The following is an 89,845-nucleotide window of genomic DNA, read 5'->3' on the forward strand; positions in this document are numbered from 1 at the left end:
GATAGGTCGGGTGTGTAAGCGCAGCGATGCGTTGAGCTAACCGATACTAATGAACCGTGAGGCTTAACCTTACAACGCCGAAGCTGTTTTGGCGAACGAGAGACAGACACGATTTTCAGCCTGATACAGATTAACAGAATTTGCCTGGCGGCTTTAGCGCGGTGGTCCCACCTGACCCCATGCCGAACTCAGAAGTGAAACGCCGTAGCGCCGATGGTAGTGTGGGGTCTCCCCATGTGAGAGTAGGGAACTGCCAGGCATCAAACAAGTGAAGAGGCCATCCGCAAGGATGGCCTTTTTGCGTTGGTTTGCTGAAAAACGGCAGGCCGTAAGGCGAAGCCGTCACCCGGCAGATCTCAGACTGCACACCACGCCGAAATAAACGCTGCAATCCCCTCCACATTATTCAAATCCAGAACCGGTACTTCCAGCGTCAACGCAACGTCACTGGCCACGGCAATCACATGTTCATCCAGCATTAACTCACTTACGTCATGTCCGGCATCGCTTCTGAATAGCAGGATCTTCGCAACAGCCTCATGCTTAAACCCCTCAACCAGCACCAGATCCAGCGTGGAGTGATCCATCCGGCTGACAAGATAAGCGAGATCCAGCGGTGCTTCATCCGGTGTTTCTGTCATTAACGCCCAGCGCTGGTTACTCGCCACCATCGTTTGTGCAGCGCCAGCCTTACGCAGCTCATAGCTATCTTTCCCCGGTTTATCGACATCCATGTTATGGTGCGTATGCTTAATCAATCCGGGACGAATGCCTTTGGCGCAAAGTGCAGGTATCAGTTTTTTTAGCAGCGAAGTTTTCCCGGTGCCACTCCAGGCTGAGATCGCTAATACGGGTATCATTTTCTCTCCTGCATCATCTGCAAATCTTCCGTCGTGTTTACATTCACAAACGCCGATTTCATGTCGCTGAAATCAACGGAATGCCCTCCGGACTGGCGCATAAATACCATGACGCGTCGCTCTCCTGCGGCCAGGTAATCTTCCAGCGCGGATATTAACGAGCGATTAATCAATGCGATCGTTGGATGGTCGCGTTCACCGTCGTGTACCCAGACGACGGGAGCACCACCGCGCCGCTGCACCAGACGTTCAACCAGACAGGACGGGATGAAGGGCGTATCACATGGACAAAAGAGAAACCACTCTCCGTACGACTGCTGCATAACAGAAAGCATTCCCGCCAGCGGACCGGGGTAGTCCATCAGGTTATCCTGATAAACCGGATACCCGCTGCGCTGATAAATATCAACATGTCGGTTAGCGCTGATCGTCATCGATGACACCTGATCTGCAAGCGTATCAGCAACATGCTGCCATAATGGTGTGTTGTTCAGGAGCTGAAGTCCCTTATCCTTTCCACCCATTCGCGTTGCCCTGCCCCCGGCCAGAACAACCCCGATGATTTTCTGGCATTGATTCACGAATATCGCCTCTTTTATTGTGGGATTGACCCTGCTAACGTGTCTCTCTAAATGAAAGGAGCACTACCATGAAATGTAAACGTCTTAATGAAGTCATTGAGCTTCTCCAGCCGGCCTGGCAAAAAGAGCCAGAGCTGAATCTGATGCAATTTTTACAGAAACTGGCGAAAGAGTCAGGTTTTGATGGCGAACTGGCGGACCTTTCTGACGACATCCTGATCTACCACCTGAAAATGCGTGACTCGGCTAAAGATGCTGTTATTCCTGGCATTCAGAAAGATTATGAAGAGGATTTTAAAACCGCATTACTGCGCGCCCGAGGCGTAATTAAAGAGTAAAAGCTTGTAAGCGGAGCCACCGAAATCGCCACAAGATGATATCCTGAATCATTCGTATAATTTCCGGATGATCGGATGAACGACCAGGCTTTTACTTTCCAGACACTACACCCGGATACCATTATGGATGCGCTGTTCGAGCAGGGTATTCGGGTGGATTCCGGGTTAACCGCTTTAAACAGCTACGAAAACCGTGTCTACCAATTTCAGGACGAAGAGCGCCAGCGCTTTGTCGTAAAGTTTTACCGTCCACAGCGCTGGTCCGCAGAACAAATTCAGGAAGAACATCAGTTTGCCCACGATCTACTGGATGATGATGTTCCCGTTGCGGCACCGATTAAATTCAATAACCAAACGCTGCTGACCCATCAGGGCTTTTACTACGCGGTATTTCCGAGCCTGGGCGGAAGACAGTTTGAGGCAGATAATATCGATCAGATGGAATGGGTTGCCCGCTATCTGGGGCGCATTCATCAGACGGGACGTAAAAAACCGTTTGTTGCCCGTCCGACGATTGGTGTTCAGGAATATCTTATTGAGCCGCGACAGGTATTCGAAACATCGGCGCTGATCCCGAATGCACTAAAGGATAATTTCCTCACGGCGACCGATAAGCTTATTGATGCTGTAAAAGCCTGCTGGCAGGATGATATTACTACTCTGCGCCTGCACGGTGACTGCCACGCCGGGAATATTCTCTGGCGCGATGGGCCGCTATTTGTCGATCTTGATGACGCACGTATGGGACCCGCGGTGCAGGATCTATGGATGCTACTCAACGGTGATAAAGCCGAGCAGCGCATGCAGCTTGAGACCATAATTGAAGCTTATGAAGAATTTATCCCCTTTAATTCAGACGAAATTGCCTTGATAGAGCCTTTACGTGCGATGCGATTTGTTTATTATCTCGCGTGGTTAATCAGGCGTTGGGAAGACCCGGCTTTTCCCCGAAATTTCCCCTGGCTTACCGGGGAGGATTACTGGCGCAACCAGATATCCACATTTACCGAGCAGGTTAAGGTTCTACAGGAACCCCCTTTGCAATTAACGCCGATGTATTAATTGGACACACCCAGGAGAGAGTTGATCATGAAAAAAATTTGGCTGGCGCTGGCTGGTATGATTCTGGCATTTAGCGCAACTGCTGCGCAGTTTACCGACGGCAAGCAGTACATTACGCTGGACAAGCCTGTTGCTGGCGAGCCTCAGGTGCTGGAGTTCTTCTCCTTCTACTGCCCGCACTGCTACGAGTTTGAGCAGGTACTTCATGTTTCTGACAACGTGAAGAAAAAGCTGCCGGAAGGCACCAAAATGACGAAATACCACGTTGAGTTCCTTGGCCCACTGGGCAAAGATCTGACTCAGGCATGGGCGGTCGCGATTGCGCTGGGTGTGGAAGATAAGATCACCGCGCCTATGTTTGAAGCCGTACAGAAAACCCAGACCGTACAAACTACGGCAGATATCCGTAAAGTGTTCGTAGATGCCGGTGTGAAAGGTGAAGACTACGACGCTGCCTGGAACAGTTTTGTGGTGAAATCTCTCGTGGCACAGCAGGAAAAAGCTGCCGCTGACTTCCAGTTGCAGGGCGTGCCGGCGATGTATGTTAACGGCAAATACCAGGTGAATATGCGTGGTATGGACACGACCAGCATGGATATCTTCGTACAACAGTACGCTGATACCGTGAAATACCTGGTTGAGAAAAAGTAACAACCATAAAGAAAAACGCCGGTCACTGACCGGCGTTTTTGTATGAAGATTTAATCTTCGCTATCTGCTCGTCTTTCTCTTTCCAGAGTGTATTAAGCCAAAGCTGGAAACGACGTTTGAAGTTTTTATCGTTGACGTAATCCCCGTGCAGTTCAGTATTGACGGGCACCAGATCAACGCGGACAACGATACGCGTCAGCCTGCCGCTGAGCATGTCGTAGAATGGCGTCCTGTCGTTTTCCGGATAGCAGAGCGTTACGTTCAACAATTTATCGAACTGCTCACCCAGCACGTTGAGCGCCATTGCGATGCCCGCAGCCTTTGGCGGCAACAGGTTCTGATAAGGAGAGCGAGTTTGCTGGCGCTTCTCTTCCGTAAAGCGCGATCCTTCGACGAAGTTAACAATGGTGGTGGGATGCGCGCGAAACTTCTCGCAAGAACGGCGCGTGGTTTCCACGTCCTTACCGCGGCGTTCCGGATGACGAATCAAATAGCTGCGTGAATAGCGTTTCATAAACGGCATATCCAGCGCCCAGCAGGCCAGACCAATGAAAGGCACCCAGGCCAGCTGCTGTTTCAGAAAGTATTTATTCATCGGAATGTGTTTGCGAAACAGTACGCACAATACAACGATGTCGGCCCAGCTGTGGTGATTGCAGATCAGCAGATACCAGTGCTTTTTGTTCAGCTTCTCCAGACCCTGAACGTCCCACTTCAGCCAGGGGTTCAGATGCAGCAGGATCGCCAGGCCTTCACACCAGCAGTACATCATAAAATTACAAAAAGCAGACACCGCGCGCCATACCGGAGGGACAGGCAACAGGAGCTTAATTATTCCGGCAACGATGATTGGCACAGAACAGGCGATAGTAACCAGAATAGTTAAAATGACGCTTAACAATAATGTTATCGCAGCGAGTATTCTCGACATGATGAATTTTTTCAGATAGTTAGCTGTAATTGAGCAGCCGGCTATCCGGTGCTGGGCGCCGATCTTATCAGAAATTCGCTCAGACCAGGGCGCTTTCACACCAGGAGGCCGCGGCTTTTCCTGGCAGGCCGCGAATTTTTCCCTATAGACAAGGTGCTTAAGCCTTATATCCACAAAGACTAAATAACCATCAGTGAGGTGTGATCTTAATTGATCTTGTATTAATTGTTTGATTTAAATAGATAAATAAGTTTTCAATATCACTTTTATCAAGCTGTTATTCACCTGCATTAAAAATATGCACAAACTTATCCACAGTTTTGTTTTGCGAGCGATCTTCCCGATCGCAAAATCTTTTTCTGTATAAAGCGCTAAAACCTGATGTTTTCATCCTTCTGTGGCATCCTTTACCCATAAATTCATAACAGGCACGGACATTATGGTTCAGATCCCAGAAAACCCACTTATACTCGTCGATGGCTCTTCTTACCTGTATCGGGCGTATCATGCGTTTCCTCCTCTGACCAACAGCGCAGGGGAACCTACCGGCGCAATGTACGGCGTGCTGAATATGCTTCGCAGCCTGATTCTGCAATACCACCCAACCCATGCGGCCGTGGTGTTTGATGCGAAGGGTAAAACCTTCCGCGATGAATTATTTGAGCATTACAAATCACACCGTCCCCCTATGCCTGACGATCTGCGTGCGCAGATTGAACCGCTGCACGCTATGGTGAAAGCGATGGGGCTGCCACTGCTGGCGGTCTCTGGTGTTGAAGCTGACGACGTAATTGGTACCCTGGCGCGCGAAGCGGAAAAAGCAGGCCGCCCGGTTCTGATCAGTACCGGTGATAAAGACATGGCGCAGCTGGTAACGCCTGGGATTACGCTGATCAACACCATGACAAACACCATTCTTGGCCCGGAAGAAGTGGTCGCCAAATATGGTGTGCCGCCAGAGCTCATTATTGATTTCCTCGCCCTGATGGGCGATTCCTCGGATAACATTCCTGGCGTGCCGGGCGTGGGTGAAAAAACAGCTCAGGCGCTGCTGCAAGGGCTGGGCGGGCTGGATACGCTGTATGCAGAGTCCGACAAAATTGCCGGTCTTACCTTCCGTGGCGCAAAAACCATGGCCGGAAAACTCGCCGATAACAAAGAGGTGGCTTATCTCTCCTATCAGTTGGCCACTATCAAAACTGACGTAGAGCTGGAGCTTACCTGCGAGCAGCTAGAAGTGCAGGAACCCGCCGCCGACGAACTGCTTGGTCTGTTCAGAAAATACGAATTTAAACGCTGGACCGCGGATGTTGAAGCCGGTAAATGGCTTCAGGCGAAAGGGGCTAAATCTGCGGCGAAGCCGAAAGAGACCATCGTTGTCGATGCCGTAGAGCAGGCAGAAGAAGAGACGATAGCGCTCTCCTTCGACAACTATGAAACCATCCTGGAAGAGTCACGGCTCGTCGCCTGGATTGAAAAGCTAAAAAAAGCGCCAGTATTTGCTTTCGATACCGAAACGGACAGCCTTGATAACATTACGGCTAATATGGTGGGTCTGTCATTCGCGACGGAGCCGGGTGTTGCCGCCTATGTTCCGGTTGCTCACGACTATCTGGATGCGCCGGAGCAAATCTCCCGCGAGCGCGCCTTAGAACTACTGAAGCCGATTCTGGAAGACGAGAAAGCGCTGAAGGTTGGGCAAAACCTGAAGTATGACCGCGGTATTCTGCAAAACTACGGCATTGAGCTGCGTGGTATCGCTTTTGACACCATGCTTGAATCTTACATTCTGGACAGCGTGGCGGGCCGCCATGATATGGATTCCTTATCCGATCGTTGGCTGAAACACAAAACCATCACCTTTGAAGAAATTGCCGGTAAGGGTAAAAATCAGCTGACCTTTAACCAGATCGCGCTGGAAGAGGCAGGCCGCTACGCCGCGGAAGACGCTGACGTCACGCTACAGCTGCATCTCAAAATGTGGCCGAAATTGCAGAAGCACGAAGGGCCGCTGAATGTGTTCGAGAACATTGAGATGCCGCTGGTGCCTGTGCTGTCCCGCATTGAGCGCAATGGCGTTAAAATCGACCCAACGGTGCTGCATAACCACTCTGGTGAGCTGGCGCAGCGCCTGACCGAGCTTGAACAGAAAGCGCATGAGCTTGCTGGCGAGGCATTTAACCTGTCTTCACCGAAACAGCTGCAAACCATCCTGTTTGAAAAACAGGGTATCAAGCCGCTGAAGAAAACCCCGGGCGGCGCTCCTTCAACGTCTGAAGAGGTGCTGGAAGAGCTGGCGCTGGACTATCCGCTGCCAAAAGTTATTCTGCAATACCGCGGTCTGGCTAAGCTGAAATCGACCTATACCGACAAACTGCCGTTGATGATCAACCCGAAAACGGGCCGCGTGCACACCTCCTATCACCAGGCTGTGGCGGCGACCGGGCGACTTTCGTCAACCGATCCTAACCTTCAGAACATTCCGGTGCGTAATGAAGAGGGCCGCCGTATTCGCCAGGCTTTCATTGCGCCAGAGGATTATCTGATTGTCTCCGCGGACTACTCGCAAATCGAACTGCGTATTATGGCGCACCTGTCACGCGACAAAGGCCTGCTGACGGCCTTTGCCGAAGGGAAGGACATTCACCGGGCAACCGCTGCCGAAGTGTTTGGGCTGCCGCTGGAGAGCGTGACAAATGAGCAGCGTCGTAGCGCAAAAGCGATCAACTTCGGTCTGATTTACGGCATGAGTGCCTTTGGTCTTTCACGCCAGCTCAATATTCCGCGTAAAGAGTCGCAGAAGTATATGGATCTCTACTTCGAGCGGTATCCGGGCGTGCTGGAATATATGGAACGTACCCGCGCGCAGGCGAAAGAGAAAGGCTACGTTGAAACGCTGGATGGCCGTCGTCTCTACCTTCCGGACATCAAATCCAGCAACGCCGCGCGCCGCGCGGGTGCTGAACGTGCTGCGATTAACGCCCCTATGCAGGGCACTGCGGCGGACATCATTAAACGCGCAATGATCGCCGTCGATGCCTGGTTGGAAAAAGAGAAGCCGCGCGTGAAAATGATCATGCAGGTACACGATGAACTGGTCTTTGAAGTTCATAAAGACGATCTGGAGACGGTCTCTCAGAAGATCCATGAACTGATGGAAAACAGCATGAAGCTGGACGTTCCGTTGCTGGTGGAAGTGGGTAGCGGCGAAAACTGGGATCAGGCTCACTAAGGGTTAACGGAATAACGCGCGTTTTATGTAAGTAAGCAACATAAGTACGCGCGTTTTGTGACGATCATTAGAATTCCCTATGTAAAGAATGAAAAAAAACTACAAAAAGTGCTTTGTCCAGCGATAAAAAAAGAGTAGAGTTAACGACGTAGGGTACAGAGGTAAGATGTTCTATCTTTCAGACCTTTTACTTCACGTAATCGGATTTGGCTGAATATTTTAGCCGCCCCAGTCAGTAATGACTGGGGCGTTTTTTATTGCGGCAAAGAAAGTTTCAGGCGAAAAAAAGCGCGGTCATCGCCGCGCCTGTTATTACTCTGCTTCCGCTTCTGTCGCCGGTTCCAGATCGTTAAACCAGCTGTCGAGCTTCTGACGCAGTTTATCCACGCCCTGCTTTTTCAGCGAGGAGAACGGTTCAACCTGTACATCACCGTTGAATGCCAGCACCGCTTCACGAACCTTATTCACCTGTGCCTTGCGCGCGCCGCTCGCCAGCTTATCCGCTTTTGTCAGCAGTACCAGCACCGCAATATCGCTTGCCACCGCCCAGTCAATCATCTGCTGGTCGAGATCTTTCAGCGGATGACGAATATCCATCAGCACCACCAGGCCTTTCAGACACATGCGTTTTTCCAGGTATTCACCCAGCGCACGCTGCCATTTGATCTTCATCTCTTCCGGTACCTGCGCGTAACCGTAGCCCGGTAAATCGACCAGGCGTTTGCCTTCAGCCACTTCAAACAGGTTAATCAGTTGTGTACGGCCAGGTGTTTTTGAGGTACGCGCCAGGTTTTTCTGATTGGTCAGCGTATTCAGGGCACTGGATTTTCCCGCATTGGAGCGGCCAGCAAATGCCACTTCAATCCCTGTGTCTGAGGGCAGGTGGCGAATATCGGGCGCACTGGTGACAAAATGCGTCTGTTGGTAGTTCCAGGTAGTCACGTGGTCGTCTCCAAAAATCGTAATCTGCGGGGATTATACCTGAATGCGGGCAAAAGGCTTTTCCCTTCGTCATTGACATGTAAGTGAAAGCCCTGCGAAATGTAAGAGATTTGCCCTTAAGCGTATGAGAAATTTAAGAGAAATCGCAGGGGCTAAAAAACTCAAGATATTAAAATTCAAAGAGTTATTAATGAGTAATTATCTGAAAATCCGGTTTTGTACCTTTTCGTTGCTTGTTAGTTTAAAGGAACAAGGTAAAGTGTGTGCTACGGCGAGGATGCCAACAGGATAACGACTTAAGGATAAGGGTCAGGAGCGCCAGGAGGCGAAGACTCAGGATTGTCAGGACGACCGGCGCCTGGAGGCGTTTTTAACAGGAAACGGAACCGTATCACGGACGGTAGTAGCCAAGGGATAAACAGGGTTTGTTGCAGGCAAACAGGGAATGTCTGACCCGTTAAGGGTTGTGAGTCAGGAAAAAAGGCGACAGATTGCTCTGTCGCCTTTTTTCTTTGCTTGCTTTCTGCTAGATTTCGCCGCAATTCTATACTGAAGAAAACGACTTAAAGATAAAACATCATGAAAAAACCGACCTCCGCTGCGGGCGCGAAACGCCCTGCAAAAGCACGCCGCAAAACGCGCGAAGAACTGAATCAGGAAGCGCGCGATCGCAAACGCGATAAAAAACATCGTGGCCATGCTGCGGGTAGCCGTGCTAACGGTGGCGGTGCCGCAGGCGCTTCTGCAAAAGGCAAACAGCAGAAAGATCCTCGTATCGGCAGTAAAACTCCCATTCCACTGGGCGTGACAGACACCCCGGTCACTAAGCAGCACAAACCAAAGAGCGAGAAACCTATGCTTTCACCGCAGGCTGAGCTGGATTTGCTGGAGAACGATGAGCGCCTGGACGCGCTGCTGGAACGTCTTGAAGAGGGTGAAACCTTGACCGCCGAAGAGCAGTCATGGGTGGATGCCAAACTGGATCGCATCGACGAGCTGATGCAGAAGCTGGGTCTGTCTTACGATGACGAAGACGACGAAGAAGAAGACGAAAAGCAGGAAGATATGATGCGTCTTCTGAAGGGTGGAAACTAACATTTGCACCCGGCAGGTACACTCGTCCTGCTTATAACCCTTCCGGTTATATGTTATCTGGTGTGGTTATTCGTTAAACTACGGCGGTTGTCGCGGCGACAGAAGTGGCTGCGCACCCGAATGATGGCCCGCAACGGGACCAGAACGGGCCGCCGTATACGAACGCGACACCAACGGAAGGAGTGAGCATGTCTGTACCATCTATCGACTGGGATTTGGCCCTGATCCAGAAATATAACTATTCCGGGCCGCGTTATACCTCATACCCCACCGCGCTGGAGTTTTCTGACGCTTTCGGCGAGGCGGATTTTCAGCATGCTGTGGTGCGCTATCCCGAGCGCCCGCTGTCGCTCTACGTCCATATTCCATTCTGCCATAAGCTCTGCTACTTCTGCGGCTGCAATAAAATCGTTACCCGCCAGCAGCACAAAGCCGATCAATACCTCGATGCGCTCGAACAGGAAATTCTGCACCGCGCACCGCTGTTTAAAGGGCGTCACGTTAGCCAGCTTCACTGGGGCGGTGGTACGCCAACCTATCTGAATAAAGCGCAGATCAGCCGCCTGATGGCGCTGCTGCGCTACAATTTCAGTTTTAACGACGACGCCGAAATTTCGATCGAGGTCGATCCACGTGAAATCGAGCTGGATGTGCTGGATCATTTACGCGCTGAAGGCTTCAACCGCCTGAGTATGGGCGTACAGGACTTCAATAAAGAAGTACAGCGCCTGGTAAACCGCGAGCAGGACGAAGCGTTTATCTTTGCCTTACTCAACCATGCGCGTGAAATCGGCTTTACCTCAACGAATATAGACCTGATTTACGGCCTGCCGAAGCAGACGCCGGAGAGCTTCGCCTACACGCTTAAACGCGTGGCTGAGCTTAACCCGGACCGTCTGAGCGTCTTTAATTACGCGCACCTGCCGACGCTGTTCGCCGCTCAGCGCAAAATCAAAGATGCGGATCTGCCTTCCGCCCAGCAGAAGCTAGACATTTTGCAGGAGACCATCGCCTCGCTGACCGAAACCGGCTATCAGTTTATCGGGATGGATCACTTTGCCCGCCCTGACGACGAACTGGCAATTGCCCAGCGCGAAGGTGTTCTCCACCGTAACTTCCAGGGTTACACCACCCAGGGCGATACCGATCTGCTCGGAATGGGCGTCTCCGCCATTAGCATGATTGGCGACTGCTACGCTCAGAACCAGAAAGAGCTGAAGCTGTACTACCAGCAGGTTGATGAAACGGGTAACGCATTGTGGCGCGGCATTGCGTTAACGCGTGACGACTGCATCCGTCGTGATGTGATTAAGGCGCTTATCTGCAACTTCCGTCTCGAATTCCGCGAGGTGGAGTCGCAATGGGATCTGCAATTCAGCGATTACTTTGCCGAAGACCTGAAACTCCTTGCGCCGCTGGCGAAGGACGGGCTGGTGGATGTGTCGGAAAGCGCGGTGGTCGTCACGCCGAAAGGACGTCTGTTGATTCGTAATATCTGCATGTGCTTCGATGCCTATCTACGTCAGAAGGCGCGTTTACAGCAGTTCTCGCGGGTGATTTAAGTTGAAAAGCCGGGTAAGCGAAGCGCCACCCGGCTTTTCATCAACAGCTCGTTAGCTAAACAGCCCAACCAGCGCCGCACACAGCACCGCCGCAACGGCAGTTTGTGGCGTGTGGCTTTCTGCTGCTCCGCTCGAAAGCAAAGTCACTAATGATTCCAGCATGATGCTCCCCCCTGTTTCCGGGCACGATCATACAAAACTCATCGGAACAGTAAAGCGCAAAATAACGGCACTTTGCGCTCAATTAGTAACCTTTACACAGCGGAGTAAGATCACTCCATTCCCAGCTCTTTCAGCTTGCGCGTCAGGGTGTTTCGACCCCATCCCAACAGGCGAGCCGCTTCCTGTTTGTGGCCCTGGGTATGACGAAGCGCGGTAGTTAACAGCGTGCGCTCCATCTCAGGCTGCGCTTCGGAGAGCAGATTTTGATGACCGGAACGCAGCGCGCGATCTGCCCACTGCGCCAGCAGCGTCGCCCAGCTGTCCGGCAGCGCATGTCCGGCGGTGCTTTCGGGCACGGTGGCTTCAAACAGCTCGGCGGGGAGATCCTGAATCAACACTTCCTGTCCGGCGGCCATCACGGTCAGCCAGCGACAGGTGTTTTCCAGCTGACGCACGTTGCCAGGCCACGCCAGACGGGTGAGGGCGGCATCCGTTTCCGGATGAAGCTGCTTGGCTTCCACGCCCAGCTCGCGGGCCGCCACTTGTAGGAAATGGCGCGCCAGACGCGGGATATCTTCCCGACGCTCGCGCAGCGGCGGCAGGTGGACACGGATCACGTTCAGACGATGGAATAAATCCTCACGGAATTTCCCCTCCTGCACACGCAGCTCCAGATTCTGGTGCGTCGCGGCAATAATACGCACGTCCACCTTCACCGGCGCATACCCGCCCACGCGGTAAAACTGGCCATCTGCCAGCACGCGCAGCAGTCGGGTCTGAACATCCAGCGGCATATCGCCGATTTCATCCAGGAATAGCGTTCCGCCGTCAGCCTGTTCAAAGCGTCCCTGACGAATGGTATTTGCCCCGGTAAACGCCCCTTTTTCGTGGCCGAACAGCTCAGATTCAATCAAATCTTTGGGGATCGCCGCCATGTTCAGGGCGATGAAAGGCGCTTTCGCCCGCGGGCTGTGGCGATGCAGGGCGTGCGCAACCAGCTCTTTACCGGTCCCTGATTCACCGTTAATCAAGACGCTGATAGACGAGCGCGACAGACGCCCGATGATGCGAAACATGTCCTGCATGGCCGGCGCTTCACCGATGATGTCCGTCGTAGGCCCGAAATCCGGCGCGTGGCGGGGCTGCTGTTGCTCCTGATAGTGGCTGATGGCGCGTTCGACCAGGGCAACGGCTTCGTCGATATCAAACGGTTTTGGCAGATAATCAAACGCCCCCTGCTGGTAGGCGCTAACGGCGGCATCCAGGTCGGAGTGGGCGGTCATTATGATGACCGGAAGCATGGGGTGGCGCTGTTTGATCTGCTTTAAGAGCGCCAGTCCGTCCATGCCCGGCATGCGAATATCCGAGAGCAGAACGTCCGGCGTTTTGGTGGTGAGTGCGTCGAGCACCTCGCTGCCGCTCTCAAACGTCATGCAGCTTAATCCCGCTCCTGTGAGTGCGCGTTCAAGCACCCAACGGATGGAGCTATCGTCATCGACTACCCAGACTATCCCTCGTTGCATAAACGTCACCTTTATTTTTTAATCGGCAGGAAAACCGAAAACTCGGTATGTCCCGGCCAACTGGTAAATTCAATTTTGCCGGAGTGTTGGTCAATCAAATTACGGGCTATGGATAACCCCAGCCCGGTGCCGCCTTCGCGACCGCTGACCATCGGGTAGAACAGAGTGTCCTGGAGATGTGGCGGGATCCCCGGCCCGTTATCTTCCACATCAATACGTGCCGCCAGACGATAACGCACGCCGTGCAGCGTCAGCTGGAACGCGGTGCGGGTACGCAGAATAATTTCGCCACCCTCCGGGCCCAGCGCCTGCAACGCGTTACGCACAATGTTCAACAGCACCTGTTCAATCTGGTCCGGATCGTGCGCCAGCTCCGGCAGGCTTGGGTCGTAATCACGCACCAGCGTGACATTATCCGGCAGCTCCATAGAGACGAGTTTCACCACCCGCTCCGCGACCTTGTGAATGCTTTCTGAAACATGCATCCCCGGCTGCTGTGGCCCGAGCAGGCGATCGACCAGATTACGCAGACGGTCCGCCTGCTCGATAATGACGTTGGTATACTCCGCCAGGGCAGGGTCAGGCAGCGCTTTGGTCAAAAGCTGTGCCGCACCGCGTAAGCCGCCCAGCGGGTTTTTGATCTCATGGGCCAGCCCGCGCACCAGGTCGCGCGCCGCAATCTGCTGCGCATGCTGAAGCTGCTCCTGGCTGAGACGACGCTGGTTATCCATCGGCGCCATTTCCAGCAGAATCATGCCATCTGGCAGGCGCTGTGCGGTGAGGGACAAAATATGCGAGCGTCCGTCAATCACCAGCGTCACTTCGTTATCGGTGAAGCCCTGACCCGCCTGCAAACTCTCCTGCATCAGACCAATATTCAGCGAGAAATAGCTCAGCAGTTCCGGCAGCGGCGTGCCAAACAGTTTTCGGGCGCTTTGGGCGAGCAGCTGTTGCGCCGCCGGGTTGGCGTAATGGACCGCCAGCTCGTCGTCGACCAGCAAAATACTGTTAATCAAAGAATTGAGGATCTGCCCAGCATCGGGCAGCGTGCCAGTTGCCATTCAGCAGTCTCCTGGAGTCGTTGCACTATTTTAGTGCAGTATAGCGTTTTAGAGGTAAAAAGCGCGTGAGATCAGGTTGTTGGTGGAGAAAAAAGCCCATCCGAAGATGGGCTAAAGTTTCCACGGCAACTACTCCCGACGCGTATGCGCCGGGTAAAACAAATCAATTAAACGCTGTAGTACAGTTCGAACTCAACCGGGTGCGGCGTCATGCGAACGCGGTCGTTTTCTTCGGTACGCAGCGCGATGTAAGCGTCGATAGCTTCATCGGTGAACACGCCGCCAGCGGTCAGGAACTCGCGGTCTGCGTCCAGCGCTTGCAGGGCTTCTTCCAGAGAGCCGGCAACCTGTGGGATCTCTTTCGCTTCTTCTGGCGGCAGGTCGTACAGGTTTTTGTCCATGGCTTCGCCCGGGTGGATCTTGTTCTTGATACCGTCCAGACCGGCCATCAGCAGTGCTGCGAAGCACAGGTATGGGTTAGCCGCCGGGTCCGGGAAGCGCACTTCGATACGACGCGCTTTCGGAGACGCAACCACCGGGATACGGATAGAAGCAGAACGGTTACGGGCAGAGTACGCCAGCATCACGGGTGCTTCGTAGCCTGGAACCAGACGCTTGTAGGAGTTCGTGGTCGGGTTCGCCAGGGCGTTGATCGCTTTAGCGTGTTTGATAACACCGCCGATGTAGTGCAGCGCCTGCTCAGACAGACCCGCATACTTGTCACCAGAGAACAGGTTGGTGCCGTTCTTGGACAGGGACATGTGGCAGTGCATGCCGGAACCGTTGTCGCCAAACATTGGTTTTGGCATGAAGGTCGCGGTTTTACCGAAACGGTGCGCAACGTTGTGTACAACGTATTTGTAGATCTGAATCTCATCCGCTTTTTTGGTCATGGTGTTGAAGCGGGTAGCGATCTCGTTCTGGCCAGCCGTTGCCACTTCGTGGTGGTGCGCTTCAACAACCAGGCCCATCTCTTCCATGATCAGACACATGGTAGAACGGATGTCCTGTGAAGAATCGACCGGAGGAACCGGGAAGTAACCGCCTTTCACGCCCGGACGGTGACCTTTGTTACCACCTTCGTACTTGGTGGAAGAGTTCCATGCGCCTTCGATGTCATCGATAGCGACGTGGGAGCCAGAAATGGAAGCACCAAAACGGATGTCGTCGAACAGGAAGAACTCTGGCTCTGGCCCGAACAGAACGGTGTCTGCGATGCCGGTAGAGCGCAGGTACTCTTCAGCGCGTTTTGCGATGGAGCGTGGGTCACGGTCATAGCCTTGCAGCGTGCCAGGTTCCAGAATATCGCAGCGGATGATCAGCGTAGGTTCTTCGTAGAACGGGTCAATGAGCGCAGTGGTTGCATCTGGCATCAGAACCATGTCGGATTCGTTAATGCCTTTCCAGCCGCCAATGGAGGAGCCGTCAAACATTTTGCCTTCTTCAAAGAATTCGGCGTTCACCTGATGAGCAGGGATCGTGACGTGCTGTTCTTTACCTTTAGTATCGGTGAAGCGCAGATCAACAAACTTCACTTCATGTTCGTTCAGCATCGTCAAAACGTGTTCAGCGGACATACTTAACTCTCCAGATTGGTCATTGTCGTCGTGGTAACGAGGTCTTCAAATCGGCTGGGCTGCCATATTTTTACTGTATTTCTGTAAAGCGAAATCTGTGCCAACTTTTAAAACACCCCAAAAAGGCGTTATCATGCGCACCATAGTGCAGAAGGGCTGCACCACATTGGATTTGTTGCACCATTATAGTGCTTCTGTGTGAACATCGAGCACCATATTGGTGCAATTTACGTTAAAGTGCCCTTTTACCGCTCCGTGAAAGCGATCACAAAGCATCTCTGCAATACTTGTTTGCGGGGGATGTTTGTGATCCTGTTTTGTAGTGCGATTAATCCGTGTACAATAACGCGCTATTTCTAAATGCCTGAGGCAAAGTTGTGATCGAAAAATTGCGTAATATCGCCATCATCGCGCACGTCGACCATGGTAAAACTACCCTGGTTGATAAGCTGCTACAGCAGTCCGGTACGTTTGATGCTCGTGCCGAAACTCAAGAGCGTGTGATGGACTCCAACGATTTGGAGAAAGAGCGTGGGATTACCATCCTCGCCAAAAACACCGCTATCAAATGGAATGACTACCGTATCAACATCGTTGATACCCCAGGGCACGCCGACTTCGGTGGTGAAGTTGAGCGCGTGATGTCCATGGTGGATTCCGTGCTGCTGGTGGTTGACGCATTTGATGGCCCTATGCCGCAAACGCGCTTCGTGACCAAAAAAGCATTTGCCCACGGCCTGAAACCTATCGTTGTGATCAACAAGGTTGACCGTCCTGGCGCGCGTCCTGACTGGGTTGTTGACCAGGTCTTCGACCTGTTCGTTAACCTCGACGCGACCGACGAACAGCTGGACTTCCCTATCGTTTATGCGTCTGCGCTGAACGGTATCGCCGGTCTGGATCACGAAGACATGGCGGAAGACATGACTCCGCTGTACCAGACGATTGTTGACCGCGTTCCTGCGCCAAACGTTGACCTGGAAGGCACCCTGCAAATGCAGATCTCTCAGCTCGACTACAACAACTATGTTGGCGTAATCGGCATTGGTCGTATCAAGCGCGGTAAAGTGAAGCCTAACCAGCAGGTCACTATCATCGATAGCGAAGGCAAAACCCGTAACGGTAAAGTCGGTAAAGTGCTGACTCACCTGGGTCTTGAGCGTATCGAGAGCGACATCGCTGAAGCAGGCGACATCATCGCCATCACCGGTCTGGGTGAACTGAACATCTCCGACACCATCTGCGATCCGCAGAACGTCGAAGCGCTGCCAGCCCTGTCCGTTGATGAACCAACCGTATCCATGTTCTTCAACGTCAACACCTCTCCGTTCTGTGGTAAAGAAGGTAAGTTCGTTACCTCTCGTCAGATCCTTGACCGCCTGAACAAAGAGCTGGTGCACAACGTTGCGCTGCGCGTTGAAGAAACCGAAGACGCTGATGCATTCCGCGTTTCGGGTCGTGGTGAGCTGCACCTGTCTGTTCTGATTGAGAACATGCGTCGTGAAGGTTTCGAGATGGCGGTTTCCCGTCCGAAAGTTATCTTCCGCGAAATCGATGGCCGTAAACAAGAGCCGTTCGAAAACGTAACGCTGGACGTTGAAGAGCAGCACCAGGGTTCTGTGATGCAGGCACTGGGTGAGCGTAAAGGCGACCTGAAAAACATGAATCCAGATGGCAAAGGGCGCGTACGTCTCGACTACGTGATCCCAAGCCGTGGCCTGATCGGCTTCCGTTCTGAGTTCATGACCATGACTTCCGGTACCGGTCTGCTGTACTCCACCTTCAGCCACTACGACGACGTTCGTCCGGGCGAAGTGGGCCAGCGTAACAACGGCGTGCTGATCTCCAACGGTCAGGGTAAAGCGGTTGCGTTTGCGCTGTTCGGTTTGCAGGATCGCGGTAAGCTGTTCCTGGGTCACGGTGCTGAAGTTTACGAAGGCCAGATCATCGGTATTCACAGCCGTTCTAACGACCTGACGGTAAACTGTCTGACCGGTAAGAAACTGACCAACATGCGTGCGTCCGGTACTGACGAAGCAACGGTTCTGGTTCCACCGATCAAGATGACGCTGGAGCAGGCTCTGGAATTCATCGATGATGACGAACTGGTCGAAGTGACGCCTCAGTCAATTCGTATCCGTAAACGTCACCTGACTGAGAACGATCGTAAACGTGCAATGCGCGGTGCGAAAGAAGACTAATTCGGTTATGCCGTAGGCCGGGTAAGCGCATGCGCCACCCGGCAACGAAAAAGCCGCTGAGCGATCAGCGGCTTTTTTATTAGAACGAATACCGTAACCCTAAACGGATCCGGTACTGCTCCCGGTTGTAATCATTCCATCGGTCCAGCCACTGTAGCTCAAGATACGGCAGCCAGTTTCTGTCGATTTTATAGCTGAACTTGTTAGTAATTTCCCAGTGATGATCTTTGCCATTTTTGCTGTGGTAATCATTCACCCGCTGGAAAAAGTGCGGCTCAAAGGTGTAGAAAAACGCATCCGTCACTTTGAAATTCCAGTAGTTGGCAAATTCATGTGTGTCGTTCTTATCCATCTGCCCGTTATAGTCCGGCGTATCGTAATTGTTATGGTTATAGCGATAGCGGAACGTCAGATTAAACCAGTCCGTAAATTTATAGTTAGTATCTAAATAAACCGCGCCACCTGATCCTGCGCTGCTGTCATTAATCAAGCCGCCGGGCTGGAAGGTCAGTTTGTCGGTCGGTTTGAAGAGTGGATACCACCCCTCAATTTCGTTATAGCTGTGCTTCAGTTCGTCCCATTTCCCCACGTTATAAGCGTTGGTGAACATCAGTCCCGCGCCCATATCGAAGTTATAGCCCGCACGCAGGATCACTTCGTGCAGCTCAGAGGCGGTGTTGTAGGCTTCGCGCGTTTCGACATAGGCCCCGGCAAAAACCGGGCAGGACACAGACGACACGATCAGTACGGTGATGATTCTTTTCATAATTTGTCCATGTATCAGGTACAGAAAGGCCTCCCTCCTGATAAACAGGAAGGACATACTGGCCGGATTTATTGTTATAAAGTGACTGCTGACGCTTTATTGTTGGTGGTTATCTCAGGGGTATTCGCGGTCTGTTTTTTCCGTTTTCCAATCTCCTCGATAATAAAGGCGAAGCGCGCTTCGTTGAGTTTATAAAACAGCCCCATGGTCACGGCGGCAACGATCGCCAGGCCGCACGGCCAGAGGAAAATAAGCTGACGCAACCCAAGCAGCGTGCCCGCGCTCTGCACGGCATGGGGAACGTAGCCAATCTGGGTCAGCATAATACCGGGCAGAAAACCGGCCAGCGCCGCGGAGATTTTGCGCGAGAAGGTATAGCCGGTATACACCGACCCTTCGGCGCGTATCCCGGTTTTCCACTCGCCGTAATCAACCGTATCCGGCACCAGCGCCCAGTTCAGGCTGTTCACAAACGCGGTGCCGAAAAAGGCCATGCAGGAAAAGAGCACGAACAGCAGGGAACTGGTCCCCCAGACGAAGTTCAGCACGTCGCCCACCGCCCACAGCGTCAGCCCGCCCAGATAGACCGGTTTCTTGCCAAAGCGCTTCACCGCGCCAGGCACCAGAAACACGCCAATCAGAATGCAGCCCATGCTGAAAAAGCCCATCCACGACAGGAGATGCACATCGTTCAGCACGTACTGGGTGTAATAGACCTGAATCGCCAGCTTGATGTTAAACGCGGCGAGGGTACATAGGTTGGCGATGCACAGCACCAGCAGCGGCGGGTTACGGAAAATCGCGCAGAACGATTTCAGAATGCCGGGCTTATGGTGATCGGGCGTAAGCTCGACGTAGCGCTCTTTCACCCCGCTGTAGCACCACCACATGCAGAACAGCCCCCCGGTGACAAACACCAGCGCGGCCACCAGATAGCCGAGTGAGGGCTGGCTGACGAACAGCGCCTGGATCGGCATAAAGCCGACGGTGCAGAGCAACAGCCCTACCGTTGCGCCGCCCTGACGCCACGCCGCAAGCTGCGCGCGCTCGTTCGGGTTTTTGGTGATGGCCGGAACCATTGCACCGTAGGCACAGTTCATCAGGCTGTAGCAGAGGCCAAACATCATGAAGAGCACGGTGGCGAGGGCCGTTTTCACCGTCAGGCTAAAGTCGTTGGCCATAAACTGCGCCGTGGCCACCAGCGCCACAGGAACGGAGGCGTAGAGAATGAATGGCCGGAATTTCCCCCGCGCGCCGATGTTACGCCGGGAGTCCAGCAGCACCCCGGTCAGCATGTCGGTAAACGCGGTGAAAAACTTCGCGACGAGGAAAATAATGCCGCCATAGAACGCCGGCATGCCCAGTTCATCGGTGTAAAACTTCAGCAGGTACAGCGTGCCAATACACAGCATCAGATTCGAGCCAAAATCGCCCATCCCGTAGGCGCACTTCTCTCGCAGGCTCAATTTCAGGGTTAACGGATCAGTATTATGTGTCATGGTCGATCCTCAAAGCGCCCCGCAGGGCGCTCAATCACGTCATTTATGCCGTACGTTTGCGCAGTTCGATCTCTTCCACTATGCGCACATACATCTTCTCGTTGAGGTTGTAGAAGCAGCCCATCGCCACGATGGTGATGACCGCCAGCAGGCTCGGGTAGATAAATATCAGCTGCCGCAGCCCTTCAACCGTCCCGGCGGACTGCACCACGTTCGGCACATAGCCGATCTGGGTGAGCATGATCCCCGGGAAGAAGCCCGCCAGCGCCTGCGAGACCTTCCTGAAGAAGGTAAAGCCGGTGTAGACCGTTCCCTCGGAGCGCACGCCGGTGCGCCACTCGCCGTATTCCACGGTATCGGACACCAGCGCCCAGTTCAGGCTGTTCACGAACGCGGAACCGAAGAACGCCAGGCAGGAGAACGCCACAAAGCTCACCGAGCCGCCGCCGAAGAAGTAGTTAAGCAGATCGCCCGCCACCCAAATCATCAGCCCGCTGATGTAGACCTTTTTCTTGCCGAAGCGCCGCACCGCGCCGGGCATCATAAAGACGCCGATAAAAATACAGCCCATGCTGAAGAAGCCCATATACGACAGCAGGATCGGGTCGTTCAGCACGTACTGCGTGTAGTAGACCTGAATGGCGAGTTTGACGTTAAAGGCGCCCAGCGTGCACAGGTTAGCGATGCACAGGATAAACAGCGGACGGTTCCCGGCGATGGCGCGAAACGACTGCAACAGCCCCGGTTTCTGCGCCGGGTTAGCAGGCTGCGTCTCGACGTAACGCTCGGTAACGCCCTTATAGCACCACCACATAAAGAACAGCCCGAACAGCGAGAAGAGGGTGGCGGCAAAGATGTAGCCAAGCTGGTCGTTACCCTCAATCAGGTTCATCACCGGGACAAAGCCCACCGTACAGAGCAGCAGGCCGAGCGTGGCGCCGCCCTGACGCCAGGCCGCCAGCGAGGCGCGCTCGTCCGGGTTTTTGGTGATGGCGGGCACCATCGCGCCGTAAGAGCAGTTCATCATGCTGAAGAACAGGCCGTACAGCATGAACAGCACCGTCGCCATCACCGTTTTACCGGTGATTTCAAACGGTGTGCCGACGAAGTTGGCAATCGCCAGCAACGTTACCGGGAAGGCTGCATACAGCACGAACGGGCGGAATTTCCCTTTCGGGCCGATCTTGCGCCGGGAATCGAGCATGATCCCGGTGCCCATATCGGTGAAGGCGGTAAAAAACTTCGCAATCAGGAAGATAATCCCGCCGTAGGTGCCCGGCAGCCCCAGCACGTCGGTGTAGAACTTCAGCAGATACAGCGTGCCGATATCAAGCAGGATGTTAGAGCCGAGATCGCCCATCCCGTAGGCGAGTTTTTCTTTAAACGGCAGGCGCAGGGTTGCCGGATCAGAAGTATGTTGACTCATTATTGTTCTCCGTCTGCCCGCAGGTTTCCCCGCGGGCGAGCCTTATCAGATATGACGTAAGGTGCTAAACAGATCGGCCCATTCGCTTTGCTGGCGATAGAAGACCGGCGGTTTGCCGAGCGGGGCATCAACGGTGATGTCACCGCCCTGGCAGGTTTCTCCGGTCCACGCATTGACCCAGGTGTCCTGCGGCAGATAGAGCGACCAGTCGCGGCGTCCCTTTTCATGAACCGGCGCCACCAGCAGATCGCGGCCAAACAGATACTGGTATTTCAGCGTGTAGGCGCGCGTGTCGTCCTCGTAGTGCAGGAAAAGCGGACGCATCACCGGCAGGCCGCTTTTCGCGTTCTGCGCAACCGCAGCTTTGATATACGGCTTCAGGGTGGTGAAGACGGTGGTCATGCGCGCGAAGTGGGCGATGGTTTCCGCGTCGCCGTCGAACTGCCAGTTATCGCCAGGGCGGTTGCCCTCGTGGGTACGCATCATCGGCGTAAAGGCGCTGAAATCACACCAGCGCAGCAGCAGCTCTTTGCTGCGCTTCATCTCGAAGAGCGTCGTATAGCCGCCAATGTCGCTGTGGTGCAGGCCGTGCCCGGTCATCGCCAGCGACAGCGCCGCCGGTACGACGGAAGCCAGACCGTCGTCCAGGCTCCAGTCGACGTTCTGATCCCCCGCCCACATCATCACCGAGTGCTTCTGGCTACCGGTGTAGCCTGCGCGCATGAAGAACAGGATCTCCCCGAGCTTGCCGGTCTCCTCCAGCGCTTCGTAGTTACATTTCGCCCACAGGGCAGGCCAGGCGTTATGCATGATCTCCGCGCTCACGCCGTTGTGCAGGAAGGTATCGGTCGGCAGGTACTCCCCGAAATCGGCCATCCAGCCGCCGCAGCCCAGTTCGATCAGGTTCTTTTTAATGACCTCTTTGTACCAGTCGTAGGCTGCCGGGTTGGTCAGGTCGATAACGCCCGCGTAGAACTCGCCGAACTCGACGTGGTAGTCCTTGCCGTCGGCGTTTTTGGTCAGATAGCCGCGTTTCGCGGCCTCTTCGCAGAGATCTTTATCGCTGGCGACGTACGGGTTGATATAGGAGAGGAACTGCACGCCTTCTTCTTTCCACTGCGCAATCCGCGTATCAAGCTGCGGATAGAGCGCGCTGTTCCACTTCCAGTTCCACATTACGCGTTTGCCGAAGGAGGTCATGCGGATGCCGGACCAGTCCTGCGCCCAGATGCCGTTCACCTTTACGCCGCCGTTACGCATGGTGTCGAGCTTCTGCTGGCACACCTCGGTGCCGCCCTGGATGCCCAGCGTCACGCCGTCGTACACCCAGTCCGGCAGCTCCGGCTGGCGTCCCAGCAGGCCGGTCAGTTTTTCCAGCAGATCGACGTACGTTTCCGCACATTCGAAGCGCAGCGTGGCGTTATCTTCCCAGAACGCCAGCTCGTGGAAGTCAGGGGCGCTGAAGTCGAAGTTCATATAGCAGCTGTTATCCACGTGGCAGTAGTACTTCTGGGTGCTCACGAAGGTGGGCTGCGGGAAGAAGGTCCAGTAGTAGTCACCGCCTGCGTTCTCTTTGCAGTCGGCCTGCCAGGTGACGTAGGTCTGCTTATTGCGGCCCACGCCCTGCTCGCTGGTCCACAGCGGGAACGGCTTGCCGCGCAAATCGAAATACGAGAACTGCTCGCCGCAGCCGTAAATATGATCGTCAGGCTGAGCTGCCAGCCGCAACCAGATGCGGTTATGGCTGGCGGCATCATTTTTCAGCTTCAGCTCCAGACGGCCTTCCGCATCCACGCCCACCAGCAGCGTGGCGCTCACCGCGTCGCCGCGGGTAAAGCGGATTGCCCAGCCCGCGCTTTGCTGCGTAACGGTCGCGTTCGTCAGGGCAATCTTTTCGTTGAGCTTGTCTTTAATGCTGAAGTTGCCGCGAAACATCTCGATATCCGCCTCACCTGCGCCAATCCACAGGCAAGGGGCATCCGCGGTGTGGGATAAAATCAGACGGTCCTGCCAGCGCAGGGTGAAGCCACTTTCGTTATTTTTCAGGTCAATATTGTGTAGGGTACGCATAAAAACTCCGTCTTAATTATTTGGCCTGGCTATCCAGTAATCCGGCGGCGACGGCAGGCGCTAAGCCCGGCGCCAGCGGCAGGCGGGGGATCACCAGGCAGTGCAGCAGATGGTAAATATCCTGCTTGCCGTCCCAGACTTTGGTGGTCACTTCGTTATTGGTGTCCAGCTCCTGCCACCAGGATCCGTTTTCGTAATCCATCAGGTACTTGATGCAGTAATCCCACCATTTCTGATACCAGGCTTCGTACTGCGCCTCGCCGGTCACGGTATAGAGGGCATAGGCCGTGCCCATCGCCTCGACGATTGGCCAGCGCACGCGTTCGCGCACGATTGGCTTGCCGTCCCAGCCCACGGAGTAGACAAAGCCGTCCGCCCCGTCGGGTGCCCAGGCGTCGCGGATGGTGGCGTGGAACAGTCCTTTCGCATCTTCCAGCAGCCACTCCGGCGGGGTTTCAAAGCGCGCTTCCAGCGCGGCGCGCAGGTGCAGCATCAGGCGGCCCCACTCAATCCAGTGCCCAGGCGTGCCGCCATAGGCGCGGAAGCGGTGGGCGGGGTTATCGATGTTATAGTCGCGGATCGGGTTCCAGTTGGTGTCAAAATGCTCGTTAACGCGGTACTCCCCTTTGCGCGCCACGTCGTGAATAATCACCGAGGCGATGCGCAGGGCGCGGTCGAGCCATTTGCGGTCGTGGGTCACGTCATAAACGATGAGGAAGGCTTCCACGGCGTGCATGTTGGCGTTACCGCCGCGATAGTCTTCCGTTTTGCTGAAGGCTTCGTCCCAGGACTCCAGGCACATCTGCTCCTGTTCGCTCCAGAAGTAGCGCTCAATCACCTCGATGGCGTCGTCCAGCAACTTGCGTGCCTGCGGATGGCCGGTGGTGACGGCGCTCGCCGCGCCCAGCAGAACGAAGAAATGCTGATAGCCCTGCTTGGACGCATCAATCACGCCTTCATCGTTTACGCAGGCGTACCAGCCGCCGTGCTGCTTGTCGCGCAGCGGACCGTTCAGGGCATTAATGCCGTGCTCAACCAGGGCGTACGCGCCGGGGCGCCCCATGTTCGCCGCCACCGCGTATACATGCAGCATGCGGGCGGTGATCCACAGATGTGTGCCCATATCGCTACGCACCTGCCCGTTATTGCCCAGCCAGCCAAAGCCGGTCGGTACGGCGGCGTTTTTACCGAAATCGAGAATGCGGTCGGTCTCTTGTTCGAGCCAGCGGTTATGGCTCAGGGTGTTAAACCATTTCATGTTCGGATCCTTTCTTAACGGCGAGCCATCATTTCGTCGACGATCTCACCCAGACGCTGAAGTTTTGGTACGGAAATATCACGCAGCATCAGCTCGGTGTCCGGCAGGCCAATCACAGAGGACCAGACGGCGCGACCGGCTAAAAAGCCCGATGCCCCCGCCTGCATCGCCACGCTCACCGCGCGCGGGAATAACTTATCGTCAACGCCGGACGAGAGGATCACCCACGGCATGGCGATGTTCTCGTTAAGCTTTTGCGAGGCCGCCAGCAGCTCCTGCTGCGTGCCCTTGCCAAACAGTGGCATCTCCACTTTGTAGAGGTCGGCACCGCTGTCGCCCAGCTCTTTGGCCGCGTCGATAATCGCCTGTTCGCGGTTAAACGCGGCACCGCGACGCGGTGGACGCACCACCGGCTCGATAATGCTCAGCAGACCGTTATCGTGGCACAGCGTATTGAACGCTTTCACCATCTCCAGGCGCTGCTGCGGATCTTCATCGCTGCGCCACAGCACCAGCAGCTTCAGTGCTTTGCCGCCATCGCGTTTGACCGCCTGCGCGTCGACGTTCTTGTCGATCACCACGCTGTCGACCGGAATACCGTTCCCCGGAATAAACTCGTCGGCTGCAACAATCATCGCGCAGCTTTTTGCCACGGCCTGCTGCCCGACAATCTGGCGATAGCAGAACTGCTGGTCGACAAGGATCGCAGAGGCGTACGGCGACAGAATTTTTGCCGCGTTGACTTTAAAATCCGTCAGGTGCTGGTCGGTTACCGGTACCGGCGCGCCTGCCGCCGCAAACATCAGGCGCATCGCTTCGCGCTGATCCACGGCCAGCATCGCAAAACCGCCGGAAGGTCGGGTGATATCTTTCAGGGTGTACATCGTCATTCCTCAGTCCTTTCGTATCAGTGTGATTTTTTCAGCCCGGCAGATGCGCGAACCTGTTCAAGAATGGCCGTCCAGTCCTCGCGCCCGCGCCCGGCGGCGCGAGCCTGGTTGTAAACTTCGCGGGAGGCCGCGCCCAGCGGCATCGGAACGTGGAGCTGGTTGGCCACGTCGAGGGCGATCCCCAGGTCTTTATGCGCAAGGTCGATCATGAAGGCGGGAGAAAGATCCCCTTTCAGCACCTTGTTCGGCCAGGATGTCGTGAAGTGGCCTTTACCCGCAGGCGTACCGCTCATGACCTTGAGCGCCACGTCAAAGGAGAGGCCAAGCGCTTCGCACAGCACGGCGGCCTCGGCGGAAAGGGCGTTCAGGGCAATGCTCATGTAGTTATTGATAAGCTTCACGCGGATGCCCATGCCTGGCCCGCCGGCGTTAATCAGCTCATTGCCCATCGCCATTAAGACCGGGGTGGCGCGCTCAACCTGCTGGGCCGTGCCGCCTGCCAGCAGGAGCAGCGTGCCGGCGATGGCATGGTCAGAGGTGCGTCCGACGGGCACGTCCATCAGGCTGAAGCCTTGCTCAGCCATGTCGCGTATCAGCGCGTCGGTTTGCAGCGGGTGAATGGTGGACATATCAATGACCAGCGCGTCGCGGGATAATCCTTCGCACACGCCGTGCTCGCCGAACAGGACGCTGCGTACCAGGTCGCCGTTTGGCAGCATGGTAATTACGAATTCCGCGTCCGTTGCTGCCTGTGCTGGCGTAGCCGCCGCCCGAGCGCCGCTCTCTACCAGCGCCTGAACCGCCTGCGGGTTCACATCAAAAACGTTAAGCTGGTGGCCCTGTTTCAACAGATTCTTCGCCATGGGCGCGCCCATCTGTCCTAAGCCGATAAATGCGATTGCTGACATGCCTCTCTCCTGTCACATCGTGTCAATTTTTGCGCGTTTGTAGTGTCTGTTTTTGATCGTATTTGTAATTTATAGTCAAAAAATTGACACGGGTCACTTTTTAAACATTTGGTGAAATTAAAATGAAGGCATCAGAAATCGCAGAAGGAATCACCATGACTCGCATCGTTTGTGTCGGCATTACCGTGCTGGATCGCATCTGGTATCTCGATGATTTACCGAAAGAAGGTGGGAAATATGTCGCAAAAGACTATACGGAAGTGGGCGGCGGCCCGGCGGCAACGGCGGCAGTGGCAGCCGCGAAACTGGGCGCGGAAGTGGATTTTATTGGCTGGGTGGGGGACGACGATACCGGCAGACGACTGCTTGCGGAGCTGGAATCCCTGGGGGTGAATACCCGCTACACGCGCGTAGTTAAGGGAGCCCGATCGTCGCAATCGGCGGTGCTGGTGGACGGCAGCGGGGAGCGTGTTATAGCGAACTATCCCAGCCCCGATCTCCCTGCGGTGGCAGACTGGCTGCAAGAAATCGACTTCTCGCAGTGGGACATTGTCTTAGCCGATGTGCGCTGGCATGACGGGGCAAAACAGGCATTTACCCTGGCCCGTCAGCAGGGCGTACCGACGCTGCTTGATGCGGATGTCACCCCGCAGGACATCGCGGAGCTGATCGCCCTAAGCGACCACGCGGCCTTCTCCGCGCCGGGATTGCGGCGTTTAACGCAGCGGGATGACACCGAAGACGCGCTGAAAAAAGCACAAACGCTCACAAATGGACATGTGTATGTTACGCAGGGGCGAGACGGCTGCTTCTGGCTGGAAAACGGCGCACTGTGTCATCAGCCCGGCTTTGAGGTGAACGTGGTGGATACCACGGGGGCGGGCGACGTGTTCCACGGTGCGCTGGCGGTCAGCCTGGGGCAGAAATTACCCGCCGCAGACGCCGTGCGTTTTGCCAGCGCCGTCGCAGCACTGAAATGCACAAAGCCCGGCGGGCGGGCGGGTATACCCGACTGTGATCAAACCCGCTCTTTTTTGTCACTTTTTGTATAAAATGCGGGGCGTGATGGTTTTCAGAGGACAGCCCATGAGCCTTACCGAACTGACCGGCAACCCGCGTCACGATCAGCTGCTGACGCTGATTGCCGATCGCGGCTATATGAACATTGATGAACTGGCGCAGCTGCTGGATGTCTCCACGCAAACCGTGCGCCGGGATATCCGTAAGCTCAGCGAGCAGGGGCTGATCACCCGTCATCACGGCGGCGCGGGCAGGGCATCCAGCGTGGTCAACACGGCGTTCGAACAGCGTGAAGTCTCGCTTACCGAAGAGAAACGGGCGATTGCCGAAGCGATTGCGGACTATATTCCCGACGGTTCGACCATTTTTATCACCATCGGGACGACCGTGGAGCACGTTGCCCGGGCGCTGCTTAACCATAATCATCTGCGCATCATCACTAACAGCCTGCGGGTGGCGCACATTCTTTATAAGAATCCGCGCTTTGAGGTGATGGTGCCCGGCGGTACGCTGCGCCCGCATAACGGCGGCATTATCGGTCCTGCGGCAACGGCGTTCGTGTCAGGATTTCGCGCAGATTACCTGGTCACCAGCGTCGGGGCGATAGAGCACGACGGCGCGATGATGGAATTTGACGTTAACGAAGCCAGCGTGGTGAAAACCATGATCGCTCACTCCCGTCACATTTTACTGGCGGCCGATCATACGAAATTTCACGCCTCCGCGGCGGTTGAAATTGGCAACGTGGCGCAGGCGACGGCGCTGTTCACCGATGAGCTGCCCGGCCCGGCGCTGCAAAATCACCTCAAATCCAGCAAGGTTGAGGTTGTCGAAGTCAATTCCGGAGAAGAGCAGCAGGCTGGCTGATCATCCTATGGCCCGATATTGCGATTCGGGCCTTTCCTTTCTCTAAGCTGAATCTGGCGCATAGCTAAAGTTTCTCTTTCCCGCTACAGTTACTTCTCCACGGCGAAAGGAGATAAACATGCTTTATATCTTTGACTTAGGAAATGTAATCGTCGATATCGATTTTAACCGGGTGTTGGGCGCATGGAGCGATTTTAGCCGTGTTCCGCTGGCGACGTTAAAGCAGAATTTCGCGATGGGTGAGACTTTCCATCTGCACGAGCGAGGTGAGATCAGCGACGAAGCGTTCGCAGAGCGTTTCTGCCAGGAAATGGGTCTTTCGTTAAGCTACGAGCAGTTTTCCCACGGCTGGCAGGCCATATTTGTCGCGATCCGCCCGGAAGTGATCGACATCATGCACAAGCTGCGCGAGCAGGGGCATCGTGTTGTCGTGCTGTCTAATACTAACCGCCTGCATACCACCTTCTGGCCGGATGAATACCCGGAAATTCACGCGGCGGCAGATAAAGTGTATCTCTCCCAGGAGATGGGGATGCGTAAACCTGAGGCGCGCATCTATCAGGCAGTATTGCAGGAAGAAGGATTCACGGCAGCGGATGCGGTCTTTTTTGACGACAACGCCGATAATATAGAAGGGGCTAATCAGTTAGGTATCACCTCCATTCTGGTGACCGGAAAAGAGACGATACCGAACTACTTTGCGAAGCAGTTATGCTAAAAACCGTTCATCAAAAAGCCAATCACCACACGCGCCCGCTGAGGGCGTGGCTGAAACTCCTCTGGCATCGCATTGATGAGGACAACATGACCACGCTGGCGGGCAATCTCGCTTACGTGTCGTTGCTCTCGCTGGTGCCGCTGGTGGCGGTGATTTTTGCGCTTTTTTCGGCATTTCCAATGTTTGCCGATGTGAGCATGCAGCTTCGCCATTTTGTTTTCGCAAACTTTATTCCTGCCACCGGCGATGTGATCCAGAACTACATTGAGCAGTTTGTCGCAAACTCCAGCAAGATGACGGCGGTGGGGGCGTGTGGGCTTATTGTTACCGCGCTGCTGCTGATGTACTCCATCGACAGTGCGCTCAACACCATCTGGCGGAGCAAAAAAGTCCGCCCGAAGGTTTACTCCTTTGCCGTCTACTGGATGATTTTAACCCTTGGCCCATTGCTGGCGGGGGCAAGCCTGGCGATCAGCTCCTACCTTCTTTCGCTGCGCTGGGCGACCGACTTAAACAGCGTGATCGATAACGTGCTGCGTATCTTACCGCTGATTTTATCGTGGCTTTCGTTCTGGCTGCTCTACAGCGTGGTACCAACCACGCGCGTACCCAACCGGGATGCCGTGGTGGGTGCGCTGGTCGCGGCGTTGCTCTTTGAGCTGGGCAAGAAAGGATTCGCGCTTTATATCACCATGTTCCCCTCTTATCAGCTGATTTACGGTGTGCTGGCGGTGATCCCCATTTTATTTGTCTGGGTCTACTGGACGTGGTGTATCGTCTTGCTTGGCGCCGAAATAACTGTCACTCTCGGAGTCTACCGCGAACTCAAAAAAGCAGCAGAAGCTGAAAAACAACAAGAAGCAGACCAACCATGATTGCATTGATTCAGCGCGTAACCCGTGCCAGCGTCACCGTGGCGGATGAGGTGACGGGTGAAATTGGCCCAGGACTTTTGGTGCTCCTGGGTGTCGAAAAAGATGACGACGAACAAAAAGCTAACCGCTTATGTGAGCGCGTGCTGGGCTACCGCATTTTCAGCGATGCGGAAGGCAAGATGAACCTGAACGTTCAGCAGGCGGGCGGCAGCGTGCTGGTGGTTTCCCAGTTTACGTTGGCTGCGGATACCGAACGCGGCATGCGGCCGAGTTTTTCGAAGGGCGCGGCACCGGATCGCGCAGAAGCTCTATACGAGTACTTTGTTGAGCGCTGTCGCCAACAGGACATGAATACACAAACCGGACGATTCGCTGCGGATATGCAGGTTTCGCTGGTGAACGATGGCCCCGTCACATTCTGGCTCCAGGTATGAGCCAACTGGCGGTATGGCCGCGGGTAACAAGAGAGAGTACAGCTATGTATCACCTTCGAGTACCGCAAACGGAAGAAGAATTAGACGCTTATTACCATTTCCGCTGGGAAATGCTGCGCAAACCACTGCATCAACCGAAAGGCTCTGAACGCGACGCCTGGGACGCGATGGCGCACCACCAGATGGTGGTTGATGAAGAGGGCAACCTCGTTGCCGTGGGACGTCTGTACATCAATGCCGACAACGAAGCTTCAATCCGCTTTATGGCCGTTCATCCCTCCGTGCAGGACAAAGGCCTTGGAACGCTGATGGCAATGACGCTGGAATCCGTTGCCCGTCAGGAAGGGGTCAAGCGCGTCACCTGTAGCGCCCGCGAAGATGCCGTTGAGTTCTTTGCCAAGCTTGGTTTCGTGAATCAGGGGGAAATCACCGCCCCGCAAACTACGCCGATTCGTCACTTTTTGATGATCAAACCCATCGCCACGCTGGACGATATTCTCCATCGCGCCGACTGGTGCGGGCAGCTCCAGCAGGCGTGGTATCAGCACATACCGCTCAGTGAAAAAATGGGCGTGCGTATTCAGCAGTATACCGGACAAAAATTTATCACCACCATGCCGGAAACCGGCAACCAGAACCCGCACCATACCCTGTTTGCCGGCAGCCTGTTTTCACTCGCCACGCTCACCGGATGGGGACTGATCTGGCTGATGCTGCGCGAACGTCATCTCGGCGGCACCATTATTCTGGCCGATGCCCATATCCGCTACAGCGCGCCGATCAGCGGCAAGCCGAGCGCGGTAGCTGACCTGGGCGCACTGGGCGGCGATCTCGACCGTCTGGCGCGTGGACGTAAAGCACGCGTACAGATGCAGGTTGAGCTGTTCGGCGATGAAACGCCAGGCGCGGTGTTTGAAGGCACCTATATCGTTCTGCCTGCGAAGCCGTATGGCGCGTATGAAGAGGGTGGGAACGAGGAGGAGTAGTCTCCTTCTCACTCTCGCCCGGCATGGTTAATGCGCCAGGCAATATCTCGCATAATGTCTCGCGCTGACTGGCTAATTCCACCCAACTGGAAGAAGCCGTGAATTACACCCCGCCATTGTTGAGCGGTACACTTCACGCCTTGCGCCGTGAGGCGCTGATAAAGCGCCTCGCCTTCGTCACGTAACGGATCATACTCAGCGGTAACAATATGGACCTTCGGCAGACCGCTAAAGTCGTTGCGCCACAGTGGACTGACTTCAGGATGCTGACGGTCGGCTCCAGCCAGATACATTTCATAGCCGCTCAAAAGGGTATCGCGAGTAATCACGTAATCCATGCCGTTGAGGGTATAGCTTTCAAAACTGGCCGTGGCGTCGAGCATGGGATAGATAAGAATAAGCTGCGCAGGTTGCCACAGCCCTTTAACCTTAAGCCGCAGCGCCGTTACCAGCGCCAAATGCCCTCCTGCGCTGTCTCCACAGAGGGTGAGTCGGTTCTTATCCACGCCTAATTCGTCTGCATACTGCCAGACCAGATTCGCACCTCTTTCAGCATCGTCATGTGCGGCGGGGAAGGTATGCTCCGGCGCCAGTCTGTACTGAATCGCAATCACCCGGCAATTGCCGTAGTAGGCTAACTGACGGAGCTGGTTGTCATGGGTATCAAAGCCGCCGCTGATAAAACATCCGCCGTGGTAGTAGATGGCAGCAGGCAATATTTCAGGCGCATTGAGAGGTGAAAATACCCGAATGGTAAGACCCTCAAGAACAAGCGTCTCCAGCTGAACGCGTGTTTCGGTCTTCCCGGCAAGCTCCGTGCTGGCAATATAGCCTGCTCGTCGTACCTCAATTGTCTGGCGACGCGATGAGGGGCGACCTGCAGCGATAAATCCTTGAACCAGCCGTTCAATACCCTTTTCCAGTGCCATGAAAACACCTTTTAACTGTATGAATGTACAGCTTTATAGCCTGGTTTGATTCAAAAGAAAACAAGAATATTATTGAGGGGAAAAGTCTTGAAAGCTGCTCGCAAAGGCGAGAGCTTTTTTATTATCTGCTTTCGTCACAGACATAAAGTGCGGATGTTGCCTGAGATTTGCCGTGGAAGCGATGCTAAAGCGATAACGCGTCTTTAGACGGATCCTGGACTACGGGCTGAAGAGCATCTGGCATATAAGACGGCAGGTATTGCTGTCGAGGTGTAGGCCGGGCAAGCTCGCGCCGCCCGGCACTGTCACAGGAGATTACTCCCCTTCACCCGGGAACAGGAACGGGTTGATCGAGCTGCGGGCAAAGCCCTCCTGCTCCATTTTGGCGTCCAGAATCAGCGAGGCGAGATCGTCGGCCACCGCTTCGACTTTCGGGTCTTTTTCCTGATACAGAATCTTCAGGTAGGTCCCGCAGTCGCCGCAGCTTTCGGCTTTCACCGCCGCGTCTTCGTTTTCCAGCGACCAGTAGTTCAGATCGCGGGTCTGCTCGCAGTTGCTGCACTTCACGCGCACCACGTGCCATTCGGTTTCACACAGGTTGCAGTGCAGGTAGCGCAGCCCCTGTGTCGTACCAATCTGTACCATGCTGGAGACTGGCATTGAACCACACACCGGACAGAACTGGCGCGCTTCGCCGTATTCGGCGCGGGCTTTGCCTGGGATCAGGCTCGCCATTTGCGCCCAGTAGAGCGACAGCGCAGCCCAGATGAACGGCGCTTTATCGCTGCTCACCAGCGAGAAGTCGGAGGCAAACAGCGCGCTCGCCATCTCTTCCAGCTCTTGCTCTGAGGCTTTTTCCAGGTTCTCAATGACCGCCAGCGCCGTGCCGCTCATCTCCGGCTTCAGCTCGGCGATCAGGGAATGCAGCAGCTTATGCCAGTGCTTGTCGCGCGGCAGGACGTGAATATCCAGCGGCGGTTTGCCCTGCTCGTTGGCTTCTTTGATGCGTGCGGTCAGGTCCATTTGCAGCGGATGGTCGTACAGCACCACTTCCTGCGCATGGGCGACCAGCGCGGCAAAACGCAGAAAATCGCCCAGCGGGTTGTTCTCTGCCAGCTCGCGCAGACGCTCTGCGCGGCGGTTGTAGAGGTTCTTGAGTCTGGGGAATAACAACGGCGGAATATACTCCGCCGTACGTTTCTCGCTCGACCCCAGCTCATCTTGCGGGATTATGCGAATACTCATTCAGATGACTTTTCCTGTTTCTGGCGGACTTCACGGTACCAGCGCGGGTGATGTTTCTTCGCCCACGTTTTGGTGACCCAGCCTTCCACCATCGCGGTAATGGTGCCTTTCACCCAAAGGGCGGCGTAAATATGCACCATGATAACCACAATTAACGCTACTGCGGCAAATGAATGCAGCATCAGCGCAAATCGGATCACCGGGATTGAGAAAGCAGGCGCAAAGTACGGACGCCAGATGATCACGCCGCTCACCAGCAACAGGACCAGTAAGATAATCGCCGCCCAGAATACGCATTTCTGGCCGAAGTTATAACGCCCGGTATCACCTACTTCCTCGTTGACGACGATCTTACGAATATTCTTCGCCCAAAAGATATCATCCCGATTGATTAGGTTATGGTGCCAGTAACGGAAAAACATGATGATGAACGACGCGAACATGATGACGCCCACAAACGGGTGCAGTATACGCGCCAGCTGTGGTGTCCCCATGATCTGCATCAGCCAGTTGAAGGACGGGAAGAAGAACCCCAGCCCGCTTATCGCCGCCAGCATGAAGCAGAAGGCGGTGACCCAGTGGTTGATGCGTTCCGGCGCGGTGTAGCGCACGATGGTGTCACGTTTTCTCATTTGCGCACCTCGTCTTTCTCTTCATGCAGGTTATCGTCTTCCTCTTCCGCGCGGTTCGGACCAACACCGACGTAGTGGAAGATGCTCGCTGCGAAGGTGGCAGCAAAACCGACCGCTGCCAGCGGTTTCCAGATGCCTTTCCAGAACTTCACGGTGGCGCTGATTTCCGGGTTCTCCGGCAGGCCGTGATACAGGTTCGGCTTGTCGGCGTGGTGCAGCACGTACATGACGTGCGTACCGCCAACCCCGGCCGGATCGTACAGGCCCGCGTTATCGTAACCACGGGTTTTCAGCTCGCCCACGCGCTCTGCCGCCAGCGTTTTCATATCCTCTTTGGAGCCAAAGTGGATAGCGCCGGTTGGACAGGTCTTCACGCACGCTGGCTCCTGGCCGACATTTACGCGGTCAACGCACAGCGTACATTTGTAGACGCGGTTGTCTTCCGGGTTCATGCGCGGCACGTCGAACGGACAGCCCGCGATGCAGTAGCCGCAGCCAATGCACTGCTCGGACTGGAAGTCGACGATGCCGTTGGCATACTGAATGATAGCCCCTTCTGACGGACACGCCTTCAGGCAGCCCGGATCCGCACAGTGCATACAGCCGTCTTTGCGAATAAGCCATTCCAGCTTGTCGTTCTGCTCCACTTCCGAGAAACGCATTACCGTCCAGGACTTGGCGGTCAGGTCTGCCGGGTTGTCGTACACCCCGACGTTGTGACCCACTTCGTCACGGATGTCGTTCCACTCAGAGCAGGCCACCTGACAGGCTTTACAGCCGATACAGGTGGTCACGTCGATAAGCTTCGCCACTTCCTGCTGGTGGTCCCGCGCCTGAGGCGCGGGCGTGAAACCGTTAGTCGCGGAACGACGGATAATGTCTTGAGATTGATAAGCCATAAGTCGTCTCCGTTACACCTTTTCCACGTTCACGAGGAAGGCCTTAAACTCCGGCGTCTGCGTGTTCGCATCACCGACGAACGGCGTCAGGGTGTTCGCAATGAACCCTTTCTTCGCCACGCCCTCATAACCCCAGTGAATCGGGATGCCGATGGTATCCACCTGCTGACCGTGAACGTTCAGCGTGCGAATACGCTTGGTCACCACCGCCTTGGCTTTGATGTAGCCGCGGTTAGAGGAGACCTTCACGGTATCGCCATGGGCAATGCCGAGTTTGTTCGCCAGCTTCTCGCCGATCTCCACAAACTGTTCCGGCTGCGCGATGGCATTCAGCAGCGCGTGCTTGGTCCAGTAGTGGAAGTGCTCGGTCAGACGGTAAGTGGTGCCGACATACGGGAACTTGTCCTTTTTACCCAGCGCTTCAAAATCGCTCTTGAAGATACGGGCTGCCGGGTTAGAGACCACGTTCGGGTGCAGCGGGTTAGTACCCAGCGGCGTCTCAAACGGCTCGTAGTGTTCCGGGAATGGCCCTTCCGCCATCTTATCGATAGCAAACAGACGGCCCATCCCTTCAGGCTGCATGATAAACGGCCCGACATCGCTGCCTGGTGCGGCAGTGCTGTAGTCCGGAATATCCACGCCGCCCCATTTCGCGCCGTCCCACTTCAGAAGCTGACGCTCCGGATCCCACGGGTTGCCCTGCGGATCAGCGGAGGCACGGTTATAGAGGATGCGGCGGTTAAGCGGCCACGCCCATGCCCAGCCCAGCGTATTACCGAGGCCCGACGGGTCGGCGTTATCGCGGTTGGCCATCTGGTTGCCTTTCGGCGTCCAGCTCCCGGCAAAGATCCAGCAGCCGCTGGAGGTCGTACCGTCATCGCGCAGGTGCGCAAAGGTGCTGAGTTGATCGCCTTTCTTCGCCAGCACCGCACCGGTCGCCGGGTCGATAACGTCCGCCAGCGCCTTACCGTTGCTCTCCATGGCCACTTCTTCCGGCGCTGGGTTTTCCGGCGTCGAGTAGTTCCAGGTCATGTTCAGTACCGGCTCAGGCGTTGCGCCGCCCTCAGAGGCGTACATCTTACGCAGGCGTAAGAAGATGCCGGCCAGGATCTCGCCGTCGTTCAGGGCGATGCCCGGGGCGTCTGCGCCTTTCCAGTGCCACTGCAACCAGCGGCCGGAGTTGACGATAGACCCGTTCTCTTCCGCGAAGCAGGTGGACGGCAGACGGAACACTTCGGTCTGAATCTTCGACGGATCTACGTCGTTCGACTCACCGTGGTTCTGCCAGAACGTCGACGTTTCGGTATTGAGCGGGTCAATCGTCACCAGGAACTTCAGCTTCGACAGAGACTCGACAACCTTGTTCTTGTTCGGGAACGATGCCACCGGGTTAAAGCCCTGGCAGATATAGCCGTTGACCTGGCCCTGGTGCATCATTTCGAAGTACTGAAGTACGTCGTAACCTTTGTCCCACTTCGGCAGCCAGTCAAAGCCCCAGCTGTTTTCCGCCGTCGCCTTGTCGCCGTAGAAGGCTTTCATCAGCGAGACGAAGAACTTCGGATAGTTGCCCCAGTAGTTCACCTGGCCTTCGAGCAGCGGTTTTGGCGTGCTGGCTGTCAGGTAGGTTTGCAGGTCAGTCTGTTTCTCGCTCGGCAGGTTCATGTAACCCGTCAGGCTCTGAGACAGCAGGCCGAGGTCGGTCAGACCCTGAATGTTGGAGTGACCGCGCAGGGCGTTCACGCCGCCGCCTGCCATCCCCATGTTGCCGAGGAGCAGCTGAACCATCGCCATGGTGCGGATGTTCTGCGCGCCGATGGAGTGCTGCGTCCAGCCGAGCGCATACAGGAACGATGCGGTTTTATCTTTCGCGCTGGTTTCCGCAATCAACTCGCACACCTTCAGGAAATCCGCTTTCGGCGTCCCACAGATGTTTTCGACAACCTCCGGCGTGTAGCGGGAAACGTGCTCTTTCAGCAGGTTCCACACGCAGCGCGGGTGTTGCAGGGTGGTGTCGCGCTTCGCAAAGCCGTTTTCGTCCAGCTCGTAGTTCCAGCTGGTTTTGTCGTACTTGCGTTTTTCGGCGTCGTAACCGCTGAACAGGCCATCTTCGAAGTGGTAATCCTCACGCACGATCAGGCTGGCGTTGGTATAGGCTTCGGTGTACTCGCGGTTATATTTTTCGTTGGTCATCAGGTACAGCAGTACGCCTGACAGGAAAGTGATGTCAGTACCTGAACGAATAGGGGTGTAGAAATCCGCCACTGACGCTGTACGCGTAAAGCGGGGATCGATCACAATCAGCTTCGCGCCGTTGTGGATTTTGGCTTCCATCGCCCAGCGGAACCCGACAGGGTGCGCTTCAGCGGCGTTACCGCCCATCACCACAATAAGGTTGGCGTTCTTGATGTCGACCCAGTGGTTGGTCATCGCACCGCGACCAAATGTTGGAGCAAGACTTGCTACCGTTGGTCCGTGTCAGACACGCGCCTGGTTGTCGACCGCGAGCATACCGAGTGCACGCGTAAATTTCTGGGTTAAATAGCCGGTTTCGTTACTGGACGCTGAAGCACACAGCATGCCGGTGGAGAGCCAACGGTTAACGGTGGTGCCTTCGGCATTCTTCGCGATAAAGTTGGCATCGCGGTCTTCTTTCATCAGCTTAGCTATGCGATCGAACGCTTCTTCCCAGCTGATTTGCTGCCATTTGTCAGAGCCGGGAGCGCGATACTCAGGAAACTTCAGGCGGCTTTCGGAGTGGATAAAATCTACCAGACCGGCCCCTTTCGGACAGAGTGCACCACGGTTTACCGGGTGATCCGGATCGCCTTCGATGTGGAAAATAGATGCTTTGGCGTTTTTCGCACCGTCGCCGAGGCTATACATTAACAGCCCACAGCCGACGGAGCAGTACGTACAGGTGTTACGGGTTTCGCGGGTGCGCAGCAGTTTATACTGCCGTGTTTCCGCCAGCGCTACACCGGGCGCAAAGCCCAGTGCCGCCGCCGTGGTGCCTGCCATACCGCCAGCGCAGATCTTAAAGAACTGCCTTCTGCTGACCTGCATGGGTCACTCCTTGGTTCATTACGACATTGCTATGTAGTTTTACTTTGCGGTTGAGAATTAACCGCAAAGGAGAAAAATTTGCGTTAATCCCTCATTTCTCCGAGGGATAAGCCCAGAATACCACAATGTCGGTACGCCTGTTCCAACGGGGTTAAAACAAAGTGAACGTATTATCACGGCATTGATTATAAAATGTGATATCAATCACATTTTAACCTGTGCATGTTAAAGAGGTGTAGCAGGTGATCGGTTGCACCCCTCCGTATTGAGTAGGAGAATGGTTGCTGAAAAGTTGATCCATACTATGCGTAAGGCCTGCCGTTTGTGTTGCAATAGCAGGCTCACTTCCGTGGTTGTTCAGGAATACCGTTGTGTCTAAACAAAACCGTGTTGCCCACGCGTCGCCACTGCCTGCGGGTATTGTGGAACTGTCGGTACACAGACCGCCTCACATTTCACATGCCACGCCGGATTTTCTGGCGGAAGAGGTCCCCGTTGCCCTGGTTTACAACGGTATTTCGCATGTGGTGATGATGGCCTCGCCGAAAGATCTGGAGCTGTTCGCCATAGGTTTTTCCCTCTCGGAAGGCATCATTGCGCATCCGCAGGAGATCTACGGCATGGATGTGGTTCATGCCTGTAATGGTCTTGAAGTGCAAATCGAACTCTCCAGCCGCCGCTTTATGGGGCTGAAAGAGCGCCGCCGGGCGCTGGCCGGACGTACCGGCTGCGGCGTGTGCGGCGTTGAACAGCTTAACGATATCGGCAAACCCATTATCCCGCTGCCGTTCACCCAGACGTTCAATCTGGCGCACCTTGATCGGGCGCTTGAGCACCTGAACGACGTGCAACCCATCGGTCAGCTCAGCGGCTGTACCCACGCGGCGGCATGGATATTGCCGTCAGGCAACATTGCCGGCGGTCATGAAGATGTGGGCCGCCACGTCGCGCTGGATAAGCTGTTAGGTCGCCGCGCTCGGGAAAGCAACGTCTGGCAGCAGGGCGCGGCGTTAGTCTCCAGCCGCGCCAGCTATGAGATGGTGCAAAAGTCCGCCATGTGCGGCGTGGAAATTCTGTTTGCGGTGTCAGCGGCAACCACGCTGGCGGTGGAAGTGGCGGAGCGCTGCAACCTGACGCTGGTGGGGTTCTGCAAGCCGGGTAGAGCAACTATTTACACCCATCCGCAGCGATTGATAGTTGATCAGTAATTTTGAATGAGTATAGCAAATCCTTCCGCTTTTAGTTGTTCATGATGAGGTCTAATATTTATCTCATCAAGGCACAGCGCCTTATCTAAACAACTTAACGAAAGGGTTTATCTCATGAAAAGCATCAAAACTTTTGTCGCAGTAATCGCTCTGGCTACCTCTTTTGGTTCTTTCGCTGCGCAGACAGTGACCGCATCCGCCTCTACCCTGGATGGTGCAGAAGCTAAAATCGCTGCACAGGCTCAGGAAGCGGGCGCGTCATCCTACAAAATTACCCAGGCATTCACCGGTAACCGCGTACACATGACCGCTGAACTGAACAAATAATTCCGCTATACCGTCGAAAGAGCGCCCCTGGGGCGCTTTTTAGTTTATGCCTGCCAGACGCAGCAGTGCGGTCACCACCGCCGCCGCGACGATCACCACAATTAACGGCATTTTGCGCCAGGCCAGAAACACCGCGAACCCCACGCCCAGCACACGTGCCATCCCGGCAAAATGGTCCCCTTCATAAAACGTTGTCGCCAGCGCGACGGAGAACAGCAAAACGGTAGCCGCGTCTGAAAGCAGCGCCTGCGACCGTTCTGAAAGCGCCAGCCGGTTGCCAAGCTTCGCTCCGCCAAGACGCATCAGATAGGTTCCGGCAGAAAGAATGGCGATGCCGAGAATAAAGACCGTCATGTTTTCCATTATTTTTTCCTCGCGGCAAGGCCGAGCAAAGAGAGCAGTACCGGCAGACCCACCGGCGCAAACGGTACGGCGGCCAGCGACAACACTGCGCCGCTACAGGCGCGGATCAGCGTGGTACGGTTTTTAAATGCCGGCACCACTAACGCCAGCAGGATCGCCGGGAACACCGCGTCCAGCCCGATGGTTTCCGGGTCTGGCAGCAGCTTGCCGACCATCGCCCCCAGTACCGCCCCCAGCGGCCAGATAATTGCCACGCCCAGGCCGCACAGCCAGTAGGCCGCTTTACGCTGCTCGGCGGTTTTTTGCGAAAGGCCGAACACCACGCTTTCATCGTTCATAATATGACAGCCCAGAAAGCTCAGGCCGCGCTTGCCCACCAGGTCACGCACCGTTACGCCGAACGGCACATGGCGCGCGTTTACCAGTAAACCGGCCGCGGCCGCTGCCAGCGGATTGCCGCCGCTTGCCACGATGCCAATAAACATAAACTCGGATGCGCCTGCCAGCACCGTGAGGGAGAGGACAAACGGCACCCACAGCGGGAAACCGTAGGCCATCGCCAGTGAGCCATAAGACATGCCGACTACGCCCACCGCGAGGCAGACCAGGACGATCGCTTTTATCGTGTCGCCTTTCAGACAGGAGAGGTGTTTCTTCATACCATTTTAGCCATATCGAACGTATTTCCATTATAATGAACGCATCAAAACCGTTTTACAAGGCGAACGATTCGTTCGTTATAGAGAGAAAGAGGCCGTTTTTATGACGCAGCCAATCAGCGTGATCGCCAAAAGCCTGGTACGAGAACGCCTGCGAACCGGGCTCTCACTGGCGGAAATTGCCCGCCGTGCCGGGATCGCCAAATCCACGCTTTCACAACTGGAGTCTGGCAACGGCAATCCTAGCCTGGAAACGCTGTGGTCGCTTTGCGTGGCGCTGGATATTCCGTTTGCCCGGTTACTGGAGCCGCAGCAACCCGTCACGCAGGTGATCCGCCGCGGCGAGGGCACAAAAGTCGTCGCCGGGCAGGCGAACTACGAGGCGATTTTGCTCGCGGCGTGTCCGCCGGGCGCGCGTCGTGATATCTATCTGCTGCTGACTCAGCCGGGGGCAGACCGTATTTCCCAGCCCCATCCGCCTGGTTCGGTTGAGCATATTATCGTGACCCAGGGGCGGGCGATGGTCGGTCTGATCGACGCGGCGGAAGAACTCGGCCCGGGAGATTACATTTGCTACCCCGCTGACCAGCCGCATATCTTTAAGGCGCTGGAGCCCGATACGCACGCGCTGCTGGTGGCGGAACAAAACTAAAGAAGATACGGAAAATCATGTCGCTTAAAGCCATTGCCAAAGAACTGGGGCTGTCTGTTACCACCGTCAGCCGCGCCCTCAACGGATATGACGACGTTTCTGCTGAGACGCGCGCCCGCGTGGAAGCGGAGGCCCAGCGCCGTGGCTACCGACCAAATACCTTTGCCCGTCGCCTGAAGATGGGCAAAATCGACGCCGTCGGGCTGGTATTTCCGGTGCATCCTGTTCCGCTCAATAACAGCGTTTTTATGGACATGGTCGGCGAAATTAGCCACGAACTGGCGCGACATGAAATTGACCTGCTGCTCATCGCTGACGACGATCTGGCGGACAAACACAGCTATATGCGCATGGTGCAAAGCCGACGCGTGGATGCGCTGATAGTGGCGCATACGCTGGATCACGATCCGCGTCTTGAGCAGCTTCAGGCCGCCGGGTTTCCGTTCCTGGCGCTCGGCCGCAGCCAGCTCCCGCAGCCGTACGCGTGGTTCGATTTCGACAACTATGCCGGTACGTATCAGGCCACCCGCTGGCTGATCGAGAAAGGCCATCAGCGCATTGCGCTGCTGGGCGAAAGCAACAACCAGGCATTCATCACCCAGCGCCGCCAGGGCTACCTGGACGCGCTGCGGGAAGCCGGGCTTTCCAGCGAATGGCTGCGCGCCATGCCCCCTTCGCGCCGCGTGGGTTATGCCACCACGCAAGAACTTCTCTCCCTGCCGCAGCCGCCCACGGCCATCATTACCGACTGCAACACCCACGGCGACGGCGCAGCGATGGCCCTGGCGCAGATGGGACGCTTAACTGGTGAAAATGCCGTCTCGCTGGTGGTCTATGACGGCTTACCGCAGGACAGTATTGTCGATATCGACGTCGCGGCGGTGATCCAGTCTACCCGTCAGGGCGTCGGGAAACAGATTGCCGATATGGTGCGCCAGCTGATTAACGGCGACGACATTGACACCCTTCAGGTGCTCTGGCAGCCAGAATTCTCTCCAGGCCAGACGGCCTAATCACGCGAAAAATTCCGAACCCGATCACAGATCCGAAACGTTTTGGTTTGTATCCGAAACGTTTCGGATCAAAACTCAGGACATCCCGATGACAGGAGATGTCCGATGCAAGATGCCATTTTTCGACTTGAAAGCAATACGGTTGACGTGGTGCTAAAAACCCACCCGTTCGCCGAAATTCTCTACTGGGGGCCGCACCTTCAGCACTTCTCGCCGCAGGATGTCCTGAGTATTGCGCGCCCGGTTGCTAACGGCAGGCTGGACGTCGACTCCCCCGTCACGCTGATGGCAGAGCTGGGGCATGGGCTGTTTGGCTCGCCGGGCATCGAGGGGCATCGCCAGGGGCTGGACGGATCGCCGGTATTTAAAACCACGCAGGTGCAGCAGGCGTTAAACGCCCTGACAATCACTGCTGAAGACGAGCATGCAGGCTTGCGCCTGACCAGTGAAATAACGCTGGATGCCAGCGGCGTACTGGTGGTGCGCCATGGGTTAACCAACCTGAAAACGCTGGCGTGGCAGGTGGATCGCTTTGCCGTGACGCTGCCGGTGGCCGAACGCGCGCAGGAGGTGATGGCCTTCCACGGACGCTGGATCAGGGAGTTTCAGCCGCACCGCGTTACGCTTGAGCACGACAGCTTCGTGATTGAAAACCGCCGGGGTAAAACCTCCCACGAACATTTCCCGGCACTGATTTCAGGTACGCCGTCATTCAGTGAAATGCACGGCCACGTCTGGGGTGTGCATCTGGGCTGGAGCGGCAACCACCGCCTGCGCGCAGAGGCGAAAACCGATGGCCGCCGTTATATGCAGGCCGAAGCGCTCTACCTGCCGGGTGAAATGGCGATTGAAGAGGGGGAAACGCTCTGGACGCCACGCCTGTATGCCAGCCACTCCCCGCACGGGCTGAACGGCATGAGCCAGCAGTTCCACCGCTACCTGCGCGATAACGTTATCCGCTTCCCGGAAGATAAACCGCGCCCGGTGCATCTCAACACCTGGGAGGGGATCTACTTCGACCACGATCCGGACTACATCATGCGCATGGCCGACGAGGCCGCAGCGCTGGGCGTGGAGCGCTTTATCATTGACGACGGCTGGTTCAAAGGCCGCAACGACGACCACGCCGCGCTGGGCGACTGGTATCTGGACGAGAAAAAATACCCGAACGGCCTTAAGCCGGTGATCGATCACGTTAAACAGCTCGGCATGGAGTTTGGTATCTGGGTTGAGCCGGAGATGATTAACCCGGATTCCGATCTGTACCGCGCGCACCCTGACTGGGTGCTGGCGCTGCCGGGCTACGCCCAGGCGACCGGGCGACATCAGCTGGTGCTCAATCTTAATATTCCTCAGGCCTTTGATTATCTGGTCGAGCGCATGAGTTGGCTGCTGGGTGAACACGCGGTCGACTACGTGAAATGGGACATGAACCGCGAGCTGGTGCAGCCAGGGCACAAGGGCAAAGCCGCCGCCGACGCCCAGACGCGCCAGTTTTATCGCCTGCTGGACGTGCTGGGCGAGCGTTTCCCGCACATTGAGTTTGAATCCTGCTCCTCCGGCGGCGGGCGAATCGATTATGAAGTGCTGACCCGCTGCCACCGCTTCTGGGCGTCCGACAATAACGACGCGCTGGAGCGCAACACTATCCAGCGCGGCATGAGCTACTTCTTCCCGCCGGAGGTGATGGGGGCGCATATCGGTCATCATAAATGTCACGCTACCTTCCGCCAGCACAGCATTCAGTTCCGCGGGCTGACGGCGCTGTTTGGTCACATGGGGCTGGAGCTGGATCCGCTCACCGTCGACGCGCAGGAGCGTGAAGGCTATCGACATTACGCCGCGCTGTATAAGCGGTGGCGCGGGGTCATTCATCACGGCACCCAGTGGCGCGTGGATATGCCGGACGCCACCACCCTGGCGCAGGGTATAGTGAGCGAAGACAAGACGCAGGGGCTGTTTTTGGTCAGCCAGCTCGCGATGCCGGATTACACCCTGATGATGCCGCTGCGCATGCCGGGGTTAGACGCCAGCGCGCAGTACCGCATCACGCTGCTCGATCACCCGAACATTCAGATTACGGGCAAGGGCGGGCACACCATGCGCAAGCTGCCGGCGTGGATGGACGCGCCGCAAACGGTAAGCGGTGAATGGCTGATGCAGGCGGGTATTGCGCTGCCGATTCTGGATCCGGAAACCACCATTCTGATTGGTGTGGAACGCGTGTAAGGGTGACGGGCCGGGCAACCGGCCCTCCGTTGAGGATAAAAATAATGAACACAACAACCTGTACCCACAAAGACAACCCTAACTTCTGGATCTTCGGGCTGTTCTTCTTTCTCTACTTCTTCATCATGGCCACCTGTTTTCCGTTCCTGCCGATCTGGCTGTCGGACATCATCGGCCTGAACAAAACCCATACGGGGATTGTTTTCTCCTGCATCTCGCTGTCGGCCATTGCCTTCCAGCCGGTGCTGGGGGTCATTTCGGACAAGCTGGGGCTGAAAAAACATTTGCTTTGGATCATTTCGGTGCTGCTGTTCCTGTTCGCGCCGTTCTTCCTGTACGTCTTCGCCCCGCTGCTGAAAACCAATATCTGGCTGGGGGCGCTGAGCGGTGGGTTGTATATCGGCTTTGTCTTCTCAGCGGGTTCGGGGGCGATTGAGGCCTACATTGAACGCGTGAGCCGCAACAGCTTTTTTGAGTACGGCAAGGCGCGCATGTTCGGCTGTCTCGGCTGGGGGCTGTGCGCCTCAACGGGCGGCATCCTGTTCGGCATCGATCCGTCGTATGTTTTCTGGATGGGATCGGCGGCGGCGCTGTTGCTAATGCTGCTGCTGGTGGTCGCGAAACCGAAGCCCAACCAGACGGCGCAGGTCATGAACGCCCTGGGCGCGAACCAGCGGCAGATCACTGCTAAAACCGTGTTCAACCTGTTCCGCCAGCGCAGAATGTGGATGTTCATCCTGTACGTGATTGGCGTGGCCTGCGTATATGACGTCTTCGACCAGCAGTTTGCTACCTTCTTCAAAACCTTCTTCGCCACGCCGCAGGAGGGGACCCGCGCCTTTGGTTTCGCCACCACAGCGGGGGAAATCTGTAACGCGATCATCATGTTCTGCTCGCCGTGGATCATTAACCGCATCGGTGCGAAAAACACGCTGCTGATTGCCGGGGTGATCATGGCGACGCGCATTATCGGATCGTCGTTTGCCACCACCGCCGTGGAGGTGATTGCCCTGAAGATGCTGCACGCGCTGGAAGTCCCGTTCCTGCTGGTGGGGGCATTCAAGTACATCACCGGGGTGTTTGATACGCGCCTGTCGGCCACCATCTACCTGATTGGCTTCCAGTTTGCCAAACAGTCGGCGGCGATCTTCCTCTCCGCCTTTGCCGGAAATATGTATGACCGGGTCGGCTTCCAGGAGACGTATCTGATACTGGGCTGTTTCGTGCTGGCGATCACGGTGGTGTCGGCGTTTACGCTGAGTGGCAGGCGGGAGATTGCTGCTACCGCTGGGGCAGCAGCGTTAACACATCAGTCCAGGTAAAACACCTCTTCCAGCTCCGCACTCACCGGGCTGTTATCCGGGTTCGACGGCATAACGTCAGCCATATGTTTCCACCAGCGCTGGCAGACATCGGTGTTTGCCACCGCGTTCCAGCGTTCCTCCGATTCAATCTCCACCGTTGCAAACAGCAGGTTGCGGGCTTTGTCGAGGTAAATGGCGTAGTGGTGCGCACCGTGGGCTTTCAGTACCGCCTCCAGCTCACGCCAGATCGGGTTGTGGCGACGTGCGTACTCCTCGTGCGCGTCCGGGTTTACCTGCATCACAAACGCTTTGCGGATCATAAAGCCTCCAGGTACAGCTCGCGGACCTCATCGCGGCTGGCGGTGCGCGGGTTACACGGCGCGCACGGGTCGGCGAGAGCTTTATCCAGCCAGCCTTCAATATCGGCTTTGGTCACGCCGAGCTGGCTAAATCCGGACGGAATGCCGACCCGGGCGCTCAGGTCGCGAATCGCCTGAATGGCTGACATGCTGGCCGCTTCATCGCTCATGCCGCGCGTGTCAACGCCCATCGCCTGCGCCACGCGGGCAAATCGGACAACCGCGTTCGGGCGGTTAAAGTTTTCGATGATCGGCAGCAGAATGGCGTTGCACACGCCGTGCGGCAGGTTGTGCGTCGCGCCCGGCTGGTGCGCCAGGGCATGCACCAGCCCCAGACCGGCGCTGTTAAACGCCATGCCCGCCAGATACTGACCAAAAGCCATCTGCTCGCGCGCTTCCAGGTTGTGACCGTCGTCGACCGCTTTCGGCAGCCAGAGGTTGATCAGGCGAATCGCCTCCAGCGCGTTGGCATCGGTCAGCGGGTGCGCGCCGACGGACACGTAAGCTTCAATGGCGTGAGTCAAGGCATCCATGCCGGTTGCGGCGGTCACGGAGGCCGGAATATCAAGCATCACGCTGGCATCGTCCACGGCGATATCCGGGATGATGTTCGGGTCGATAATCACCTCTTTCACCTGTCGTGCGGCGTCAATGATCACCGCGTTGCTGGTCATCTCCGCTGCCGTGCCTGCGGTGGTGTTGATCGCCACCAGCGGCACGCCCGCGTTTTTCACCTTGCCGACGCCAGAGTAATCGGTTGACGGACCGGGGTTGGCGGTGAGGATTTTGATTGCCTTGGCGGTATCAATCGGGCTGCCGCCGCCAAAGGCAATCAGGTAATCACACTCCGCATCCTGATATGCCGCATAGCCTTTTTGCACCAGCGCTTCCGTCGGATTCGGGAATACCTCATCGAACAGGTGATACGACATCTGATGGGCGTCGAGCGCGGAAAACAAACTGTCGAGCAGGCCCAGCTTCACCAGCTGACCGTCGGTGACAATCAGCGCTTTTCCCCACTGTTTGTTTGCCACCAGATTGACCATATCGCCGATCGCGCCCGCGCCGTGCAGGCTGATTTTGGGGAGTGCCAACATAAAGCTCATGATAATTCTCCTTAATTACTGTGAATTTTATGCCCGGCGGCGCTGCGCTTGCGCGGGCCTACGGTTAAGCAGGCCGGGTAAACGCAGCTCCACCCGGCTATGAGATCCGTCTTCGCTGCATAATCCGGCGGGTAATAATCGGCAGCGAAATCACCACGATAAGCATCGCGCCGATAATCACCGACATCACAATGCCGGGCACGTTGAGCAGGCTCAGGCCGAAGGTCACCAGCCCCATCAGGAAGGCGGCGATAATCACGCCCACCATGCTGCCGGACCCACCGAGAATATTGACGCCGCCGAGCACCGCCATCGTCACCACCGCCAGCTCCCAGCCCATCGCGATGGTCGGACGGGTGCTGCCCAGACGCGAGGTGAGCAGCACCGACGCCAGGCCGGACATCAGCCCCACCAGCGCGAAGAGGATCAGGTTGTGGCGCTTCACGTTGATGCCGGAGTACCACGCGCCGGTCGGGTTGTTGCCGATGGCGTAGGTGCGGCGGCCAAAGTTGGTACGGTGCAGCACAAAGGCAAACAGAGCGGCCAGCACGATAAACAGCGCGAACTCAAACGACAATGCGCCCCAGACGTAGCCCTGGCCGAACCAGGCAAAGCTCTCCGGGTAGCTGTTCAGCGCCTGGTCCCCGAGCAGGATGTAGGTGATCCCGCGGTACAGGCTCATGGTGCCGATGGTGATGACGATGGACGACAGGTTAAAGCGCGTCACCAGAATGCCGTTGAACAACCCGCACAGTAGCCCGACGCCTAATCCCACGCACACCAGCAGTGGCGTATCGACGCCCGCCGCCGCGCAAAAGCCCATCACCGTGGAGCTGAGCGCGATGGTGGAGGCCACCGACAGGTCAATTTCCCGGGCGATAATCAGCATCGCCATCGGCAACACAATGATCGCTTTTTCCGTGAAGTTGAACGTCGCGTCGGAGAGGTTCCAGATATTGAGGAAGTAGGGCGAGGCGAGCGCGTTCACCACAAACACCGCCAGCGTCACCGCCAGCAGGAAGCCCTCCCAGCACAGCAGACGCTGGAAGATGCCCGGCGCAGAAGTGGGTTTGAACTCTTCAGATGTCATCATTTTGCTCATGGTTTCACCGCCAGTTTCTGACGTGCCAGCGCCGCGTCGCGCAGGATCAGCCTGCCTTTGCGCTTGTTGCCGCGCTCGTTCAGCAGCACAGCGATGACAATGACCGAGCCGGAAATCGCCATCTGCCAGAACGGAGAGACGCCGATCACCGGCAGGGCGTTGTTGATGACGCCAAGGAACAGCGCCCCGAACAGACAGCCGAGCACGCGACCGGTGCCGCCCATGGTGCTGATCCCGCCAATCACGCAGGCTGCCACCACCTGCAATTCAAAACCGTTAGCGACGTCAACATACGCAACGGCAAAGCGCGATATCCACAGGTAGCCGCAGAACCCGGCCAGCAGACCGGAAAGGCAGAAGCTGATGAACTGCATTTTCCCGGCGTTGATCCCGGTGTAGTACGCTGCCGTGGCGTTCCCGCCTGCGGTGTAGAGCGCCCGTCCGGTGCGGCTGTAGCGCAGGAAGTAGCCCACCAGCAGCAGTACGGCGATGGCGCACCAGCTCAGCACCGGCAGGCCCAGCACTGACGCACGCGGCAGGCCGAGGAAGTCTGCACCCATCTGGTTGGAGTTCACCCAGCCGCCGCCGGAGAGCAAAAAGATCATTCCGCGGTAGATGCTCATGGTGCCGAGTGTTACCACAATCGCCGGAATGCCCAGCTTCCACACCAGCAGGCCGTTTATCGCGCCCATCAGCAGCCCAAGCGCGCTGGCGAGGATCAGCAGCGCCCAGACGGGCACGTCCGGGTAATGGAAGTTAATCAGGGCGACAATCATCCCGGTCAGGGCCAGATTGGCCGCCATCGACAGGTCGATGCCTTTAGTGAGCAGCACCATCATCTGCCCGAGCGCGAGGACGATCAGAATGGCGGTGTCGTTAAACATCTCCACCAGGTTGCCCGGCGCGATAAACGATGGCACGCGGCTGCCAATGGCGACGATCATCAGGATAATCACCGCGCCCAGCAGGGCTTCGCGGTGTTTTAAGAGTGAGCTAAGCATTTATGCCGCCTCCTGTTTTGCACCGCTGGCGGCGCTGACGATGGTTTCCGCCGTCGCGTCTCCCGCCTGGTATTCGGCCACCATCAGCCCCTCGTGCATGACGATAATGCGATCCGCCATGCCCATCACTTCCGGTAGTTCGGACGAGACCATAATCACCGCCAGCCCCTGACTGACCAGCTCGGACATAAACTGATGCACGGCTGCCTTTGAGCCGATATCGATGCCTTTTGTTGGCTCATCGAGGATGATCACGTCAGGGTGCGTCGCCAGCCATTTGCCGATCACCACCTTTTGCTGGTTGCCGCCAGAGAGGGTCTCCACCGCCTGCTTCCAGCTGAAGGCTTTCACTTGCAGGCGTTTGGCGTACTCGTTCGCCAGTTTCCATTCACGGTCGTCATGCAGCACGCCGTTCGGATTGAGCGTGCTAAGCTGAGGCAGGCTGATGTTCTGGGCAATCGGCAGGGCGATAATCGCCCCCTGTTTCTGCCTTTCTTCCGGCACGCAGACAATACCGGCTTTGATCGCATCCGCAGGCTGGCGGAAGCGCCGGGGCTGTCCGTTGAGGATAATTTCCCCGGACGATGGCCGCGTGACGCCGGAAAGCGCCTGCATCAATTCGGTACGCCCGGCACCCACCAGCCCGTAAAAGCCGAGGATTTCCCCTTTACGCAGGGAGAACGAGATATGCGCAAACTCGGTCGGATGGCAGAGGTTTTTCACCTCCAGCACCGTCTCGCCTTTTTCGCAGTCGATTTTCGGGAAGGTTTGGGTAATGGCGCGCCCGACCATCATCGACACCATCCGCTCCTCGGTGATCTCATTTATTGCCCCTGCACCGACGAACACGCCGTCGCGCAAAATGGTGTAGTGATCGGCCAGCTCAAAAATCTCGTCGAACTTGTGGGAGATAAACAGGATGGCTTTTCCCTCCTGCTTTAAGCGCTCCACAATCTGGTAAAACTCGAGGATTTCATGCTGCGACAACGCCGCCGTGGGTTCGTCGAGGATCACCACCTGTGCCTCAAACGACAGCGCGCGGGCAATCGCCACCATGTGACGCTGGGCGATGCTTAGGGTTTTCAGCGTTGCGCGCGGGTCGATTTGCACCTCAAGGCGGGCGAGAATAGCCTGCGCCCGGCGGTGCATTTCCGGCCAGTCGAGCTTTTTCAGGAAGCCTTTGTGAAGGTACTGACCAGCAAAGATATTTTCGGTGACCGAGAGTTCATCAAACAGGACGGTTTCCTGGTGTATGGCGGTGATACCCATTTTATGCGCCGACTCCGGCGTTGGAAGGTGAACGGGGATCGCCTTGTAGAGAATTTCGCCCTCGTCGGGCTGGTATATGCCGGTCATCACTTTGACCAGCGTCGACTTGCCCGCGCCGTTTTCGCCGATAAGCGCCGTCACTTTGCCGGGCCACAGCGCAAGCTGCACGTTCTCAAGAGCACGTACGCCGGGGAACACCTTGGTGATGCCAGAAAGCTGTAGCAATGGGGTCATGATAGTTCTCCGTTTGGTTCACCCTCACCCCGACCCTCTCCCTTTGGGAGAGGGCTAGGGTGAGGGGGGAAAGGATCAAAAGATTTTCGAGAACTTATCAATATTGCTGGCATCGTAGACGAACGGCTCGGCCATCGCGCCGTTGCCGTCCGCATCCAGCTTCACTTTGCCCAGTTTGCCCATGCTGGCCTCACCTTTCGTGGCCGTGCCTTTCACCAGATCGTCCGCTAAGTAAGTCGCGGCATAGCCCAGGTCAATCGGGTTCCAGATGGCAAAGCTCTTGCTCGCGCCGGATTTCACCGCGCCCGCCATCTCAGACGGCAGGCCTAAACCGGTGACGTACACTTTGCCAATCTTGCCCTGGTCCTTCACCGCCTGCGCGGCAGCCACAATGCCCACGGACGACGGCGAGACGATGACTTTCAGCTCCGGGTAGGTTTTCAGCAGGCCGACCGCTTCGCGGTAGCTTTTGTCAGAGAGATCGTCTCCGTAGGCCACGGTCACCAGATTGACGGACGGGTACTTCGGCAGCATCTTTTTCATCTCCGCAATCCAGGTGTTCTGGTTGGTGGAGGTTGGCGTGGCGCTCAGCACCGCTACTTCGCCCTTCTCCACGTTCAGCGCTTTCAGGGCATCGGCGGCGAGCTTGACGTTGGTTTCGCCAATCAGGGCGTTATTGGACGGGTTGAGATGGATCTGACGCCCGGCTTTCGCCACCCCGGAATCCCACGACACAACCTTAATGCCGCGCTGCATCGCTTTTTTCAGCACCGGCACGACGGCGTCCGGATCGTTCGCGGAAATTGCGATCGCATCCACGCCCTGGGCGATCAGCCCGTTCAGCACCTCGATCTGCGCTTCCGCCGTGGTGGTGGTCGGGCCGGTATAAATCACTTTTACATCGCCTAACTCTTTGGCCGCCTCCTGCGCGCCGACGTTCGCTGCCTCGAAGAATCCATTCCCTAAGGACTTCGCCACCAGGGCGATTTTCACTTCTGCTAAAGCGGAACCGGACAACGCCAGAGCGGCAACGGTGAGGATCAAGCTTGCTTTTATTTTCATTGCTTTTACTCCACTGACTTGAGTTAGTTGTAGGGATTGCAGGCGGTTTTCGCCCCGTCTCGGTGAGCGGGGCGCGATGTTGTTATTGGTACAGATCTAACGCCGACTGCATCGGGGTGACGCCAAAGCGTTTGCCCAGGGCAATCAGCTCTTCCCGGGTGATGGTCTGCTTCATGCCGCCCATGGAATAGACCTTCACCAGCACCTCCGCGGATTTCTCGGCGGTGTCGATCAGGCCGAAGGTTTCATCCAGTGTCGGGCCGCTGCCGAAGACGCCGTGGAACGGCCACAGCACCAGTGAGTGCTTCTGCATGTCCGTCGCGGTCGCCTGGCCGATTTCGTCGGTACCCGGCACCATCCACGGCAGAATGCCGACGCCGTCCGGGAACACCACCAGACACTCGGTGCTGCCTTCCCACAGTTTGCGGGTGAAGAAATCAGAATTATTTTCCAGCACGTAGGTCAGGGCGATCAGGTTGGTGGCGTGGCAGTGCATGATTACGCGGTCCTTGCCATTGGTCGCCTTGATGCGCTCGCAGTGGGAGAGGAAGTGCGCCGGCAGTTCGGATGTCGGTACCGCGTCGTCCGTCAGTCCCCAGAGAATGTGGTAACCCGCGCCGTCGCTGTCCACCTTCACCACGCCGAGGTTGGCTTCCGGGTCCAGCTGTACGTTGCGGAAAAACTTCCCGGAACCGGTGACGATAAACGGCGTGTTGGCGAGCAGCGGCATCGGCTGGCTCAGGGTGATATAGCGCGGCTTCTGGTGGAAATCGGAGGCAAATGGCTCGATATCCGCGTCGTCCAGGCGTAGCGTCAGGTTGCCGCCGTTGCGCTCATCCCAGCCCTTGAGCCAGGCGTCAGAGGTGGCTTTGATCATGCCCTGGACGAACCAGGAAGTGGTGATGGTCTGCATACTGTAGTTCCTTTGAAAATGCCGGGTGGCGTTACGCTTACCCGGCCTGGTCTTATCTGTAGGCCCGGCAAGCAACGCGCCGCCGGGCGATGTTTTTTACTGACGAGCGGCAAGAACCTCTTTCTCATACGCCCGCACGTTATCCAGCCACTGGCTGCCCGCAGGTGCATCGTGACGCTGGCAGTACATCTCCCACACCGCCTGCCACGGCAGGGATTTCTGCTCTTCCAGCAGCGCCAGGCGCGCGGTGTAGTCGCCGTTTTCTTCCAGCTGTTTCAGGGCGGCGACAGGCTCCAGCAGCGCGCGCAGCAGGGCTTTCTTCATGTTACGGGTGCCGATAACCCACGCCGCGATGCGGTTGATGGAGGCGTCGAAGAAGTCGAGGCCGATATGTACGCGGTCAAAGAGGTTGTGGCGGATGATTTCGCTGGCAATGGCCTGGGTTTCGTCATCCAGCAGCACCACGTGGTCGCTGTCCCAGCGCACCGGGCGGCTGACGTGCAGCAGCAGGCGCGGCACGTAGAGCATGGCGGCGGAGATCTTGTCGGAGATGACTTCCGTTGGGTGGAAGTGGCCGGCATCCAGGCACAGCGCGGTCTGGCGGCTGGTGGCATAACCCATGTAGAACTCGTTTGAGCCCACGGTGTAGCTCTCTGCGCCAATGCCGAACAGCTTGCTCTCGACGGCGTCGATGTGGTGCGCCGGGTCCAGCTTCTCGCTGATGGCTTCATCCAGCGCGGCCAGCAGGCGCTGACGCGGGGCCAGTCGGTCTACGGTGATGTCCTTCATGCCGTCCGGGATCCAGATATTCATTACCGATGGCGTGCCAAGCTGCTCGCCAAAATAAGCCGAGACGCGGCGGCTGGCTTTGACATGGTCGATCCAGAACTGGCGGATTTCATCGTTGGCATGCGCAAGGGTAAACCCGTCCGCGCTCAGCGGGTGCGAGAAGCAGGACGGGTTAAAATCCAGACCCAGCCGGTTGGCTTTCGCCCACGCCACCCAGTTCGTAAAGTGTTCCGGTTTGATTTCGTTACGCGCGACCGGCTCATCGGATTCGAGATAAATGGCGTGCAGGTTCAGGCGCTTTGGCCCGGGGATCAGGCTCAGCGCCAGCTCCAGATCCGCACGCAGTTCGGTGGCGTTGCGCGCTTTGCCAGGATAGTTACCCGTGGCCTGAATACCCCCCGTCAGGGAACCGCCCGGGTTCTCGAAACCGGCGACATCATCACCCTGCCAGCAGTGCATGGAGACGGGCAGACGATCGAGCTGGCGCAGCGCCTCTTCGACATCCACGCCGACGGCGGCGAAACGCTGTTTAGCCAGATCCCAGGCTTGTTCAAGTTGAGTGGTCATGCGCAAAGCTCCTTAGTCAGTCGTTTTTGCTGAAACTGCGCCCGGTAGCGGGCAATTTCATGGCAGGGATGGGGGGTGAAGGTGGTCAGGCTGTTATTCGCCGTCACCACCGAACGGAAATCGTCGACGTTGGACAGTTCGTCCAGGGTCATCAGCTGAATGCCGATATTGCCGAGCGTGGAGGCTTCAATCGGACCTGCCACCACGGTAATGCCGCATGCATCCGCGCAGAGCTGGTTCAGCAGTTGGTTCTGGCAGCCGCCGCCCACGATATGCAGTTGTGTGAACGGTTTGCCGCGAAGGTCAGCCAGCTCGCTCAGGATGTCGGCATACAGCAGGGCGAGACTGTCAAAAATGCAGCGTGCCAGCTCGGCGGGGCGGGAAGGTACCGGCTGCCCCGCTTCAAAACAGGCGGCCTGGATTTCGGCGCTCATGTGCGCCGGGTTGATAAAGCGGTCATCGTTCGGGTTAATCAGGAAGGTACAGGCCTTCAGCGTTTCGGTTTCGGCGATAAGCTCGGGCAGGTCGGTGATGTTCTGCTCTTTCAGCACCCGCTGGAGCAGCCACAGGCCCATGATGTTCTTCAGCACCCGGTAGCGCCCTTCGGCACCGCCTTCGTTGGTGATGTTCGCGGCCAGCGCGGCATCGCTGGTGTAGGGCGTTTTGCTCTCAAAGCCCATCAGCGACCAGGTGCCGGATGAGAGGTAGGCCGCATCTTTGCCGGCGAGCGGCGAGGCAATGACCGCGCTCGCGGTGTCGTGGCTGGCGACGGCGACAACGGGGATTTTATTCCCCTGCGGGCAAAGCCAGTGGCCGATCACATTGCCCGGATGGGTTGGCGCGCCAAACCAGGACGGCGAGGCGCCCGTCCAGGCCAGCAGATGTTCATCCCAGTTATCGGTGTTGATATTGACCAACTGCGTGGTGGTGGCGTTGGTGTATTCCCAGTTCATGTTGCCGGTCAGACGGTAGCTTAAGTAGTCCGGGATCAGCAGCGCATGCGCCACCTTTTCGACCAGCTCTGGCTGTTGCTCAACCAGCGCGCGCAGCTGATACAGCGTGTTAAACGGCAGAAACTGAATGCCGCTGCGACCATAGATGTTCTCCTTGCCAAGCTGGGCGATGGCGTGCGCCATTAGCCCATCGGTGCGGCTGTCGCGGTAGGAGACGGGCAGGCCGACGCGTTCGCCGTGACGGTCCAGCAGTACGTAATCCACACCCCAGGTATCAATGCCGATACTGTCGATGCGAATACCGTCTTCGCAGACGTTGTGAAGTCCGGTGCGGATCTCTGCTTCCAGGGCGTCGATATCCCAGGTAACAAAACCGTCCTGTTTTTGCAGACAATTGGCGAAACGGTGCATTTCGCGAAGCGTAAGGGTGTGCAGGTCGCAGTCCCAGGTGGCGAGCATTACACGGCCGCTGGATGCGCCTAAATCGACAGCCACACAATGGCGAAAAGTCATGGTCGGGTCCTTTCTTAAGTCATTAGCGAGGAGTGTAAGAAAGGGAAGAAATAGCCACCTTCTCGCCACTGACAGCCCAAATCTCGCGCTGGCAAGAAAGCAAAGATGAACGTGAGGGAGTTCACAGTTTCCAGTAATGGCGGGGTTTGCAGGCAGTGTGACGCTGACCGCATTTCCCGATCTTTCCGCCTGTTTCTTGAAAAACCGACAGCTTTTGCGCGGTTTGCTGTCAAAAATTTAAGGTGAGCGTGAAAGGCCTTAATTACTATTTTGAGAACTTTTCTCATTGGTGGGGGCCGTTATGACCGTACTGCACAGCGTCGATTTTTTTCCTACGGGGGCTTCGCCGGTCGCGATTGAGCCACGGCTGCCTCAGGCTGCGTTCCCGGAGCATCATCATGATTTTCATGAAATTGTGATTGTTGAGCACGGAACGGGCATCCACGTGTTTAACGGTCAGCCGTATACCATCAGCGGCGGTACGGTGTGCTTCGTGCGCGATCACGACAGGCACCTGTATGAACATACCGACAACCTGTGCCTGACCAATGTGCTCTATCGTTCTCCGGATGCGTTCCAGTTTCTTTCCGGGCTGAATCAGCTGTTGCCGCAGGAGAAGGACGGCCATTATCCGTCGCACTGGCGGGTGAATCAGTCCACGTTGCAGCAGGTGAGTCAGCTGGTGAGCCAGATGGAGCAGAGCGAGGATGGACAGGAGACGCACGCCATTGCTACCCGCGAGCTGCTGTTTATGCAGCTGCTGGTGCTGCTGCGGCGCAGCAGCCTGGTGGAAGGGCTGGAAAATAACGACGCGCGCCTGAATCAGCTGATGGCATGGCTGGAAGATCATTTCGCCGAAGATGTCTGCTGGGAAACGCTGGCGGATGACTTTTCGCTCTCGCTGCGCACGCTGCATCGTCAGCTCAAGCAGCATACCGGCCTGACGCCGCAGCGTTACCTTAACCGTCTGCGCCTGATCAAAGCGCGTCACCTTTTACGTCATACCGACGAAAGCGTCACCGATATCGCCTATCGCTGCGGTTTCGGCGACAGTAACCACTTTTCGACGCTGTTTCGCCGGGAGTTTAGCTGGTCGCCGCGCGATATTCGTCAGGGGAAAGACGCGTTGCTTCAGTAACGCGAGGGCAGTCACCGTTTTTTTGCTGCAAAAAGGCTAATAATGTCCGGTTATTCGCCGTAGAGGTTGTGGTGTGGCTGCTCAGCTCATTCTTCGCAAAGATGATTTTTTTGCCTCCGCGAGTCAGGCCGTCGCGGTGGCCGACCGCTACCCGCAAAACGTCTTCGCCGAGCACACCCACGAGTTTTGCGAGCTGGTGCTGGTGTGGCGGGGCAATGGCCTGCACGTCCTCAACGACCGTCCCTACCGCATCACGCGCGGAGACCTGTTCTACATCCGCGCTGAAGACAAACACTCCTACGCCTCGGTTAACGATCTGGTGTTGCAGAACGTCATCTATTGCCCCGACAGACTTAAACTGAATGTCGACTGGGCGGGCAATATCCCCGGTTTTCATAATGCCAGAGGCGAACCGCACTGGCGCTTAAGCAGCAACGGCATGGCTCAGGTGCGCCAGACGATTTCCCAGCTGGAGCAGGAGAGTCAGAAGAGCGATCCGGTGGCAAACCAGATGTCGGAGCTGCTTTTCGCCCAGCTGGTGATGACCCTGAAGCGCCATCGTTACGCTACGGATAATCCCTCTGCCACCATGCAGGAAGCGCTGCTGGATAAGCTCATCACCCGGCTTGCGGGCAGTCTGAACAAGAGTTTCGTGCTGGAAAAATTCTGCGAGCAGGAGCAGTGCAGCGAGCGCGCGCTGCGCCAGCAGTTCCGCACCCAGACGGGGATGACGGTAAACCACTATCTGCGCCAGCTGCGCATCTGCCACGCCCAGTACCTGTTACAGCATACGGAGCTGATGGTGAGTGAAGTGGCGATGCGCTGCGGCTTTGAGGACAGTAACTACTTTTCGGTGGTGTTTAACCGTGAGGTGGGGATGACGCCGGTTCAGTGGCGTCATCGCAGTCGAAAGGCAGCGTAATCAGTTCGCCATGCCGAGGCCGACGATATTGGTCGCAATGATAATCACTACGCAGCCCAGGCTCAGCACGCCAACCGGACGACACCCGGCATTGTTCCACTCTTTCAGCACCAGCCCAACCAGCCCGCCGCACAGCACGTAGAAGCTCATGTGCAGCATCCAGCTCATGTAGTCATACTGCGCCGGAATACTGGCGTGACCCCAGGCGTAGAAGAAGAATTGCAGATACCACATCAGGCCGCCAAGGGCGGAGAGCAGGACGTTGGTGACGATCAGCGGTTTTGCCAGCGAGAAGTCGGCTTTTACCGACAGGTTGTTCACTTTTGCCAGACGAATAAAGCAGAAGCCGAGGTTTACCAGCGCGCCGCCGCCCATGATCACCACGTAGCTTGGCAGGGCAACGTACAGCGGATCGACGCCCAGCGCCGCAGCGGCGTCGTGCATCGGTTTGGCGGCATTCATGGCGAACGACATGCCCGCCGAGAAGATGCCGCACATCACCGCCAGCAGCAGCCCTTTCTTCAGGTTGAACTCTTCGGCTTTGATGCCCATCTTGCGTTCTTTCAGCTGGCCCGCGCGGGTGACGATGCCCACGCCGATCACCGCCACCAGCACGCCCAGCAGGGTCATTCGCCCTCCCTGGGTGTTGATCAGCACATCGAAGTTGCCGTTGAGGATTGGCGTCATCAGGGTGCCAACAATCAACGTTATGCCAATCGCGATGCCAATCCCCATCGACATGCCGAGGTAGCGCATGGTGAGGCCGTAGTTGATATTACCGATGCCCCACATCGCGCCGAACAGGAATACCGGCAGCAGGGTGGAGGCGTTGAAGGAGGAGAAGTAGCCCCAGAAATCGGGCAGCAGCATGGCGCTGATTGTCCACGGCAAAATCAGCCAGGACACGGTACCGCCAACGGACCACATGGTTTCCCATGACCAGCCTCTCACCTTTTTAAACGGGGCATAGAAACAGGCTGCACTGGCCGCGCCTATCAAATGCCAGAAGATACCCATCGTAATCGCATGATTCATTTTTACATCCTCATCGTTTTTATAGCCGGAGGCTTCCCGCCGACTTGATGAGTGTAAAAATGAGGCGGTTTGGGAACCTTCAGAAGGTTGCCGCACTTTTGTTCAGGATGGCAATCAGCACGTTAAGCACGTGAGCAGACTCACAATTTTGTCATTTATCAAAAACGAATAACCTTATAAAAACTACGGCATTGATAATCATTTTCAATATCATTTAATTAACTATAATGAACCAACTGCTTACGCGGCATTAACAGCTGTGCCGCCCGACAATAATGGAGAGGATTATGAGTTATACACTGCCATCCCTGCCGTATGCCTACGACGCACTGGAACCGCATTTCGACAAGCAGACGATGGAAATCCATCACACTAAACACCACCAGACCTACGTGAACAACGCGAATGCTGCGCTGGAAAGCCTGCCAGAGTTCGCTAATCTGCCTGTTGAAGAGCTGATCACCAAACTGGACCAGCTGCCGGCAGACAAGAAAACCGTGCTGCGCAACAACGCGGGCGGTCACGCTAACCACAGCCTGTTCTGGAAAGGCCTGAAAACCGGCACCACCCTTCAGGGCGACCTGAAAGCGGCTATCGAGCGTGACTTCGGTTCCGTTGACAACTTCAAAGCGGAATTCGAAAAAGCCGCTGCAACCCGTTTCGGCTCTGGCTGGGCGTGGCTGGTCCTGAAAGGTGACAAACTGGCGGTCGTTTCTACCGCTAACCAGGACTCCCCGCTGATGGGTGAAGCTATCTCTGGCGCATCCGGCTTCCCAATTCTGGGTCTGGACGTGTGGGAACACGCTTACTACCTGAAGTTCCAGAACCGTCGCCCTGACTACATCAAAGCCTTCTGGGACGTGGTGAACTGGGACGAAGCAGCAGCGCGTTTCGCCGCTAAAAAATAAGGTTGCATTGACGCCTGTGAGAAGCGAGTCTGATGACTCGCTTTTTTTGTATCTGAAGGAGTGGAGATGCATTACCCGGTGAATGTGTTTACAGGCAAGGTAAGGGAGTACGAAGGCAGCCGCCCGAGTGCCATCGCCAAAGTGCAGGTCGACGGTGAGCTGACGTTGACCGATCTCGGGCTTGCGGGTGACCAGCAGGCTGAAAAGAAAATCCACGGCGGGCCCGATCGCGCGCTGTGCCATTATCCGCGCGAGCACTATCAGCACTGGAAAACCGAATTTCCTGAACAGGCTGACCTCTTCGTCGCCCCCGCGTTTGGCGAAAATCTCTCAACGGAGGGGCTGACGGAGAAGAACGTCTTTATCGGCGATATTTACCGCTGGGGCGATGCTTTGATTCAGGTCACCCAGCCGCGCTCACCGTGCTTTAAGCTTAATTACCATTTCGGCATTCAGGATATGTCGGCCCAGTTGCAAAACGCGGGTAAAACCGGCTGGCTGTATCGCGTTGTGCAGGCGGGACAGGTTTCGGCGGATGCGCCGCTTGAGCTGGCTTCGCGTTTGAGTGAGGTGTCGGTGTACGAGGCCTGCGCAATTGCCTGGCATATGCCGTTTGATGACGATCAGTATCACCGTCTGCTGTCAGCGGCGGGATTATCCACCAGCTGGACCAGAACGATGCAGAAGCGGCGGATAAGCGGCAAGATCGAGAGCAGTTCGCGGAGATTATGGGGGAAATAGTTCCCGCAGAAAGTAGGCCGGGTAAGGCGAAGCCGCCACCCGGCACATACGGTTACGAACGCTTATACAGCGGCAGCCACAGCGTTAACCTGAGCCCGCCCAGCGGGCTGTCATCGGCTTTCACCCAGCCACGGTGCTGTTGCATGGCGGTTTCCACAATCGCCAGCCCCAGTCCCGTACCGCCCGATTCCCGGTCGCGCGCCTCGTCGGTGCGGTAGAACGGACGGAATATCTGCTCGCGATCTTCCGGGCTGACGCCAGGACCGTCGTCGTCGACAATGACGGTTATCCCGTCTTTATCCACCGAGAACGCCACCTCAATCTTCGTGTGCGAGTAGCGCAGGGCGTTACGCACGATATTTTCCAGCGCGCTTTCCAGCGCGTTGGGGTTACCGTAGAGCGGCCACGGGCCCGGCGGGAAGTTAACGGTGAAGGATTTGCCCATCTGCTCCGCTTCAAACGCCGCGTTGTCCAGCACCTCATGCCACAGATGATTGGCTTTCACCGTTTCGCTCACCAGCGCGTTTTTCTGCTGATTGCGCGACATCACCAGCAGATCGTTTATCATGCTGTCCAGGCGATGCGCTTCCGTCTCAATACGCTCCAGCTCTTTGCTCTCACCGCTGCGGCGGCGCAGCAGGGCGGTACCCAGCTGTAAGCGCGTGAGCGGCGTCCGCAGCTCGTGGGAGATATCCGACAGCAGGCGTTGCTGCGCGGTCATCATGCGGTCAAGAGCAGAGACCATCTGGTTAAAACTGGTTCCGGCGGCCAGGAACTCCTGCGGCCCGGATTCCAGCTCCGGATGCTGCCTCAGGTTGCCCTGCGCCACTTCGTCCGCCGCATTTTTCAGCTTACGCGCCGGTTTCGCCAGGCTCCACGCCAGCCATAATAGCAGCGGGGAACTGACCAGCATCGTGACAATCAACAGCAAAAGCGGACGGTCAAACAGCAGGTTGATGAAGTCGGACTGGGAACTGCTCGCAGGGCGAATCAGGTAGAGCTGATAATTGTCTTCCCCGTCCCGAACCGAGAAAGGACCAACCATCTCTACCCGACCATATTTCTTTTTCTGTGGGTGATCGGCGTTATCCGCCTGGCCAATAAAGTTGCGGATAATCTGCATTTCATTGCGATCGGCCCCAATCACGCGACCTTCGCTGGTGACCAGTAAAAGACGTTGTCCGGGGGGCGCCCACTTGTCGATAGCGCGAAACAGCCTGCGCCACCACATTAAATCGTTCGGCGGATCGTTTGCCAGCTCCGCTTCCACGTGCTGCTCGATCATCACGCCCTGACGTTGCTCGCTGTCGAGTAGCTCCGTCATCTGGCGTGAGTCGAGTTTTGGCAACATCAAAACGAGCATTAAAACCAGTGCCAGCGTCAGCCAGAAGATGGCGAAGATGCGGGCGGTTAAGCTGCCTATCATGAAGCGGAAACCATCAGATAACCACGACCACGCAGGGTTTTGAACCAGGGATGACCGTCTTTACGCTCCGGCAGCTTACGGCGCAGGTTCGAGATATGCATGTCGATGGCGCGGTCAAACGGGGTGAGGCGTTTGCCCAGCACTTCCTGGCTTAAGTGTTCACGCGACACCACCTGGCCGAGATGCTGCGCCAGCAGATACAGCAGGGTGAACTCGGTGCCGGTTAGCTCCAGCGTTTCACCGTCGAAGCTCGCTTCCTGTCGGCCCGGGTTCAGGCTCAGGGAGTCCACTTCCAGCGTAGGTGAGCTGTTGTCGGTATTCTGCTGCTGCTCGCTCCAGTGAGAGCGGCGCAGGATCGCGCGAATACGGGCCACCAGTTCACGGTCGTTGAACGGCTTAGGTAAATAGTCATCCGCACCCAGCTCAAGGCCGAGTACGCGGTCAAGCTCGCTGCCGCGTGCGGTCAGCATAATGACGGGGGTCTGGTGTGTCTGGCGAAGCTCTTTCAACGTATCAATACCGTTTTTCTTCGGCATCATGACGTCGAGCAAAAGTAAATCGATGCTGTCGTCAAGGAGACTCAGCGCCTGCTCGCCATCATGGGCAACCAGGACGTTGAAACCTTCCATGTCGAGCAACTCCTTTAAAAGAGATGTGAGCTCTCGGTCATCATCAACTAACAGGATTTTATTCATTGTTTAAATACCTCCGAGGCAGAAATTACGACATCAAGGCTATCTAATCCATGACTTTACGTTGTTTTACACCCCCTGACGCATGTTTGCAGCCTGAATCGTAGACTGTCTCTCGTTGAATCGCGACACGAAAGATTTTGGGAGCAAGTGATGCGCAAAGTTACCGCTGCCGTCATGGCCTCAACGCTGGCCTTCAGTGCGTTTAGCCAGGCTGCTGTAGCTATCATCAGCGATAACGGTTCCTCAGCAGAGGGCGCAACGCAGCACAGCAGCCAAAGCCATATGTTTGACGGCATAAGTTTAACCGAACATCAGCGTCAACAGATGCGAGATCTGATGCAGAGGGCAAGACACGACCAGCCCCCTGTTAATGTTAGCGAAATGGAGACAATGCATCGCCTTGTCACCGCAGAAAATTTTGACGAAAGCGCTGTACGCGCTCAGGCCGAAAAAATGGCGCAGGAACAGGTTGCCCGCCAGGTAGAGATGGCGAAGGTTCGCAACCAGATGTTCCACCTGCTAACGCCCGAGCAGCAAGCGGTTTTGAATACCAAACATCAGCAACGTATGAACCAGTTGCGTGAGGTTGCACGGATGCAGCGAAGCTCAGATATGACGCTTTTCAGTAGCAATAGCAGTACCCGTAGTAACCAGTAAACCCTGTTTTCCTTGCCATAGACACCATCCCTGTCTTCCCCCACATGATGTGGGGGTTTTTTTTGCCCATCGTTCCGGTTTGTTAACGCTTTATTCATCCTTTCACTCCACCACCATCCGTTATACTAGCGCCATGGCATGACAGGAGTGTTTATGAATCAATCCTATGGACGGCTGGTAAGCCGGGCCGCAATAGCCGCGACGGTGATGGCGTCGTGTTTACTGATCATTAAAATTTTCGCGTGGTGGTACACCGGATCGGTCAGTATTCTGGCGGCGCTGGTGGACTCACTGGTGGATATTGCCGCCTCGCTGACCAACCTGCTGGTGGTGCGCTACTCGCTGCAACCGGCGGATGAAGAGCATACGTTTGGCCACGGCAAAGCGGAATCGCTGGCCGCGCTGGCACAAAGCATGTTTATTTCGGGCTCTGCGCTTTTCCTGTTTTTGACAGGCATTCAGCATCTTGTTTCGCCGTCACCAATGAACGATCCGGGCGTTGGCGTGGTCGTAACGGTAGTTGCACTTATAAGCACACTTGTTCTTGTAACGTTCCAGCGCTGGGTTGTACGCAAAACACAAAGCCAGGCTGTACGGGCCGATATGCTTCATTATCAGTCTGATGTTATGATGAATGGGGCTATTCTTATTGCGCTTGGTCTGGCCTGGTATGGCTGGCATCGGGCCGATGCGTTGTTTGCGTTAGGGATAGGGATCTATATTTTATACAGCGCCTTGCGGATGGGGTATGACGCGGTACAGTCGCTTCTTGACCGTGCGCTTCCGGATGCAGAACGTGATGAAATTTATGCCATCGTGACCAACTGGCCCGGCGTCAGTGGTGCTCACGATCTTCGTACGCGGCAGTCAGGGCCGACCCGCTTTATTCAGATTCATTTGGAAATGGAAGACAACCTGCCACTGGTTCAGGCGCATATGGTCGCTGAACAGGTGGAGCAGGCGATTTTGCAGCGTTTCCCTGGGTCAGACGTCATTATTCACCAGGACCCATGCTCTGTCGTACCCAGGGCGTTTTGAGCTTTCGTAATTCGTTGTAAAAAAGTGAGCCAGAGCAGCATTTTGTGGATAAATTACCCCCATATGGCCTGACCTGAATCAATTCAGCTGGAAGGGATTGATATACTATTTGCAGTATTCGACGGTTGAACAGTTTCTTCCGGCAGCAGATTTCAATTTTGCATTCCTAAGTTCAGAGGTAGTCATGATTAAGAAAATCGGTGTGTTGACAAGCGGCGGTGATGCGCCGGGCATGAACGCGGCAATCCGTGGGGTTGTCCGTGCAGCGCTGACGGAAGGTCTGGAAGTTTTTGGTATCTATGACGGTTACCTGGGTCTGTATGAAGACCGCATGGTTCAGCTCGACCGCTACAGCGTGTCTGACATGATCAACCGTGGCGGTACTTTCCTCGGTTCTGCACGCTTCCCGGAATTCCGTGACGAACACATCCGTGAAGTGGCTATCGAAAACATGAAAAAACGGGGTCTGGATGCGCTGGTGGTTATCGGCGGCGACGGCTCCTACATGGGTGCAAAACGTCTGACTGAAATGGGCTTCCCGTGCATCGGCCTGCCTGGCACCATCGACAACGACATTAAAGGCACCGACTACACCATCGGTTACTTCACCGCGCTGGGTACCGTTGTGGAAGCGATTGACCGCCTGCGTGACACCTCTTCCTCTCACCAGCGTATTTCCATTGTTGAAGTGATGGGCCGTTACTGCGGTGACCTGACTCTGGCAGCGGCAATTGCCGGTGGCTGTGAGTTCGTGGTGGTGCCGGAAGTGGAATTTAGCCGTGAAGATCTGGTCGCTGAAATCAAAGCCGGTATCGCGAAAGGTAAGAAACACGCCATCGTTGCTATCACCGAGCACATCTGTGACGTTGACGAGCTGGCGAAGTACATCGAAACCGAAACCAAACGCGAAACCCGCGCGACCGTTCTGGGTCACATTCAGCGTGGTGGTTCCCCAGGCCCGTACGACCGTATCCTGGCGTCCCGCATGGGCGCGTACGCGATCGAGCTACTGCTTCAGGGACACGGCGGCCGCTGCGTCGGTATCCAGAACGAGAAACTGGTTCACCATGACATCATCGATGCCATTGAAAACATGAAGCGTCCGTTCAAAGGTGACTGGCTGGACTGCGCGAAAAAACTGTACTGATTGGCTCTGTTGCCCGGTGGCGGCAAGGTAAATGCAAAACGGTAACCCTTGGGTTACCGTTTTTTATGGTTGCTCCCTCTCCTGTGGGAGAGGGTTGGGGTGAGGGCATCAGTCCGCTCATTCACTTTTTTTATTCCTCCACGTTATAGCCAATCTTTTTTTATTCTTTAATCATCGGTTAGCTTTCTGGCACGCTGCATTCATCAAAACACTACACAAGAGAGCTGGGCGATGAATAAATGGGGCGTGGGGTTAACATTATTGCTGGCATCAACCAGCGTTCTGGCAAAGGACATTCAGTTACTGAATGTGTCGTACGATCCGACGCGTGAACTGTACGACCAGTACAACAAAGCTTTCGCGGCGCACTGGAAACAGGAAACCGGCGATAACGTGGTGGTTCGCCAGTCTCACGGCGGTTCCGGTAAGCAGGCGACATCGGTGATCAACGGTATCGAAGCCGACGTGGTGACCCTGGCGCTGGCTTATGACGTGGATGCGATCGCGGAGCGTGGCCGTATCGACAAAAACTGGATCAAGCGCCTGCCGGACAACTCTGCGCCATACACCTCGACCATCGTCTTCCTGGTGCGCAAAGGCAACCCGAAACAGATTAAAGACTGGAACGACCTGATTAAGCCGGGCGTGTCTGTCATTACCCCGAACCCGAAAAGTTCCGGCGGCGCACGCTGGAACTACCTGGCGGCCTGGGGCTACGCGCTGCACCACAACAACGGCGATCAGGCCAAAGCACAGGACTTCGTCAAAGCACTGTTTAAAAACGTCGAAGTGCTGGACTCCGGCGCGCGCGGCGCAACCAACACCTTCGTCGAGCGCGGCATCGGCGACGTGCTGATCGCCTGGGAAAACGAAGCCCTGCTGGCGACCAACGAGCTGGGTAAAGACAAGTTCGAGATCGTCACCCCGAGCGAATCCATCCTCGCTGAGCCGACCGTCTCCGTCGTCGATAAGGTTGTTGATAAGAAGGGCACCAAAGCGGTGGCGGAAGCCTACCTGAAGTACCTCTACTCACCGGAAGGGCAGGAAATTGCGGCGAAAAACTTCTACCGCCCACGCGATGAGGCCGTCGCGAAGAAATACGAAAACGCCTTCCCGAAACTGAAGCTGTTTACTATCGATGATGTTTTTGGCGGCTGGACCAAAGCGCAGAAAGAGCACTTCTCTAACGGCGGCACCTTCGACCAGATCAGCAAGCGCTAAGCGTTTTACAAAGAACGACACGGTAACCCGGTGTGAGAAATCCGCCGGGTTTTTTATTTGGTCATCATTTTGCGTTACTCTTTTGCTTCTATTGAAAACAGGGAACGCGTTGTGAAAAAAATTATCTTACTGATTCTGATCGTTATCGCCCTTGCCGCAGGCGGCGTGTACTGGATGAAAGCGGGTAATCCGAATGCGTTGCGTCATATCGTTCTCGACCAGTGTGTGCCCAACCAGCTGCATAACCGTAACCCGGCACCGTGCGCGCAGGTGAAGCCAGATGCGGGCTACGTGGTGTTCAAAGACCGCAACGGACCGTTGCAATACCTGCTGATGCCCACGTACCGTATCAACGGCACTGAAAGCCCGCTGCTGACAGAGCCGCAGACACCGAATTTCTTCTGGCTGGCATGGCAGTCTCGTCATTTTATGAGCATGAAACGAGGGGCCGACGTGCCTGACAGCGCCGTTTCGCTAACCATCAACTCCCCGACCGGGCGCACGCAAAACCATTTTCATATCCACATCTCCTGTCTGCGCCCAGACGTGCGCGAGAAGCTGAACGCGTCGCAGGGGCAAATCAGCACCCAGTGGTTACCGCTTCCGGGCGGGCTGGAAGGGCATGAATACCTTGCCCGTCGGGTGACGGAGAACGAACTGGTGCAGCGCAGCCCGTTTATGATGCTGGCGGAAGAGCTGCCAGAAGCGCGCGACCATATGGGACGCTTCGCGCTGGCGATGGCGCAGCAGTCAGACGGCTCGTTTGTATTGCTGGCGACAGAGCGTAATTTGCTTACCTTTAACCGCGCGTCGGCTGAGGAATTGCAGGATCATCAATGCGATATCCTGAAGTGACCCCACCATAAATAGCGTTTACTCGCCCTGCCTGTCGCCGTAGACTTGCTGAAAAATTCTACAGGAGACAGGTATGTCGCTCTGGTTAACGCATCCTCTGCTGCTTCCCTCGCTGATCGTCGGCGTCACCATCGTGCTGTGGGCGACGTCGCTGTTGCCCGAATTTATCACCGCGCTGCTGTTTTTCACGGCGGCGATGGCCGCCAGAATCGCCCCGCCGGAAGTAATCTTCGGCGGCTTCGCCTCGTCTGCCTTCTGGCTGGTGTTCAGCGGCTTTGTGCTGGGTGTGGCGATTCGGAAAACCGGCCTGGCGGACAGGGCCGCCCGGGCGCTGTCGGCAAAGCTTACCGACTCCTGGGTGCTGATGGTGGCAAGCGTTGTGCTACTGAGCTATGCCCTGGCATTCGTGATGCCGTCGAACATGGGACGTATTGCGCTGCTGATGCCGATTGTCGCCGCGATGGCGAAGCGGGCCGGCATTCCTGATGGCTCGCGGGCCTGGTTTGGCCTGGCGCTGGCGGTCGGGTTTGGCACCTTCCAGCTCTCGGCCACTATTTTGCCCGCCAACGTGCCCAACCTGGTGATGAGCGGCGCGGCGGAAGGCTCATACGGTATCCACCTGAACTATGTTCCGTATCTGCTGCTGCACACCCCGGTGCTGGGTATTCTTAAAGGCCTGATTCTGATTGGCCTGATCTGCTGGCTGTTCCCCGGCAACCCGAAACCGGCGAAGGATCTCGCGCCATCGGAACCGATGGGGCGTGACGAAAAACGGCTCGCCTGGCTGCTGGCGGTGGTGTTGACGATGTGGGTGACGGAGAGCTGGCACGGCGTGGGCCCAGCGTGGACAGGGCTGGCGGCCTCGGTCGTCGTTATGCTGCCGCGTATAGGTTTTATCACCGGGGAGGAGTTCTCGGCGGGGGTGAATATGCGTACCTGTATTTACGTCGCGGGTATACTCGGGCTGGCCATTACGGTAACGCAGACCGGTATCGGTTCGACCGTAGGTGAAGGGTTGCTCCATATCATGCCGCTGGATGCAGACCGTCCGTTTACCAGCTTCCTGGCGCTGACGGGGATCACCACGGCGCTCAACTTCATTATGACCGCCAATGGCGTTCCGGCGCTGTACACCACGCTGGCGCAGAGCTTCTCGGACGCGACCGGCTTCCCGCTGCTGTCGGTGATCATGATCCAGGTGCTGGGGTATTCCACACCGCTGCTGCCGTATCAGGCGTCGCCAATTGTGGTGGCGATGGGCTTAGGGAAAGTGCCTGCGAAGGCGGGGATGCTGCTCTGCCTGGCGCTGGCGATTGCGACGTATCTGGTGCTGCTGCCGCTGGATTATTTGTGGTTTAGCGTATTAGGACGTTTGTAGTGGTTTTGTAGGGCGGGTTAGCGAAGCGCCACCCGCCACAAAGGCAATTACGCCTGCTTAGCCGCTTCTGCCGCTTTAACGATCACCGCGAAAGCGTCTGCTTTCAGGGATGCGCCGCCAACCAGCGCGCCATCGATGTCTGGCTGGGTGAACAGCTCAGCTGCGTTTGATGCGTTAACGGAACCGCCGTACTGGATGATGACCTGCTCAGCCACTTTCGCGTCTGCTTTCGCAATGTGGTCACGAATGAACTTGTGCACCGCCTGTGCCTGCGCTGGAGTTGCAGATTTGCCGGTACCGATCGCCCAGACTGGCTCGTAAGCGATAACCGCGCCTTCGAACGCTGCCGCGCCCTGGGTTTTCAGCACAGCGTCGATCTGACGTGCGCACACTTCTTCGGTTTTACCCGCTTCGTTTTCTGCTTCGGTTTCACCGATGCACAGAACCGGGATCAGACCCTGCTCTTTCAGCACAGCGAATTTCTTCGCGATGAACTCGTCAGATTCTTTGTGGTAGGTGCGACGCTCAGAGTGGCCGATGATGATGTATTTCGCGCCGATGTCTTTCAGCATTTCAGCGGAGGTTTCACCGGTAAACGCGCCAGACAGGTTAACGTCAACGTTCTGCGCGCCCAGAATGATGTGGCTGCCGTCAGCGGCACGTTTAGCCAGATCCAGGTACATATCCGGCGGAGCGATAGCAACCGCGCAGCCGGTCACGCCAGCCAGCTCTTTACGCAGGTTAGCAACCAGTTCGTTTACCATGTGGCGGCTGCCGTTCAGTTTCCAGTTACCCATCACTAAAGGATGTCGCATTTCAATTCTCCACGCTCAATAAGCGAATTAAGGAATATGGCCACCCTTAAGGGCAGCATGGTCTGTGAATCAGTATAGAGATTTTCCCTTGAAAGGCTTTGCTTTTTGTCATTAATTCGCCCCCTCGAGTGCGTCTGATAGGGCCAGCTTAATCGGTTCAACCGCGAAGGTCAGCCCCTTTTCGCCGTTATCTGCGACGACATAGCGAACGGCACCTTCCGTATCGGCGTAATAGTGTTTGTTTTTCCCCGCGGTAAGAAGTTTTTGCAGCTTTTGCTGGCTTTGTGCTTTCGTGAAGGTGGGGGTAAAGGCGCGCAGAATAGCGCTCATGTACTCCAGCGCTTTCGCTTTCGCCGCTTTCTGCTCTGGGCCCTGAATCGGCAGCCAGGTGATCTGCATGCTTTTGATTTTTAACGTTCCGCGCTCAAGGGCGGTAGAGGCATACAGATTCTCGTTAATTTTGCTGGCCGCGCGGGTCAGGGTCGGCGTATCGCGGGCGCTGTCAATCGCTCGGAACTCTCCCAACGGAAGTGAGGGATTTTCTTTGTTGAAGGCTTCGCGGAACTGGCTGATAGATTGATCGAAAGAGGGAGCGCCCGCCAGAAGATAGGGGGCGGTGACCGGGGAAGCCGTTTCCGTGGCGTACAGGGAAAAACTGGCGCTCAGCATCGCTAAACACAAATAAAGAGAGTGTGCCGAACTTTTCATCAACATTGCCCCTGGCCGTCATTGCCCATGATTAAAACGATATCTGGTCGGCTTGTCAAAAGGTCACAACTCCAGGGTAAAATGCGGGCTAAACAATAATAAGGAACCTTACATGACCATACAGCAGTGGCTGTTTTCATTCAAAGGGCGTATTGGGCGCCGTGACTTCTGGATCTGGATTGCAACGTGGGTTGTCGCCATGCTGCTTCTGTTTTTTGTTGCCTACAACGCATGGCTGAGCACGCAAACCGCGGCATTTGCGCTGGTCTGTTTACTGTGGCCAACCGCCGCCGTGGTGGTGAAACGTCTGCACGATCGTGGCCGCTCCGGCGCATGGGCTTTCCTGATTATTCTGGCGTGGATGCTGGTGGCGGGGAACTGGTCATTGCTGCCCTCAATCCTCCCATGGGTGGTGGGCAGACTGCTGCCGACGGTTATCTTTGTAATGATGGTTGTCGAACTGGGCGCGTTTATCGGCACCCAGAGCGAGAACAAATATGGAAAAGATACCCTTGAGGTGAAGTACCGCTGATCACCAGTAGTGTTCGGCGGTCATGTGGCCCGGCCGACGGCGAAGGTGCTTCGTCATCTGCCGGGTATCCTTCAGCAACTGCTGTGTATCGCGTACCATCTGCGGGTTACCGCACAGCATCACATGGCTGGTTTCGGTATTCATCGGTAAACCCACCGCCTCTTCCAGCGCGCCGCTTTCAATCAACGCCGGAACGCGACCGGTTAACGAGCCAGCTGCGGTTTCGCGGCTGACCACCGTCTGAATTTTTAACTTTCCGCCATATCGCTGTTCCAGCGCCTGCATCTGCGGCAAATAGCTCAGGTCTGCGGCGTAGCGCGCGGCGTGAACCAGCACGATATTTTTAAAGCGCTCCAGATCTTTGCCGTATTGCAGAATGGAAAGATACGGGCCGATGGCCGTGCCGGTCGCCAGCATCCAGAGCGTGTCACAGTCGGGGATTTCATCCAGCACGAAGAACCCCGCCGCGTCGGAGACAATCTGCACTTCATCGCCTGGCTTCAGCGCGGCGAGGCGCGGGCTGAGCTTACCGTCCGGGACGGTGACCAGATAGAACTCAAGGTCCGGGTTATCAGGCGCATTAACGTAAGAGTAGGCGCGCTGTACGCGTTCACCGTCGATATCCAGCCCGAGTTTGGCAAACTGCCCGGCAGTAAACGGATGAACGGGAGCGTGCAGCGTGAGGCTAAATAGCGCATCGGTCCAGAACTGTACCTTTGTGACTTTACCTGTTACCCAGTCCGCCATGATCTTCTCCTGTGCTGTTTCTCTCTTCTATCTTCCGTACTTGTGGGAAACATTTCCAGCCCATTCGGGCCGGAAAGCTCTATCGATCAAACGGTTTTACAGAATGTGCGTCTGTACGTCCGGATCTTTACGATCGAGATAATGAATGGACTTAATGCGGCGAATAGTGCGGGATTTACCGCGGATCAGCAGGGTTTCAGTGGTGGCCATGTTGCCCTTGCGGGTGATGCCGTCCAGCAGATCGCCTTTGGTGATGCCGGTTGCGGAGAAGACCACGTTATCGCTGCGGGCCATCTCGTTTAGCGCGAGCACTTTATTGGCCTCGATGCCCATCGCCGCGCAGCGCGCCAGTTCGTCTGCACCAATGCGAAGGTTCTCGTCGCTGTCGCCTTTGACCTCATGGCGTGGCAGCAGACGCGCCTGCATATCGCCGTCCAGCGCGCGGATCACTGCCGCAGAGACCACACCCTCCGGCGCGCCGCCGATGCCGTAAAGCACGTCGACTTCGCTGTCAGGCATGCAGGTCAGAATAGAGGCGGCAACGTCGCCATCCGGAATAGCAAATACGCGCACGCCAAGCGTTTGCAGGTACGCGATGGTGGCGTCGTGGCGCGGTTTCGCCAGAATGGTCACGGTGAGTTCGCTGAGCGCTTTACCCAGCGCCGCAGCGATATTGCGCAGGTTGGCGTCCAGCGGCAGACTAAGGTCGATAGCGCCTTTAGCGCCAGGACCGACGATCAGCTTTTCCATGTACATATCGGGCGCGTTGAGGAAGCAGCCCTTATCGCCCACCGCCAGTACCGCCAGCGCGTTGGCCTGGCCCATCGCCGTCATGCGCGTGCCTTCGATCGGGTCGACCGCGATATCCACCGCATCGCCTTTGCCGGTCCCGACCTTTTCACCGATGTAGAGCATCGGCGCTTCGTCGATCTCGCCTTCACCGATGACGATAGTGCCGTCGATGTTAACCTGATTAAGCACAATGCGCATGGCGTGGACGGCTGCGCCGTCTGCGGTATTTTTGTCGCCACGGCCCAGCCACTTGTAGCCTGCGAGGGCGGCAGCTTCGGTGACGCGGGAAAACTCGATAGCAAGTTCACGTTTCATGAGGTACTCGTACAATCAAAAGGAATTGCACGAAGTTTATCACAGAGTGGGGAGGGTCGAGGGGACCGGTGCGGTTGGAGCCCCTCACCCTAACCCTCTCCCCAGGGGAGAGGGAATATAGGCTTACTCGTCGTGCTCTTCCCACGCCAGGGCACGTTTCACCGCTTTCTTCCAGCCGCTGTAGCGGTAGTTGCGCTCGGTGGTTTCGATGCCAGGACGGAATTCGCGTTCGATAACCGCTTTTTCCTGAAGCTCGTCGAGGTTTTGCCAGAAGCCAACCGCCAGACCTGCCAGATACGCCGCGCCCAGCGCCGTCACTTCTCGCACCTCAGGACGTTCAACGCGGGTGCCCAGAATGTCGGACTGGAACTGCATCAGGAAGTTGTTGGCTACCGCACCGCCGTCCACGCGCAGGGCGTGCAGACGAATGCCGGAGTCAGCCTGCATCGCTTCCAGCACGTCGCGCGTCTGGTAGGCGATGGATTCCAGCGTCGCGCGAATGATGTGGTTTGAGTTCACGCCGCGCGTCAGGCCGAAAATCGCGCCGCGGGCGTACGGATCCCAGTACGGTGCGCCCAGACCGGTGAACGCTGGCACCACGTACACGCCGTTGGTGTCTTTCACTTTGGTCGCGAAGTATTCGGAGTCAAACGCGTCGCTAATCAGCTTCATCTCGTCGCGCAGCCACTGAATGGAGGCACCCGCCATGAATACCGCGCCTTCCAGGGCATAGTTCACTTCGCCGCGCGGGCCGCAGGCGATGGTGGTCAGCAGACCGTTTTCTGATTTCACCGCTTTCTCGCCCGTGTTCATCAACATAAAGCAGCCGGTGCCGTAGGTGTTCTTCGCCATCCCTTCTTTTACGCACAGCTGGCCGAACAGGGCTGCCTGCTGGTCACCGGCGATACCGGCGATAGGAATACGCGTGCCGCCTTTACCGCCAATGTTGGTCTGGCCGTACACTTCTGAAGATTTACGCACGTCTGGCAGCATCGCTCGCGGAATGTCCAGCGCGTCCAGCATCTTGTCATCCCACTCCAGAGTGTTGATGTTGAACAGCATGGTGCGCGAGGCGTTGGTGTAGTCGGTGACGTGAACGCGTCCCTGAGTCATCTTCCAGATAAGCCAGGTATCGACGGTACCGAAGAGCAGCTCGCCACGACGTGCGCGCTCGCGTGAACCTTCCACGTGGTCGAGGATCCACTTCACTTTGGTGCCGGAGAAATAGGGGTCAACCACCAGGCCGGTGGCGCTGCGCACGTACTCTTCCATCCCATCGCGCTTCAGCTGTTCGCAGATCTCTGACGTACGGCGGCACTGCCAGACGATGGCGTTGTAGATGGGCTTACCGGTTTCGCGCTCCCAGACCACAGTCGTTTCACGCTGGTTGGTGATACCGATAGCGGCAATCTGGTCAGAACTGATGTCGGCTTTCGCCAGCACTTCCACCAGCGTGGAGCTTTGTGATGCCCAGATCTCCATCGGGTCGTGTTCAACCCAGCCTGGACGCGGATAAATTTGCTCAAATTCGCGTTGAGACACGCTGACAATGTTCGCGTCATGATCCATTACGACAGCGCGGGAGCTGGTAGTGCCCTGGTCGAGCGCAACGATATATTTTTTTTCGGTCATGGTATGTGTCCCGTAGTCAGATTACAGCGAAGCTTTTTGTTGTGTGGTGGAAGTTGTCTCTTTTTCCTCTTCCACACAGGTGTCGCACGGTAAGTGGCGACCAATTAATTTGCGATAGCCGAATGCGCCCAGTGCCGCCCCTACAATTGGCCCGAACAGCGGAACCAGGAAGTAAGGAATGTCTTTGCCGCCCGTGAAGGCGACATCGCCCCATCCCGCAAAGAAGGCGAAGGTTTTTGGACCCAGGTCACGCGCCGGATTCATCGCAAAACCGGTCAGCGGACCCATGGATGCGCCAATCACCGCAATCAGAAGGCCAATCAGAAGTGGTGCCAGCGGGCCGCGCGGAATGCCGTTTCCGTCGTCGCCCAGCGCCATAATGACGCCCATCAGAATAGCGGTAATCACCATTTCAACTGCGAACGCCTGCACAAAATTGATATGCGGATTCGGATACGTTGAGAAAATGCCTGCCAGATCCAGACTTTCGACACTGCCACGCACCATATGATGCGTCTGTTCGAAGTCGATGAAAAGATTGTAATAAAGCCCGTAAACTAACGCCGCTGCGCAAAAGGCGCCGGCAAATTGCGAAATGATGAAAGGAACAACTTTGCGTCCGTCAAAGCACGCGAATAGCCACAACGCGATGGTCACCGCCGGGTTAAGATGTGCGCCGGAAACCCCTGCGGTCAGGTAGATGGCCATCGCCACGCCCAGACCCCAGATAATACTGATTTCCCACTGACCAAAACTGGCACCCGCCACTTTCAGTGCAGCGACACAGCCTACTCCGAAGAATATCAACAACCCGGTACCCAGGAACTCGGCAATGCACTGGCCTTTTAAGGTTGATGTCTGACTCATAATCGGAATCCTGCAAAAGAGTAATGTTTATTGTTTGCGTGACCGCCCGTGACAGTCACGATGCCCTGTAGACATAGTGTTAATTTATCGTTAACGAGCACAAACGAGAAATATCGAAATCGAAATGTGTGGTCTGTGTCAATAAAATGAGCGTTTTCGCGCCATAAGGCGCGTTTTTGCATCAGGTAATGATTGTGGGTTGAATCATTTCTTTAACTTATGGGTTAACAACTTAGGGGTATATGCGGCGAACGCACCAGGACGAGGCCGAAAAGTGTTGCAAACCGCGATCTGCGTGGCATGCCGCTGGACAGGGGCGACGGCGCTCCATACAATCGGAACATATGTTGTGCGCGTTTACGTTAAAGCGTCGCCTTGCAATTCAGGAGAGGTAGGATCATGTCTTTAGAAGTGTTTGAGAAACTGGAATCGAAAGTACAGCAGGCGATTGACACCATCACGCTGCTGCAAATGGAAATTGAAGAGCTGAAAGAGAAGAACAACTCCCTGTCTCAGGAAGTTCAGAATGCTCAGCACAGCCGCGAAGAACTGGAGCGCGAAAACAACCAGCTGCGCGAACAGCAGAACGGCTGGCAGGAACGCTTGCAGGCGCTGCTGGGACGTATGGAAGAAGTCTGATTTCCTTGGGAATGAATTGAACAGGCCGGGTAAGGCGTAGCCGCCACCCGGCTTTTTTATGCATCTCGCTTACCGATTAACTACTCAATATCCAGCGCATCCTCAGAAAGGATAATGCCGGTATTGTCAGCATAAAGGTGGTCACCCGAGAAGAAGGTCACGCCGCCGAAGTTAACGCGCACGTCGCTTTCGCCGATGCCTTCACCCGCTGCGCCAACCGGAATGGCGGCAATGGCCTGAATACCGATATCCAGATCTTCCAGATCGTCCACCTGGCGCACGGAGCCGTAGACCACAATCCCTTCCCACTCGTTTTGCACCGCAAGGCGGGCGAGGTCCGCATCGATCAGTGCACGGCGCACTGAACCGCCACCATCCACCAGCAGAACGCGGCCACGACCGTTCTCTTCGAGCAAATCGTACAGCAACCCGTTGTCCTCGAAACATTTCACCGTGATGATTTGTCCGCCAAACGACGACCGTCCACCAAAGTTGGAGAACAGGGGTTCAACGACGTTGACATCTTCCTGGTAGATGTCACAAAGCTCGGAGGTATCGTATTTCATAGGTTTAACGCTCTGTTGCTGCGAATGTGTTCAGTATATCGTGCGAAATGCGTTGTTGGCAAAATCATCAATTGTTAATTGATATTTGTCAGCTAACTCAGCGTCTGGCTTAAGACAATCCCGATGACGAACAGCAGGTTAGTCAGTAACGCGCCTTTTACCGTACGTTCCAGCATCGGTGGCATGGCGGCCGGGCTGCGTTCACGCATGACATAGCGGGCCTGCTTAATCAGCAGCGGTGCGGCGAGCACAAACAGCCAGCCCCACAGGCTGTGCAGAGAGATCAGATTGAACAGTGCCAGGCAGACCAGCGCGCCGATGAGCAGGAAGGCGTGATAGCGGCGTGCATTCACCGGACCCAGACGCACGGCCAGCGTGTTTTTACCGTTCTCGCGGTCGCTGTCGATGTCGCGCAGGTTATTGATATTCAGCACCGCCGTCGCCAGCAGACCGCAGGCGGTCGCCGGCAGGAACAGGGCAGGTATCACCGTATGCGCCTGCAAGTACCAGCTTCCCATCACGCTCAGCCAGCCGAAGAACACCAGCACGGAGATGTCGCCCAGGCCAATATACCCGTAAGGACGCGTCCCGACGGTATAGGTAATGGCTGCAATAATGGCAAGCAAGCCCAGCACCAGGAAGCCAATGAAATCACTGGTGGTTTTCGACGCGACCGTCACCAGCGCCAGCCCGGACAGGCAAATCAATACCACGGTGATAATCAGCGCCCGTTTCATCTGTGCCTGGGTAATCACCCCTTTTTGCATCCCGCGCAGCGGCCCGATACGGTCAGGCTTGTCGCTGCCCTTTACCGCATCGCCGTAATCATTTGCGAGATTAGAGAGGATTTGCAGCAGCCCGGCGGTGACAAGCGCCAGGCCTGCTACCAGCGGATCGAAATGACCCTGCCACCAGGCAAGCGTGGTACCGACAATAATGGCGGCAAAAGCCAGAGGAAGCGTTTTAGGGCGCAGACTTTCGAGCCACGCCTGTGTACGGCTGATATCAGTCATAGTTATTTAGCCAATAAAAATGGGGGCCATAGCCCCCATCAACAGTGATGAAAATGCATTGAACGCGATTATAGAATAAAACGGCTCAGATCTTCATCTGCCACTAACGCATCCAGGTGTTTGCCCACATAGTCTGCGTCAATGGTAATGCTTTGACCGTTAAGGTCGCTCGCATCATAAGAGATGTCTTCCATCAGGCGTTCCAGCACGGTGTGCAGACGACGCGCACCGATGTTCTCGGTGGTTTCGTTGACCTGCCACGCGGCCTGGGCGATGCGCTTGATACCGTCATCGGTAAATTCAATGTTCACGCCTTCGGTCGCCATCAGCGCTTTGTACTGTACGGTCACAGAAGCGTTTGGCTCAGTCAGGATACGTTCGAAATCTTCGGTGGTCAGCGCCTGCAACTCAACGCGGATTGGCAGACGACCCTGGAGTTCCGGGATCAGGTCAGACGGGCTGGCAATCTGGAACGCACCGGAGGCGATAAACAGAATGTGGTCAGTTTTAACCATGCCGTGCTTGGTGGAGACGGTGCACCCTTCCACCAGCGGCAGCAGGTCGCGCTGAACGCCTTCGCGGGAGACATCCGGGCCGGACGCGTTGCCGCGCTTACAGATTTTGTCGATTTCGTCGATAAACACGATACCGTGCTGCTCAACCGCGTCGATAGCGTCCTGTTTCAGCTCCTCCGGGTTAACCAGCTTCGCGGCTTCTTCTTCAATCAGCAGCTTCATCGCGTCTTTGATTTTCAGCTTACGCGCTTTCTGCTTTTGCCCGCCCAGGTTCTGGAACATGGACTGCAACTGGCTGGTCATCTCTTCCATGCCCGGAGGCGCCATAATTTCCACGCCCATTGGCGCGGCAGCGAGATCGATCTCAATCTCTTTATCGTCCAGCTCGCCTTCGCGCAGTTTTTTGCGGAATGCCTGACGCGCAGCAGAAGGTTCAGACTGCTGTTCAGCCTGTCCCCAGTTGTTTTTTGCCGGTGGGATCAGCACGTCGAGAATACGCTCTTCGGCCATCTCTTCGGCGCGATAGCTGTTTTTCTCAATCGCCTGGACGCGCACCATCTTAATCGCCGAATCGGTCAGATCGCGGATGATGGAGTCCACTTCTTTACCCACATAGCCCACTTCGGTGAACTTAGTGGCTTCAACTTTGATGAACGGCGCGTTAGCCAGTTTGGCCAGACGACGGGCGATTTCGGTTTTACCCACACCGGTCGGGCCGATCATCAGAATATTTTTTGGCGTCACTTCGTGGCGAAGCTCTTCGTCGAGCTGCATGCGACGCCAGCGGTTACGCAGTGCGATAGCCACGGAGCGCTTGGCATTGTCCTGGCCGATAATGTGTTTGTTCAGTTCGCTGACAATTTCGCGTGGGGTCATTTCAGACATGGGCGATCCTTACGCTTTAGACGGTAATTCTTCGATGGTGTGATTGTGGTTGGTATAGATGCAGATATCACCTGCAATATCCAACGCTTTCACCGCGATATCGCGCGCGTTCATGTCGGTATTTTCCAACAGCGCACGGGCTGCGGCCTGGGCGTACGGGCCGCCAGAGCCGATGGCAATCAGGTCGTTTTCAGGCTGAACTACGTCGCCGTTACCGGTGATGATCAGCGAGGCGTTTTCGTCAGCCACGGCCAGCAGCGCTTCGAGCTTGCGTAGCATGCGGTCGGTACGCCAGTCTTTTGCCAGCTCAACGGCGGCTTTCACCAGATGACCCTGATGCATTTCCAGTTTGCGTTCAAACAGTTCAAACAGCGTGAAGGCATCAGCCGTGCCGCCTGCGAAACCGGCGATCACTTTGTCGTTATAAAGACGACGTACTTTCTTCACGTTGCCTTTCATGACGGTATTACCCAGCGTGGCCTGGCCATCACCGGCAATTACCACCTGGCCGTTACGGCGTACACTTACTATTGTTGTCACGAGCAGACCCCCTGGTTACAGATTCGGGAAACAGAAGCCCTGAGCCTGTGCTCAGGGCTGAATTAAATGATAGATGGGGGGGATTTTGGGGGTTTCAACCCCCGGAGGCGAGTCGAATGCAGTTTGTGTGGCCAGCCACTTTCAAACGGGAAATGGTGCCATCGGCATTTTCTTTGCCTTTGACCGGTCCAATCACTACGCGATTCCAGCCGTTATTGGTGGTAATGCGTGAGTCAAATCCTTCAAATGCCAGCTGAGCACGCACCGTTTCTGCCTGTTCGGCGCCTTTAAACGAACCGCACTGAACCATCCAGCGGCGTTCATCTTTTTTCTCAGCCGTCTGCTTCGGCACCTCGGTCTCTTTGGTGACCGGCGCAGCCTGCTGCGTTTTTGGCTGTTGCGCAGTGGTATGCGCAGGCGTCTGCAACAGATCCTGATACGGCTGTGCCGTTTGCTTCTGCGGCTGCGCCTTCGGTTGCTGCTGGACAGGCTGAGTTTGTACGGTACGCGTCTGCTGCTGCGGTTGTGAACGCGGCTGCTGTACCGGCTGCGTCTGCGTCCACTGCTGCTGTTGCGTTTGCTGCTGAGCCTGACGCTGGCGCTGCAATGTTTGCTGACGCTGCGCCGGGGTTTGTTCGTTCCACGGCACTTCGTTCAACTGCGTAGGCTGCTGGCGCATGTCCGCCTGCATCTGAGCGAGCAATTGACGCTGTTCGTCCGTCAGCTGATCGGCATTCTTCACTTCACCCCCGGCAGAAGGCTCGGTAGGCGCACGTACGCCAGGCTGGCGGCTTTCCAGCTCTTTAATGTAGCGCCAGCGCTCTTCAGGCTTAGGAGGAAGGCCGTTGCCGACGACCTTGTTACCCTGAAGGGCTTCAGACTCTTCTTTTTTATGATGCGTAATGAAGTAGAGGCCGCCAATAAAGGCCACCAGCACGGCCGCAGCAATGGCGACCATGGCTGGGGAGACAGCAGACAGGCTACGTTGCTTGCTTTTTGAACTACTCTTTTTGCGTCGCGAAGGTGCCGGCTGGCCGCGACGTACATAATCTCGTTGTGCCACTATCGTTTCGCTGTATTTATTCGTTCGTCAGCCCGCCATGTTACTTAAGCGACGGGGCTTTGACCAGATAAGGGTGTCGAAAGGTATTTACTTTAAGTTAATGCCTGGGTAGAGCCGCGCACAATTAGCTCACAATCCAGTAGCCGTGACCCACTGCTAACTGTTTGACCGTGCAGCTGATCCAGCAAAAGCAGCATCGCTTCCCGGCCAATGTCATACCGCGGCTGTGCAACGGTCGAAAGCGGCGGATCGCAAAACTCCGAAAGCGAAATATTATCAAAACCGATTATCGACAGGTCCTGCGGCACACGCAGGCCGTGACGTTTGGCGTAGGATAACGCCCCTAGCGCCATCACGTCGCTGTGGCAGAAGACCGCGGTAGGCGGTTCTGGCAAGGCCAGCAATTTTTCCAGCGCCTGCCCGCCCGCTTCAAAGGTGAAATCACCGCGCGCAATGTAGTGCGGATCGACGATAGCCCCGGTACGGCGCAGCGCCTGAACGTAGCCCTGCAAGCGGTAATGACACAGCGGCATCTCTTCTGGTCCGGCGATACAACCGATGCGCTTATGCCCCAGTTCCTGAAGATAGTTCACGGCGTTGAACGCGGCGGTGAGGTTATCGATATGAACGGTTGGCAGCTCCAGCTCCGGCGCGAATTCGTTCGCCATGACCATCGGCGGTAAATTGCGCTGTTCTTCAATGCTGGCATCAAACGGCAGGCGTGAGCCAAGCAGCAGCATGCCATCAATCTGCTTGGTGATGATCAGGTCGATGAACGTTTTTTCCTGCTGGTTCTGGTGGGCACAATCGCCAATCAGCACCAGATAGCCCTGGGCGGCGGCCGTGACTTCAATGCCGCGGATGATTTCGCTGAAGAAGGGATCGCAGATGTCCGGCACGATCACCAGGATGGTGCGGGATTCGTTGCGTTTTACGTTACGCCCCATGGCTTGCGGAAAATAACCGACCTCAAGCGCCGCCTTTTCAACCCGGTTTCGGGTCGCCTGGGAGACTTTGTCAGGGTTCATCAATGCGCGGGACACGGTTGCTGTTGAGACTTGTGCTTTCTCGGCAACGTCTTTCATGGTCGCCGAGGCAACCTCTTTCCTGGACTTCAACGTCTTCTCCTCGCCTGAACACCGAACTGCGGACAGCACCATTTTTACAGATAGTTAATGGAATCGGTTACAGAATTTTCATAAAAAGTGTGAGGCGCATTAAATTTTTCGATCCGTCTTCAGCCTTCAATCGGATCGACGTCCAGAACCCACTTCACTTTTCGCGCTTCCGGCAGGGCATTGATCAGCGCCAGCGTGCCGCTGACGATCTGCTGTAAACGGATACGCGAGGGGTGCTGAAGTAAGAGTTGCCAGCGGAAACGGCCGCCGCGTTTCGGGGCGAGCGCGGGTACCGGGCCTAAAATCCACAGCTGATTATCCACCAGCGGGCTGGCTTGCAGGAGGTTTCTCAGCTGTTGCAGGAACAGCGGCGCCTGCTGGTTATTATGGTCTTCCGCACGGATGATAACGTGGCTGGTCCACGGGGGAAGCTGCATCGTCTGACGTTCGGCCAGCGCCTGGTCCGCGAAGGCGTCATAGCCTTTGTGCAGCAGGGTTTGCAGCAGCGGATGTTCAGGGTGGTGCGTTTGCAGCACCACCTCGCCCTGCTTACCCGCTCGACCAGCGCGACCGGCAACCTGGGTATAAAGCTGGGCGAAACGCTCGGCGGAGCGAAAATCCGCGGAGAACAGCGCGCCGTCGACGTCCAGCAGGGCGACCAGCGTCACGTCCGGGAAGTGGTGCCCTTTCGCCAGCATCTGAGTACCAATCAGGATACGCGCGCCGCCACGATGTACTTCCGCCAGTTGCTGCTCCAGCGCCCCTTTACGGCTGGTGGTATCCCTGTCGATACGGGAGATGGGCACATCCGGGAAGAAGGGCGCGAGCGCCTGTTCAAGCTGTTCCGTTCCCAGACCGACCGGCACGATGTGCGTTGAGCCGCAGGACGGGCACTGACGGGGGACCGGACGCTGGCTGTTGCAGTGGTGGCAGCGCAAATGGCGCTGAGCCTGGTGGAAGGTGTAGTAGTGATCGCAGCGCGGGCACTCCGCGATCCAGCCGCAGTCGTGGCACAGCAGCGCAGGCGCAAAGCCGCGGCGGTTCAGGAACAGGATCACCTGGTTGCCCGCCTGCAAATGCTGACGCATGCGGCTAATCAGCGCAGGCGCTAACCCGGCCTGCACCTGCTGACCTTTCAGATCCAGCACATGCTGAATGGCCGGGCGGGCATTTCCCGCGCGGCGCGTCAGGCGCAGCATGTGGTATTTACGCTGGCGAACGTTGTGCAGCGTTTCAAGCGCGGGGGTGGCAGACCCGAGAATAATGGGGATTTGCTCGCTGTGGGCGCGGTATACGGCTAAGTCGCGGGCGTGATAGCGCCAGCCTTCCTGCTGTTTATAGGAGCTGTCATGCTCTTCATCGATCACGATAACGCCGAGATTTTTAAACGGCGTAAACAGCGATGAACGGGTGCCGATCACAATCGCCGCTTCGCCGTTTTTCGCTTTCAGCCAGGCGCTGAGGCGCTCGCTGTCGTTCAGGCCGGAGTGCAGAACCTCAACGGGCGCATTAAAACGTTCACGGAAACGCGCGATGGTTTGCGGCGTCAGGCCGATTTCCGGCACCATCACCAGCGCCTGTTTGCCCTGTGCGAGCACATTTTCCAGCACGCTCAGATACACTTCGGTTTTACCGGAGCCGGTGACGCCCGCCAGCAGCCAGGCGGAAAAACGATCGGCAGCGCTGTGAATCGCGCCTACGGCGGTGGCCTGCTCGGTATTCAGACGCAGACGATCGCCCGAGACGGAAAAGCCGTCGCGCCAGTCGTGAAGGGCAGGTGCTTCACTGGCCAGCTCGCTCAGCCCTTTCTTCCTTAATGCCTGCAACGCGGTTTCGCTTACCTCAAGCTCGTCGACCTGATGGCGCCAGATTTTTCCCTGGCGCAGCGCGGCCAACGCCTGCTGCTGTTTTTGCGAGCGCTTCAGGCTGTTAATGTCCACCGCCTGGCCCTGCTCGGTGGCAAACCAGTACCACATTGGCGCGTGGCTGGCGCTCTTACCCTGGCGCAGCATAATGGGCAGGGCATGGAACAGGACGTCGCCAATCGGATGATGATAATAATCTGCCGCCCACAGCAGCAGTCGCCAGGTGCTGGTGGAGTAAACCGGCTCGCTGTCCAGCACCTCAACAACCGATTTCAGCTCGTTAAGCGGCAATTCGCTTTTGTCGCTGACGGACACCACGATCCCCACGCGCTGCTGTTTGCCAAACGGCACGGTCACGCGACAGCCCGCTTTGGCGCTCATGCTGTCGGGCAGCAGGTAGTCAAAGGTGCGGGGAAGCGGAACGGGCAGGGCAACGTGAGCGACGGGCATCGAATCTTCCTGACTTGAAAAGTGGCGCGTTAGTATACACATTAGTGAAAGCGGCGTGCGGATCAGTTTGCATACGTTGGTCAAATTCTGTATGATTCGCCGCCTTTGGTGTATTTTACGCCAAAGAACTTACATTCAACATCGCGTGGTGTCTGGCGTTAGGGCTGGAAGAGCGACGCGGCCTTAACTGAGGTTCTCCCATGAAAAAAGATATTCACCCGAAATACGAAATGATTACTGCAAACTGCTCTTGCGGTAACTCTATCCAGATCCGCTCTACCGTGGGTCACGATCTGAACCTGGACGTGTGCGGCAAATGCCACCCGTTCTACACTGGTAAGCAGCGTGATGTTGCAACCGGTGGCCGTGTTGACCGCTTCAACAAGCGTTTCAGCATCCCGGGCGCTAAATAAGCATCCAGAAGAAACCGCCTCCGGGCGGTTTTTTTGTGCCTGTAATATCTCTCCTGAATTAATTCTGTATTTATATTTCCTCTTCAAATATATATTTTAATTTTTCCGAAAAATAATCACCGTGTCTTAATATATTCCTATTTATACGGATAGTGAGCTTTATCTCTGTATTCTTGGCCTGTTTGCCATTTTATTGCCGGATATGGCAATAAATAAAAGGTTTCCCTCTGGGTGTAAAATTACACTGCGCTCGACATAAATTCTTATTTGCCATTTCAACAGCGATGGCTTTCAGGGTGTATTTACTTTGAGGGAAAAGGATGAAACTGAAGCAACTTTTATTCGTGCTTCCATTACTATCGTGCGCGGCGCAGGCGGGATATGTTGATTACCGACACGAGTATTACGACGATGGACGTAACTATGACCGTGTGTACATGTCACACCGTTTCGGGACGGGCTTTGGTGTGGCCGTAGAGGCCGTCTCACGCTCAGACGAAAAGCAATCTAATGATGCGCTCAATAATATGGAGAGTAACAGCAACGAATATACTGCCAGCTACCAGTTTACCTGGCAGGGATTTATCTGGCAGCCGGGTGTCGCGGTTGAAATGGGTGACGACATGGCTATTTATAAACCCTATTTACGCGTACAGTATAATATTAATGACAGCTGGTGGACGGCGTTCCGTTATCGTACCGAATATACCCGCCGTAATGCAGACGGTAAAGATGACAGACTGGTATATCGCCCGGAAATGTGGCTGGGATATAATATTGATAACTGGATGTTTGAGCTGAACGGAATTTATAAATTCGCCGACAACGAAGATCTGTATAACAACAAAAAAGAGGATTACGAATATAACTTCCGCGTGGCGTATAACATCGATTCGTGGGTGCCATTCGTGGAGGTGGGTAATGTCTCTTCCGGCTATAACACTGCTACCACTGACGACCGACAAACGCGTCTGCGTGTCGGCTTAGGTTACAACTTCTGAGAAACCATCCCGCTGAGCACCCTCAGCGGGACCGCATCGCTGTTAGTATTCCCAGGTCTCCGGGTCGATACCCAGTTCACGCATGATCACCTTCGCCTCTTCCGGGATTTCGTCACTGCGTTCTTTACGCAGATCGTCATCGTTCGGCAACGGTTGGCCGGTAAACGCATGCAGGAACGCTTCGCACAGCAGTTCGCTGTTGGTGGCGTGACGCAGGTTGTTCACCTGACGACGCGTACGTTCATCGGTGAGGATCTTCAACACCTTCAGAGGAATGGACACCGTGATTTTCTTGACTTGCTCACTCTTCTTACCGTGCTCAGCGTATGGGCTGATATATTCGCCGCTCCATTCAGCCATGAGATACCTTTAATCCTCTCAGTCATTAATCTAAAGGTGCAAAACCCGTAACCATCAGTTTTGAACCGTAATCTTGCGTAGTTTACCGTAGAGACGATACCGAGGCACGGATATTGCCGCTGTAGCGTGTCCTAAAGCATATAATTTTAACGGCTATTTGCGCATTGCTCAATCTATACGCAAAGAAGTTTAGATGTCCAGATGTATTGACGTCCATACTTTCAATGTTTACTCTGGTGCCTGACTTTTCACCTCATTCGCCAGGAAGCCTCACCATGACGCGTAAACAGGCCACCATCGCAGTGCGTAGCGGATTGAATGATGACGAGCAGTACGGCTGCGTTGTCCCGCCAATTCATCTCTCCAGTACCTATAATTTCACCGGATTTAATGAACCTCGCGCGCATGACTACTCGCGTCGCGGCAATCCTACGCGCGACGTCACCCAGCGCGCGCTGGCGGAACTGGAAGGCGGCGCAGGGGCGGTATTAACCAATACCGGCATGTCTGCCATTCACCTGGTAACCACAGTGTTCCTGAAACCTGGCGATCTGCTGGTGGCACCACACGACTGTTACGGCGGCAGCTATCGTCTGTTTGATAGCCTGGCGAAACGTGGCTGCTACCGTGTGCTGTTTGTCGATCAAAACGACGAACAGGCGCTGAAACAGGCGCTTGCCGAGCAGCCGAAGCTGGTTCTGGTGGAAAGTCCAAGCAATCCATTGTTGCGCGTAGTCGATATTGCGAAAATTTGTCAGCTCGCAAGGGATGCGGGAGCGATAAGTGTAGTGGATAATACGTTCCTCAGTCCGGCCCTTCAGAACCCACTGGCACTGGGTGCCGATCTGGTGTTGCATTCATGCACGAAATATCTGAACGGCCATTCTGACGTGGTGGCGGGCGTGGTGATTGCCAAAGATCCCGACGTTGTCACCGAACTGGCATGGTGGGCCAATAACATTGGCGTCACCGCGGGCGCGTTCGACAGCTATTTGCTGCTGCGCGGTATTCGCACGCTATCACCGCGTATGGACGTGGCGCAGCGTAATGCCCAGGCGATCGTGGATTTCCTGAAAACCCAGCCGCTGGTGAAAAAGCTTTATCACCCGTCGCTGCCGGAAAACCAGGGGCACGAGATTGCCGCGCGCCAACAGAAAGGATTTGGCGCGATGTTAAGTTTTGAACTGGACGGTGACGAGCAAACGCTGCGTCGCTTCCTGAGCGGGTTGTCATTGTTTACGCTGGCGGAATCCTTAGGGGGAGTAGAAAGCTTGATCTCCCACGCCGCAACTATGACGCACGCAGGTATGGCACCCGAAGCACGTGCCGCCGCCGGGATTTCCGAGACGCTGCTGCGTATCTCGACCGGTATTGAAGATTCTGAAGATTTAATTGCCGATCTGGAAAATGGCTTCCGGGTCGCAGCCAAGGGGTAATCATGAGTGTGATAGCGCAGGCAGGGGCGAAGGGTCGTCAGCTGCACAAGTTTGGTGGTAGTAGTCTTGCTGATGTGAAATGTTACCTGCGTGTCGCAGGGATCATGACCGAGTATTCACAGCCGGGGGACATGATGGTTGTCTCTGCGGCAGGCAGCACCACCAACCAGTTGATTAGCTGGCTGAAACTGAGCCAGACCGATCGCCTCTCTGCGCATCAGGTGCAACAGTCCTTACGTCGTTACCAGAGCGAACTGATTGCCGGTTTGCTGCCTGCGGACGTGGCGGACGGGCTGATTAGCGCTTTTACGCACGACCTTGAGCGTCTGGCCGCTCTGCTGGACAGCGGCATTACCGATGCGGTGTATGCCGAAGTGGTTGGCCACGGTGAAGTGTGGTCTGCGCGCCTGATGGCCGCCGTGCTGCAACACCTGGGTGTGGAAGCCGCCTGGCTCGACGCGCGTGATTTCCTGCGTGCCGAACGTGCCGCGCAGCCGCAGGTGGACGAAGGGTTGTCCTACCCACTGCTGCAACAGCTGCTGGTGCAACATCCCGGTAAACGTATTGTCGTCACCGGCTTTATCAGCCGCAGCAATGCCGGCGAAACCGTTCTGCTGGGCCGTAACGGCTCTGACTACTCGGCAACACAGATTGGTGCCCTGGCGGGCGTGTCCCGCGTCACCATCTGGAGCGACGTGGCCGGTGTGTACAGCGCGGACCCGCGCAAAGTGAAAGATGCCTGCCTGCTGCCGCTGCTGCGTCTCGACGAAGCGAGCGAGCTGGCGCGTCTGGCGGCCCCGGTGCTGCACGCGCGCACGCTACAGCCGGTTTCCGGCAGCGACATCGACCTGCAACTACGCTGTAGCTACACGCCGGATCAGGGTTCCACCCGCATCGAGCGCGTGCTGGCATCCGGTACGGGCGCGCGCATTGTCACCAGCCACGATGACATCTGCCTGATTGAGTTCCAGGTGCCTGCGGGCCAGGATTTCAAACTGGCGCACAAAGATATCGACACCATCCTGAAACGTGCCCAGGTGCGTCCGCTGGCCGTTGGCGTACATAACGATCGTCAGCTGTTGCAGTTCTGCTATACCGCTGAAGTGGTGGACAGCGCCCTGAAAATTCTGGATGAAGCGGGCCTGCCGGGCGAGCTTCGCCTGCGTCAGGGGCTGGCGCTGGTGGCGATGGTAGGCGCGGGCGTCACCCGTAACCCGCTGCACTGCCACCGCTTCTGGCAGCAGCTGAAAGGCCAGCCGGTGGAGTTCACCTGGCAATCAGAAGAGGGCATCAGCCTGGTTGCCGTTCTGCGTAAAGGGCCAACCGAAAGCCTGATTCAGGGCCTGCATACCTCCCTGTTCCGTGCGGAAAAACGCATCGGCCTGGTGCTGTTTGGTAAAGGCAACATCGGTTCCCGCTGGCTGGAGCTGTTCGCCCGCGAACAGGTCACGCTCTCGGCGCGTACCGGGTTCGAATTCATTCTCGCAGGCGTGGTGGACAGCCGCCGCAGCCTGCTGAACTACGAAGGGCTGGATGCCAGCCGCGCGCTGGCCTTCTTTAATGATGAAGCCGTCGAGCAAGATGAAGAGTCGCTGTTCCTGTGGATGCGTGCGCACCCGTATGACGATCTGGTAGTGCTGGATGTGACCGCCAGCGAGCAGCTGGCCGATCAGTATCTGGATTTCGCCAGCCACGGGTTCCACGTCATCAGCGCCAACAAGCTGGCGGGCGCGAGCAGCACTGATAAATATCGCCAGATCCACGACGCGTTCGAAAAAACGGGTCGTCACTGGCTGTATAACGCCACCGTTGGCGCAGGTCTGCCGGTTAACCATACCGTGCGCGATCTGATTGAAAGCGGCGACAGCATTCTGGCGCTGAGCGGGATCTTCTCCGGCACGCTCTCCTGGCTGTTCCTGCAATTTGACGGCACCGTGCCGTTCACCGACCTGGTGGATCAGGCGTGGCAGCAGGGTTTAACCGAGCCGGATCCGCGCGTTGACCTTGCCGGTAAAGACGTGATGCGCAAGCTGGTGATCCTGGCGCGTGAAGCCGGCTACGACATTGAGCCGGGTCAGGTACGCGTTGAGTCGCTGGTGCCTGCGGGCTGCGAGGAAGGGTCCGTCGATCACTTCTTCGAGAACGGCGACGAGCTGAACGAGCAGATGGTGCAACGTCTGGAAGCGGCTAACGAGATGGGGCTGGTGCTGCGTTACGTGGCGCGCTTCGAGGCGAACGGTAAAGCGCGCGTGGGCGTGGAGGCGGTGCGTCCTGAACATCCGCTGGCGGCGCTCCTGCCATGCGACAACGTCTTCGCCATCGAAAGCCGCTGGTACCGCGATAACCCGCTGGTGATCCGTGGCCCGGGCGCGGGGCGCGATGTCACCGCCGGAGCCATTCAGTCCGACATTAATCGTCTGGCTAAGCTGCTGTAACGTCTGCATTTCCCTCTCCCTGTGGGCTGAGGGATCCCCAGTAATATGGTCATGCCACCATGACCATATTACTGTACTCTTTTCCCAGCTT

At 56.3% G+C, this 89,845-nt stretch carries 83 protein-coding genes and 1 rRNA gene; 36 read left to right on the plus strand and 48 right to left on the minus strand.

Annotated elements, in window-relative coordinates; translation table 11 throughout:
* The first annotated feature begins 143 nt into the window (after positions 1-143).
* Positions 144-259 (plus strand): 5S ribosomal RNA (rrf, locus tag ACOTYB_RS15445).
* A 97-nt stretch (positions 260-356) separates the two neighbouring features.
* On the opposite strand, the gene mobB is transcribed toward rrf, so the two are convergent.
* Together mobB and mobA are read right to left on the minus strand one after the other, a co-directional pair.
* A complete protein-coding gene (gene mobB, locus ACOTYB_RS15450; protein WP_126525045.1) occupies positions 357-860 on the minus strand; it encodes a molybdopterin-guanine dinucleotide biosynthesis protein MobB in 504 nt (167 codons plus the stop codon).
* Positions 857-1,441, minus strand: coding sequence for a molybdenum cofactor guanylyltransferase MobA (mobA, locus tag ACOTYB_RS15455; RefSeq protein WP_126525046.1), 585 nt, complete (start codon positions 1,439-1,441; stop codon positions 857-859). The genes mobB and mobA overlap by 4 nt, the downstream gene beginning before the upstream one ends.
* Positions 1,442-1,509: 68 nt before the next feature.
* Between mobA and ACOTYB_RS15460 the strand changes: the two genes are divergently transcribed.
* From ACOTYB_RS15460 to dsbA, 3 genes are all read left to right on the plus strand, one after another.
* Complete coding sequence (locus tag ACOTYB_RS15460; protein WP_003861904.1) at positions 1,510-1,779, plus strand: YihD family protein; 270 nt, start codon at positions 1,510-1,512, stop codon at positions 1,777-1,779.
* Between the two features lie 75 nt (positions 1,780-1,854).
* Positions 1,855-2,841: a serine/threonine protein kinase gene (locus ACOTYB_RS15465; RefSeq protein WP_220153451.1), complete on the plus strand. Its 987-nt coding sequence runs from the start codon at positions 1,855-1,857 to the stop codon at positions 2,839-2,841.
* A 27-nt stretch (positions 2,842-2,868) separates the two neighbouring features.
* Complete coding sequence (gene dsbA, locus ACOTYB_RS15470) at positions 2,869-3,492, plus strand: thiol:disulfide interchange protein DsbA (RefSeq protein ID WP_003861908.1); 624 nt, start codon at positions 2,869-2,871, stop codon at positions 3,490-3,492.
* Positions 3,493-3,514: 22 nt separating this feature from the next.
* Here the strand turns inward: dsbA and ACOTYB_RS15475 are convergent, their stop codons facing one another.
* The gene (locus tag ACOTYB_RS15475) at positions 3,515-4,423 is read right to left on the minus strand and encodes an acyltransferase (RefSeq protein ID WP_047053839.1); all 909 of its coding nucleotides are present in this window, start codon (positions 4,421-4,423) and stop codon (positions 3,515-3,517) included.
* A 439-nt stretch (positions 4,424-4,862) separates the two neighbouring features.
* Between ACOTYB_RS15475 and polA the strand changes: the two genes are divergently transcribed.
* Positions 4,863-7,655, plus strand: coding sequence for a DNA polymerase I (polA, locus tag ACOTYB_RS15480; protein WP_047053836.1), 2,793 nt, complete (start codon positions 4,863-4,865; stop codon positions 7,653-7,655).
* A gap of 312 nt (positions 7,656-7,967) precedes the next feature.
* On the opposite strand, the gene yihA is transcribed toward polA, so the two are convergent.
* Positions 7,968-8,597, minus strand: a complete 630-nt coding sequence (yihA, locus tag ACOTYB_RS15485; protein ID WP_003861913.1) for a ribosome biogenesis GTP-binding protein YihA/YsxC — start codon at positions 8,595-8,597, stop codon at positions 7,968-7,970.
* A 579-nt stretch (positions 8,598-9,176) separates the two neighbouring features.
* Between yihA and yihI the strand changes: the two genes are divergently transcribed.
* Together yihI and hemN are read left to right on the plus strand one after the other, a co-directional pair.
* Complete coding sequence (gene yihI, locus ACOTYB_RS15490) at positions 9,177-9,692, plus strand: Der GTPase-activating protein YihI (protein ID WP_014885763.1); 516 nt, start codon at positions 9,177-9,179, stop codon at positions 9,690-9,692.
* Between the two features lie 188 nt (positions 9,693-9,880).
* Complete coding sequence (gene hemN, locus ACOTYB_RS15495) at positions 9,881-11,254, plus strand: oxygen-independent coproporphyrinogen III oxidase (RefSeq protein ID WP_220153449.1); 1,374 nt, start codon at positions 9,881-9,883, stop codon at positions 11,252-11,254.
* Between the two features lie 51 nt (positions 11,255-11,305).
* On the opposite strand, the gene ACOTYB_RS15500 is transcribed toward hemN, so the two are convergent.
* The 4 genes from ACOTYB_RS15500 to glnA form a co-directional block, all read right to left on the minus strand.
* Entirely contained in the window at positions 11,306-11,416 is a 111-nt protein-coding gene (locus ACOTYB_RS15500; RefSeq protein WP_017382667.1) for a YshB family small membrane protein, read from the minus strand.
* Positions 11,417-11,526: 110 nt separating this feature from the next.
* Positions 11,527-12,939 (minus strand): nitrogen regulation protein NR(I), encoded by a 1,413-nt coding sequence (gene glnG / locus ACOTYB_RS15505; protein WP_220153448.1) that lies wholly within the window; start codon positions 12,937-12,939, stop codon positions 11,527-11,529.
* A gap of 11 nt (positions 12,940-12,950) precedes the next feature.
* Complete coding sequence (glnL, locus tag ACOTYB_RS15510; protein WP_003861923.1) at positions 12,951-14,000, minus strand: nitrogen regulation protein NR(II); 1,050 nt, start codon at positions 13,998-14,000, stop codon at positions 12,951-12,953.
* Positions 14,001-14,167: 167 nt separating this feature from the next.
* On the minus strand, positions 14,168-15,577 hold the full coding sequence (gene glnA, locus ACOTYB_RS15515) for a glutamate--ammonia ligase (RefSeq protein ID WP_003861925.1): 1,410 nt from the start codon (positions 15,575-15,577) through the stop codon (positions 14,168-14,170).
* 377 nt (positions 15,578-15,954) lie between these two features.
* On the opposite strand from glnA, the gene typA reads away from it, so the two are divergent.
* Complete coding sequence (gene typA / locus ACOTYB_RS15520; protein ID WP_003861927.1) at positions 15,955-17,778, plus strand: ribosome-dependent GTPase TypA; 1,824 nt, start codon at positions 15,955-15,957, stop codon at positions 17,776-17,778.
* Positions 17,779-17,857: 79 nt separating this feature from the next.
* Here the strand turns inward: typA and ompL are convergent, their stop codons facing one another.
* The 7 genes from ompL to yihU all read right to left on the minus strand — a co-directional run bounded on the left by ompL (position 17,858) and on the right by yihU (position 26,595).
* Positions 17,858-18,544 carry a porin OmpL gene (gene ompL / locus ACOTYB_RS15525; protein WP_003861929.1) on the minus strand — a complete coding sequence of 229 codons (687 nt, stop codon included), beginning with the start codon at positions 18,542-18,544 and terminating at the stop codon, positions 17,858-17,860.
* Positions 18,545-18,618: 74 nt separating this feature from the next.
* Positions 18,619-20,043, minus strand: coding sequence for an MFS transporter (locus ACOTYB_RS15530; RefSeq protein ID WP_045331508.1), 1,425 nt, complete (start codon positions 20,041-20,043; stop codon positions 18,619-18,621).
* Positions 20,044-20,086: 43 nt separating this feature from the next.
* Positions 20,087-21,469, minus strand: coding sequence for an MFS transporter (locus tag ACOTYB_RS15535; protein WP_003861932.1), 1,383 nt, complete (start codon positions 21,467-21,469; stop codon positions 20,087-20,089).
* Positions 21,470-21,514: 45 nt separating this feature from the next.
* Positions 21,515-23,539 carry an alpha-glucosidase gene (locus ACOTYB_RS15540; RefSeq protein WP_220153447.1) on the minus strand — a complete coding sequence of 675 codons (2,025 nt, stop codon included), beginning with the start codon at positions 23,537-23,539 and terminating at the stop codon, positions 21,515-21,517.
* Positions 23,540-23,555: 16 nt separating this feature from the next.
* Entirely contained in the window at positions 23,556-24,797 is a 1,242-nt protein-coding gene (gene yihS / locus ACOTYB_RS15545; protein WP_003861936.1) for a sulfoquinovose isomerase, read from the minus strand.
* Between the two features lie 14 nt (positions 24,798-24,811).
* Positions 24,812-25,687: a sulfofructosephosphate aldolase gene (gene yihT / locus ACOTYB_RS15550; RefSeq protein WP_023323901.1), complete on the minus strand. Its 876-nt coding sequence runs from the start codon at positions 25,685-25,687 to the stop codon at positions 24,812-24,814.
* Positions 25,688-25,704: 17 nt separating this feature from the next.
* Entirely contained in the window at positions 25,705-26,595 is an 891-nt protein-coding gene (gene yihU / locus ACOTYB_RS15555; protein ID WP_023323900.1) for a sulfolactaldehyde 3-reductase, read from the minus strand.
* A gap of 155 nt (positions 26,596-26,750) precedes the next feature.
* On the opposite strand from yihU, the gene ACOTYB_RS15560 reads away from it, so the two are divergent.
* The 6 genes from ACOTYB_RS15560 (at position 26,751) to fabY (ending at position 31,495) form a co-directional block, all read left to right on the plus strand.
* Positions 26,751-27,647, plus strand: coding sequence for a sugar kinase (locus ACOTYB_RS15560; protein WP_409248951.1), 897 nt, complete (start codon positions 26,751-26,753; stop codon positions 27,645-27,647).
* Positions 27,648-27,681: 34 nt separating this feature from the next.
* Positions 27,682-28,482 carry a DeoR/GlpR family DNA-binding transcription regulator gene (locus ACOTYB_RS15565; RefSeq protein WP_126525051.1) on the plus strand — a complete coding sequence of 267 codons (801 nt, stop codon included), beginning with the start codon at positions 27,682-27,684 and terminating at the stop codon, positions 28,480-28,482.
* A 118-nt stretch (positions 28,483-28,600) separates the two neighbouring features.
* A complete protein-coding gene (gene yihX / locus ACOTYB_RS15570) occupies positions 28,601-29,200 on the plus strand; it encodes a glucose-1-phosphatase (RefSeq protein WP_003861947.1) in 600 nt (199 codons plus the stop codon).
* On the plus strand, positions 29,194-30,075 hold the full coding sequence (locus ACOTYB_RS15575) for a virulence factor BrkB family protein (RefSeq protein ID WP_023315055.1): 882 nt from the start codon (positions 29,194-29,196) through the stop codon (positions 30,073-30,075). Before yihX ends, ACOTYB_RS15575 begins: the two co-directional genes overlap by 7 nt.
* Positions 30,072-30,509 carry a D-aminoacyl-tRNA deacylase gene (gene dtd, locus ACOTYB_RS15580; protein WP_015569909.1) on the plus strand — a complete coding sequence of 146 codons (438 nt, stop codon included), beginning with the start codon at positions 30,072-30,074 and terminating at the stop codon, positions 30,507-30,509. The genes ACOTYB_RS15575 and dtd overlap by 4 nt, the downstream gene beginning before the upstream one ends.
* A gap of 44 nt (positions 30,510-30,553) precedes the next feature.
* A complete protein-coding gene (gene fabY / locus ACOTYB_RS15585) occupies positions 30,554-31,495 on the plus strand; it encodes a fatty acid biosynthesis protein FabY (protein ID WP_015569910.1) in 942 nt (313 codons plus the stop codon).
* 8 nt (positions 31,496-31,503) lie between these two features.
* Here the strand turns inward: fabY and ACOTYB_RS15590 are convergent, their stop codons facing one another.
* From ACOTYB_RS15590 to fdnG, 5 genes are all read right to left on the minus strand, one after another.
* Positions 31,504-32,424 carry an alpha/beta hydrolase gene (locus ACOTYB_RS15590; protein WP_023323897.1) on the minus strand — a complete coding sequence of 307 codons (921 nt, stop codon included), beginning with the start codon at positions 32,422-32,424 and terminating at the stop codon, positions 31,504-31,506.
* 315 nt (positions 32,425-32,739) lie between these two features.
* Positions 32,740-33,669 carry a formate dehydrogenase accessory protein FdhE gene (gene fdhE, locus ACOTYB_RS15595; protein ID WP_023323896.1) on the minus strand — a complete coding sequence of 310 codons (930 nt, stop codon included), beginning with the start codon at positions 33,667-33,669 and terminating at the stop codon, positions 32,740-32,742.
* A complete protein-coding gene (fdoI, locus tag ACOTYB_RS15600) occupies positions 33,666-34,301 on the minus strand; it encodes a formate dehydrogenase cytochrome b556 subunit (protein ID WP_421765835.1) in 636 nt (211 codons plus the stop codon). Before fdoI ends, fdhE begins: the two co-directional genes overlap by 4 nt.
* On the minus strand, positions 34,298-35,200 hold the full coding sequence (fdxH, locus tag ACOTYB_RS15605) for a formate dehydrogenase subunit beta (protein WP_003861960.1): 903 nt from the start codon (positions 35,198-35,200) through the stop codon (positions 34,298-34,300). The genes fdoI and fdxH overlap by 4 nt, the downstream gene beginning before the upstream one ends.
* Before the next feature lie 12 nt (positions 35,201-35,212).
* On the minus strand, positions 35,213-38,263 hold the full coding sequence (gene fdnG, locus ACOTYB_RS15610) for a formate dehydrogenase-N subunit alpha (RefSeq protein ID WP_220153446.1): 3,051 nt from the start codon (positions 38,261-38,263) through the stop codon (positions 35,213-35,215).
* A gap of 371 nt (positions 38,264-38,634) precedes the next feature.
* On the opposite strand from fdnG, the gene fdhD reads away from it, so the two are divergent.
* Entirely contained in the window at positions 38,635-39,471 is an 837-nt protein-coding gene (fdhD, locus tag ACOTYB_RS15615) for a formate dehydrogenase accessory sulfurtransferase FdhD (RefSeq protein ID WP_003861964.1), read from the plus strand.
* Between the two features lie 114 nt (positions 39,472-39,585).
* Positions 39,586-39,798 carry a DUF1471 domain-containing protein gene (locus ACOTYB_RS15620; RefSeq protein ID WP_003861966.1) on the plus strand — a complete coding sequence of 71 codons (213 nt, stop codon included), beginning with the start codon at positions 39,586-39,588 and terminating at the stop codon, positions 39,796-39,798.
* A gap of 39 nt (positions 39,799-39,837) precedes the next feature.
* Here the strand turns inward: ACOTYB_RS15620 and ACOTYB_RS15625 are convergent, their stop codons facing one another.
* The gene (locus ACOTYB_RS15625) at positions 39,838-40,161 is read right to left on the minus strand and encodes an AzlD domain-containing protein (protein WP_003861969.1); all 324 of its coding nucleotides are present in this window, start codon (positions 40,159-40,161) and stop codon (positions 39,838-39,840) included.
* Positions 40,161-40,820, minus strand: a complete 660-nt coding sequence (locus ACOTYB_RS15630; RefSeq protein ID WP_022652076.1) for an AzlC family ABC transporter permease — start codon at positions 40,818-40,820, stop codon at positions 40,161-40,163. The genes ACOTYB_RS15625 and ACOTYB_RS15630 overlap by 1 nt, the downstream gene beginning before the upstream one ends.
* A 103-nt stretch (positions 40,821-40,923) precedes the next feature.
* Between ACOTYB_RS15630 and ACOTYB_RS15635 the strand changes: the two genes are divergently transcribed.
* From ACOTYB_RS15635 to ACOTYB_RS15650, 4 genes are all read left to right on the plus strand, one after another.
* Positions 40,924-41,472: a helix-turn-helix domain-containing protein gene (locus ACOTYB_RS15635; protein ID WP_003861973.1), complete on the plus strand. Its 549-nt coding sequence runs from the start codon at positions 40,924-40,926 to the stop codon at positions 41,470-41,472.
* A 17-nt stretch (positions 41,473-41,489) separates the two neighbouring features.
* Complete coding sequence (locus ACOTYB_RS15640; protein ID WP_003861974.1) at positions 41,490-42,485, plus strand: LacI family DNA-binding transcriptional regulator; 996 nt, start codon at positions 41,490-41,492, stop codon at positions 42,483-42,485.
* A 105-nt stretch (positions 42,486-42,590) separates the two neighbouring features.
* Positions 42,591-44,714 (plus strand): alpha-galactosidase, encoded by a 2,124-nt coding sequence (locus tag ACOTYB_RS15645; protein ID WP_220153445.1) that lies wholly within the window; start codon positions 42,591-42,593, stop codon positions 44,712-44,714.
* Between the two features lie 44 nt (positions 44,715-44,758).
* Complete coding sequence (locus ACOTYB_RS15650) at positions 44,759-46,036, plus strand: MFS transporter (RefSeq protein ID WP_003861977.1); 1,278 nt, start codon at positions 44,759-44,761, stop codon at positions 46,034-46,036.
* Here ACOTYB_RS15650 and rhaM read toward each other — a convergent pair.
* The 9 genes from rhaM to rhaB form a co-directional block, all read right to left on the minus strand.
* The gene (gene rhaM, locus ACOTYB_RS15655) at positions 46,024-46,338 is read right to left on the minus strand and encodes an L-rhamnose mutarotase (protein ID WP_104469083.1); all 315 of its coding nucleotides are present in this window, start codon (positions 46,336-46,338) and stop codon (positions 46,024-46,026) included. The two genes, ACOTYB_RS15650 and rhaM, sit on opposite strands and share 13 nt — an antisense overlap.
* Positions 46,335-47,483, minus strand: a complete 1,149-nt coding sequence (fucO, locus tag ACOTYB_RS15660) for a lactaldehyde reductase (protein WP_023315049.1) — start codon at positions 47,481-47,483, stop codon at positions 46,335-46,337. Before fucO ends, rhaM begins: the two co-directional genes overlap by 4 nt.
* A 97-nt stretch (positions 47,484-47,580) precedes the next feature.
* Complete coding sequence (locus ACOTYB_RS15665; protein WP_003861982.1) at positions 47,581-48,585, minus strand: ABC transporter permease; 1,005 nt, start codon at positions 48,583-48,585, stop codon at positions 47,581-47,583.
* On the minus strand, positions 48,582-49,586 hold the full coding sequence (locus ACOTYB_RS15670; RefSeq protein WP_022652071.1) for an ABC transporter permease: 1,005 nt from the start codon (positions 49,584-49,586) through the stop codon (positions 48,582-48,584). The genes ACOTYB_RS15665 and ACOTYB_RS15670 overlap by 4 nt, the downstream gene beginning before the upstream one ends.
* A complete protein-coding gene (locus ACOTYB_RS15675) occupies positions 49,587-51,089 on the minus strand; it encodes a sugar ABC transporter ATP-binding protein (protein ID WP_047053821.1) in 1,503 nt (500 codons plus the stop codon).
* Positions 51,090-51,164: 75 nt separating this feature from the next.
* Positions 51,165-52,151 (minus strand): rhamnose ABC transporter substrate-binding protein, encoded by a 987-nt coding sequence (gene rhaS, locus ACOTYB_RS15680; RefSeq protein WP_230020152.1) that lies wholly within the window; start codon positions 52,149-52,151, stop codon positions 51,165-51,167.
* A gap of 82 nt (positions 52,152-52,233) precedes the next feature.
* Complete coding sequence (rhaD, locus tag ACOTYB_RS15685; protein WP_126525052.1) at positions 52,234-53,064, minus strand: rhamnulose-1-phosphate aldolase; 831 nt, start codon at positions 53,062-53,064, stop codon at positions 52,234-52,236.
* Positions 53,065-53,160: 96 nt separating this feature from the next.
* Positions 53,161-54,420 carry an L-rhamnose isomerase gene (gene rhaA, locus ACOTYB_RS15690; RefSeq protein WP_003861990.1) on the minus strand — a complete coding sequence of 420 codons (1,260 nt, stop codon included), beginning with the start codon at positions 54,418-54,420 and terminating at the stop codon, positions 53,161-53,163.
* On the minus strand, positions 54,417-55,886 hold the full coding sequence (gene rhaB / locus ACOTYB_RS15695; RefSeq protein ID WP_022652069.1) for a rhamnulokinase: 1,470 nt from the start codon (positions 55,884-55,886) through the stop codon (positions 54,417-54,419). Before rhaB ends, rhaA begins: the two co-directional genes overlap by 4 nt.
* A 301-nt stretch (positions 55,887-56,187) precedes the next feature.
* On the opposite strand from rhaB, the gene rhaS (ACOTYB_RS15700) reads away from it, so the two are divergent.
* The gene (gene rhaS / locus ACOTYB_RS15700; RefSeq protein ID WP_220153443.1) at positions 56,188-57,024 is read left to right on the plus strand and encodes an HTH-type transcriptional activator RhaS; all 837 of its coding nucleotides are present in this window, start codon (positions 56,188-56,190) and stop codon (positions 57,022-57,024) included.
* 73 nt (positions 57,025-57,097) lie between these two features.
* Entirely contained in the window at positions 57,098-57,946 is an 849-nt protein-coding gene (gene rhaR, locus ACOTYB_RS15705; protein WP_048210855.1) for an HTH-type transcriptional activator RhaR, read from the plus strand.
* Here the strand turns inward: rhaR and rhaT are convergent, their stop codons facing one another.
* A complete protein-coding gene (gene rhaT, locus ACOTYB_RS15710) occupies positions 57,947-58,981 on the minus strand; it encodes an L-rhamnose/proton symporter RhaT (RefSeq protein WP_220153442.1) in 1,035 nt (344 codons plus the stop codon).
* 287 nt (positions 58,982-59,268) lie between these two features.
* On the opposite strand from rhaT, the gene sodA reads away from it, so the two are divergent.
* Both sodA and yiiM read left to right on the plus strand, forming a co-directional pair.
* On the plus strand, positions 59,269-59,889 hold the full coding sequence (sodA, locus tag ACOTYB_RS15715) for a superoxide dismutase [Mn] (RefSeq protein ID WP_003861999.1): 621 nt from the start codon (positions 59,269-59,271) through the stop codon (positions 59,887-59,889).
* A gap of 66 nt (positions 59,890-59,955) precedes the next feature.
* Positions 59,956-60,630 carry a 6-hydroxyaminopurine reductase gene (gene yiiM, locus ACOTYB_RS15720; RefSeq protein WP_003862001.1) on the plus strand — a complete coding sequence of 225 codons (675 nt, stop codon included), beginning with the start codon at positions 59,956-59,958 and terminating at the stop codon, positions 60,628-60,630.
* A 52-nt stretch (positions 60,631-60,682) separates the two neighbouring features.
* Here the strand turns inward: yiiM and cpxA are convergent, their stop codons facing one another.
* Both cpxA and cpxR read right to left on the minus strand, forming a co-directional pair.
* Positions 60,683-62,056, minus strand: coding sequence for an envelope stress sensor histidine kinase CpxA (cpxA, locus tag ACOTYB_RS15725; RefSeq protein WP_003862003.1), 1,374 nt, complete (start codon positions 62,054-62,056; stop codon positions 60,683-60,685).
* On the minus strand, positions 62,053-62,751 hold the full coding sequence (cpxR, locus tag ACOTYB_RS15730; RefSeq protein WP_003862004.1) for an envelope stress response regulator transcription factor CpxR: 699 nt from the start codon (positions 62,749-62,751) through the stop codon (positions 62,053-62,055). Before cpxR ends, cpxA begins: the two co-directional genes overlap by 4 nt.
* A gap of 150 nt (positions 62,752-62,901) precedes the next feature.
* Between cpxR and cpxP the strand changes: the two genes are divergently transcribed.
* The 6 genes from cpxP to ACOTYB_RS15760 all read left to right on the plus strand — a co-directional run bounded on the left by cpxP (position 62,902) and on the right by ACOTYB_RS15760 (position 69,047).
* The gene (gene cpxP / locus ACOTYB_RS15735) at positions 62,902-63,408 is read left to right on the plus strand and encodes a cell-envelope stress modulator CpxP (protein ID WP_003862006.1); all 507 of its coding nucleotides are present in this window, start codon (positions 62,902-62,904) and stop codon (positions 63,406-63,408) included.
* 153 nt (positions 63,409-63,561) lie between these two features.
* Entirely contained in the window at positions 63,562-64,446 is an 885-nt protein-coding gene (fieF, locus tag ACOTYB_RS15740) for a CDF family cation-efflux transporter FieF (protein WP_022652064.1), read from the plus strand.
* 184 nt (positions 64,447-64,630) lie between these two features.
* A complete protein-coding gene (pfkA, locus tag ACOTYB_RS15745; RefSeq protein WP_003862009.1) occupies positions 64,631-65,593 on the plus strand; it encodes a 6-phosphofructokinase in 963 nt (320 codons plus the stop codon).
* 231 nt (positions 65,594-65,824) lie between these two features.
* A complete protein-coding gene (locus tag ACOTYB_RS15750) occupies positions 65,825-66,814 on the plus strand; it encodes a sulfate ABC transporter substrate-binding protein (RefSeq protein ID WP_003862012.1) in 990 nt (329 codons plus the stop codon).
* 111 nt (positions 66,815-66,925) lie between these two features.
* On the plus strand, positions 66,926-67,669 hold the full coding sequence (locus tag ACOTYB_RS15755) for a CDP-diacylglycerol diphosphatase (RefSeq protein WP_003862014.1): 744 nt from the start codon (positions 66,926-66,928) through the stop codon (positions 67,667-67,669).
* 73 nt (positions 67,670-67,742) lie between these two features.
* Entirely contained in the window at positions 67,743-69,047 is a 1,305-nt protein-coding gene (locus tag ACOTYB_RS15760; protein WP_048209936.1) for an SLC13 family permease, read from the plus strand.
* 47 nt (positions 69,048-69,094) lie between these two features.
* Here ACOTYB_RS15760 and tpiA read toward each other — a convergent pair whose 3' ends face one another.
* Together tpiA and ACOTYB_RS15770 are read right to left on the minus strand one after the other, a co-directional pair.
* Positions 69,095-69,862, minus strand: coding sequence for a triose-phosphate isomerase (gene tpiA, locus ACOTYB_RS15765; RefSeq protein WP_003862019.1), 768 nt, complete (start codon positions 69,860-69,862; stop codon positions 69,095-69,097).
* Between the two features lie 111 nt (positions 69,863-69,973).
* A complete protein-coding gene (locus tag ACOTYB_RS15770) occupies positions 69,974-70,570 on the minus strand; it encodes a DUF1454 family protein (protein WP_409248955.1) in 597 nt (198 codons plus the stop codon).
* Between the two features lie 112 nt (positions 70,571-70,682).
* Between ACOTYB_RS15770 and ACOTYB_RS15775 the strand changes: the two genes are divergently transcribed.
* Positions 70,683-71,102, plus strand: coding sequence for a DUF805 domain-containing protein (locus tag ACOTYB_RS15775; RefSeq protein WP_003862022.1), 420 nt, complete (start codon positions 70,683-70,685; stop codon positions 71,100-71,102).
* Here ACOTYB_RS15775 and fpr read toward each other — a convergent pair whose 3' ends face one another.
* The 4 genes from fpr to ACOTYB_RS15795 all read right to left on the minus strand — a co-directional run bounded on the left by fpr (position 71,103) and on the right by ACOTYB_RS15795 (position 75,455).
* Positions 71,103-71,849, minus strand: coding sequence for a ferredoxin--NADP(+) reductase (gene fpr, locus ACOTYB_RS15780; RefSeq protein ID WP_003862024.1), 747 nt, complete (start codon positions 71,847-71,849; stop codon positions 71,103-71,105).
* A gap of 96 nt (positions 71,850-71,945) precedes the next feature.
* Positions 71,946-72,956, minus strand: a complete 1,011-nt coding sequence (gene glpX / locus ACOTYB_RS15785) for a class II fructose-bisphosphatase (RefSeq protein WP_023315041.1) — start codon at positions 72,954-72,956, stop codon at positions 71,946-71,948.
* Positions 72,957-73,079: 123 nt separating this feature from the next.
* Positions 73,080-74,588, minus strand: coding sequence for a glycerol kinase GlpK (gene glpK / locus ACOTYB_RS15790; protein ID WP_003862028.1), 1,509 nt, complete (start codon positions 74,586-74,588; stop codon positions 73,080-73,082).
* A gap of 21 nt (positions 74,589-74,609) precedes the next feature.
* Positions 74,610-75,455, minus strand: a complete 846-nt coding sequence (locus tag ACOTYB_RS15795; protein ID WP_003862030.1) for an MIP/aquaporin family protein — start codon at positions 75,453-75,455, stop codon at positions 74,610-74,612.
* A 399-nt stretch (positions 75,456-75,854) separates the two neighbouring features.
* Between ACOTYB_RS15795 and zapB the strand changes: the two genes are divergently transcribed.
* Positions 75,855-76,094, plus strand: a complete 240-nt coding sequence (gene zapB, locus ACOTYB_RS15800) for a septal ring assembly protein ZapB (protein WP_003862031.1) — start codon at positions 75,855-75,857, stop codon at positions 76,092-76,094.
* Between the two features lie 80 nt (positions 76,095-76,174).
* Here the strand turns inward: zapB and rraA are convergent, their stop codons facing one another.
* The 7 genes from rraA to priA all read right to left on the minus strand — a co-directional run bounded on the left by rraA (position 76,175) and on the right by priA (position 84,109).
* Positions 76,175-76,660: a ribonuclease E activity regulator RraA gene (gene rraA / locus ACOTYB_RS15805; protein WP_003862032.1), complete on the minus strand. Its 486-nt coding sequence runs from the start codon at positions 76,658-76,660 to the stop codon at positions 76,175-76,177.
* Positions 76,661-76,752: 92 nt separating this feature from the next.
* Positions 76,753-77,673, minus strand: a complete 921-nt coding sequence (gene menA / locus ACOTYB_RS15810; RefSeq protein WP_022652060.1) for a 1,4-dihydroxy-2-naphthoate polyprenyltransferase — start codon at positions 77,671-77,673, stop codon at positions 76,753-76,755.
* A gap of 68 nt (positions 77,674-77,741) precedes the next feature.
* Positions 77,742-79,073: an HslU--HslV peptidase ATPase subunit gene (gene hslU / locus ACOTYB_RS15815; protein ID WP_409248956.1), complete on the minus strand. Its 1,332-nt coding sequence runs from the start codon at positions 79,071-79,073 to the stop codon at positions 77,742-77,744.
* A 9-nt stretch (positions 79,074-79,082) separates the two neighbouring features.
* The gene (gene hslV, locus ACOTYB_RS15820; protein ID WP_003862036.1) at positions 79,083-79,613 is read right to left on the minus strand and encodes an ATP-dependent protease subunit HslV; all 531 of its coding nucleotides are present in this window, start codon (positions 79,611-79,613) and stop codon (positions 79,083-79,085) included.
* Positions 79,614-79,707: 94 nt separating this feature from the next.
* Positions 79,708-80,676, minus strand: a complete 969-nt coding sequence (gene ftsN / locus ACOTYB_RS15825) for a cell division protein FtsN (protein WP_003862037.1) — start codon at positions 80,674-80,676, stop codon at positions 79,708-79,710.
* Between the two features lie 92 nt (positions 80,677-80,768).
* Positions 80,769-81,794 (minus strand): DNA-binding transcriptional regulator CytR, encoded by a 1,026-nt coding sequence (gene cytR, locus ACOTYB_RS15830; RefSeq protein WP_003862038.1) that lies wholly within the window; start codon positions 81,792-81,794, stop codon positions 80,769-80,771.
* A 119-nt stretch (positions 81,795-81,913) separates the two neighbouring features.
* On the minus strand, positions 81,914-84,109 hold the full coding sequence (gene priA / locus ACOTYB_RS15835) for a primosomal protein N' (protein ID WP_220153440.1): 2,196 nt from the start codon (positions 84,107-84,109) through the stop codon (positions 81,914-81,916).
* A gap of 200 nt (positions 84,110-84,309) precedes the next feature.
* On the opposite strand from priA, the gene rpmE reads away from it, so the two are divergent.
* Both rpmE and ACOTYB_RS15845 read left to right on the plus strand, forming a co-directional pair.
* Positions 84,310-84,522 carry a 50S ribosomal protein L31 gene (gene rpmE / locus ACOTYB_RS15840; RefSeq protein WP_003862040.1) on the plus strand — a complete coding sequence of 71 codons (213 nt, stop codon included), beginning with the start codon at positions 84,310-84,312 and terminating at the stop codon, positions 84,520-84,522.
* A 320-nt stretch (positions 84,523-84,842) separates the two neighbouring features.
* A complete protein-coding gene (locus ACOTYB_RS15845) occupies positions 84,843-85,523 on the plus strand; it encodes an oligogalacturonate-specific porin KdgM family protein (protein ID WP_032608106.1) in 681 nt (226 codons plus the stop codon).
* A gap of 42 nt (positions 85,524-85,565) precedes the next feature.
* On the opposite strand, the gene metJ is transcribed toward ACOTYB_RS15845, so the two are convergent.
* Positions 85,566-85,883: a met regulon transcriptional regulator MetJ gene (gene metJ, locus ACOTYB_RS15850; protein WP_003862042.1), complete on the minus strand. Its 318-nt coding sequence runs from the start codon at positions 85,881-85,883 to the stop codon at positions 85,566-85,568.
* Between the two features lie 275 nt (positions 85,884-86,158).
* Here metJ and metB point away from each other — a divergent pair, with 275 nt between their 5' ends.
* Together metB and ACOTYB_RS15860 are read left to right on the plus strand one after the other, a co-directional pair.
* On the plus strand, positions 86,159-87,319 hold the full coding sequence (metB, locus tag ACOTYB_RS15855; RefSeq protein ID WP_017383102.1) for a cystathionine gamma-synthase: 1,161 nt from the start codon (positions 86,159-86,161) through the stop codon (positions 87,317-87,319).
* Between the two features lie 2 nt (positions 87,320-87,321).
* A complete protein-coding gene (locus ACOTYB_RS15860; protein ID WP_003862044.1) occupies positions 87,322-89,754 on the plus strand; it encodes a bifunctional aspartate kinase/homoserine dehydrogenase II in 2,433 nt (810 codons plus the stop codon).
* The last annotated feature ends 91 nt before the right edge of the window (positions 89,755-89,845 follow it).

The organism is Enterobacter cloacae complex sp. IR5450 (assembly GCF_049238665.1).
Taxonomy (GTDB): domain Bacteria; phylum Pseudomonadota; class Gammaproteobacteria; order Enterobacterales; family Enterobacteriaceae; genus Enterobacter; species Enterobacter hormaechei_C.

Bases quoted from the DNA above. Each gene is read 5' to 3' on its own strand.
- glnA (WP_003861925.1), bottom strand. From the start codon at position 15,577: ATGTCCGCTGAACACGTTTTGACGATGCTGAACGAACATGAAGTGAAG.
- ACOTYB_RS15475 (WP_047053839.1), bottom strand. From the start codon at position 4,423: ATGTCGAGAATACTCGCTGCGATAACATTATTGTTAAGCGTCATTTTA.
- fdxH (WP_003861960.1), bottom strand. From the start codon at position 35,200: ATGGCTTATCAATCTCAAGACATTATCCGTCGTTCCGCGACTAACGGT.
- sodA (WP_003861999.1), top strand. From the start codon at position 59,269: ATGAGTTATACACTGCCATCCCTGCCGTATGCCTACGACGCACTGGAA.
- glnL (WP_003861923.1), bottom strand. From the start codon at position 14,000: ATGGCAACTGGCACGCTGCCCGATGCTGGGCAGATCCTCAATTCTTTG.
- cpxR (WP_003862004.1), bottom strand. From the start codon at position 62,751: ATGAATAAAATCCTGTTAGTTGATGATGACCGAGAGCTCACATCTCTT.
- rhaB (WP_022652069.1), bottom strand. From the start codon at position 55,886: ATGACTTTTCGCCATTGTGTGGCTGTCGATTTAGGCGCATCCAGCGGC.
- priA (WP_220153440.1), bottom strand. From the start codon at position 84,109: ATGCCCGTCGCTCACGTTGCCCTGCCCGTTCCGCTTCCCCGCACCTTT.
- polA (WP_047053836.1), top strand. From the start codon at position 4,863: ATGGTTCAGATCCCAGAAAACCCACTTATACTCGTCGATGGCTCTTCT.
- zapB (WP_003862031.1), top strand. From the start codon at position 75,855: ATGTCTTTAGAAGTGTTTGAGAAACTGGAATCGAAAGTACAGCAGGCG.
- ACOTYB_RS15625 (WP_003861969.1), bottom strand. From the start codon at position 40,161: ATGGAAAACATGACGGTCTTTATTCTCGGCATCGCCATTCTTTCTGCC.
- fdhE (WP_023323896.1), bottom strand. From the start codon at position 33,669: ATGAGTATTCGCATAATCCCGCAAGATGAGCTGGGGTCGAGCGAGAAA.
- yihT (WP_023323901.1), bottom strand. From the start codon at position 25,687: ATGACGATGTACACCCTGAAAGATATCACCCGACCTTCCGGCGGTTTT.
- fpr (WP_003862024.1), bottom strand. From the start codon at position 71,849: ATGGCGGACTGGGTAACAGGTAAAGTCACAAAGGTACAGTTCTGGACC.
- yihU (WP_023323900.1), bottom strand. From the start codon at position 26,595: ATGTCAGCAATCGCATTTATCGGCTTAGGACAGATGGGCGCGCCCATG.
- ACOTYB_RS15590 (WP_023323897.1), bottom strand. From the start codon at position 32,424: ATGGCACTGGAAAAGGGTATTGAACGGCTGGTTCAAGGATTTATCGCT.
- ACOTYB_RS15620 (WP_003861966.1), top strand. From the start codon at position 39,586: ATGAAAAGCATCAAAACTTTTGTCGCAGTAATCGCTCTGGCTACCTCT.
- metJ (WP_003862042.1), bottom strand. From the start codon at position 85,883: ATGGCTGAATGGAGCGGCGAATATATCAGCCCATACGCTGAGCACGGT.
- ACOTYB_RS15565 (WP_126525051.1), top strand. From the start codon at position 27,682: ATGAGCCTTACCGAACTGACCGGCAACCCGCGTCACGATCAGCTGCTG.
- cpxA (WP_003862003.1), bottom strand. From the start codon at position 62,056: ATGATAGGCAGCTTAACCGCCCGCATCTTCGCCATCTTCTGGCTGACG.
- menA (WP_022652060.1), bottom strand. From the start codon at position 77,673: ATGACTGATATCAGCCGTACACAGGCGTGGCTCGAAAGTCTGCGCCCT.
- fucO (WP_023315049.1), bottom strand. From the start codon at position 47,483: ATGAGCTTTATGTTGGCACTCCCCAAAATCAGCCTGCACGGCGCGGGC.
- yiiM (WP_003862001.1), top strand. From the start codon at position 59,956: ATGCATTACCCGGTGAATGTGTTTACAGGCAAGGTAAGGGAGTACGAA.
- glnG (WP_220153448.1), bottom strand. From the start codon at position 12,939: ATGCAACGAGGGATAGTCTGGGTAGTCGATGACGATAGCTCCATCCGT.
- ACOTYB_RS15760 (WP_048209936.1), top strand. From the start codon at position 67,743: ATGTCGCTCTGGTTAACGCATCCTCTGCTGCTTCCCTCGCTGATCGTC.
- ACOTYB_RS15775 (WP_003862022.1), top strand. From the start codon at position 70,683: ATGACCATACAGCAGTGGCTGTTTTCATTCAAAGGGCGTATTGGGCGC.
- mobB (WP_126525045.1), bottom strand. From the start codon at position 860: ATGATACCCGTATTAGCGATCTCAGCCTGGAGTGGCACCGGGAAAACT.
- ACOTYB_RS15645 (WP_220153445.1), top strand. From the start codon at position 42,591: ATGCAAGATGCCATTTTTCGACTTGAAAGCAATACGGTTGACGTGGTG.
- ACOTYB_RS15750 (WP_003862012.1), top strand. From the start codon at position 65,825: ATGAATAAATGGGGCGTGGGGTTAACATTATTGCTGGCATCAACCAGC.
- glpX (WP_023315041.1), bottom strand. From the start codon at position 72,956: ATGAAACGTGAACTTGCTATCGAGTTTTCCCGCGTCACCGAAGCTGCC.
- ACOTYB_RS15640 (WP_003861974.1), top strand. From the start codon at position 41,490: ATGTCGCTTAAAGCCATTGCCAAAGAACTGGGGCTGTCTGTTACCACC.
- yihX (WP_003861947.1), top strand. From the start codon at position 28,601: ATGCTTTATATCTTTGACTTAGGAAATGTAATCGTCGATATCGATTTT.
- rpmE (WP_003862040.1), top strand. From the start codon at position 84,310: ATGAAAAAAGATATTCACCCGAAATACGAAATGATTACTGCAAACTGC.
- ACOTYB_RS15560 (WP_409248951.1), top strand. From the start codon at position 26,751: ATGACTCGCATCGTTTGTGTCGGCATTACCGTGCTGGATCGCATCTGG.
- rhaS (WP_230020152.1), bottom strand. From the start codon at position 52,151: ATGAAAATAAAAGCAAGCTTGATCCTCACCGTTGCCGCTCTGGCGTTG.
- ACOTYB_RS15770 (WP_409248955.1), bottom strand. From the start codon at position 70,570: ATGAAAAGTTCGGCACACTCTCTTTATTTGTGTTTAGCGATGCTGAGC.
- pfkA (WP_003862009.1), top strand. From the start codon at position 64,631: ATGATTAAGAAAATCGGTGTGTTGACAAGCGGCGGTGATGCGCCGGGC.
- rhaD (WP_126525052.1), bottom strand. From the start codon at position 53,064: ATGCAGACCATCACCACTTCCTGGTTCGTCCAGGGCATGATCAAAGCC.
- fabY (WP_015569910.1), top strand. From the start codon at position 30,554: ATGTATCACCTTCGAGTACCGCAAACGGAAGAAGAATTAGACGCTTAT.
- tpiA (WP_003862019.1), bottom strand. From the start codon at position 69,862: ATGCGACATCCTTTAGTGATGGGTAACTGGAAACTGAACGGCAGCCGC.
- dsbA (WP_003861908.1), top strand. From the start codon at position 2,869: ATGAAAAAAATTTGGCTGGCGCTGGCTGGTATGATTCTGGCATTTAGC.
- glpK (WP_003862028.1), bottom strand. From the start codon at position 74,588: ATGACCGAAAAAAAATATATCGTTGCGCTCGACCAGGGCACTACCAGC.
- dtd (WP_015569909.1), top strand. From the start codon at position 30,072: ATGATTGCATTGATTCAGCGCGTAACCCGTGCCAGCGTCACCGTGGCG.
- rhaT (WP_220153442.1), bottom strand. From the start codon at position 58,981: ATGAATCATGCGATTACGATGGGTATCTTCTGGCATTTGATAGGCGCG.
- fieF (WP_022652064.1), top strand. From the start codon at position 63,562: ATGAATCAATCCTATGGACGGCTGGTAAGCCGGGCCGCAATAGCCGCG.
- ACOTYB_RS15530 (WP_045331508.1), bottom strand. From the start codon at position 20,043: ATGACACATAATACTGATCCGTTAACCCTGAAATTGAGCCTGCGAGAG.
- ACOTYB_RS15540 (WP_220153447.1), bottom strand. From the start codon at position 23,539: ATGCGTACCCTACACAATATTGACCTGAAAAATAACGAAAGTGGCTTC.
- ACOTYB_RS15575 (WP_023315055.1), top strand. From the start codon at position 29,194: ATGCTAAAAACCGTTCATCAAAAAGCCAATCACCACACGCGCCCGCTG.
- ACOTYB_RS15845 (WP_032608106.1), top strand. From the start codon at position 84,843: ATGAAACTGAAGCAACTTTTATTCGTGCTTCCATTACTATCGTGCGCG.
- yihI (WP_014885763.1), top strand. From the start codon at position 9,177: ATGAAAAAACCGACCTCCGCTGCGGGCGCGAAACGCCCTGCAAAAGCA.
- ACOTYB_RS15500 (WP_017382667.1), bottom strand. From the start codon at position 11,416: ATGCTGGAATCATTAGTGACTTTGCTTTCGAGCGGAGCAGCAGAAAGC.
- rraA (WP_003862032.1), bottom strand. From the start codon at position 76,660: ATGAAATACGATACCTCCGAGCTTTGTGACATCTACCAGGAAGATGTC.
- hslU (WP_409248956.1), bottom strand. From the start codon at position 79,073: ATGTCTGAAATGACCCCACGCGAAATTGTCAGCGAACTGAACAAACAC.
- ACOTYB_RS15670 (WP_022652071.1), bottom strand. From the start codon at position 49,586: ATGCTTAGCTCACTCTTAAAACACCGCGAAGCCCTGCTGGGCGCGGTG.
- hemN (WP_220153449.1), top strand. From the start codon at position 9,881: ATGTCTGTACCATCTATCGACTGGGATTTGGCCCTGATCCAGAAATAT.
- ACOTYB_RS15795 (WP_003862030.1), bottom strand. From the start codon at position 75,455: ATGAGTCAGACATCAACCTTAAAAGGCCAGTGCATTGCCGAGTTCCTG.
- yihS (WP_003861936.1), bottom strand. From the start codon at position 24,797: ATGAAATGGTTTAACACCCTGAGCCATAACCGCTGGCTCGAACAAGAG.
- ACOTYB_RS15465 (WP_220153451.1), top strand. From the start codon at position 1,855: ATGAACGACCAGGCTTTTACTTTCCAGACACTACACCCGGATACCATT.
- rhaS (WP_220153443.1), top strand. From the start codon at position 56,188: ATGACCGTACTGCACAGCGTCGATTTTTTTCCTACGGGGGCTTCGCCG.
- ACOTYB_RS15675 (WP_047053821.1), bottom strand. From the start codon at position 51,089: ATGACCCCATTGCTACAGCTTTCTGGCATCACCAAGGTGTTCCCCGGC.
- metB (WP_017383102.1), top strand. From the start codon at position 86,159: ATGACGCGTAAACAGGCCACCATCGCAGTGCGTAGCGGATTGAATGAT.
- ACOTYB_RS15535 (WP_003861932.1), bottom strand. From the start codon at position 21,469: ATGAGTCAACATACTTCTGATCCGGCAACCCTGCGCCTGCCGTTTAAA.
- cpxP (WP_003862006.1), top strand. From the start codon at position 62,902: ATGCGCAAAGTTACCGCTGCCGTCATGGCCTCAACGCTGGCCTTCAGT.
- fdoI (WP_421765835.1), bottom strand. From the start codon at position 34,301: ATGAGAAAACGTGACACCATCGTGCGCTACACCGCGCCGGAACGCATC.
- ompL (WP_003861929.1), bottom strand. From the start codon at position 18,544: ATGAAAAGAATCATCACCGTACTGATCGTGTCGTCTGTGTCCTGCCCG.
- ACOTYB_RS15650 (WP_003861977.1), top strand. From the start codon at position 44,759: ATGAACACAACAACCTGTACCCACAAAGACAACCCTAACTTCTGGATC.
- ACOTYB_RS15635 (WP_003861973.1), top strand. From the start codon at position 40,924: ATGACGCAGCCAATCAGCGTGATCGCCAAAAGCCTGGTACGAGAACGC.
- rhaM (WP_104469083.1), bottom strand. From the start codon at position 46,338: ATGATCCGCAAAGCGTTTGTGATGCAGGTAAACCCGGACGCGCACGAG.
- ACOTYB_RS15630 (WP_022652076.1), bottom strand. From the start codon at position 40,820: ATGAAGAAACACCTCTCCTGTCTGAAAGGCGACACGATAAAAGCGATC.
- ACOTYB_RS15665 (WP_003861982.1), bottom strand. From the start codon at position 48,585: ATGAGCAAAATGATGACATCTGAAGAGTTCAAACCCACTTCTGCGCCG.
- ACOTYB_RS15460 (WP_003861904.1), top strand. From the start codon at position 1,510: ATGAAATGTAAACGTCTTAATGAAGTCATTGAGCTTCTCCAGCCGGCC.
- rhaA (WP_003861990.1), bottom strand. From the start codon at position 54,420: ATGACCACTCAACTTGAACAAGCCTGGGATCTGGCTAAACAGCGTTTC.
- ACOTYB_RS15860 (WP_003862044.1), top strand. From the start codon at position 87,322: ATGAGTGTGATAGCGCAGGCAGGGGCGAAGGGTCGTCAGCTGCACAAG.